This window comes from Enterococcus sp. (genome assembly GCF_032555305.1).
Lineage (GTDB): Bacteria > Bacillota > Bacilli > Lactobacillales > Enterococcaceae > Enterococcus_A.
Map to the genome: position 1 here is coordinate 115,343 of NZ_JAWGOQ010000004.1, position 101,190 is coordinate 216,532.

104 protein-coding genes, 1 tRNA gene and 1 riboswitch are annotated in these 101,190 nt (G+C 41.5%); of the genes, 17 read left to right on the forward strand and 88 right to left on the reverse strand.

The genetic code is table 11. The features are described from left to right. Positions 1-45 precede the first annotated feature (45 nt). The 8 genes from E6139_RS04815 to E6139_RS04850 all read right to left on the reverse strand — a co-directional run bounded on the left by E6139_RS04815 (position 46) and on the right by E6139_RS04850 (position 12,181). Positions 46-2,781 (reverse strand): YhgE/Pip domain-containing protein, encoded by a 2,736-nt coding sequence (locus E6139_RS04815; protein ID WP_316401923.1) that lies wholly within the window; start codon positions 2,779-2,781, stop codon positions 46-48. A 154-nt stretch (positions 2,782-2,935) separates the two neighbouring features. Next, positions 2,936-3,253, reverse strand: a complete 318-nt coding sequence (locus E6139_RS04820) for a hypothetical protein (RefSeq protein WP_316401924.1) — start codon at positions 3,251-3,253, stop codon at positions 2,936-2,938. Between the two features lies 1 nt (position 3,254). After that, on the reverse strand, positions 3,255-4,187 hold the full coding sequence (locus tag E6139_RS04825; RefSeq protein WP_316401925.1) for an NADP-dependent oxidoreductase: 933 nt from the start codon (positions 4,185-4,187) through the stop codon (positions 3,255-3,257). Then, entirely contained in the window at positions 4,184-4,648 is a 465-nt protein-coding gene (locus E6139_RS04830; protein ID WP_316401926.1) for a GNAT family N-acetyltransferase, read from the reverse strand. Before E6139_RS04830 ends, E6139_RS04825 begins: the two co-directional genes overlap by 4 nt. 150 nt (positions 4,649-4,798) lie before the next feature. Further along, the gene (locus E6139_RS04835) at positions 4,799-6,679 is read right to left on the reverse strand and encodes an ABC transporter ATP-binding protein (protein ID WP_316401927.1); all 1,881 of its coding nucleotides are present in this window, start codon (positions 6,677-6,679) and stop codon (positions 4,799-4,801) included. Next, positions 6,669-8,408 carry an ABC transporter ATP-binding protein gene (locus E6139_RS04840; protein WP_316401928.1) on the reverse strand — a complete coding sequence of 580 codons (1,740 nt, stop codon included), beginning with the start codon at positions 8,406-8,408 and terminating at the stop codon, positions 6,669-6,671. Before E6139_RS04840 ends, E6139_RS04835 begins: the two co-directional genes overlap by 11 nt. 277 nt (positions 8,409-8,685) lie before the next feature. Further along, positions 8,686-10,341: a MutS-related protein gene (locus E6139_RS04845; protein ID WP_316401929.1), complete on the reverse strand. Its 1,656-nt coding sequence runs from the start codon at positions 10,339-10,341 to the stop codon at positions 8,686-8,688. A 385-nt stretch (positions 10,342-10,726) separates the two neighbouring features. Next, on the reverse strand, positions 10,727-12,181 hold the full coding sequence (locus E6139_RS04850) for a helix-turn-helix domain-containing protein (RefSeq protein ID WP_316401931.1): 1,455 nt from the start codon (positions 12,179-12,181) through the stop codon (positions 10,727-10,729). Positions 12,182-12,415: 234 nt separating this feature from the next. Here E6139_RS04850 and E6139_RS04855 point away from each other — a divergent pair, with 234 nt between their 5' ends. Beyond that, a complete protein-coding gene (locus E6139_RS04855) occupies positions 12,416-13,468 on the forward strand; it encodes a sortase domain-bontaining protein (RefSeq protein WP_316401932.1) in 1,053 nt (350 codons plus the stop codon). A 19-nt stretch (positions 13,469-13,487) separates the two neighbouring features. On the opposite strand, the gene E6139_RS04860 is transcribed toward E6139_RS04855, so the two are convergent. The 11 genes from E6139_RS04860 to E6139_RS04910 form a co-directional block, all read right to left on the reverse strand. After that, the gene (locus E6139_RS04860) at positions 13,488-13,706 is read right to left on the reverse strand and encodes a hypothetical protein (RefSeq protein ID WP_316401933.1); all 219 of its coding nucleotides are present in this window, start codon (positions 13,704-13,706) and stop codon (positions 13,488-13,490) included. After that, the gene (locus tag E6139_RS04865; RefSeq protein WP_316401934.1) at positions 13,690-13,998 is read right to left on the reverse strand and encodes a helix-turn-helix transcriptional regulator; all 309 of its coding nucleotides are present in this window, start codon (positions 13,996-13,998) and stop codon (positions 13,690-13,692) included. The genes E6139_RS04860 and E6139_RS04865 overlap by 17 nt, the downstream gene beginning before the upstream one ends. 304 nt (positions 13,999-14,302) lie before the next feature. After that, positions 14,303-14,674, reverse strand: a complete 372-nt coding sequence (locus E6139_RS04870) for a type II toxin-antitoxin system PemK/MazF family toxin (RefSeq protein ID WP_316401935.1) — start codon at positions 14,672-14,674, stop codon at positions 14,303-14,305. Positions 14,675-14,708: 34 nt separating this feature from the next. Continuing rightward, positions 14,709-15,836, reverse strand: a complete 1,128-nt coding sequence (gene alr / locus E6139_RS04875; protein WP_316401936.1) for an alanine racemase — start codon at positions 15,834-15,836, stop codon at positions 14,709-14,711. Positions 15,837-15,855: 19 nt separating this feature from the next. Next, the gene (acpS, locus tag E6139_RS04880) at positions 15,856-16,206 is read right to left on the reverse strand and encodes a holo-ACP synthase (protein ID WP_016179518.1); all 351 of its coding nucleotides are present in this window, start codon (positions 16,204-16,206) and stop codon (positions 15,856-15,858) included. A 146-nt stretch (positions 16,207-16,352) separates the two neighbouring features. Then, a complete protein-coding gene (cshA, locus tag E6139_RS04885; protein ID WP_316401937.1) occupies positions 16,353-17,891 on the reverse strand; it encodes a degradosome RNA helicase CshA in 1,539 nt (512 codons plus the stop codon). Positions 17,892-18,218: 327 nt separating this feature from the next. Beyond that, positions 18,219-19,574, reverse strand: coding sequence for a UDP-N-acetylmuramoyl-tripeptide--D-alanyl-D-alanine ligase (locus E6139_RS04890; RefSeq protein WP_316401938.1), 1,356 nt, complete (start codon positions 19,572-19,574; stop codon positions 18,219-18,221). A 161-nt stretch (positions 19,575-19,735) separates the two neighbouring features. Then, positions 19,736-20,800: a D-alanine--D-alanine ligase gene (locus E6139_RS04895; RefSeq protein ID WP_316401939.1), complete on the reverse strand. Its 1,065-nt coding sequence runs from the start codon at positions 20,798-20,800 to the stop codon at positions 19,736-19,738. A gap of 100 nt (positions 20,801-20,900) precedes the next feature. After that, positions 20,901-21,350, reverse strand: a complete 450-nt coding sequence (locus E6139_RS04900; RefSeq protein ID WP_316401940.1) for a YaiI/YqxD family protein — start codon at positions 21,348-21,350, stop codon at positions 20,901-20,903. Continuing rightward, positions 21,334-22,680 carry a hypothetical protein gene (locus tag E6139_RS04905; RefSeq protein ID WP_316401941.1) on the reverse strand — a complete coding sequence of 449 codons (1,347 nt, stop codon included), beginning with the start codon at positions 22,678-22,680 and terminating at the stop codon, positions 21,334-21,336. The genes E6139_RS04900 and E6139_RS04905 overlap by 17 nt, the downstream gene beginning before the upstream one ends. Positions 22,681-22,696: 16 nt before the next feature. Then, the gene (locus E6139_RS04910) at positions 22,697-23,596 is read right to left on the reverse strand and encodes a metallophosphoesterase (RefSeq protein ID WP_316401942.1); all 900 of its coding nucleotides are present in this window, start codon (positions 23,594-23,596) and stop codon (positions 22,697-22,699) included. Positions 23,597-23,860: 264 nt separating this feature from the next. Between E6139_RS04910 and E6139_RS04915 the strand changes: the two genes are divergently transcribed. Together E6139_RS04915 and E6139_RS04920 are read left to right on the forward strand one after the other, a co-directional pair. Then, positions 23,861-24,262 (forward strand): hypothetical protein, encoded by a 402-nt coding sequence (locus E6139_RS04915; protein WP_316401943.1) that lies wholly within the window; start codon positions 23,861-23,863, stop codon positions 24,260-24,262. Between the two features lie 54 nt (positions 24,263-24,316). Continuing rightward, positions 24,317-24,856: a TIGR00730 family Rossman fold protein gene (locus E6139_RS04920; protein WP_316401944.1), complete on the forward strand. Its 540-nt coding sequence runs from the start codon at positions 24,317-24,319 to the stop codon at positions 24,854-24,856. Between the two features lie 33 nt (positions 24,857-24,889). On the opposite strand, the gene gshAB is transcribed toward E6139_RS04920, so the two are convergent. Further along, a complete protein-coding gene (gene gshAB / locus E6139_RS04925) occupies positions 24,890-27,151 on the reverse strand; it encodes a bifunctional glutamate--cysteine ligase GshA/glutathione synthetase GshB (RefSeq protein ID WP_316401945.1) in 2,262 nt (753 codons plus the stop codon). Between the two features lie 181 nt (positions 27,152-27,332). On the opposite strand from gshAB, the gene E6139_RS04930 reads away from it, so the two are divergent. Then, the gene (locus E6139_RS04930) at positions 27,333-27,530 is read left to right on the forward strand and encodes a hypothetical protein (RefSeq protein WP_316401946.1); all 198 of its coding nucleotides are present in this window, start codon (positions 27,333-27,335) and stop codon (positions 27,528-27,530) included. 159 nt (positions 27,531-27,689) lie between these two features. Here E6139_RS04930 and ftsY read toward each other — a convergent pair whose 3' ends face one another. The 4 genes from ftsY to rnc are packed head-to-tail and all read right to left on the reverse strand — an operon-like array spanning position 27,690 to position 34,226. Further along, positions 27,690-29,063, reverse strand: a complete 1,374-nt coding sequence (gene ftsY, locus E6139_RS04935) for a signal recognition particle-docking protein FtsY (protein WP_316401947.1) — start codon at positions 29,061-29,063, stop codon at positions 27,690-27,692. 25 nt (positions 29,064-29,088) lie between these two features. Then, positions 29,089-29,904 (reverse strand): Cof-type HAD-IIB family hydrolase, encoded by an 816-nt coding sequence (locus E6139_RS04940; RefSeq protein WP_316401948.1) that lies wholly within the window; start codon positions 29,902-29,904, stop codon positions 29,089-29,091. Further along, positions 29,901-33,494, reverse strand: a complete 3,594-nt coding sequence (smc, locus tag E6139_RS04945; RefSeq protein WP_316401949.1) for a chromosome segregation protein SMC — start codon at positions 33,492-33,494, stop codon at positions 29,901-29,903. Before smc ends, E6139_RS04940 begins: the two co-directional genes overlap by 4 nt. Positions 33,495-33,530: 36 nt before the next feature. After that, positions 33,531-34,226 (reverse strand): ribonuclease III, encoded by a 696-nt coding sequence (gene rnc, locus E6139_RS04950; protein WP_316401950.1) that lies wholly within the window; start codon positions 34,224-34,226, stop codon positions 33,531-33,533. Positions 34,227-34,392: 166 nt separating this feature from the next. On the opposite strand from rnc, the gene E6139_RS04955 reads away from it, so the two are divergent. Together E6139_RS04955 and E6139_RS04960 are read left to right on the forward strand one after the other, a co-directional pair. After that, positions 34,393-34,896, forward strand: coding sequence for a cysteine hydrolase family protein (locus tag E6139_RS04955; protein ID WP_316401951.1), 504 nt, complete (start codon positions 34,393-34,395; stop codon positions 34,894-34,896). A gap of 52 nt (positions 34,897-34,948) precedes the next feature. Continuing rightward, entirely contained in the window at positions 34,949-35,554 is a 606-nt protein-coding gene (locus E6139_RS04960) for an HAD family phosphatase (RefSeq protein ID WP_316401952.1), read from the forward strand. A 43-nt stretch (positions 35,555-35,597) separates the two neighbouring features. Here E6139_RS04960 and acpP read toward each other — a convergent pair whose 3' ends face one another. From acpP to E6139_RS04985, 5 genes are all read right to left on the reverse strand, one after another. After that, positions 35,598-35,843: an acyl carrier protein gene (acpP, locus tag E6139_RS04965; RefSeq protein ID WP_316401953.1), complete on the reverse strand. Its 246-nt coding sequence runs from the start codon at positions 35,841-35,843 to the stop codon at positions 35,598-35,600. A 117-nt stretch (positions 35,844-35,960) separates the two neighbouring features. Beyond that, complete coding sequence (gene plsX, locus E6139_RS04970) at positions 35,961-36,962, reverse strand: phosphate acyltransferase PlsX (RefSeq protein ID WP_316401954.1); 1,002 nt, start codon at positions 36,960-36,962, stop codon at positions 35,961-35,963. A 102-nt stretch (positions 36,963-37,064) separates the two neighbouring features. Next, positions 37,065-39,098, reverse strand: a complete 2,034-nt coding sequence (gene recG / locus E6139_RS04975) for an ATP-dependent DNA helicase RecG (protein WP_316401955.1) — start codon at positions 39,096-39,098, stop codon at positions 37,065-37,067. Positions 39,099-39,248: 150 nt separating this feature from the next. Continuing rightward, the gene (locus E6139_RS04980) at positions 39,249-40,931 is read right to left on the reverse strand and encodes a DAK2 domain-containing protein (protein ID WP_316401956.1); all 1,683 of its coding nucleotides are present in this window, start codon (positions 40,929-40,931) and stop codon (positions 39,249-39,251) included. A gap of 30 nt (positions 40,932-40,961) precedes the next feature. Further along, complete coding sequence (locus tag E6139_RS04985) at positions 40,962-41,324, reverse strand: Asp23/Gls24 family envelope stress response protein (RefSeq protein ID WP_316401957.1); 363 nt, start codon at positions 41,322-41,324, stop codon at positions 40,962-40,964. A gap of 322 nt (positions 41,325-41,646) precedes the next feature. Here E6139_RS04985 and rpmB point away from each other — a divergent pair, with 322 nt between their 5' ends. Next, complete coding sequence (gene rpmB, locus E6139_RS04990) at positions 41,647-41,835, forward strand: 50S ribosomal protein L28 (RefSeq protein ID WP_010747188.1); 189 nt, start codon at positions 41,647-41,649, stop codon at positions 41,833-41,835. A gap of 270 nt (positions 41,836-42,105) precedes the next feature. Further along, positions 42,106-44,700, forward strand: a complete 2,595-nt coding sequence (locus E6139_RS04995; RefSeq protein WP_316401958.1) for a YfhO family protein — start codon at positions 42,106-42,108, stop codon at positions 44,698-44,700. Between the two features lie 40 nt (positions 44,701-44,740). Here E6139_RS04995 and truA read toward each other — a convergent pair whose 3' ends face one another. The 39 genes from truA to rpsL form a co-directional block, all read right to left on the reverse strand. Then, complete coding sequence (gene truA, locus E6139_RS05000; RefSeq protein WP_316401959.1) at positions 44,741-45,484, reverse strand: tRNA pseudouridine(38-40) synthase TruA; 744 nt, start codon at positions 45,482-45,484, stop codon at positions 44,741-44,743. A gap of 45 nt (positions 45,485-45,529) precedes the next feature. Beyond that, positions 45,530-46,102 (reverse strand): DUF6434 domain-containing protein, encoded by a 573-nt coding sequence (locus E6139_RS05005; RefSeq protein WP_316401960.1) that lies wholly within the window; start codon positions 46,100-46,102, stop codon positions 45,530-45,532. Between the two features lie 130 nt (positions 46,103-46,232). Beyond that, entirely contained in the window at positions 46,233-47,030 is a 798-nt protein-coding gene (locus tag E6139_RS05010) for an energy-coupling factor transporter transmembrane component T (RefSeq protein ID WP_316401961.1), read from the reverse strand. Further along, positions 47,020-47,889 carry an energy-coupling factor ABC transporter ATP-binding protein gene (locus E6139_RS05015; RefSeq protein WP_316401962.1) on the reverse strand — a complete coding sequence of 290 codons (870 nt, stop codon included), beginning with the start codon at positions 47,887-47,889 and terminating at the stop codon, positions 47,020-47,022. The genes E6139_RS05010 and E6139_RS05015 overlap by 11 nt, the downstream gene beginning before the upstream one ends. Next, on the reverse strand, positions 47,865-48,701 hold the full coding sequence (locus tag E6139_RS05020) for an energy-coupling factor ABC transporter ATP-binding protein (RefSeq protein ID WP_316401963.1): 837 nt from the start codon (positions 48,699-48,701) through the stop codon (positions 47,865-47,867). Before E6139_RS05020 ends, E6139_RS05015 begins: the two co-directional genes overlap by 25 nt. A 253-nt stretch (positions 48,702-48,954) precedes the next feature. Next, positions 48,955-49,335, reverse strand: a complete 381-nt coding sequence (gene rplQ, locus E6139_RS05025) for a 50S ribosomal protein L17 (RefSeq protein WP_316401964.1) — start codon at positions 49,333-49,335, stop codon at positions 48,955-48,957. A gap of 27 nt (positions 49,336-49,362) precedes the next feature. Continuing rightward, positions 49,363-50,301: a DNA-directed RNA polymerase subunit alpha gene (locus E6139_RS05030; RefSeq protein ID WP_010747196.1), complete on the reverse strand. Its 939-nt coding sequence runs from the start codon at positions 50,299-50,301 to the stop codon at positions 49,363-49,365. Positions 50,302-50,380: 79 nt separating this feature from the next. Continuing rightward, entirely contained in the window at positions 50,381-50,770 is a 390-nt protein-coding gene (gene rpsK, locus E6139_RS05035; protein WP_016179483.1) for a 30S ribosomal protein S11, read from the reverse strand. 24 nt (positions 50,771-50,794) lie between these two features. Beyond that, on the reverse strand, positions 50,795-51,160 hold the full coding sequence (rpsM, locus tag E6139_RS05040; protein WP_010747198.1) for a 30S ribosomal protein S13: 366 nt from the start codon (positions 51,158-51,160) through the stop codon (positions 50,795-50,797). Between the two features lie 18 nt (positions 51,161-51,178). Continuing rightward, complete coding sequence (rpmJ, locus tag E6139_RS05045) at positions 51,179-51,295, reverse strand: 50S ribosomal protein L36 (RefSeq protein WP_010742772.1); 117 nt, start codon at positions 51,293-51,295, stop codon at positions 51,179-51,181. Between the two features lie 33 nt (positions 51,296-51,328). Continuing rightward, on the reverse strand, positions 51,329-51,547 hold the full coding sequence (infA, locus tag E6139_RS05050; protein WP_010742771.1) for a translation initiation factor IF-1: 219 nt from the start codon (positions 51,545-51,547) through the stop codon (positions 51,329-51,331). 174 nt (positions 51,548-51,721) lie between these two features. Continuing rightward, entirely contained in the window at positions 51,722-52,369 is a 648-nt protein-coding gene (locus E6139_RS05055) for an adenylate kinase (RefSeq protein ID WP_316401965.1), read from the reverse strand. 62 nt (positions 52,370-52,431) lie between these two features. Further along, the gene (gene secY, locus E6139_RS05060) at positions 52,432-53,733 is read right to left on the reverse strand and encodes a preprotein translocase subunit SecY (RefSeq protein WP_316401966.1); all 1,302 of its coding nucleotides are present in this window, start codon (positions 53,731-53,733) and stop codon (positions 52,432-52,434) included. Next, entirely contained in the window at positions 53,733-54,173 is a 441-nt protein-coding gene (gene rplO / locus E6139_RS05065) for a 50S ribosomal protein L15 (protein ID WP_316401967.1), read from the reverse strand. Before rplO ends, secY begins: the two co-directional genes overlap by 1 nt. Before the next feature lie 40 nt (positions 54,174-54,213). Then, entirely contained in the window at positions 54,214-54,393 is a 180-nt protein-coding gene (gene rpmD, locus E6139_RS05070) for a 50S ribosomal protein L30 (RefSeq protein WP_010747202.1), read from the reverse strand. Positions 54,394-54,407: 14 nt separating this feature from the next. Then, a complete protein-coding gene (gene rpsE, locus E6139_RS05075) occupies positions 54,408-54,908 on the reverse strand; it encodes a 30S ribosomal protein S5 (RefSeq protein ID WP_316401968.1) in 501 nt (166 codons plus the stop codon). A 20-nt stretch (positions 54,909-54,928) separates the two neighbouring features. Then, positions 54,929-55,285 carry a 50S ribosomal protein L18 gene (gene rplR / locus E6139_RS05080; protein WP_010782050.1) on the reverse strand — a complete coding sequence of 119 codons (357 nt, stop codon included), beginning with the start codon at positions 55,283-55,285 and terminating at the stop codon, positions 54,929-54,931. Between the two features lie 52 nt (positions 55,286-55,337). After that, positions 55,338-55,874, reverse strand: a complete 537-nt coding sequence (gene rplF, locus E6139_RS05085) for a 50S ribosomal protein L6 (protein ID WP_316401969.1) — start codon at positions 55,872-55,874, stop codon at positions 55,338-55,340. Between the two features lie 31 nt (positions 55,875-55,905). Beyond that, entirely contained in the window at positions 55,906-56,304 is a 399-nt protein-coding gene (rpsH, locus tag E6139_RS05090; protein WP_010747206.1) for a 30S ribosomal protein S8, read from the reverse strand. A 32-nt stretch (positions 56,305-56,336) separates the two neighbouring features. Then, positions 56,337-56,522, reverse strand: a complete 186-nt coding sequence (locus E6139_RS05095; RefSeq protein ID WP_028020384.1) for a type Z 30S ribosomal protein S14 — start codon at positions 56,520-56,522, stop codon at positions 56,337-56,339. 17 nt (positions 56,523-56,539) lie between these two features. After that, complete coding sequence (gene rplE / locus E6139_RS05100; protein ID WP_010742762.1) at positions 56,540-57,079, reverse strand: 50S ribosomal protein L5; 540 nt, start codon at positions 57,077-57,079, stop codon at positions 56,540-56,542. Between the two features lie 26 nt (positions 57,080-57,105). After that, positions 57,106-57,417 (reverse strand): 50S ribosomal protein L24, encoded by a 312-nt coding sequence (gene rplX, locus E6139_RS05105; protein WP_010747208.1) that lies wholly within the window; start codon positions 57,415-57,417, stop codon positions 57,106-57,108. 35 nt (positions 57,418-57,452) lie between these two features. Further along, positions 57,453-57,821, reverse strand: coding sequence for a 50S ribosomal protein L14 (rplN, locus tag E6139_RS05110; RefSeq protein ID WP_010782054.1), 369 nt, complete (start codon positions 57,819-57,821; stop codon positions 57,453-57,455). A 55-nt stretch (positions 57,822-57,876) separates the two neighbouring features. After that, positions 57,877-58,143 (reverse strand): 30S ribosomal protein S17, encoded by a 267-nt coding sequence (rpsQ, locus tag E6139_RS05115; protein WP_010742759.1) that lies wholly within the window; start codon positions 58,141-58,143, stop codon positions 57,877-57,879. Positions 58,144-58,164: 21 nt separating this feature from the next. Then, positions 58,165-58,356, reverse strand: coding sequence for a 50S ribosomal protein L29 (rpmC, locus tag E6139_RS05120; RefSeq protein ID WP_316401970.1), 192 nt, complete (start codon positions 58,354-58,356; stop codon positions 58,165-58,167). After that, positions 58,346-58,780, reverse strand: coding sequence for a 50S ribosomal protein L16 (rplP, locus tag E6139_RS05125; protein WP_010742757.1), 435 nt, complete (start codon positions 58,778-58,780; stop codon positions 58,346-58,348). Before rplP ends, rpmC begins: the two co-directional genes overlap by 11 nt. Positions 58,781-58,782: 2 nt before the next feature. Further along, positions 58,783-59,439: a 30S ribosomal protein S3 gene (gene rpsC, locus E6139_RS05130; RefSeq protein WP_316401971.1), complete on the reverse strand. Its 657-nt coding sequence runs from the start codon at positions 59,437-59,439 to the stop codon at positions 58,783-58,785. Positions 59,440-59,452: 13 nt separating this feature from the next. After that, on the reverse strand, positions 59,453-59,800 hold the full coding sequence (rplV, locus tag E6139_RS05135; protein WP_010742755.1) for a 50S ribosomal protein L22: 348 nt from the start codon (positions 59,798-59,800) through the stop codon (positions 59,453-59,455). Between the two features lie 21 nt (positions 59,801-59,821). After that, entirely contained in the window at positions 59,822-60,100 is a 279-nt protein-coding gene (gene rpsS, locus E6139_RS05140; RefSeq protein WP_010782058.1) for a 30S ribosomal protein S19, read from the reverse strand. Between the two features lie 42 nt (positions 60,101-60,142). Next, entirely contained in the window at positions 60,143-60,973 is an 831-nt protein-coding gene (gene rplB, locus E6139_RS05145; protein WP_316401972.1) for a 50S ribosomal protein L2, read from the reverse strand. A gap of 39 nt (positions 60,974-61,012) precedes the next feature. Beyond that, the gene (locus E6139_RS05150) at positions 61,013-61,300 is read right to left on the reverse strand and encodes a 50S ribosomal protein L23 (RefSeq protein ID WP_010747215.1); all 288 of its coding nucleotides are present in this window, start codon (positions 61,298-61,300) and stop codon (positions 61,013-61,015) included. After that, on the reverse strand, positions 61,300-61,923 hold the full coding sequence (gene rplD, locus E6139_RS05155; RefSeq protein ID WP_316401973.1) for a 50S ribosomal protein L4: 624 nt from the start codon (positions 61,921-61,923) through the stop codon (positions 61,300-61,302). Before rplD ends, E6139_RS05150 begins: the two co-directional genes overlap by 1 nt. Before the next feature lie 28 nt (positions 61,924-61,951). Beyond that, positions 61,952-62,581, reverse strand: coding sequence for a 50S ribosomal protein L3 (gene rplC, locus E6139_RS05160; RefSeq protein WP_316401974.1), 630 nt, complete (start codon positions 62,579-62,581; stop codon positions 61,952-61,954). 21 nt (positions 62,582-62,602) lie between these two features. Next, positions 62,603-62,911: a 30S ribosomal protein S10 gene (gene rpsJ, locus E6139_RS05165; protein WP_010756438.1), complete on the reverse strand. Its 309-nt coding sequence runs from the start codon at positions 62,909-62,911 to the stop codon at positions 62,603-62,605. Positions 62,912-63,216: 305 nt separating this feature from the next. Beyond that, a complete protein-coding gene (locus E6139_RS05170) occupies positions 63,217-63,969 on the reverse strand; it encodes a type 1 glutamine amidotransferase domain-containing protein (RefSeq protein ID WP_316401975.1) in 753 nt (250 codons plus the stop codon). 219 nt (positions 63,970-64,188) lie between these two features. Further along, positions 64,189-65,376 carry an elongation factor Tu gene (tuf, locus tag E6139_RS05175; RefSeq protein ID WP_216406140.1) on the reverse strand — a complete coding sequence of 396 codons (1,188 nt, stop codon included), beginning with the start codon at positions 65,374-65,376 and terminating at the stop codon, positions 64,189-64,191. A 164-nt stretch (positions 65,377-65,540) separates the two neighbouring features. Further along, a complete protein-coding gene (gene fusA / locus E6139_RS05180; protein ID WP_316401976.1) occupies positions 65,541-67,625 on the reverse strand; it encodes an elongation factor G in 2,085 nt (694 codons plus the stop codon). 80 nt (positions 67,626-67,705) lie between these two features. Further along, positions 67,706-68,176, reverse strand: a complete 471-nt coding sequence (gene rpsG, locus E6139_RS05185; protein ID WP_316401977.1) for a 30S ribosomal protein S7 — start codon at positions 68,174-68,176, stop codon at positions 67,706-67,708. Between the two features lie 44 nt (positions 68,177-68,220). Next, positions 68,221-68,634, reverse strand: coding sequence for a 30S ribosomal protein S12 (gene rpsL, locus E6139_RS05190; protein WP_010742744.1), 414 nt, complete (start codon positions 68,632-68,634; stop codon positions 68,221-68,223). A 410-nt stretch (positions 68,635-69,044) separates the two neighbouring features. Between rpsL and rpiA the strand changes: the two genes are divergently transcribed. Both rpiA and gpmA read left to right on the forward strand, forming a co-directional pair. Next, the gene (rpiA, locus tag E6139_RS05195) at positions 69,045-69,725 is read left to right on the forward strand and encodes a ribose-5-phosphate isomerase RpiA (protein ID WP_316401978.1); all 681 of its coding nucleotides are present in this window, start codon (positions 69,045-69,047) and stop codon (positions 69,723-69,725) included. Between the two features lie 130 nt (positions 69,726-69,855). Then, positions 69,856-70,542 carry a 2,3-diphosphoglycerate-dependent phosphoglycerate mutase gene (gene gpmA, locus E6139_RS05200; RefSeq protein WP_316401979.1) on the forward strand — a complete coding sequence of 229 codons (687 nt, stop codon included), beginning with the start codon at positions 69,856-69,858 and terminating at the stop codon, positions 70,540-70,542. 167 nt (positions 70,543-70,709) lie between these two features. On the opposite strand, the gene arr is transcribed toward gpmA, so the two are convergent. From arr to E6139_RS05225, 5 genes are all read right to left on the reverse strand, one after another. Beyond that, entirely contained in the window at positions 70,710-71,117 is a 408-nt protein-coding gene (arr, locus tag E6139_RS05205; RefSeq protein WP_316401980.1) for an NAD(+)--rifampin ADP-ribosyltransferase, read from the reverse strand. Positions 71,118-71,283: 166 nt separating this feature from the next. Then, positions 71,284-71,367: transfer RNA gene (locus tag E6139_RS05210), tRNA-Leu, on the reverse strand. 102 nt (positions 71,368-71,469) lie between these two features. After that, complete coding sequence (udk, locus tag E6139_RS05215) at positions 71,470-72,096, reverse strand: uridine kinase (RefSeq protein ID WP_316401981.1); 627 nt, start codon at positions 72,094-72,096, stop codon at positions 71,470-71,472. 70 nt (positions 72,097-72,166) lie between these two features. Continuing rightward, positions 72,167-72,853: a YjjG family noncanonical pyrimidine nucleotidase gene (locus tag E6139_RS05220; RefSeq protein ID WP_316401983.1), complete on the reverse strand. Its 687-nt coding sequence runs from the start codon at positions 72,851-72,853 to the stop codon at positions 72,167-72,169. An 11-nt stretch (positions 72,854-72,864) separates the two neighbouring features. Next, positions 72,865-73,581: a pseudouridine synthase gene (locus E6139_RS05225; RefSeq protein ID WP_316401984.1), complete on the reverse strand. Its 717-nt coding sequence runs from the start codon at positions 73,579-73,581 to the stop codon at positions 72,865-72,867. Positions 73,582-74,156: 575 nt separating this feature from the next. On the opposite strand from E6139_RS05225, the gene E6139_RS05230 reads away from it, so the two are divergent. The 3 genes from E6139_RS05230 to E6139_RS05240 all read left to right on the forward strand — a co-directional run bounded on the left by E6139_RS05230 (position 74,157) and on the right by E6139_RS05240 (position 76,801). After that, positions 74,157-74,774 carry a 50S ribosomal protein L25/general stress protein Ctc gene (locus E6139_RS05230; RefSeq protein WP_316401985.1) on the forward strand — a complete coding sequence of 206 codons (618 nt, stop codon included), beginning with the start codon at positions 74,157-74,159 and terminating at the stop codon, positions 74,772-74,774. Between the two features lie 204 nt (positions 74,775-74,978). Beyond that, the gene (locus E6139_RS05235; RefSeq protein ID WP_316401986.1) at positions 74,979-75,302 is read left to right on the forward strand and encodes a DUF960 domain-containing protein; all 324 of its coding nucleotides are present in this window, start codon (positions 74,979-74,981) and stop codon (positions 75,300-75,302) included. A gap of 128 nt (positions 75,303-75,430) precedes the next feature. After that, the gene (locus E6139_RS05240; protein WP_316401987.1) at positions 75,431-76,801 is read left to right on the forward strand and encodes an MATE family efflux transporter; all 1,371 of its coding nucleotides are present in this window, start codon (positions 75,431-75,433) and stop codon (positions 76,799-76,801) included. Between the two features lie 3 nt (positions 76,802-76,804). Here the strand turns inward: E6139_RS05240 and E6139_RS05245 are convergent, their stop codons facing one another. The 4 genes from E6139_RS05245 to rpsO form a co-directional block, all read right to left on the reverse strand. Further along, the gene (locus tag E6139_RS05245) at positions 76,805-77,338 is read right to left on the reverse strand and encodes a hypothetical protein (protein ID WP_316401988.1); all 534 of its coding nucleotides are present in this window, start codon (positions 77,336-77,338) and stop codon (positions 76,805-76,807) included. 133 nt (positions 77,339-77,471) lie between these two features. Further along, the gene (locus tag E6139_RS05250; protein WP_316401989.1) at positions 77,472-79,469 is read right to left on the reverse strand and encodes a KUP/HAK/KT family potassium transporter; all 1,998 of its coding nucleotides are present in this window, start codon (positions 79,467-79,469) and stop codon (positions 77,472-77,474) included. A 584-nt stretch (positions 79,470-80,053) separates the two neighbouring features. Beyond that, complete coding sequence (pnp, locus tag E6139_RS05255) at positions 80,054-82,177, reverse strand: polyribonucleotide nucleotidyltransferase (protein WP_316401990.1); 2,124 nt, start codon at positions 82,175-82,177, stop codon at positions 80,054-80,056. Positions 82,178-82,507: 330 nt separating this feature from the next. Further along, a complete protein-coding gene (gene rpsO / locus E6139_RS05260; RefSeq protein WP_088934178.1) occupies positions 82,508-82,777 on the reverse strand; it encodes a 30S ribosomal protein S15 in 270 nt (89 codons plus the stop codon). A 266-nt stretch (positions 82,778-83,043) separates the two neighbouring features. On the opposite strand from rpsO, the gene def reads away from it, so the two are divergent. Then, positions 83,044-83,607: a peptide deformylase gene (gene def, locus E6139_RS05265; RefSeq protein ID WP_316401991.1), complete on the forward strand. Its 564-nt coding sequence runs from the start codon at positions 83,044-83,046 to the stop codon at positions 83,605-83,607. Positions 83,608-83,642: 35 nt separating this feature from the next. Here def and E6139_RS05270 read toward each other — a convergent pair whose 3' ends face one another. The 8 genes from E6139_RS05270 to E6139_RS05305 form a co-directional block, all read right to left on the reverse strand. Then, positions 83,643-84,170, reverse strand: a complete 528-nt coding sequence (locus E6139_RS05270) for a transcription repressor NadR (protein ID WP_316401992.1) — start codon at positions 84,168-84,170, stop codon at positions 83,643-83,645. 1 nt (position 84,171) lies between these two features. Further along, positions 84,172-85,005: a chorismate mutase gene (locus E6139_RS05275; protein ID WP_316401993.1), complete on the reverse strand. Its 834-nt coding sequence runs from the start codon at positions 85,003-85,005 to the stop codon at positions 84,172-84,174. A gap of 11 nt (positions 85,006-85,016) precedes the next feature. Beyond that, positions 85,017-85,715, reverse strand: a complete 699-nt coding sequence (locus tag E6139_RS05280) for an NAD-dependent protein deacylase (protein ID WP_316401994.1) — start codon at positions 85,713-85,715, stop codon at positions 85,017-85,019. 86 nt (positions 85,716-85,801) lie between these two features. Then, entirely contained in the window at positions 85,802-86,752 is a 951-nt protein-coding gene (locus E6139_RS05285) for a transketolase family protein (protein ID WP_316401995.1), read from the reverse strand. A gap of 1 nt (position 86,753) precedes the next feature. Next, on the reverse strand, positions 86,754-87,596 hold the full coding sequence (locus E6139_RS05290) for a transketolase (RefSeq protein WP_316401996.1): 843 nt from the start codon (positions 87,594-87,596) through the stop codon (positions 86,754-86,756). Between the two features lie 13 nt (positions 87,597-87,609). Then, positions 87,610-88,974 carry a PTS ascorbate transporter subunit IIC gene (locus E6139_RS05295; RefSeq protein ID WP_316401997.1) on the reverse strand — a complete coding sequence of 455 codons (1,365 nt, stop codon included), beginning with the start codon at positions 88,972-88,974 and terminating at the stop codon, positions 87,610-87,612. A 22-nt stretch (positions 88,975-88,996) separates the two neighbouring features. Beyond that, entirely contained in the window at positions 88,997-89,278 is a 282-nt protein-coding gene (locus E6139_RS05300) for a PTS sugar transporter subunit IIB (protein WP_316401998.1), read from the reverse strand. Beyond that, positions 89,278-91,308, reverse strand: coding sequence for a BglG family transcription antiterminator (locus E6139_RS05305; RefSeq protein WP_316401999.1), 2,031 nt, complete (start codon positions 91,306-91,308; stop codon positions 89,278-89,280). Before E6139_RS05305 ends, E6139_RS05300 begins: the two co-directional genes overlap by 1 nt. A 371-nt stretch (positions 91,309-91,679) precedes the next feature. Continuing rightward, positions 91,680-91,853, forward strand: a riboswitch (Lysine riboswitch). Between the two features lie 124 nt (positions 91,854-91,977). Here E6139_RS05305 and E6139_RS05310 point away from each other — a divergent pair. Together E6139_RS05310 and E6139_RS05315 are read left to right on the forward strand one after the other, a co-directional pair. Then, complete coding sequence (locus E6139_RS05310; RefSeq protein WP_316402000.1) at positions 91,978-93,576, forward strand: ABC transporter permease subunit; 1,599 nt, start codon at positions 91,978-91,980, stop codon at positions 93,574-93,576. 17 nt (positions 93,577-93,593) lie between these two features. Further along, entirely contained in the window at positions 93,594-94,337 is a 744-nt protein-coding gene (locus E6139_RS05315; RefSeq protein WP_316402001.1) for an amino acid ABC transporter ATP-binding protein, read from the forward strand. Between the two features lie 19 nt (positions 94,338-94,356). Here the strand turns inward: E6139_RS05315 and E6139_RS05320 are convergent, their stop codons facing one another. Then, positions 94,357-94,962, reverse strand: a complete 606-nt coding sequence (locus tag E6139_RS05320) for a TMEM175 family protein (protein ID WP_316402002.1) — start codon at positions 94,960-94,962, stop codon at positions 94,357-94,359. 171 nt (positions 94,963-95,133) lie between these two features. On the opposite strand from E6139_RS05320, the gene E6139_RS05325 reads away from it, so the two are divergent. After that, a complete protein-coding gene (locus E6139_RS05325; RefSeq protein WP_316402003.1) occupies positions 95,134-96,636 on the forward strand; it encodes a helix-turn-helix domain-containing protein in 1,503 nt (500 codons plus the stop codon). 1,196 nt (positions 96,637-97,832) lie between these two features. Here E6139_RS05325 and E6139_RS05330 read toward each other — a convergent pair. Both E6139_RS05330 and E6139_RS05335 read right to left on the reverse strand, forming a co-directional pair. Next, a complete protein-coding gene (locus tag E6139_RS05330) occupies positions 97,833-98,552 on the reverse strand; it encodes an ABC transporter ATP-binding protein (RefSeq protein ID WP_316402004.1) in 720 nt (239 codons plus the stop codon). Between the two features lie 4 nt (positions 98,553-98,556). Then, entirely contained in the window at positions 98,557-100,983 is a 2,427-nt protein-coding gene (locus E6139_RS05335; RefSeq protein WP_316402005.1) for a hypothetical protein, read from the reverse strand. Positions 100,984-101,190 lie beyond the last annotated feature (207 nt).

A 101,190-nucleotide genomic window follows, 5' to 3' on the forward strand; every position in this document is an offset into this window, starting at 1 on the left:
CGATAGAAGAATTTTCTATCAGTCCTTTTTGACAAAGAGCCGTTTTTAATGGAAAATTTTACTTTCATGCGCGACTTTCGTCAGCTTCGTTAAGTGTGGTTGCAATACTGGATAAGCCCAGGTTCCCAGGATACCAAACACGATGAACAGTACGATCATGATAACGATATCGCCTGACGCATTTGGCCAGTAAATTCCACCGGCACTCTCACGTAACAGGTTCACGGCGTGAGTGAATGGCAGCCACGGATTGACCGCTTGGAAGAACTTACCTGAGACTTGGATCGGATAGTTCCCGCCCCCGCCGGAAATAGAGAGTACCAGAATGATGATCGCGATCCCTTTCCCGACCGTTCCAAAGAGAGCGACCAGCACATAAACAATCATCATAAAGGCCAGCGCGACTAGAACAGCGAAGAGTACGCTGTACACCGGATTTTTCACGTAAACACCTAATAAGAACATATTTCCTAGTGTTACGATCAGCGCTTGTCCGATACTAACAACTAAGTAAGTCAGCATCCGCGCACCAAATTGTTCACGTTTGGTGTATTTGCTACGATCTTTTTTATCTAGGAAGAACTCTGTCGTCGTGACGCTTGAGAACAATACTGCCCCTACCCACAGACACAAGGCGGTGTAGAATGGGGTGCTGGCTGAACCGTTATTGGCGATCGGATACATCGTATTGGTCTGCAAATCTACCGGAGTCGTGAAGAAATCACTTTCCTTTTGCGCATCTAGTTTCAATAATTTCAAGACTTGACCAAAGTCGATCGTTTTATCTCCTTGTTGAATCGCGTTTGCGGCTTTTTGGATACCAGCTCGCAAGGATGGATAATCATTTTTGATCAAATCCGTCGCAAGATTCAAGGCACTTTCTACTTCCGGCATCTTGTCGTTGGCGATCTTTAAGCCGCCAGTTAAATCCTTCTTAACACCTGCCCAATCATTTTGCATGAAGTTTGCGGCTAAGCCTAATTTTTGTTCAACTACGGGCAATTCATTATTGTAAAGATCCGCACCCGTGTTGATGCCATTGACGATGTCGTTCATATGGCCGTTCAATAAAACATTCGCATCATGAACTTCCTGACCGATCGCAGGCATTTGTTTTTGGTATTTCTCCAAGAAGGTGATCGCATTGCTGACGGTCCCTTCCGTTGAGTTCAATAATGAAGCAAAATCAATTTGCTGCGCTTGATTCAACACACCCTGCGCAGTCGTGATCGTATTGATGAGTTTATCAAGGATCGAGCTGACGGTTTGACCGACTTGTTCGGCGTTGATGCTGTTGGTGATATTGGCTACATTGCCAGCAGCGCTATTGATTTCACTTAAGAATGCTTTTGCATCCTTCGTGCTGCCGTTTTGAACCAAGTCATTCAAATGACCAAAACGATTGCTTAGATCGCCTAATGAATTCTTTACGTTAGTTAACTGACTCATAATAGCAGCCAAATTTTGACTCGCTTCAGTATTGCCATTATCATCAGCTGTCTTCTTCAAATCAGCTAAAAATTGATTTAGATTGTCGATCGCTGTTTGCTGATCGGCTAAATTGCTCTGGAAGTCACTGATGATCGCTCCAATATGTGCTTTCTCATCTGGCGTCAGTTCTTCCTTATCCAGTAGCGCAGACAGATCACTGGTAATTGACTGCGTGGTAGTCGCAACCTGACCGATTGATCGCAACGTTACTTGTACACTACTAGAAATATTCGGTACCGCTGTTTTTAACTTTTCAGCACCATCTTTCGTAGTCGAGGCGAAATCATTGGCTTGGTTGCCCAGTTTTTGAACATCTGGCAGGATCGTTTGAACTTGATGGATGATGTTCAAGCCTTGTTTTGCTTCATTAATTCCGTCATTCAAGGTCTTTTCAATCTCGGCAAAGTCATTATCGACTTGAGCCAGTTGATTTCCCGCTTGCTGAATCTCTGGAATCTTTTGCTGCAGGGTCAAGATGACACTGGCTTGCCGTTTGATTTCAGGCATTTTTTGATTCAAGGCAATTAATTTTTGCCCCATCTCATCAACTTGCGGTAGATACCCTTGAATTTCATTAGCCTTAGCTAATTTTTCTTTCAGCTCTGGCAACTTTCCTTGTACTTCGACGACTTCCTGCGTGTACTTATCGATTTCACCTAGATTATCATTCGTCGTTAGAATTAGATTTTTGACCTTATTGATACTAACTAAGTTGGCATCGATGTCGTAACCAATTTCATTAAACACCTTCAACAGTGTGGAGCTTGCTGTCTTAATGAACTCCTGACTGATCTCAGTTTGGATTGATCCAGCACCCTTATCGGTAATCTTTGGAGCAATGGCATTAATTTTTTGGTTTAGATAATACTCGATCTTCGGTTTTTGAATATCCCCTGAGGTAAAACTCAATAAATCTTTGGAAAACTCTTTTGGCAAATAGATCCCTGCGTAGTATTTTCCTGATCGAACACCATCAACAACTTGCTTCTTCGAATCGACAAAGCGCCAGCCGAGCTGTTTATTTTCGTGTAAATTTTTAATTACCTGGTCCCCGATTTCGACATCCTTGTCTTGAAATTTCGCACCAGTATCGGCACTATAGACCGCGATTGGCAATTCCCCAGTGTTTGCATACGGATCCCACAAAGCTTTGATATTGAACCAAGCATAAAGGGATGGGATGATGACTAATGCAGCCATCAGTAAAATGGCGATCGGATTTTTGAAAATGCGACGCCAATCTAATATGAACAGACTCCATGTGTGTTTAAGAGATTGTATAACTTTCATTGATTTCACCTACTATTTTTTCTCGCTGAACTAATGTAGCATGGAATTTCGGCTAATTTCAATTCTAGTGAGTCTCTGAAATCACCTTTTTTGACATTCCTTACGATTTGTCATAATTGTATCCCTTTTCACCTGCGAAATGCTAAAGAAATGCTTAAAGACTAAGTTTTTTGACTGCAATAAAGCGATTTAAAAGCTGCTCTGTCAGTGCCTCGATCTGATCCAAATCATCTTTTTCTGAGAGGTTCAAAATCGGGGTGGCTTCCATATCTCGCAGACGAATCGGCCGAACCTGATTTCCTTCCTGCCGCAGCGTGATCTCTGGATGCGGATTTTTATCGCCGCAGGGTCCAGCTACCAGATACGCAAGCTGATACCCACCCTCAATTTCCCGCAGACGATAATACCCGTCTGCCAAATCTTCGGTTCCTTCAAAATTTGCTTTTACTAATAACCATTTTTGTTGATCCATGTTAGTCCGCCTTTTTTATGATGATTTTCCCAGCTGAGGGGTGTCCTTCTAACAACTCATGCCCTTCAACGACACTGCGCAATTCAAATGGCAATACCTCTGCAATCGTCAACTGGATCTTGTCCGCTAATTCTGTCAAGGCCGTCAACGCTTCAAAATCAGAATAATCTTTAGAAGGTCCAAAAGAGAAGTAATTTCCGGCTTTCTTTTGTTCACTCGGCAAATTGTTCAAGGCAACAAAATTGCCGCCTGCCTTCATGATTTGCATGCCAGCTTCGCCAGCACGCCCGCCTTTTGTGGCGTCAATTACGGTATCCGCTTGATCGGCAAACGCTTCGCCGGCATCCACCTCGTCATAAGCAACAAACTGATCTGCTCCTAACTGACGAACCAGTGTCTCGTTACGTTTCGATGCAGAAGCCAAAACGGTTTTGCCCTGTTCCTTTAAATATTGCACTAGCAGCGAACCAACGGCGCCGGATGCCCCTTGTACCATCACCGTATCACCAATCGTGTCACCTAATAAATGAGTGACTAAATTATAGGTCGTCAGCCATGGCGTTACCGCACCAGCTGCAGCTTCCCAGGACATTGACGCTGGTTTCTTCACGATCTTTTTCCCGGGTACAACTACTTCTTCTCCGTAGGTTCCACCAACTGCATGAACGATCACTTCATCTCCCACCTTTACATGGGATACTTCCTTGCCGACTTCGGTCACGACACCAGCACCGTCATTGCCTAAGACATATGGAAATTTCAGTGTCCGAAAATCACGCATCGCTCCTTGACGTAAAGCCACATCATACGGATTGATAGCAAAAGCTGTTAGCTCCACCCGAACATGCGTGTCATCCACCGGACGAGGTTCTGCCTCGATCTCAATCAATACATCCTTCGCTTCTCCATAGTCTTTCATTGCAAAACGTTTCATCTTTCTACATCCTCTCTGATAAAAATCATTGGTTGAAAACGAATCCCTGAGACCGTTTCTTCTTCTCCATTCAGTTGAAAGCCCAATTTTTCATAAGCAGGCACCGCATAAGGCGAGGAATTAACGGTCAATTGCTTCGGGGTAAGCTCGGTAAGCATCGCCTGATACATCTGCTTAGCGATCCCTTGACGATGGTAGTTTTCATCAACAAAAAGCAACGCCACATGATTCGCCGAACGAACTGCCAACACACCGACAATTTGCTGATCGTACTTTCCGCACCAAAGCTGCAGCTGATTTGCCGAAAGCTCTTTTTCCAGCTCATCATCTAAATAAGCCATAAAATGAGCCACACCTTCAGCAGAATAATCCGGCGCCTCAAACTTCATGAATACTTTTTTGATCAGCTCGACAGCTGCTGGTAAATCTGATCCATCCATTCTTGAAACGTCAATCCCCATCACACCGCTTCCTCTCTAGAAAATCTTTAGTTTTATTGTAACGATTATCATCCATTTGTTCCAATTAAATCATTTCGCAGGAATTCTTCCTAGTCCAACCAAGCATACAGTAAAAGGCATGCCCCGCTTATGCAGAACACGCCTTTACAACTAATCTAATTCAACTTTTCCAGTATACAACTGATAATACATACCGCCTTCAGCTAACAGACTGTCATGGTCGCCCCGTTCAATGATCCGTCCATGGTCCATTACCATGATGACATCAGAGTTTTGAATGGTGGATAATCGATGGGCGATCACAAACACGGTACGCCCCTCCATCAAGCGATCCATACCCGACTGAACGATACTCTCTGTTCGCGTATCGATGCTGGAGGTCGCCTCGTCCATGATCATCACCGGCGGATCAGCGATCGCCGCGCGGGCGATTGCCAGTAATTGGCGCTGACCTTGCGAGAGTCCTTCTCCATCACCAGTAATCACCGTCTCGTATTTCTCCGGCAAATGCTGGATAAAGGTATCGGCATTCGATAGTTTTGCCGCCTGATAAACTTCCTCATCCGTCGCGCTCAAATTCCCGTAACGGATATTTTCCTTGACCGTCCCCGTGAATAAGTGGGTATCCTGCAAAACAATCCCTAGGGAAGAACGCAGGGAATTTTTTTTGATCTTCTTCACGTTTACTCCGTCATAGCGGATCTTGCCATCTTGGATATCATAGAAACGATTGATCAGATTCGTGATGGTCGTCTTGCCGGCACCCGTTGCGCCAACAAAGGCCACCTTTTGCCCCGGCTCCGCGTAAAGATTAATATCATGCAGCACCAGCTGATCATCGTTGTACCCGAAATTGACATCCTCAAAGCGCACATCGCCGGTTAAACGAACGTACGAGGTCGTACCATCTTCATGGGGATGTTTCCAAGCCCAGATACCGGTCCGTTCATTGGTCTCAATCAATTCGCCGTTGACTTCTTTGACGTTCACCAGCGTGACATAGCCGTCGTCAACTTCTGACTCTTCATCCAATAATTGGAAGATCCGATCGGCACCAGCTAAGGCCATAATGACGAAATTGATTTGCTGAGAAATTTGGCTGATTGGACCATTCAATGAACGACTCAATTGCAAGAAGGAAGCGATCATCCCAACTGTTAGCGCCGAAACACCATATACAGCGAATAATCCGCCAATAATCGCCACTAAAACGTATTGGATGTTCAAGAGATTCATCATGATCGGCATCAAGGTATTGGCAGTCGCGTTAGCTTTTGCCGCGCTTTCCTGCAGCTGATCATTGATCACATCAAACTCCTGCATCGCTGTTTCTTCATGGTTGAAGACCTTCACGACTTTTTGCCCATGCATCATCTCTTCGATGTAGCCGTTGACCTTTCCCAGCGAACGTTGCTGTTCACCAAAGTAGCGGCCACTGCGATTCGTAATAAAGCGCAGCATCACGAGCATCAGCGATACCGAAACAATCACAAAACAGGTCAGAGGAACACTCAATGAGAACATCGCAATAAACACGGAGACAAAAGTCACGAGTGCCATCATCAAGTTGGGAATACTTTGTGAGATCATTTGCCGCAGGGTATCCGTGTCATTGGTAAAATGACTCATGATATCGCCATCAGCATTTGAATCAAAGTAACGTAATGGCAGTGTTTCTAAATGACTAAACATCTGATCGCGAATTTTTTTCTGAGTGCCTTCAGAAACCTTCACCATGATCAAATTATAGGAAAGCGTGCCGATGATCCCCACAACATAAATCAATGCCATGGTCATGATCGCCTTTAACAAACCCGTAAAATTCGGATTGCTTTGTCCGATTAAAGGTGTGATATAGTCATCGATCACGACTTGCAAAAATAGCGAGCCGCGGACATTGGCAAACGCACTCAACAGGATCATTAAGAAAACGATCACCAGCTGAACTTTGTGTTCCTTCGCCATGATCTTCAACAGGCGCTTGATCGTTTTTACTGGACTGGATTTGGGCGCAGGTCGTTTATTCATCATGATCACCAAATCCTTTCTGTTGGGACTCAAAGACTTCCTGATAGATGACATTGCTTGCCAGCAATTCATCATGGGTTCCGATCCCATTTATTTTGCCGTCATCGAGTACAATGATCCGATCCGCATCTTCGATCGAACTGATTCGTTGAGAAATAATGAAGGTGGTTGTGCCGGGGATTTCCTTGGCTAAGCCTTCGCGAATCGCTCGATCCGTCTTGGTATCCACCGCACTGGTGGAATCATCCAGGATCAATATCTTCGGCTTCTTCAATAATGCCCGAGCAATAGTTAACCGTTGCTTTTGTCCGCCGGAAACATTATTCCCGCCTTCAGAGATCATCGTGTCGTACTTATTAGGAAACTCTTGGATAAAGGAGTCTGCCTGCGCGATGGTCGCTGCATGAATGACTTCCTCCTCTGTCGCGTTGGCATCACCCCAGCGTAAATTATCGGTGATTGTACCACTGAACAAGACATTGTTTTGCAGAACCATTCCGACTTGATCACGCAGCGTTTCCAAGTCATAGCTGCGAACATCATGTCCGCCAACTTTGACTTCACCATGGGTGACATCATACAATCGCGGAATCAGCTGGACTAAACTAGATTTCGAGCTCCCGGTTCCGCCGACGATCCCAATCACTTCACCAGAATCAATCTTCAAATCGATGTTTTCCAGAACTAATTTATCCATATCATCTTTATAGCTGAAGCAAACATTGTTAAATTCTACCGAGCCGTCAGGGACTTCGGTCAATGGGTTCTCGCCATTCTTCAGATCACTTTCTTCATTCAAGACTTCTGTGATCCGTTCCGCAGATGTACGAGCGATCATCAGCTGAACAAAGGTCATGGACAGCATCATCAAGCTCATCAGAATCTGCATGGTATAGTTGAACATGCTGACTAACTCACCCGTCGACAAGCTTCCCGTATTTACGATCAGCTCCGCTCCCAACCAAGAAAGCAGCAACATACAGGTGTAGACCGCCACTTGTAAGAGCGGCATATTGAAGGCCACAATCCGTTGCGCCTTCGTAAAATTATCAAACACCTTTTTAGAGACTCGACTGAATTTTTCTTCCTCATGTTCCTCTCGGACATAAGATTTCACCACTCGGATTCCCTGCAGATTTTCATGCACGACATTGTTCAAGCGGTCATAAGTTCGAAATACTTTTTCAAACAATGGATGAGCAAACCGAATGATCAGCCCTAATCCGACGATCATAATCGGTACGATCACCAAGTAGATCATCGATAAATCCCGATTGATATGGAACGTCATCACTAAAGAAAAAATCAAAATCAGCAGTGAACGAACCAAGATACGGATCACCATTTGATAGGCGTTTTGCACGTTGGTTGTATCCGTCGTCAAACGGGTAATCAAACTCGAGCTTGAGAAGCGGTCGATATTTGAGAACGAAAAGCTTTGGATGCGTTCGAATAAATTATGACGCAAATTCTTCGCAAATCCCGCCGACGCGATCGCAGCTGTTCGGCCGCCTAAAGTTCCCATCGCCAGTGCAAACAAGGCACACAAAAAGAGCAAACCGCCATAACGCAGAATCGTACTCGTATCGCTTTTTTCGATTCCATTATCGATCAGCCCAGCCATGATCAAGGGCATGATCACGTCCATCAAGACTTCGCCCATCGTAAATATGGGAGTCTGCAAGCTTTGCTTCTTATACTCACCGACATTCGCCAGTAATTTTTTTAACATGTATTCACGTCCTTCCATTTAATAAGTGCTCTTTCTAGTATAGAGAGTTTTACTCAAAAGTTCTAATAAATTCACCCATTTTTCATAAAAAAACGTATTATTATTCTCTTTGCGCATATCATCGAACGAAACAGCTTGGTCATTGAGGTGACTTGATTGTTCAGCTTGATCTCACGCTAAGAACAACTATGAAAATTCGACTGACAGCTTTTCAAAAAAGACAAAAAGAACCTTCCTGTAATCAGGACGATTCTTTCTCTGTGCTAAAATACGGTCTTTAATTATTCTCAATGATCGGCCAAGTCCGCTGTTCATCGAAATAACGAGCCTCTTTTTGCGCCTGCTCCACGATTTTTTCTGGGTAATCCATAACCTTTAATAAGGCTATCGCATTGCGCGTGACTGCGGGGCCTTGCTTCAGCTCATAATCAAAGCTGATCCCCTGCTCCTCTGTCACCGTTTCCTCAAAATGCACATTGTCGCAGTACTCCTTCAGCATCTCAGTCAGTTCGATATCATGGGTCGCAACAAAGCTCAGGCTTGGATAGTCTGCTAGCCAAGTGACGACACTAGAAGAAGCCGCGATCCGCTCGATCGTATTGGTCCCCTTCAATATTTCATCAATAAAACAATAGCAGCGTTCACCCTTTTCCACTTGGTTTAACAGTCGTTTGATCGACTTGATCTCTGCCACAAAATAGCTGTCACCAGCCATAATATCATCTTCAACAGCCATAGAGGTCAAAACGTGCCCTGGCTGCATCGTCAGTTTCTCAGCGATCGCCGTGTTGATCGTTTGGGCTAAGATCCCGCTGATGGCGATACTTTTAACATAGGTTGATTTTCCAGAGGCATTTGAGCCAGTGACTAGCGTATTCCGCTGCCAATCGACTGGGTTGACGACCGAATATTCAACCAACGGATGATAGATATCCTCAGCTTGAATCCCTCCTGCCGCAAACTCTGGCTGACAGCTGACTGGAAAATACGTCCTGAAGTTCAGAATCGCGGCTGCAACCTCCATTTCTCCCAAGACCTTCCATAAGTTGATCGCCTCTTGGCTGTATTTACTTAGTCGCGTGATTACAAAATTATACGCAATAAAAGGAATCATAAAGACTAAATTCAGGTATTCAAACATGATATCCGCTTCACTGGTACTCTTTACCCGAAAAGAGAAGCCCCATTTAGCAATCGATTTTAATGGGACAACATTTTTTCTGATCTCAGTTTGTCGCGGCGTAACGATTGTACTCAATTTGTTGGCTAGAGAAATTGACTGAACCAGATAACGCATACTTTCCAGTTCGGTCTCCAACTTCGCTTTTTTTGTCATATAAAAAATGACATTAAACAGAATCGAACCCAACAATAGAAAAATCCCGATCGGACCAGCCACCACAAGAACACCCAAGCTAACCAGCGGCAGTACCCCCAGCAGAACATACAGCCATAAATTCCCTAGTTTTTCCCTTTTGCCATTCGCGATATATTGCTTCGTAAAATTATTGTCGCGCTTGCCCAGACCGGCAAAATGAAATTGAACCTTCTCTCTGATCTCAGGATTTTCTTGATAAAACTGTATCAACTCCTCCAAATCATCCGCCTGATTAAAGTTATAATTGCGCAGCCGTTGATACAATGCCTCCGAACCAATACTGGAGTATGTTCCATTGATCAGCTCAAAAATCTCCTGCATATCCAGATCGTACCAGGTTAGATCATCGATCTCACTATCCCATTCATGAAACTCTTTTTCGATCTGCCACGCCGCCTTCAGACTGTCTTCTTTGTCCAAACGGCTCTGACGAGGAATCTTTCCCCATTGGGCACGGACAAGCTGGCGCAATTTGATTTGCGAAAATAGGTCGATGATCACAAAGAACACGGCTACGATTAAAATGATTCCGATCGCTAAGAATTGTGGCTTCATTAATTACTCCTTTATAAACATATTGTGATACCTAGTTTAGCGAAGTTTCTGCTGATTGGAAACCCTCCAGCTATCTCGAAGACCGCGAAAAATGAGGCTGATTGTCGTTCCCCATATCATTCTGCTAAACTTCATAATCGTATTTTTGCCATTAAAATGAAAACTGATTTCGACCCTAATATACTGCTAAATGCAGAACTGACTGCTATCTCCTACTATGGAATTCATTTTTCGAAGAACACGAAAAATGAATTTGATTGTCGCTTCGCCTATCATTCTGCTAAACTTCACAATCAAGTTCTTGCCAATAAAATGAAAAATGATTTCAACCCTAATACACTGCTAAAAGCAGAACTGACAAAAAAGAAGACCCGAGTGGAGTCTTCTAGCGGATTTCTTTGACGTAGGAACCAATTGAGGATAGGTCGCTTTCCGTCAAAAAATCATCTACGATTTTTAAATTACTATAGGAATAATTCTTAATCGGATAGTTTGCGATTACCAGGTCATAATCCATAAAGCTCTCATCGTGTTCAAAATCCAACGCTGAACCTTTGTGAGTCTCGATCACCACACGATAATAAAAGCGGCTTTGGATCAACTCCGCGATCATTTTCGCATGGCTTTCTCCTGAATCGCTTACGACAAAAATTTTCACCTTAGCGGAGTGTTCATCTAGCGAATGTGCAAGCCCTTCCCACTCTTTAAACAAAATTTGAACCACTGAGAAATAGAATTGACTGAACCAAGGATCTCCAGTCCTTCGTTCCAGTCGCAGCAATAATTGATGGACATATTTTGTAAAGTGCGGATACTGCAGCTTCGCATTTCTTGAAAAATATGCCGCTGAATCAAACAGAATTGATCGCGTATACGGCCATACTTGATAAGCCGTTTGCACCTGCAGCAACTTCTGCAAGATGATCTTCCTTCGTTTATCCGTTAATGGTAAATCGTAGGCCAGTTCCAACTCTCCTAAAAAGCTTTCTAAATAGCTCAGCGTGATCTGGCAACTCGGTTCGAAGCGCGTGATGAAACACGGACAAAATAAGCTGTTAGCAATATCATAATACCAATGCTCCGTCACCACATATTGAGTATCTTGAACAGCTCGATCCGCTGCCGGGCGCAAAGTCAAAATTTGATCAATCAAATCCTGATTCAAATCAAACTTCTCGTTTTCTGTAAGCAGGAAGCCCTGCGAGGTCCTGATGATGATGATCGCCAGCAGATAGCTGCTCTCCAGAATATCACGATCATTGTATGCAATATCAAAAGACTGATCGGCACTCTTGATAAAATCGATCATTCTTTCTCGCTCCAACTCAAAAGGCCATTCATTTAACCCATATTTTTCCAAGAACAATTGCACATAAAAAACCCGAACCCAACGTTCATTTTTAGCAGTAATTCGAAAAGGCCGGCGCTCAAGAACTAATCCTTTTTCCTTCAAAACCTTATCTAGCTGCTTGATCATCCGGTAAAAGGTTGCTTCGCTGATATAGAGATCGTTAATCCAGTAATCCATATCTTCATTAGGCTGAAAAAAGAGCCGCTCCAAGAACATAAATGCTTCAGACTCGTCCATTAAATTCCGTGCCAATTGCCGCGTCTTATTATGAAGTGCATCATTCAATCTCAAACCGTTCGTACGGGAATACTCTACGCCAACGTGTTCCCCCCATAGATCATTGATCGCCTCGACATCAGATAAAATGGTTTTCATCGAACAATCTAATAGATCTGCAATCATTTCTGGATTCTGCCACCCAATTAAATCCCGTAAAACACCGATGATGGCTAAACGTCGCTGTGTTGTATTTTTAAGTAATCTCCGCACAAAAGTACCCTCCTAACCCATTTGTCACTATTCTTCAAATCCGATATTCCTTTTTAAGTTTTTGGATTATAACATTCATTGGTCATTATATCATAAAATAACTCTGGGAAAGCGGGAAAATACTGATATTTATTTAACTAAAATCCGCAAATAACAATCAAACTTAACAATTATGTTATTTTTATTTCTTATTATTGTTTCCTGTTCTATCATTTAGGCAAATAAGAAAAAGGAGTGGTTTTCTTGAAATCATCAGGAGGAAAACGATTTATTTTTCCAGTTGTTATTGTATGTCTCCTGTTACTATTTGTTCCGATGATCTTTTCTTCCATTTCTGACGCTCAGATCCAACCCGAGAAAAATGTCCCACAAGAAGATCAAGTAAAGATCTATGGTGAAGACAAAATCACCATTACCGCGAACGACTCCTTCAATCCCAATCAATACTACAAAGCCGTTGGTGATGACTATCAGCCCGTCCAGTTGAACTACACCAATATCAATACAACTAAACCCGGCCGTTATGCCTTGATCCTAACAGCAAAAAATAAAGAGGACTACGATAAACGAACCGTCCTAATCATTGTTGAAAAAGAAAAACCAGCCTCAGCTGCTAAAGTCGAAAGTAAAGCTCAGACTAACCAAACTCCCACTCCTTCATCTTCTGAAGAAACGATTCCAGAACCCGTCGAAAGTTCCGTTACTCAAACACCAGTTGAACCAAGCTCATCCGCGGAAGCTCCGCAACCCCCATCAGAGAGTACTCAAGAAGTTGCTCCGCAACAAGAACCTGTCGCAGTTGCTCAAGAAGTCCAGCCCGCTCCCCAGCAAACGCCTGAAGCTCCAGAACCAGAACCGGTGAGTCAGCCTGCCACCTTCACGCCGAATCAAATTTCCTTCAATGGAGTTTCTATTCCCTACCAAAATGCCGGACAAGGCAGCGGGCAAGGGGTCATTAATGGCGGAGCTGTTGCGGCAACCTGGGGCGGTAGTTCCATACAATCTGGCACAGATGGACTAAATACTCATTTTATCGGACATAATCCGGGGGTATTTTCGCCAATTTGTTCTCTTGGCGCTGGAAGCAGTATTACAGTTACTGATAGTGCTGGTAACGCAACAACTTACATAGTAAATGGAATAATCCAAGTTGATGACAGCGGCCGCGATATCCATTCCGGCCAAGATCACTGGGCCCAGATCACGTCGACTGGCGGCGGCGAACGCATCACTCTACAAACCTGCTTAAGCGATACCGTCAATCTGATCGTTTACGCCCAAGCATAAAAAGAAACAGGCTGAAAAGTCAGCCTGTTTTTTCGAGTCTTTTTTCTAAAATGTAGCGGACGATATGGGCGATGATCATGGTGCCGAAAACTAGACCAGTAACAACTTTTATTCCGGTTGGAACATATCCGTTAGGAACACCACCAAGACCAACCATACCACCAATCATCATCAAGCAGAGACCGCCTAAGTTATAAGTGATCATAAGCAGCTTATTGATTTTATGAATCCTCTCCATGATTTTTCCTCTCCTCTGTAATACGCATCCCAAAGAATGCATTTTTATCTCTAATGTTCTGCGGGTCGGCTAAATAATCTAAAATACTAGGTTTGGCTTGGCCTAGTAAGGCATCAATGCTTTTATGATAAATCTGGCTAAGAGCGATCAGCTGATCATAATCAGGGGCGCTCTTATTCAATTCCCATTTGGAAACGGTTTGTGGCGTGACATGCAGAAGTTCCGCAAGCTGCTTTTGACTCATCTGCTTCCTTTGACGAAAATATCTAAGCTGTTCACCGATCTCCACCATCTGCTCTTACCTCCCTCTCTTAGTCTTCATACATATTATACAATGGAAAACTTCGAGTTTACTATGAATCATTGATAGACAATACGTTGAACTAGCAAAAAAAGGGCGCAACGAATTGTTGCGTCCCTTTAAACTGTAGATAAATTACCAATAAATTGCAGACTCATAAACGTAAACCCATTTTTTAAGATCACCACTAAAACTTTTGAAAAAAAAGTTTCCTATGATCCTCCTGCTTTTCGAATCATTTTTATGATCACAAACGTTAATAAAGCCGTGCCTTAACGACTCATCAAAAATGATGTTATGTAAGATTCGGTGCCACCGCAGACATCGTTTCGATGCCGACGCTGATGCGCAAAGCAGCATCTACTTCTGCCATCAAGCAGCGATCCAAATGACAAACCTTTTCCTTCAAACGAGATTTGTCGATCGTACGGATCTGCTCCAGCAGAATCACTGAATCCCGTTCGATGCCGGTCCCATTTGATTTGATTCCGATATGTGTCGGTAGTTTTGGCTTCGCCATTTTTGCGGTGATCGCCGCGATGATGATCGTCGGGCTAAAATGATTGCCCAAGTTATTTTGGATTACCAGCACCGGGCGAATCCCGCCTTGTTCAGAACCAATAACTGGCGATAAATCTGCGAAATAGATATCACCACGCTTAACCATATTTTTCCTCCCAAAAATTCAGAATTTTGTTCATTTATTCTTGATAAATTCGCGGTACACGTTCTGAAAGCATACAACAAACTTCATAGTGGATCGTTCCTAAATGATCCGCTACGTCTTGCATCGTGATTTCTTGTCCTTTGCTTTTACCGATCAACGTGACTTTTGTTCCAGCCTTAAATTCTCGCGGCAGCCGGATCATCAATTGATCCATACAGACGCGTCCAACAATTTCGCAGAACTCACCCTCCACTAATAATGAAAAACCTTGCATTTTCCGCAGCCATCCGTCCGCGTATCCAATCGGCACCGTGCCGATCCATTCTTTTTCTGGCGTGTCATAGGTTTTCCCATAACCGACACCTTCCCCAGCCGCTAGTTCCTTGACCTGAATCAACTCGGAGACTAGTTCCATCGCTGGTTTTAATGGGTAGGCTTCTGGCAATTCATGACCAGACGGATTCAAGCCATACATCCCGACACCGTAACGAATCATATTCCCCGGCATCTCTCGATCATGCCACAAAGCGGTGGCACTGTTGCTTGAATGTACGTAACGCGGCAGATGATCCAATACGTTGATCACCTGATTAAAGCGATCCGCTTGTTCATGCCAGTACGTCGTGTCCTTTTCATCCGCAGTAGCAAAATGAGTAAAGAGACCCTCCCAAACCATATTCGGTGAAGCTTCGATGATCTCTGCGGCTTCTTTGACTTCTTCTGGTGTAAGAAAACCAAGGCGTCCCATACCAGTATCTGCTTTAATATGGATCTTTATCGGGGTGGTAGCTTCCTCTAAATCGCTTAATACTTCTTGTGCTTCCAGCAGCCAATCTTTTGTTGCTACAGTGATTGATAAATCATAATCCAGCACTAACGACAAATAACTTGGAAAAACAACACTCAATACTAAAATCGGTTCAGTAATCCCTGCTTCTCGTAACTCGATGGCTTCATCCAATGTTGCAACACAAAAACCGGTGGCTCCGACAGATAACGCGGTTTGCGCGGTAGCAATCGCTCCGTGTCCGTACCCGTCTGCTTTGACGACAGCAAATAATTCTACATCCTTTGGTAATCGATCAATTTCATTTTTAATATTCTCTCTCAATGCGTTCCTATGTATGATGGCTCTTGTTGGTCGATGATACGTTACAACCATAAACTTAGTGTCCTTCTTTCTATTCCTCCAGCAATACTTGTGCGATCGCTAGTTCCTCTGTATGGGTCAAGCTGACAAACACTTTTCCCTGATGAGGTGATTTTGTAAAGGCGGGTGCACCATTATCATCACGTAAAATCTCTAAATCTTGAAAACTGACTTTTCCGATGCCGGTTCCCCAGGCTTTAGAAAAAGCTTCTTTACATGCATACCGTCCTGCTAGAAATTCTACCTGACGATGGGGAGAATGGCTAGCAAAAAGGGTCTGTTCTGCCGGAGTTAAAATCCTTTCCACAAAATGCGGCCGACGTTCGATGATTTTAGCGACCCGTTCAAGCTCTGTCGCATCAATCCCGATTCCTTTGATCATGCTCTCAACCCTTTCACGTAATATCTTTATTTTACCAAAGACTTCTTTAAATGCTACGATTTTTTTTTAATAATCCATGAAAACTCCTTCATATCAAGCAAAAAGCCATCAATCAAAAAGATTGATGGCTTTGATAGTACAAAAAATTAATCGTTTGTGTTTGTACGGATCACAAAACCGCGTTTTTTATCATTGCTGCGGTTTGTATTTTTGTTGTTGCTGCGTTGTTTGTTCCCGCCGTAATTTTTGTTTTTGTTACGGTCACGATCACCACCACGATCTTTACGGTAGTTATCTTTGCCGCGGCCGCCGCCACGATTGTTTCCGCCACCACGATTGAAGCCGCCTTTTTTGTTAGAAGGCAATGGACGTTCTGGCGTGATTTTTACAGGAACGGCATCAGAAGGATCTTTTGCTGTCGTCTTCAATAATAAGGCAGCAAGTTCCTCTGGTGAGTAAGCCGCTAGTAATTCTTTTGCTGACTCATTGTATTTTTCGAGGCTATCAGAATTTTCTTCCATTTGGCTTTGAATTTGTTCCATCGCCGCACCTAGTTGACCCTTGAAGGCTTCTTTTTCGGTTGGCGGACGCATTGGGTTCATACGTTTTTTCGTCAAGTTTTCAATGACATGCAGGTAGCCCATTTCGTTCGGTGTTACGAAAGTCACGGACATACCGCCCTTACCAGCACGACCTGTACGGCCGATACGGTGAACATAGCTTTCTGGATCTTGAGGAATATCGTAGTTGTACACGTGAGTGACACCTGAAATATCCAAACCACGAGCAGCAACATCTGTCGCTACTAGAATGTCAAGATCACCGCGTTTGAATGAACGCAAAACGCTCATCCGTTTTTGCTGCGACAAGTCTCCATGGATGCCTTCAGCTTTGTAGCCGCGTGCTTCTAGTCCGCGAGCCAATTCGTCAACACGACGTTTGGTCCGACCAAAGACGATCGCCAAATCTGGCGTTTGAACATCAAACAAGCGCGTCATGATATCGAATTTTTCATAATCTTTCGCCCGAACGTAATACTGATCAATCAAATCAGCCGTCATTTCTTTGGCTTTGATTTTCACGTGTTCAGGGGCTTTCATAAATTTCACGCCGATTTTTTTAATTGCATCCGGCATCGTTGCTGAAAACAATAATGTTTGGCGTTGTTCAGGGACTTTACTGATAATTTTTTCGATATCTTCTAAGAAGCCCATGTTTAACATTTCGTCTGCTTCATCTAAGACAAGTGTTTCAACGGTTTCTAATTTCAAGGTGTGGCGGTTGATATGATCCAGCATCCGTCCAGGTGTACCTACAACGATATGTGGACGATCCTTCAAACCACGAATTTGACGACCGATGTCTGCGCCGCCATAGACTGCTTGCACGCGAATCTTTTTGTCGCGGCCTAAGCGATACAATTCTTCTTGTGTTTGGATCGCAAGCTCACGCGTTGGTGCGATGACTAAACCTTGTAAAGCATTATTAGTCGCGTCGATCTTATTTAACATTGGCAGACCGAATGCTGCTGTTTTACCTGTACCTGTTTGTGCTTGTCCAATTACGTCTTTTCCGTCTAATGCTAAAGGAATTGTTTGTTCTTGGATCGGTGTTGCTTCTTCAAAACCTGCGCGTTCAACCGCTAGCAATAGTTCTGGTGATAATTTTAATTCTTTGAATTTCAAATGATATCCTCCTAATGTCTGTTGACCTTATCATTTAGAGCGTATGGTTTGGTATCTGCGTTTGGTCTGCAACTGTCCCTTTAGTTGCCGTCCTTGGCGATACTACCGAAAAACCGCTCCGCGAAGTCAGGCGGAAGGATCATCTCTCACAAAAAGGGGCTGAACATCTTCATCTGAAAAATGCTCAACCGCTTCTCAAAATAATTGGTAAGCCGACGAAGCTCTCGTCAGCGAATCTTTAATTTATTGGATGACTCATTCAATCATTACTTCATTTCTCGGCAATGGCTCATTTTAGCACATCATTTCATTTTCTGCAAGTTTTCACTATTCCTGTAAATTTTCAACGACTTCGATCAAGCCCATCCCATTGCTGCCCTTCAAGACAATACTGTCAGCAGACTGCAGACTGTTTTTGATCGCTTCGATCATTTGCGGCTTCGCCTCTTTGCTGAAAAGGTGAACCGGCAGTGCCGGATAGCGATCCGCTAAAGCAATTTTCAATCCCTTCATCTCATCACCGTACAAGAAGATCTCGTGAAAATCCTGATCATTGATGTGATTCACCATACTGGTATGCAGTGAAAGCGAATCTTCGCCAAGCTCCAGCATATCCGCTAAAACGGCTAATCGGCGACCATCTGTCGGTAATTTTGCAAAGGTATCTAAGACTAAGCCCATCGCTGTTGGGTTGGCATTGTAGACGTCACTTAGAATGTCAGCGCCATTACTAGCCTTTAGCCATTGTGTTCGGTTCTGGGTAACTTGGACGTAAGCCAATCCTTGAAAGATCTCGTCGTTGGTTAAGCCGAACCAGCGGCCGATAGCCAGCGCGATCAAAGCATTTTGAACATTGTAGCTGCCAGGCAACGGAATCTGATAGCCCTTGTCATCGACAGAAAAGACCGTTGCACCTTTGTTTTCATTCAGAATCGTAGCCGAAAGCTCGCCCTTTTGGATACCAACTGTTTGAATGGTCTGGGAAGCTGAATGAGTTCGTTCTTCTAACAAAGGTTCGTCTGCCGGGATAATCAGTAACCCATCTGATGCTAAGCCTGTCGTAATCTCCATTTTCGCGTCAGCGATTTTTTCCCGTGAGCCTAAGTTTTCGATATGTGCCTCACCAATGATGGTGATCGCCGCCACATCCGGTTCGGCTAGTTCAGATAAGACGCTGATCTCGCCAGCGTGGTCCATTCCCATTTCCAGAATCAACTTTTCAGTTCCTTCTGGCATATGTAAAATCGTATACGGCAAACCAATGTCGTTATTATAGTTGCCTTGTGTTTTATAGGTCCGAAACTTTTGGCTAAGGACCGATTCAGTCATATCTTTTGTCGTTGTTTTCCCATTCGAGCCTGTAATTGCGATCACATCTGGATTTTCCTCCAGTAAATAATAGCTGGCTAATGCTTGAAAGGCCAACAGTGTATCTTTCACCAAAATAACTGCGATGCCTTCTGGTGCCGTTGCTGGATCTTGGCTCCATAGTGTCGCAGTTGCACCATTTTCAATCGCCTTCGCTACAAACTCATGGCCGTCATTCGTTCCCTTTAATGGGATGAACAAATCGCCGGCTTCAATTTTTCGTGAATCGAATTCGACACCAGTAACGGTCACCTCATTTTCCGCCAATACTTCACCTTGAACGGCCCTGCTGATGATTGTCGTTGTAAAATTCATGGTGTTCCTCCCAAATTTTCGTTTCTGACTACTGTAAAGGCTTCGCGAATCCGTTTTTCACATCAAACGATTTCGGTAAGCCAGACGTTAAAAGGAACTTGAGGCATCATTCCCTAAAGAATCATGTCTCAAGTCCTGCTTGTGACTAAACAGTTGCTTAATTATTCAAGGGCTGCTTGCTGCTCATAGCGCTTTGTCCCTAATTGAATCAGTTCTTCTATCAAGTCTCCATATTTCAAGCCCATATTTTCCCACAACAATGGGTACATACTGAATTCAGTAAAACCGGGCATCGTGTTCAACTCATTTAAGAATAATTCATTTTTATTGGTCAAGAAGAAGTCACAACGACTAAGTCCTGATCCGCCTAACATCGTGTAGGCTAATTTCGCAAAATCGCGGGCTTTTTGCATCACATCTTCTGGGATGTCTGCTGGAATCGCCATCTGGATCGTGTTATCGATGTATTTAGCATTGTAATCGTAGAAAGCTTCTTCTTTTACGACTTCACCAGGTAAGGTTGTTCGAACATCGTCATTGCCTAAGACGGCTACTTCGATCTCACGTGCATCAATCCCTTGCTCGACTAAAGCGCGTGAATCATAGCGGTATGCTTCCTGCAGTGCATTTTGTAGCTCTTCACGATTTTCTGCTCGGGTAATGCCGACACTGGAGCCCATGTTTGCTGGTTTGACAAACATCGGATACAGTAATGTTCCTTCACATTTATCAAAGATTTGTTTTGGATTTTCTTTCCATTGGTTCTTTAAAACAGGCACGTATGGAACTTGCGGAATACCTGCTGCCTGCAAGATATATTTCGTCATAATCTTGTCCATCGCGCAAGCACTAGTCATTACACCGGCGCCAACGTAAGGCATGTCCAGTATCTCCAAGAAACCTTGAATCGTTCCGTCTTCACCATTTGGCCCATGTAAGACTGGGAAAACGATCGCATTGTCTTCTTTGATATCGCCAGGAGCGATTACCTTGCCGCTGAAACCTTCAACTTCACTGCCGGTTGGGTCCCACGTCAAACGCAGGGTCTCATCTGTTTCTGGTGCTTCGGTTAATAACGGTCCTTTGACCCATTGACCTGATTTATCAATATAAACAAGCTGTACTTGATAATAGTCAAAATAGACCGCAGAAATAACTGAAAAAGCCGACAAAATCGCTACATCATGTTCTGGACTTTTCCCACCATAAAGTAAAATTATTTTCACCTGAGTATCCTCCATTACTTTCTGATCCCTAACATTTTAGCACAAAAATCAAAATCCCCAAAAAGAAATTTTACAAGTATTACAAAACCTGCCATTTATATTACATTAAAGACGGATGTACCAAGTCTTCCAGAACCTCTTTAAAATGCTCACGATCCTCGTTCGTAAAAGGTTTTGGTCCCTTCGTGCGCTGCTTCGCTTGACGCATCTTGCTACCAATAAATCGCTGCGTCAATAAAGCATCAATATTCATCTGCGTATATTCCAGCCCGGTCTGATGTAAAACATGAGCGGCTTTTGCCAATGTCAAAGAAGCTAATCCATAATCCTGGGTAATCAAAATATCCTCTGGACGAATGACCGATACGATCTTGAAATCAGCCGAGTCCGCGCCGCGATCGACGTAAATAAACTCTACAAAATCTGGATACTCCTTCTTTGAGTAGTGGTCAATACTAGTCACGATAATTACCGGCAGCTTATATTTTTCAGCAACCGCAATCGTAGTGTCCTTCACAGGCGAACCGTCGCCATCAATGATCAAACGCATACTTTCCAATCCTTCCAATCCAGCAAAGACCGATTAATAAAATAATGATCGAAGCAAATTTTACTATGTCCATTGTTGCAAGAATCTCCGGTGTATGCAAGCTGCGCAATAGAAAAACATCCTCGACTGGTAAATTTTTCAACTGCAACGTGATGACCAGCAACAGCATCAGAATAAATTGATGGGTAATGCTTCCTTTATTTGATGTCGAGTATTTCGCAGTAATACGCTGTTGCGCATCAATACTCTCTGTTTGATAATACAAACGATTCAACCAAGCACTCGTCCCCTTTTGGAAAAAGGTCAAGACAAAAATCGCAAATGGAAATAGAAAACGGACACTCAGCAGCACTAACCCCACTGCCAATCCTACAAGCTGAACGCTCAGATCATTTTTGAAATAGCTGCGCACTTTGCCAGCCAGGACTAGGGAACTGATAACGCCTAATAAATAAGGTAAGAACAAATAGAGTCCTTGCGCAGCTGCCCCTTCAGCTACAGCGACATAAAAAGCGCCAAAAAGAAAGATAAAATTGCCCAGCATCCCATTAATGAACGTCAACGCATTTTGCCAAAGTGGCAGCTTCCAGCGATCTTTCACCTGATGTACGACGACGATCGCTAGCATAAAAATACCAGCGAATAGGACGATCGCATGATCCAGCAGAGACTCGTTAAACAACAGACGCCCGCTGCGCAGCAAAAACAGCGCTGCAAAGAATAAAACGAACCAAATCAGTTCCGAAATCGAAAAAACATGCTTCGTTAATTCTTTAAAATCCATTTCATAATGGGGATAGTGCTTAACGGTGTGATAAGCGCAGACATAATACAAGGTCACAACACTTGGTACAATCACCCCTTGAATCGGAAATGCCAGTGTCAGTCCTAAAAATAAAGGAGCTAATACGATCAGTGCCGCTAAGTAATGACGACTGCTCATCGTTTGAACGCCTTTAGACTTTTCGAAAAAATTTACACTAGTATTTGCTGGTGGCAGCCAGGCTGCACTTAGTCCTAAAAAGATACTGCCAAACAAATAGAAAGTAAAATGTAATGCTCCAATCAAGGTCAGAAATGAACCGATACCACCAATCAGCAGCGAAACCATCAATAAGGTATACTGATCAATCGAGCGATACAAGCCCCGAATCAAAAAAATTCCCGTTACTCGAAAGGTATAAAATAAAACAAACGGCAGGACCGTTACAAATGTCCGCGCCTCAATAATATGCATGAATAACAAGTAAGGAATGACGATCATCGTATTCGATAGAACAAACGGTGTCGTCTGAGTAAACTGGCGAAAAAAGTTTTTCACTGCTTCCATAAAAAATATCCTTCCACTAATAAGAAATCAAGGTTATCGCTTTTCGAAATTCTTCGACTAAGTGTTCCTCTTTATAGGTCGCAAATTCTGCCTGATGTTTATTCAATAAGCTGCGCATTTTCATAGGAATAAAAAACTCTGCCAGCTGATTATCCAAAACAAAGTCCCGCGTAATCCCCCACTCATAATAGTAGCCTAAGGGACGACAGCTATATGTCGTTCCATGAATTTCCTGATCGCTAAAGCGTCGATGCGTATGCCCAAACACGACCTGTTGAACATTGGGGTACTGATCCAACAGCTTCCCTAAAGCCTGCGAACCAAGAAAGGCATTCAGCTTATTCCAAATTTGGTATTTCCCGTTTAGATGCACAATAAATTCTTCTTTTGGGACGAAATGAGTCGCCATAATAACTTGATAATTCTTTCGCTCCAAGTCATCTAAGACCACGCGCAGTTCTTCCAGAATCGCTTGATCCACTGTCTGATCATCTGAGAATCGTTCAATAATTCGATCAAACCAATAAATATTCTTGATCGAGCGGATTTGCTGCGGATCTTCAAGCTCAGAAAAACCATAATCATACCAGCCATTAAAGCCTAATAACACAGTTTGTTGATTAAGCGGCAGATAACGCAAATTTAAAAAATGGCTGTCAGGGTAATGCTCGATCATCTGCTCGCCCTTGATATTGCCCATCTCATGATTTCCAAAATTAAATGTTGTCGGCAGCCCACGCGAACGGAAAAATTGATTGACCGCCAGGGTCTGATCGATCTTGTTGGCTGTATCACCAGCAAAATGCAGACGCGTCACTTCCTGTTCCCGCAGCAGTTCAAAAAGTTTAGCCAATTCAGAGTCGCCCAAGTGATTAATATCGGCATGCAAATCTGTGATTACAGCTAAATTCCCCATCACGCTACCCCCTTCTTGGTCTACTTTACACAACTAGTCGCAATAATGCGAGTCAAAAGCTGAATTACTGATTTAGAGATTTTATGTCTGTGCTATACTTAAATAAGAGAGATTATTAAGGCTGTCAGTTCAATCATTCCCAATTCACATATGAAGGGAAGCGATTTTCTAAGATTGGACAAATTTTCATCTAGTACACTTTAGTTGTCGGACTAATTTTCTTTGAAAAATTAAGTCATTATAACGAATAAGGAGGGTATTTATATGGTTACTTATCACAATCTGCAAACCGATTTATTGCAAGCGCTTGATCTGCACATCGATATTTTAAAGGAAGTCGATGATATCGAAAGAGAAGAATTACCGGGTTTTTTATTTATGATGCGGAGTTTAGGATTCATGCTTGATCGCGCAGCCTTAGTGCTGGCCAGCGGCGATGACGAGGAAATGTATTACATGATGTTCCAGTATTACAGCTTACTGAAGGAGCTGAAATTCAATTTAGCCATGAACTTTCCTCATGCTAAGATTCAAGGCGAGCCATTGATTGACACCGTCAATCGCTTCCCCAACAATTACGAAAAAGAAATGAAAGCCTGGTGGGAAGAAAAGACCGGACTAATCGTTGAAGAAACCAAACAAACAATCGAACTGGATGAGAGTTAATTTTCAACAATCAAACGTATATTGAAAGCAAAAACGAAATAGGAGGCGAGCGAAATGCGCATCGCTGTATACTGCGGTGCTCACATCGGCACTGATCCTGCTTATCTGGAGGCCGCAAAAGAATTGGGACAGTGGATCGTCAAGAACAATCACGAACTCATCTACGGAGGCAGCAAACTCGGATTAATGGGCGCGGTCGCTGACAGCGTTTTGGCTGGTGACGGAACAGCGATTGGTATCATGCCGAAATTTTTACAGGATCGCGAACGCGTTCACACCGGGCTGACACAGATGATTACCGTGGAAGATTTAGATGAACGAAAAAAGACAATGATGAAATACAGCGATGTCTGTTTGGCTTTGCCAGGCGGAGTTGGTACGTTAGAAGAAATAAGTGAGGCTTATTCATGGGCGCGCGTTGGACAAAACAATAATCCCTGTGTTTTCTTTGATGTGAACCATTTTTATCAGCCTCTGCAAGATTTTTTTGATTCGATGGTTAAGCAAGGATTTCTATCCAAAGAAGACCGTCAGTTGGTTCTATTTTCCGATTCGTTATCAGAAATTGATGCATTCATTCAACACACAAAATAACTCCACGCTGCCAATCCAGCGTGGAGTTTCTATTTAGATATTCATTTCAGGATATAAGAATCGCAATACATCCATCGTTAAGCGACGGCTCTTACCCGCATAAGGATAAATATGCATGTGCATCATCGGATTGAAGTTGGCTTCGATGATCCCATAATCTTCATGTGTTTCATAGGGCTTGTCCTTATCAGGAATGATCAAATCGATTCCACTGATACTAGCGCCTAAAACCTCCACTGCGTCGATTGCCAGCTGTTTATAGCTCTCATGAATTTCATCCGTCACATCGATGGAGTCGCCGCCTGTCGATACATTTGAATTTTCCCGCAGGAAGACCTGTTGGTTCTTTTCAGGAATGCTGTCGATCCGTAAGCCTTGCTCCTTCAGCATCAACTGTTCGATATCACCTAATTGGATCTTTTCCAATGGTGAGCGATGGTTGGTGCCTCGTAAAGGATTCGCATTCTTTTCAGCAACTAGTTCTTCGATCGAGCGTTCGCCGTCACCGATCACGTTGGCAGGCGTCCGTAGCAAGACCGCCTTCACTTGATGGTCAATCACGAAGAAACGGTATTCCGTTCCCGGTAGGAACTCTTCAATAATAATCTCATCGTCTTCAGCAAAAGCCAGTGCCAATCCTGCATTGAAATCGGTCATTGACGTCTCACCTTTAAAAATCGTGATGCCTAAGCCGTAATTTGTTGATTTCGGCTTGATAACAAATGCTTTTTGGGCAAAGCGCGGATAAGCCTTTTTCGCAACTTCCATCGAACCAAATGTTTCGCCATCCGGTACCCGGAAACCTGCTCGCGCCAATACAATTTTTGTCACTGTTTTATTTGCCATCAGCAATGGCGCAATGTAGGTATCTTTACTGGTCATATTGCCGTTTTTTACTAATTCTTGATGGTCTTTGTGCTGCAGCTTAACGAATTGGTCCTGCCGATCCAGCACTTCCGTCTCGATACCTTTTTGAATCGCATCGAACAATAGGTTCTGAGTCGATAATTCCATCTCTTGGAAGCCTGCCAATTGATAAGGATGCGCCCAAGCCTGCTCATAAAACTTGCGACCTAATTCTGTTGCTACTTTCGCTTGGCCTTCTGCCTCATCTAGTGCAAGAATTCTTGCGGCTAACGTTTCATCCGGATGATCTAGCCAAACTTGATATTTTTCAAGCAGCTCAGCACCATCTAAATCTAACTCATTCACCATTTGCAGCATTTCAGTAAAGATCGCTTGACCTTCTGCCAGAAAAGCAGTCGGCTTTGCCGGATGCTCTAATGAGACTGCATCACTGATCCGATTGCCTTCTGCCACCCATTCGTCCGCCGACAACTTTTCATCTGTCCATAATAAATACAGCATGAACAAATGAATAAACTCAATCTCGTCTGCATCTATTCCGACACGGTCAAAAGGATTTAAGTCGATGTTACGCAGTTCTACATAGCGAATTCCTGTATGAAAAAGATCCGCAACCTTTTTCCCGCCTCGCATCCGAATCGGTGCGTAAAACTCTTTTTCTTCAGATAACCGTCCCAAGGCAACATTTTCAGCTAAATCATCACTGTAGCGTGCTAAGGTTTCATAAGAGACCTGTACATCCGGTTTGTTCACATAGCCGTAATGGCTCGTGCGAATACTGCGAACAGGCTCCTTTGGACGATCCTCATCATCAAAATAGCGATCTTCGCTTAGCGGGCTGGCCCCAAATAAATAGGTCAGCAACCAGCGGTAACGTAAGAAATTGCGGGCAATCTTCATATACAATCGAGTCTTGAAGTCCTCCATTGATACATCTTCATCGCTCACTAAATACAGTTGCTTAATCAAATCAAGACCGTATTCAAAATTAAAATGAATCCCACTCACCATTTGCTTGCGTTTACCGTATTCCCGTGCCAAATAACGACGGTATAAGACGTCCGCATGACGTTCTAATTTAGCAATCTGAATATCTTCCTCTTTTTCCGGAAGCATGGGTGGCATTGAAAATGGCCACATCATCTCATCCTTGGACATGCTTCGCTGTGCCACGTCATGGATCGCCTCTAAATAAGCCAACACTTCTTCAACTGATTCAGTGACTGGCGTGATCAATTCTAATTGTGTTTCAGAAAAATCAGTTTGGATATAAGGATGGAAGCTTCGATTTCCTACGGGGGCTGGATGATCTGTCTGCACTAAATCTCCCTCCAGTGTCACCCGCTGGCTTTCCTTCTCGATCCCATATCGTGCTTGCTGTAAAAAAGGCTTAACCTTTTCTTGTGCCATCATTTTTTTTGTATTCATTTGTCCATAGTCCTCCCATGCTTCACATTATATAGAAGTATTTCCAGAAACAGAACGGAAATGCTTGAAAAAGTTATAGCATTAAAAGTTAAAATATGATTAAATAATAATAACAATAAGATTAGCTGATAAATAATCAAGTTATGCATTTATTAATAAAAAAAGAATGGAGGCATCAATCATGGAGAAAGAAAAGCCATCAAGAATGAATGATACAGCCCATTTATGTCAAGAAACAGAAGCTAAAGAATTCGTGATGTTACATCCCCATCGCCAGCATCAGTTCCATTGCGACGATGTCCAACGGATAATGGATGCTAACGCAAGACAAACCAATATCAGCCTGCATGTGCCACCCTATTTTCAAGATACGCATTAGCTCATTTCGATACCCTCATTTTTCAAAAACTAGAATTAGACTAAACAGCTCGACTGTTTAGTCTTCAGCTAGAATTCAATAGAGTTTGATCGTTAATAACTGCAAAAAGCCTAACTGACAAAGAAGAACTGTTGAGGAAAAATCTCAACAGTTCTTCTTTTACTCTTCTTTCAATAGACCTTTGAATAATCCAACTGCGAAATCATTAGGGTTAAAGGCTTCAAGATCATCTAATCCTTCACCTAACCCAACCAATTTCACCGGCAAATGCAATTCATTACGGATCGCCAGAACGATCCCGCCCTTTGCAGTCCCATCAAGCTTGGTTAAGACCAGCCCAGTCACATCAGTGGTTTCTTTGAACTGACGTGCTTGGACTAAAGCGTTTTGTCCAGTTGTTGCATCAACAACTAACAGAACTTCATGTGGTGCCGTTGGAAATTCGCGTTGGATGACACGTTTGATTTTTTCCAACTCATTCATCAAGTTGACCTTGTTCTGCAGGCGTCCCGCCGTATCGATTAGCAGGATATCATAGTTCTCTTTCTTCGCTTTATCAACAGCATCAAAGACTACTGCGGCCGGATCACCGCCAGCATTGCCGCGAACAACCTCTACACCAGAACGTTGACCCCAAACAACTAGCTGGTCAATCGCACCGGCACGGAACGTATCAGCAGCAGCCAGTAGAACCTTCTTGCCTTCACTGCGATATTGGTTCGCCAATTTCCCGATACTGGTAGTTTTTCCAGTACCATTGACTCCAACAAATAAGATCACGCTCAATCCGTCAGGTTGCAGATTGATTTTATTATTTTCATTGATACCTTCTGCTTCGTAAATATCGACCAATTTTTCAATGATGACATTTTGGATTTGAGCAGGCTTCTTCGCATTTTTCAGCTTGACTTCCTGTCGCAGGGAATCTGTCAATTTGATCGCCGTATCAAAACCAACATCAGCGCCGATCAAGGTTTCTTCCAGTTCCTCAAAGAAGTCTTCATCTACGCGGCGGAAACGAGCAAACAATTCATTCATTCGATCGCCGAAAGATTTACGGGTCTTTTCTAGACCTTTATCGTATTTCTCCTGAACCGTTTCTTCTTTTGTCGCGGGCTCCGCTGGAACAACAATTTCTGGTTCTGGTTCCGGCTCCACTTCCGGGGTCTCGATCGTTTCTTCGACGGAAGTTTCTTCGACTGCTTCTGGTTCAGCAGGCTTTTCTTCACTCGTATCTGCTAACTCAATCGGCTCTTCTTTTTCTTCCGGTTCAGCTATCTCTGGTTCCTGTATTGGCATTTCTTGTGCGGGAGCATCCACTATCTCCTCAGCTTGTTCAAGTGACTCTTCAATCACTTCATCGCTCTGCTCTGCCGTTTCAGTCGCTTTCTCTTCGCTCTCCGGTGTTTCGCTTGATTCGGCTTGAGGTTCAACCTCTGAGGCTTCTTTTTCCTCGACGACTTCCTCTTGTTTTTCAGATTCCTCTTTTGTTTCACCACTAAAGGCTTTTTTTATGCGGTCAAATAATCCCATGTAAAATCCCCCCTTATATCTTCACTTAAGTCAAATCATCAAATACAAATTTTTGGATGGCATGGGCAACACCATCGGCCTGATTCGTTCTAGTTACGAAATTGGCTGCTGATTTTACACCATCAGTCGCATTTTCCATCGCTACACCCATCCCTGCATAATTAATCATGGACAAGTCGTTGGCTTCATCGCCTAACGCCATCATTTCATTCGCTGTGATTCCTAGATGGTCACCTAAAACTGAAAGTCCAAATGCTTTTGTCACACCTTTAGGCATAAACTCTAATAAATTTGGTCGTGTTTTGAATATTTCAAAACGCTCATATTCTTCATTTGGGATCAGCGCCATCTGTTGGTCTAAATAGTCAACGTCAATCGCTGCGACTACCTTATTGTACAATGCGTCAGCTTCTAGCGCATCAATAGTCTTCGAAACATAAGTCAATGCTTTGTTCATTGTGGGATAGATCGAAGGATGGTCTTTCGATGTCATCAGTTGAAAACACAAAGCATCTGACAATACATCCATTGGCAGATTTAACTTCGTCATCAATTGATAAATGTGCCGCACATCTGCTAATTCCATCGCTGTCTTGCCCAAAATCTCACCTGTGTTTGTTTGGATCAAACCACCGTTGAACGTGATCGAGTAATCATCTGCATCAAGCAAGTTCAGCTCTGCCAAATAATCTTTGATCGCAATTAATGGGCGACCAGTACAGATCACGATCTTTACTCCTCGATCCTTTGCTTTTGCCAATATTGCTTTGTTTGTATCAGAAATCGTCTTCGCATCCGTTAACAATGTACCGTCTAAATCAATCGCAATTAACTTTATCATTCTGGCGTCTTTCCTTCCTTCACTCGAAATTTTCCATCTTCTTTTACTTCTTCAAGTCGTACTGAAATAATTTTTGAAATACCAGATTCCTGCATCGTTACTCCATAGAGTACATCCGCTGCCTCCATCGTTCCCTTACGGTGAGTTACTACGATGAACTGTGTATCATTTTGGAAAGCACTTAAATAGCGTCCGAAACGAGCAACATTTGCTTCATCCAAAGCCGCTTCGACTTCATCCAAAACACAGAAAGGTACAGGACGTACTTGAATGATCGAGAATAATAACGCAATCGCCGTCAACGCACGTTCCCCACCGGAAAGCAGTGACAAGCTTTGTAATTTTTTACCTGGCGGCTGTGCCTCGATCTCAATTCCCGTGTTCAATAGATCATCGGGATCTGTCAGAACTAGTTCTGCCCGACCGCCGCCAAACATATTCGGAAAGACGACATTGAATTTTTCGCGAATCGCTTGGAAGGTCGTATAGAAGCGGGTTTTGACTTCATCATCCATCTCATCCATCGTTTCAAACAGCTGCTCTTTCGCCGAAAGCAAGTCATCTCGCTGTGTCGTTAGAAAATCATAGCGTTCTTCGACCTGCTGATACTGTTCGATCGCATTCAGGTTGACTGGTCCGAGGCGCTCGATCGCTTGCTTCAGCCGACTGACTTCAGACTGTGCGACCTGCTGATCAATTTCAGGATCGGCTTGGGCTTCTGCTGCCTCAAAGGTCAGACTATATTCTTCCTGCAAGTAAGCCAATGCGTTATCCAGCTTCAGTTCATAACGATTTTTTTGGACATCCGCCTGCGATTGCCGCGCCAATAATTGCTTTTGCTCCCGATTCGCTTCAGTCAATCCGCTATCTGCCTGATCCACCTGCTGCTGCAAGCTTTGACGGTTTTCTTTCCAAATCGTCAGCTGCTCCTGCAGATGTTCTCGCGCTGTAGCCAATTCCGTCAATCGCTGGTTCAGACTTTCTTCGGATTCTTCATGATCGGAGGAATCACTGGAAAGTGCCAATAATTGGTTTTCCAAGTTTGCAATCTGCTCATTAAGCTCACTGATCTGCTCTTTAAAGCCCTTGGCTTGTCGGTCTAAATAAAGCAGTCGTTCATCTAATACCGCATAATCCGCTTGTAAGCGACTTAATTCAGCATTGATGTTAGCACGTTTTTCTTCCAGCTGATCGCTCTCTTCATTCAACTGTTGAATCTCTTGATTGATCTGATCTTGCTGCGTCTTTAATTCAACCTGTTGAAACTCTAATGTTTCTTTTTGTGCCTGATAATCATTCAAGAAGCTTTCCAGCTCTTTAGCTTCATAAGAAAACAGCGTTTGTTCTTTTTGCAAACGGGTAAATTCCGTATCGACCCGTTCTTCATTGCTTTGAGCTTCCTGATAAGACAAACGCGTTTGCTCACCTTGTGTTCGCAAGGTTTCCAACATTTCCGTTTGTTCGGCAACTTTTTCCTGCAGGTCGCGAACAAGTTTTTCTTTTACTTGCAACGCTTGATTGATTTCCTCATAGCGTTTGGTCCATTCAGCCAGTTCATGTCCTTGATTGAATAAATTCCCGCGATTTCCCTGTTTCGTGGCCCCACCAGTCATTGACCCGCCGGCGTTCATTACATCACCGTCTAAAGAAACCACTCGAACCTGATAACGAACTAGACGGGCAAGCCGATTGGCACTATCCAGATCACGAGCGATCAAAATCGCTCCCAACAGATTCTCCATAACAGGAGCAACATTTTCTGAAAAGGAAACTAAGTCACTAGCAATACCTAAAAATCCGTCTTCATCTTTGATAGCTTGATAATGATGAGCACCTAAGCTACGCGGCTTGATCGTTGTCAACGGCAAAAAAGTCCCACGACCGCTGCGTTGCTTTTTCAAGAAAGTGATCCCTTGGCGCGCATCTTTTTCATTTTCCACGATAATGTGCTGAGCTGAAGCGCCAAGCGCGGTCTCAATCGCCAAGGTATATTCCTGCGGCACCTGAATCAATTCTGCCACCGCACCGACGATCCCGCTCAATTGGTCCTTATGCTGCAAGACACTGCGGACACCTTGGTAAAAGCCGCTGTAATTCTCTTGAATCTCCTGTAAACTTTTCTGACGAGCGCGAGCCTGTTGGACTTGACTCATCATGTCATACATCAACTGCTGCTCTTTTTGCAATTGTTGTTGCGCAGCATTTTTTTCTTCAGCTAAACGGCGATAATTTTCTTGTTCTTCTGTTAATTGTGCCTCAAGTGTTTCTGTCTTGGCTTTGGCAGCTGATTGTTGCGCCGTCAAATTTTCCAGCTGTTCCCTTAAACTTTCAAAGCGTGTCATGCTTTGCTGGTTCTTAGCTGTTTCCTGTGTATATTGACGTTCTAAGTATTTCAATTCATTGCTGACATTCGCCGATTCCTGCATCAGTTCTACATAAGTTCCCCGCAGATCTTCCAGCAATTCCTTCGGCGATTTTTTGTATTTCTCTGCTTCAATTGTCAGCCGTTGAATTTTACCCTCCAACGCAGCTTTTTCTGCTTGTTTGTCTGCTTGCTGTGTTTGAACCTCTCGTAGATTAGCTTGAGCATCAGTATTTTTCCTACGCTGGTCGTTTACCGTTTCTCGATATTCGGCACTGGTCTTTTGCGTATTTTTTGACCTTTCGCTTAATAATGCTTTTTGACCTTCCGCCTGCTTCAGCGCTTCAGATAGTTGTAATAGCTGCTGTTGCCCAGTCTCCAATTGCTCATCCAGCGACCCGCGTTTTTCCCGCAATATTCCTAATTGCTGCTCTGTCTGCTGAATGAATCGGCTCTTTTCTTCCACTGTTTTGGACAGCTCATCAAAATCAGCCTTCGCAGATTCCCAAGAATCGCGCGTTTGCTTGATCTTCGCTACCGTCAAGCTGACATCCGTCGCCGTCAATTCCTTTTTAAGCGCCAAAAACTCCTTGGCTGCTTCGCTTTGAGCAGCTAAAGGAGTCAGCTGATCTTCTAGTTCATAAATAATATCTTGGACACGGCTCAAATTATCTTCCGTCTCAAAAAGCTTCTGCTCAGCTTTACGTTTTCTTTGCTTATATTTTAAGACTCCGGCTGCTTCTTCAAAAATCCCGCGTCGATCCTCTGGTTTGCTGGCGAAGATTGCTTCAACCTTCCCTTGAGAAATGATCGAGAATGATTCTTTTCCTAGGCCGGAATCCATAAATAAATCTTGGATATCCTTCAGACGACAGGCTTTTTTATTAATGAAAAAATCACTCTCACCCGTACGGCGATAGCGTCGTGTCACACTGACTTCACTAAAGCCCAGCGGCAAATAATTATCGGTGTTGTCCAATACTACCGTTACTTCCGCGATATTCAGCTGTTTCCGAGATTCCGAGCCTGCAAAGATAATATCCGGCATCTTGCCGCCTCGTAAACTTTTCGCCGACTGCTCGCCTAGAACCCAGCGAATCGCTTCAGTTATATTACTTTTACCGCTACCGTTTGGTCCAATGACCGCTGTCACGCCTTGCTCAAATTCGATCTTCGTGCGGTCAGCAAAAGACTTGAAACCAGCGATCTCAATTCGTTTTAAATACAAAATGTTCCTCCTAAAAATTTCACCAGGAAATGTAAACTACTTTGCCGCGATTTTAGCCAATGCCTTTTCCGCAGCATCTTGTTCTGCTAATTTCTTTGATTTTCCCTGACCTGAACCTATTAATCGATCATCGGCATACACATCGATTGTAAAGATTCGTTCGTGGGCAGGCCCTTCTTCATTAACTAAACGATAATCGATTGATACATCACCGCTTTTTTGTAAGACCTCCTGCAGACGAGTCTTATGATCCATTTCTCGTGTAAAGACACCCGCTTCGATTTTTGGAAAAACGACGGTCTGGATAAAGCGCAATGCTACATCATAACCTTGATCCAAATATAAGGCGCCCAGGAAAGCCTCGAAAAGATCACACAATAAAGCTGCACGATCACGGCCGCCAGAATTTTCTTCTCCCTTGCCCAGCATAATGTAATGATCAAAACGACATTCTTTCGCAAATTTTGATAAACTTTCTTCTCGTACGATTGCCGAACGCAGACGAGTCAAACGTCCTTCCGGCAAGTTTGGGTAGTGATGATACAAATAGTCCGATACTTGAATTTCTAAGACAGCGTCCCCTAAAAATTCTAACCGTTCATTATCTGAAATATTCATATTACGGTGTTCATTCACATAAGATGAGTGGGTAAACGCCTGTTCTAATAAGTTCACATCGTGGAAGACGATGTCGTAGTTTTCTTTCAATTCATTGACCAACTGTGTATCCATGGGCTCATTCCTTTTTTTGAGATTTCCATCACGCTTTATTATACTGTTTTTTCTATTAATTTTAAATCAGAAGTCGTGATAGTAAGAAATTTTCAAAGAATCATCGAACTTTTTCTCCTCGCTCCAAAAAAATGCTACAGTAGAAAAAACGACCGGAGGAATTTTGATGGAGAAACTATCTGACGCATTAGTGATTATCGATCTACAAAAGGGTGTCTGCTTTGATGGAGAAACGATCGACCATTTCTCCGAGTTGGTTACCCTTGTCAATCATCGGATCGCGCTTTATAGAAGTCAGGAGAAGCCGATACTGTTCATTCAACATCGTGATGAAGACTTAATCCCAAATTCAACAGCGTGGGAACTCATAGATGAACTGGCTCGTGAAGAGCACGATCTCACTGTTCAAAAGACGCATGCAAACTCGTTTTATCAGACCAATCTGCAAGAAATCTTGCAGAAAAAGCAAATCAATAGTCTAGAGATCTGCGGTGCTCAGACACAATATTGCATCGACACGACCGTAAAATTTGCTCACGGATTGGGCTACCAATTGACTATGCTGAAAAATGGTTCCACTACCTATGACAATGATTTTCTTTCAGCCGCTGACACGATTGCTTTTTACGAAAATATTTGGGATAAACGATTCTTACGGCTCATTAAATAAAATCAGAACCATCCAATAACAAAAAAAATTATTTCCGATAGGAGGAGTTTTAATGATCAAAAATATTGTGTTTGATTTAGGAAATGTTTTAGTAGATTTTGATCCAGCGCGTTTCGTTATGGAGAAAACAGAGGATCCCCAACAGCAGATACTACTCATGTCCGAAATTTTCGGCTCTGTGGACTGGCTACGTTTCGACAAAGGGTTAATGAACAGAGCGGAACTTTTAGTTTCAGTAAACTCAAGACTCCCAGAAGAATTACATGCTGTCGCCGAAGATTTACTGGCTACTTGGTATAATGGCCTGAATTCCATTCCACAAATGGCTGAGCTTCCTCAACGACTAAAAGAAAAGGGATTGTCTCTTTATATCCTGTCAAACGCACCAAAAGATTACTATTTATATGAAGATAAAGTACCTAGTCATAATGCTTTTGACGGTATCTTCATCTCCGCAGATTGGAAATTGTCTAAGCCAGAACACGAGATTTTTCGAACCTTTTACAGTCACTTCCGGTTGAATCCGGCTGAATGCTATTTTATTGATGATTCAGCTGCAAATATCTTAGCCGCAGAAGAGACCGGCATGTACGGTTTTCACTTTAAAAGAAACTTTTCAATATTGGAAAAAGAACTGGCTCGACTGGGCCTTTTATAGCCAAAAAAGGTGCATCAGCAGATTGCTGATGCACCTTTTTCTGTTAAGCTTCGTTGTTTTCCATAATGTAATCAACTGCAGCTCCAACTGTTTCAATTTTTTCAGCATCTTCATCAGAAATTTCTGTTCCGAATTCATCTTCCAATTCTAAAACAAATTCCATAATACTGATTGAATCTGCATTTAAGTCGTCTTTGATACTCAATTCAACAGTCACCTTGTCTTTATCAATTTCAAAGTGATTTGAAATTATTTCAGCAACTTTGCTAAATACTTCTTCACGAGTCAACAACATTCACCTCCGCCTGATCTACTAATATTCGTCTATGTTCTACCAGAAGGTCACAGTTCATTTTACTGATGTTTGATTGCTTTGTCTACCTTTTTCGGCAAATTGGCGTGGTTCTTATTCTGCTTTAGGCGCTTCAAAAAACTGGACCAATTGCCCAACCACATTTGTATCCAACATCGTATAGATTTGATCAATCGTGTTTGCTACTGCCTCAGGTCCTGTAGAACCATGTGTTTTAATCACAGGGGCCTTAAGACCGAATAGCACGGCACCACCATGGGAAGAATAGTCCAATTTATCTTTTAGTCCGTACAACGTGTCCTTCAACATTGCCGCACCAAGTTTTCCTTTGACACCTGCGTCATTGATACTACCCTTCAATAAACCCATCAAGCCCATCGCTGTTCCTTCGATCGTTTTTAGAACCGCATTGCCAGTGAAGCCATCTGTTACGACAACATCAGCAGCACCGTTTAGCAGTTCGCGTGCTTCCACATTGCCGATAAAGTTGATGCTTTCTTCCGCCTGCAAAAGTTTGAAGGCTTCTTTCGTCAACTCACTACCTTTAGTTTCTTCTGTCCCATTGTTCAACAGTCCCACGCGGGGATTATCAATCCCACGAACGTGCTTGGCATAGAATGAACCCAAAATCGCATATTGATGAATATGCTCTGGTTTATTTTCTGCATTCGCACCTAGATCCAGCATATCAAATCCTTGATCGCTATTTAAAACAGGCAAGGTCGACATTAGGCCTGGCCGTTCAATCCCTTTGATCCGTCCGACAACAAACAGACCCGCGGCTAATAACGCGCCAGTATTTCCTGCTGAAAAAATCGCATCAGCTTTGCCTTCCTTAACTGCTTGGGCAGCTAGAACCATTGAGGCGTTTTTCTTGCGACGGATCGCCTTTACAGGTTCATCATCACTATTGATTTTTTCATCCGTATGAATGATCGTAATATTTTTTTCGTTCGTCACATATTGGCGAATAGCATCTTCTTTTCCGTATAATTGAAACTCGATCTCTGGGTGATTTTTTTGCGCTAGCATTACACCTTCCACGATCGCTTTTGGTGCAAAATCCCCACCCATTGCGTCTACAGCAATTTTCATGAGAAAAATCTCTCCTTTATAATGAATTCATTTTTCAAGCCGGATCCCCTTTCGCTAATAAAAGGGGCTGGCTGCTCTAATTTTTCTACAGTATAGCACACACTAATCGAAATATGTTTCGCCAGTTTCAGTTGGTTTTAACGATTGAGCTAAGGGGGCAAAGGCCGGTTGATCTCGCCAGTTTTCCACCTGCCAAATTTGATTCGCTTCGTCTCTGGCAACTTCTAAAACATTTGCGTCATTCACTAAATCCGCAATCAAAAATTGCGGCAATCCCGATTGACGGAAACCAAAGACTTCACCAGGACCACGCGATTCCAAATCCTTCTCACTCAACACAAAACCATTGTTGGTTTCAGTCATGATCTTCATGCGCTCTTTACCCATTTCATTTTTCGGACTGGCTACTAAGATACAGTATGACGCATCCGAACCACGACCGACCCGTCCACGCAATTGGTGCAGTTGCGCTAGACCAAAACGATCCGCATCCATGATAAACATCACGGTGGCATTCGGAACATTGACGCCAACTTCGATAACGGTAGTGGAAACCAAAATTTGACTTTGATTGTCTTTGAATTCTTCCATGATCGTTTCTTTTTCAGCGTTCTTCATTTTTCCATGCAAAAGACTAACTTGGTAACTCGGAGCATAGTATTCTTTCAAATGCTCGTAAATCTCGGTCGCATTTTTTACGTCTAGCGCTTCAGACTCCTCGATCAATGGACAGATCACATAGAGCTGATGACCCAACTGTAATTCCTGCTTAGTCCAATCCAATGTATGTTCCAACTGCTTTGGCTTGATCCAACTGGTTTTGACTGGAATCCGACCGGCCGGCATTTGGTCAATAATGGAAACATCCATCTCTCCGTATGCCGTGATTGCCAGTGTCCGCGGAATCGGAGTTGCTGTCATGAAGAGAACATCTGGATGCAATCCTTTTTCCCGCAAAACGCGCCGTTGATTCACTCCGAAACGATGCTGTTCATCGGTGATAACTAGACCAAGATTGGCAAATTGCACATCATCTTGGATCAACGCGTGTGTTCCGATCACAACATCAATCTCACCGTTTTGCAATCCAGCCAAAATCGCGCGTCGCTCTTTGGTCTTGGTAGAACCAGTCAACAATGCTGTTGTGAGTTCCAACGGATCAAACAATTGATTCAAACTCTCTAAATGCTGCTGTGCCAAAATTTCTGTCGGCACCATCAAGGCCCCTTGAAATCCAGCGGTCATCGTGGCGTACAAAGCAATCGCCGCAACGACTGTTTTTCCGCTCCCAACATCGCCCTGCAGTAACCGCTGCATGTGCTTCTTGCTCCGTAAGTCGTAGCAAATTTCATTGGTGACTCGTTTTTGAGCATCGGTTAATTCGAAGGGCAGCTTTTGTGTGAATTGCTTCAAGCGCTCCACATCGTAACGGATTGCGATTCCGTTTTTCTCGCTGCGTTCACTTTTCTTCAAGCCTTGCATCCGCATCTGAAATAGGAAAAACTCTTCAAAAACCACGCGACGTTTAGCTTGCTGGTTTTCTTTCGGATCTTTAGGAAAATGCATCGCCCGCATTGCTTGCTTCCGCGGCATCAAGCGATATTTTTCTAATAAATAATCCGGCAAATTTTCCGTTACCTGATCACCGAATTTTTCAAAGCCGACTTTGATTAAATCGACTAATGTACTTTGGCGGATTGACTTGGTCACATGATAAATCGGCGCATATTCTTCCGTCTGCTTACCGCCAAGAATCTTCATTCCAGTCAGCGATTTGCGCTTGTCATCCCATTTTCCGTAGACCGCCAACTCTTCGCCGACTTCAACTTTGTCTTTTAAATAAGGCTGATTAAAAAAGGAGACCATGAACACCGCGTGATCCTGCATCATTCGAAACTGCAGCCGACTCTTTTTGTAGCCAAAACGACTAACCACTGGCGCCGAAACGATGACCCCTTTTAAGGTAACTTTTTCTTGATCATTAATCTCTAAAAGATTCTTTTCTTGAATGTCTTCGTAACGGAAAGGATAATAGCTTAACAGCTCCTCGATTGTTGCAATTCCTAGTTCAGCTAAGGTTTGTGCTCTTTTAGGACCTACACCAGGCAGCACAGATACAGATTCTTGAATTGTCATAAGCAACCTCCTTCCATTTAAAATACGTTTCTTGTCATTCATATCATTGCACAAAGTATCTTTAACAAGAACTTGTTTAAATCATTGCTTTACCAAACAAATGAGGAGCGAGCCAGATATTCTTGGCTCGCTCCCTCCGACTTGTATAGATTATTCTGCTGAAAGCAAGTATGGGTAGACTGGTTGTTTTCCTTCGTGGATCTCAACTTCCAAGTCTGGATAGCTTGCTTCGATTGCTTCGCTTAATTTTTCAGCTTCGGCTTGCGTACCTTCTTCACCAACGATGATTGTAATGATCTCGATATCGTCACTGATCATTTTGTTCAAGGTATCGAAAGTCGCTTGATATCTATCGGCTTCAGAAAGAACGATCTTCCCATCGACCATACCTAAATAGTCACCTTCGTGAATTTCTACGCCATCGATTGCCGTATCACGGATCGCATTAGTGATTTGTCCACTGACAACAGAGTCTAACATTTCAGTCATTGCTGATTTGTTATCATCCAAACTTTGATCGCCATTGAAGGCTAACATCGCTGTCATACCTTGAGAGACGGTTTTACTTGGTACGACCGCGACAGGGATATCAGCAACTTCCGCCGCCTGATCAGCTGCCATGAAGATATTTTTATTATTCGGTAAAACGATCACTTGATCCGCATTGACCTCTTTGATCGCTTTCAAGATATCTTCTGTACTTGGGTTCATTGTTTGTCCACCGCTGATCACGTAAGACGCTCCAAGACTCTTGAATAATTCTTGCACACCTTCACCCGCTGCAATCGCAATTACTGCGTATGGTTGGTGCTCTACTGGAGCCGCCTCGAAAGCTGCGACTTCTTCATCATGTTCCAAGATTGTTTCATGCTGTTGACGCATATTGTCGACTTTGACCTTGATCAAAGCACCAAATTTTTGGCCATAATTCATGACTTCCCCTGGATGCTCAGTATGCACGTGAACTTTAACGATCTCATCATCGTTGACGACTAGTAATGAATCACCGATACCATCTAAATAGTTGCGGAATGTATCATAGTCAAAGTTGCTGTCAACAGTTGGTCCTTCGCCAAGACGAACCATAATCTCAGTACAATAACCAAACTTGATGTCCGCTGTTGCTAATTGACCTTGAACACTGCGATGATGTTCCGCATTAACCATTTCATCCATTTCAGCTGGACTTGGTTCATACGTGTCATCCGCTTGGAATTCACCATTCAACGCGCTTAAAAAGCCTTCATAAATGAACAATAATCCTTGACCGCCACTATCGACAACGCCGACTTCTTTCAAAACTGGCAGCATGTCTGGTGTTTTATCCAATGCTTTTTTTCCATATTTAACGACTGCTGTCATCACTTCGACCACATCATCCGTTTGTCTAGCTTTGCGTTCGCCGGCTTTCGCTGATTCACGTGCCACTGTCAAAATGGTTCCTTCAACAGGTTTCATAACCGCTTTATAAGCCGTTTCTACTCCGTGAACTAAGGCTTTCGCCAAATCCTCTGCATTTAATGTATCAACATCTAGAATTGCTTTAGAAAAACCGCGGAATAATTGTGACAAGATGACACCAGAGTTTCCGCGCGCACCCATCAACAGGCCTTTCGCCAAAACATTAGCTAATTCGCCGACTTTATCAGAAGCCGAATTGACGACAGCAGTCGCACCGCTGGTCATTGATAAATTCATATTCGTTCCAGTATCGCCATCAGGCACTGGAAAAACGTTTAATGAATTGACATATTCTGCATTGACTTGCAGACGTTTAGCGCCAGCCTCTACCATTTCTTGGAATTGACTCGCGCTGATTTCTGTTACCTTCACTTACTTAGTCCTCCTTAAGAACGCTGCCTGTTAGTCAGGCAGAACACGTACACCTTGAACATAGACATTCACTGAGTTTGCTGTAACCCCAAGCATCGTTTCCAAATTGTATTTCACTTTTTCTTGGACATTGCGCGATACTTCTGAGATTTTCGTGCCGTAGCTGACGATCGTATAGACGTCGACTGCGATCCCGTTCTCTTCTTGACGTACAACGACGCCGCGTGAATAATTTTCTTTTCTTAAAATCTCTGTGATATTGTCTTTGATTTGATTTTTGCTAGCCATACCGACGATACCAAACACGTCAGTAACTGCACCGCCGACAACCGTCGCGATGACTTCGTTTGAAATTTCGATCATACCAGTCTGTGTATTAATTTTCACAGCCATAGTTGTTAGCCTCCTTAAACAGGCCCACTCGCCCATTTTTTCTACTATAATAGTTTATCATAGCCCTATGACAAATAAAAGAAAGTTCCATTGCGATTCGCTGATAGGGCGCTCCCTGAATGCCGCAAACTTCAGTCAACTTTCCTGCATCAAAACTTTTGTTAAAAAATTTTACGCTAACCGAGTATAATTTACCTGCAAATCCTTAGAATGTCAATCTTTCTAAAAAAATTAACTTGCCAATCTTGTCAATTTGTGCTATTTTATTTTAGTATGAGCCAAAGAAGCGCTCCAATATCAAGGCTAAAGGAGGAAACTACACATGGCAAAAGTTTGCTATTTTACTGGTCGTAAAACAAGAAGTGCAAATAACCGTTCTCACGCTATGAACGCTACAAAACGTACTGTAAAACCTAATTTACAAAAAGTTCGCGTTTTAGTGGACGGAAAACCTAAAAAAGTTTGGGTCTCAACTCGTGCTTTGAAATCTGGAAAAGTTGAGCGCGTTTAGTATTATCCAATCAAACAACATCAAACCGTTCGATTACGAGCGGTTTTTTCTTTTGTCTTTTTCCCCCGCATATCAAATTTCATTTACACCAAACGGACAAACAGTTTTTCCTTATACTTATCACAGAACAACCGTAACGATTCTTCATTTATAATCAACTATTCTCACTTTTAAATTCTTAGCTCGGGTTTCACACCTCTTTCACATTATTTTCGTTACTTATATGGTAAAATTTGAATAGTCTGTTGAAAGAAGTTTGGTGATTTTTATATGAAGAACTATCTTAAAGAAAACCGTTGGTATTTATTGGCCAGCTTTTTCCTGCCGTTTTTACTAATGGTAATCGTTTATTTAACGATCGGTATTTATCCAGGATCAAGTCGTAGTGTTTTAGCCAGTGATGCCTTCTCGCAGTTTTCAAATTTCCACGCAAGTTTTCGCAATATGCTTTTAGGTAAGCAAGGCTTTTTATATAACTGGAATGCCTCCATGGGTCTGAATTATCTATCATTAGTATCTTATTATTTAGGCGGCTTTTTTACACCACTGGTGATTTTCTTCCCAAATCAGCTGATGCCTGATGCCTTATACTTCTTGACCCTGTTAAAGATCGGTTCAGCAGGATTGGCGTTTTGGTTCTATGCAAAGGGCAGCTTCAAACTGCCTAATTGGTCGCGCGTAGCATTAAGCGTTACTTATGCTTTAATGTCCTTCGCTATTGCTCATTCTGAGATCATCATGTGGCTGGACGCGTTTGTCTATCTGCCTTTGATTATCTGGGGCATCAACCGCGTGATGGATCAGAAAAAACCGACTGTCCTGTTTGTTTCCTATTTAATGCTGTTTCTGACCAGTTTTTATATGGGCTTCATGATCGGTGTTTTCTCGGTCTTATACTTTATCGCACGCCTGATCACAAATTGGAAAGTCTATAAAAAGAGTATCATTCCTTATGGTTTCACCTCATTATTAGCCGGTTTTGCTTCGATGATTATGATTTTGCCATCAATCCTTGATTTACGGGCAAATGGTGAAGAGCTATCGACCATTTCTACGTTTAGAACTGAAGCGACTAATTGGTGGGATTTTATCGCGAAAAACTTGATTGGTTCGTATGATACGACAAAATACGGTTCGATCCCATTTATTTATATTGGACTTTTACCATTAGCTTTCTGTCTCTTTTTCTTCATCTGTAAAAAGATTCCTTGGAAAAATAAAATTGCTTATGGCGCGGTTGCCGCGATTTTGGTCGCAAGCTTTTATATCCAGCCTATGAATTTGTTCTGGCATGGAATGCACGCACCTAACATGTTCTTGTTCCGCTATGCTTATTTACTTTCATTTTTAGTGATTACATTGGCTGCTTGGGGTTGGGAAAAATTAGATCGTGAGAATACTTTACAATTGGTCGCTGCCTGTCTGATGCTGATCGCACTCTTCGCGATTTTCTGGGGGATGAAGGGCAAAGACTATGATTATCTTAAAAATATCTCGTTGTATATTACACTTGGTTTTTTAGCTGTTTATGCACTAATCTTTACGGCACATCACTTCAACAAAATTCCGTTGAAAGTACTCAGCATTTTGCTTCTGCTTTTGATGTCTTCAGAAGCCTTTATCAATAGTAGTTTTATGACACGTGGCATTTTGAAGGATTGGAACTATGCTTCTCGTAGTCTTTATACCGAACCATATCCGTCAATCAAGTCTTTAGTGGATGAAACGAAAAATGAAAATAGTAGCTTTTATCGAATGGAAAATCTTGATCCCGTTTCTTCTAATGATGCCTTTAATTATGGCTATAGCGGCGTCAGCATGTTTTCTTCGATCCGTAATCGGCATTCTTCCGGTTATATGGATCAATTAGGGTTTCGTTCACGAGGAACTAGTCTGAATATCCGTTATCAGAACAACACCCTGCTGGCGGATGCCTTCACAGGGATCAAATACAATATTGCTAAGGCCAAGAACTTAAATAAATACGGCTTTACAAAAACAAAGAGCGTTGGCGAGTACAATCTTTTCGAGAATAATTATGCTCTGCCATTAGCTTTTACCGCACCACAAAGCATCGATAAGCTGCAGCCTTCACCAAACGACAATTTGGGTACGCAGACGCAACTATTCAATGCCTTGTCGCAGGAACAGTTTCAATACTTCCAATTTCTACCGATCACACAAATAGATACAAAAAATGCCAACGTCACTAATGCTGGCAATATCACGACCATTACCGAAAAACAAGGAAACGTTGCAAAAGACGTTACTTGGAAGGTTCAGGTTCCAGCGAATACACAGGCTTACTTAAGTCTCTATCCTTACGACTTTGCTGAATTAGAAAGCTCGACAGCAACGGTCACAACTAACGGACAAACACGGCAGGCTCAAATCGGGATTAGTGGTCAGTATTACGACTTAGGCTACTATCAAGAGCCAACGATGGTTACCTTTACTGCCAGCTTCTATGGTACAAAATCTATTAGCTTCCAAAATCCGCAAGTATTAGCTTTGGATACGGTAGCCTATCGCCTAGCCGTAGATAAGATCAAGGACAACGGTGTGGATATGAAAGTTGGCAAGCACAGCGCAGAAGGAACGGTCAATGCTAAAGAAGCACAAACATTGATCACGACAATCCCTTACGATGAAGGCTGGACGGCCAAAATCGATGGAAAGAAAGTCGACACGAAAGCCTTCCAAAACGCCTTTGTCAGCATCCATGTACCAAAAGGCAAGCACAAAGTAACCTTCAGTTATATGCCGAAAGGATTTATCGCCGGTGCCATCTCTTTCGTAGTCGCCATCGGAATGTTTATCCTTTATCTGCGAATGCTGAAACCGAAAAAAATACATCAGCACTAAAAAAGGTTCTTCGTCAACATGTGTCGACGGAGAACCTTTTTTAATACTTTACTTCGGCCAAATAAAGCCCTTCTGGATGAGCGGTTGGTCCCGCAGCATTACGATCCTCCGCTTCAATGATAGTGGGAATACTATCTGCTGGAATACGTCCATTGCCAATTTTCAACAATGTTCCAACTAAGATCCGAATCATCTTATATAAGAAACCATTGCCACGAAAAATGAAGGTCAACTCTGTCCCAGCGTCATTTACTTCCAGGTCCGCCTGATAGATCGTCCGAACCTTATCTTCGATCGAACCGCCAGTTGCACAAAAGGACGTGAAATCATGAGTTCCTAGCAGATCCGGCAAAGCCTGACGGATCAAATCCAAGTCTAATGGATAAGGATAATAAGCGGCATAGTATCGACGAAAAGGACTGCGTGGTTTAGCAATCTGAACCTTAAAATGATAGGTCTTCTCGGTTACATGATAGCGCGCATGAAACTCATCATCCACAATTTCAACGGAAGAGACCGCGATATCCTCTGGTGTCTGTGTATCTAAGGCAAAACGCATCCGTTCCAATGGTCGTTCTTGGGGATAATCGAAGTGGATCACCTGACCAATCGCATGAACCCCTGCATCTGTCCGTCCAGAACCAAAAATCGTTACCGGAGATCCATTGTTCATTTTTTGCAGCGTCTTCTCGACTTCCTCCTGTACCGTACGACCATTCGGCTGCCGTTGAAAACCATTAAAATTTGTACCGTCATAAGCAATCACTGCCTTGTATCTAACCATCGTTTCGCTCCTCAAAAAATAAATTCTAGTCATTATACCAGCTTTTTATTCGGAATCCAACGCGCTTAGATCCGCTGCCTGATATTTATTACTCCCTGGCTGTGCCTTTTTATACTTCCAACAGGCGATAGCCTCTTGTAAAGAGCGTCCTTGATTGTCAGCAAAAAAATCACGAACATAAGTATTGTACTCAAATTGCGAATCAATTTTTTTCGACTTCTGGGCGGCAATTTCAGGATAGATTGCAATTGCTTCGCGATACGTTTTTCCAGCATTCACTTTCAGCCAGTTCTGAAAAGCAACTTTAAAAGTAAATGAATCTCCCAATTCCTGTTTGAAAAAAGCACGATGGACTTCTGAAAAAACAATATTCTCCTCGATTATGCTTTCTGAAGTCAATTCCTCAGTCCGAAGGGTTCTTTTCTTTTTCGTCGGTTTTACTAATTTTTCACCTGTTCGCAAAAAATGTTCAATTCGTTCATTTAGTTCAGCTTTACTTCCTGATTTAGCTAACCCCTGCTCCTGGCAAAAAGCTTGCAGTTCTTCCTTCAAGTAATAGTACTCTCTAAATGTTTCTGGTCTCAATCCAACATCTAAATCCGGTCGCTTCTCCGTCATTTTTCATCCTCCACTTAGTTACTCCATTTATCCTATCATAAGCACCAGCGACAGACGCACTCTTTTTTGAACTATTCAAAAATACAAAAAAGTAGACATCATCCAAACAAATGAATGGTGTCTACAATCTCTAACTTCTTAAAAAGACTAAAATAATGGTTGCAACAGCAAAAACACCAATGACGATCGTATCTCGTGATGCCCATTGTAATTTACGGTACTTACTACGTCCTTCACCACCACGATATCCGCGAGCTTCCATAGCTGTTGCTAAGTCTTCTGCACGGTTAAAACTGCTGACAAATAGCGGAATCAACAATGGGACAATCGCTTTGACCTTTTGAATCAAGTTACCATCATTAAAATCGACCCCACGAGCACGTTGAGCATTCATGATTTTTTCCGTTTCATCCATCAAAGTCGGTACAAACCGTAAAGCAATTGATAACATCAAAGCAATTTCATGTACAGGCAAATGAAATTTTTTCAACGGATTCAATAATGATTCAATCGCATCAGACATCGATAAAGGTGGTGTCGTCAATGTCAACAACGTCGACATGAAAATGATCAAGACAAAACGACAAAAGATAAATAAGCCGTTCTGGATCCCATAAGATGAAAGGCTGAATACGCCCCATGACCAATATAAAGTCCCGCCACGGGTAAACAGCATCTGCAATGCCACCGTAAAAATGATCAGCCAGATCAGCGGTCTGACACCTTTCAAGAAAAAATTCAAATTAATCTTAGATAAAAATACGGCGAATAGAGTAAAGACGCCTAAAAACAAATAGCTCTGCCAGTTATTCGCCAAAAAGATGATTCCAATAAAATAGAAACTAGCGACTAATTTTGCCCGCGGATCTAAGCGATGGATCAAAGAATCGCCTGGAATATAACGACCAAAAATCAATTTATTCATCATGGGCAGGACCTCCCGCAAACTTTACGATCCAGTCCGCCAACTCAATTTCTGTTAATGGCAGTTCGTCAAAGGTTGCCCCGCGAGCCTGCATTCTCTCAGCAAAAGCAGTTGCTTGCGGTACACCTAATTGCTTCTCTTTCAACCAGGCAACATCTTCAAATACAAACTGCGGCTCACCACGCTTCACCACGCGCCCTTTTTCCAAGACATAAACATAATCAGCAAAATTCGCTACATCATCCATTAAGTGAGTGACTAGAACAATCGTCATGTTTTTTTCTTGATGCAGACGCCAAAACATTTCCATCATTTCTTTACGACCCAGCGGATCTAAGCCCGCTGTTGGCTCGTCTAAGACCAAAATTTCTGGTTCCATAGCCAAGACCCCAGCAATCGCTACACGACGCATTTGCCCTCCTGAGAGCTCAAATGGTGAACGCTCCAGGTATTCCTCATCCATTCCCACTAATTTCAAGTTCTCTTTTGCTAAAAGCTGTGCATCTTCATCACTGACACCAAAATTCTTTGGACCAAATGCAATATCTTTCGCAACCGTTTCTTCAAATAATTGAGCTTCAGGAAATTGAAAGACAATCCCGACCTTTTTACGAACCGGTTTTAAATTTTTGTTATCTGTCATTGGTGTGATGGTTCGATCACCGATCACGACTTGCCCATCAGTTGGCTTCAACAAAGCATTCAAATGCTGCAATAAAGTCGATTTACCACTACCGGTATGTCCCACCAAAGCGGTATAAGAACCTTCCTTAATATTTAAATCAATATCGTAAAGTGCTCGTTGCTCAAAGGGAGTATTCGGTTGATAAACGTAGCTTACTTTTTCAAAACGGATGTCCATAACCAGTCCATCATCCCTTCCTCATCCAAATAGTTCGCCGGCACATTCACACCGCGAGCTTTTAATGCCGATTTTAATTTCTCAGGAAATGGCAAATCCAACCCCAGAGAAACTAACTCTGGACCAGCAGAAAAAATTTCATCTGGCGTTCCTTCTTGATACAGTTTGCCGTCTCTCATCACCAAGATTCGATTTGCACTGGCTGCTTCATCGATATCATGGGTGATTGAAATAACAGTCAAATCGCTTTCTTCTTTGATTTTATTGATTGTCGCGATCACATCATCACGACCTTCAGGGTCCAGCATACTGGTCGCCTCATCTAAAATGATAATATCTGGGCGCAAAGCAACCACACCCGCAATCGCTACCCGCTGTTTTTGTCCACCAGACAAACGAGCAGGCTCGCGAGTTGCGAAGTCCTGCATTTTGACTTTTTCCAAAGCATCTTTGACACGATGCTGCATTTCACTGCGTTCGATTCCTTGATTCTCCAAACCAAAGGCCACATCATCTTCCACTGTCGCTCCGACGAACTGGTTATCAGGATTTTGAAAAACCATTCCAACCATTCGACGAATGTCCCAGACAGTTTCCTCAGATAATTCCATCCCGCCTACTGTAACAGTTCCATTTTGCGGCAAATGAAGACCATTGATCGCTTTTGCTAACGTTGATTTTCCGGAGCCATTATGACCGACGATGGCGATCCATTCTCCTTTTTGAATCGAAAAGCTCACATCTTTTAAAGCTGGTGCTGCTTCTTCTTGATAACTAAATTCAATTTGATTGATTTCAATAATTGGCTTCATGGTTACACCTTTCCGCTTCCTTGCAAATATGTACTAAGACTAGCAAAAAAGCTTCACTTTATCAATCCTTGATACTCAATAAAATGCTTTTGTATACCTATCTGTCTTGACAGTATTTTTGGGTATAAAAAAACACTTTATGATGAGTGCCGGCTTCCCAGACAATCTGGGAAGCGGCGCTGAGCTAGACTCGGAGAAAATCTCCAACATCATAACACTCTAAAAGAATCATCTATAAAGTGAAGAGTGATTATTATACAAGTTCTAAAACGACCATAGGGGCGTTGTCGCCGCGACGAGGTTCAGTTTTCAAGATACGAGTGTATCCACCTTGACGTTCAGCATAACGAGGAGCGATGTCATTGAATAATTTTTGTAATGCAGATTCAACAACAACTTTCTCATTTTCTTCGCGAACATCAGCGACTTCATTACGTACAAAGCTAGCAGCTTGGCGACGTGCATGAAGATCCCCGCGTTTTCCTAAGGTAATCATCTTTTCAGCAGTTGAACGAACTTCTTTCGCACGAGCTTCAGTCGTTACGATACGTTCGTTGATAATTAAGTCAGTTGTTAAGTCACGCAACATTGCCTTACGTTGGCTAGATGTGCGTCCTAATTTACGGTAACTCACGTAGGTTTCCCTCCTTTGTCAACAATATTAATCGTCTTTACGTAGTCCTAAGCCAAGATCATGTAATTTAGCTTTCACTTCTTCAAGTGATTTACGACCTAAATTACGTACTTTGATCATTTCAGGTTCAGACTTATTCGTTAATTCTTGAACCGTATTAATTCCGGCACGTTTCAAGCAATTGTACGAACGTACAGACAAGTCTAGTTCTTCGATGGTCATTTCCAACATTTTTTCTTTTTGAGTTTCTTCTTTTTCTACCATGATTTCAGCATTTTTCGCTTCATCAGTAAGATTTACAAAAATATCTAAATGTTCAGTCAAAATTTTCGCCGCAAGACTCAATGCTTCTTGAGCAATGATCGATCCGTCAGTCCAAATTTCCATCGTTAATTTATCGAAGTCATCACGACGACCAACACGAGTGTTTTCAACTTGGTAGTTTACTTTGCGTACTGGTGTATAGATAGAATCGACTGGAAGGACACCGATTGGCATATCTTCCTTTTTGTTTTCGTCTGCTTGAACATAGCCTCGACCAGGTTTTACTGTTAGGCGAGCATGGAATGTCGCACCTTCAGCAACAGTACAAATGTACATATCTTTATTCAAGATTTCAACGTCGCTGTCAACGATAATATCGCCGGCAGTTACCGTAGCTGGTCCAGTAATATCGATCTCAAGGGTTTTTTCTTCTTCCGCGAATAATTTCAACGCTAAACCTTTGATATTCAAGATGATTTGTACAACGTCTTCTCTTACACCTTTGATGGTTGAAAATTCGTGTAACACCCCATCGATTTGAATATTAGTAATGGCAGCGCCCGGTAAAGAAGAAAGTAGAATACGACGTAGAGAATTACCTAAAGTAGTTCCATAACCTCTTTCCAAAGGTTCGACAACGAACTTGCCATAATCTCTGTCTTCATCAATTTTTGTGATTCTTGGTTTTTCGAATTCAATCATTCTTGTCTTTTACCCCTTTCAAAACGAAAAGTGTCTTGTTCAATGACGTTCCTGTAAAACTCATAGAGTTGGGCACTCATTAAACACGACGGCGTTTTGGAGGGCGGCATCCATTATGAGGTACTGGAGTCACGTCACGAATTGCAGTTACTTCTAAACCAGTTGCTTGCAATGAACGAATCGCTGCTTCACGACCAGAACCAGGTCCTTTAACAGTTACTTCAACACTTTTCAATCCATGTTCCATTGCAGCTTTTGTTGCAGTTTCAGCAGCCATTTGAGCAGCGAAAGGAGTTGATTTTTTACTACCTTTAAACCCTAATGAACCTGCAGATGACCATGCTACAGCGTTACCGCTGGCATCAGTAATCATGACGATTGTATTATTGAAAGTCGAATGAATATGAGCAATACCAGTTTCAATATTCTTCTTCACACGACGTTTACGATTGACTTTCTTTGCTACCATGAAGATTTATACCTCCTTCACTAATTATTTTTTCTTACCAGCAATAGCGCGAGCTGGGCCTTTACGAGTACGAGCATTGTTCTTAGTGTTTTGTCCACGTGTAGGCAAGCCGCGACGATGACGGATTCCACGGTATGAACCGATTTCCATCAAACGTTTGATGTTTAAGTTAGTTTCACGACGAAGATCGCCTTCAACTTTTAATTTATCAACTTCAGCACGGATAGCGTCTGTTTGTTCGTTAGTTAAGTCACGTACACGAACATCTTCAGAAACGCCTGCATCGGCCAAAATTTGTTTCGCTGTAGTATTTCCAATACCATAAATATAAGTAAGAGAAATTACCACGCGTTTATCACGAGGAATATCTACTCCTGCAATACGAGCCATACTTAATTACACCTCCAATTATCCTTGACGTTGTTTATGTTTTGGGTTTGCTGGGCAAATCACCATAACGCGTCCATTACGACGGATTACTTTACAATGTTCACACATTGGTTTTACTGATGGTCTTACTTTCATGATTATACCTCCTGAAGTTTTACGGAGTACAACTTACTTAAAGCGATAGGTAATGCGACCACGGCTCAAATCATATGGAGAAAGTTCTACTGTAACCTTATCTCCAGGCAAGATTCGAATATAATACATCCGGATTTTACCAGATACGTGTGCAAGAACTTCGTGTCCATTTTCCAATTCGACTTTAAACATTGCATTCGGCAAAGTTTCGACGACTGTTCCTTCGATTTCAATCATATCTTCTTTTGCCACGCAGAGTACCTCCTTGTAGTTGTTTCGCATTTTCACACGATAAAATGGCGGAAACTGCAGTTCCCACCGTAATTCTAAAGTTAAACTTCTAAAAGCTAGAAGTCGGACTGACAAATTCTATCATAAAACATCGAACTTGGCAAGATAAACTGCATCTCAAGTCGGCAGGCAAAATTATTTTTCGATAATCTTTTCTACATCCGCAAATACGGCATCAATTTCACGATCTCCATCAACTGGATATAACAGACCTTCTTCATCATAGTAAGCTAAAATTGGTTCGCTGTTTTTGATGTTCACAGACAAACGGTTTTTAACTGTTTCTGGCTTATCATCTTCACGTTGGTAAAACTCATGACCGCCACAACGATCGCAAGTACCTTCTACTTTTGTAGGATTGAAGATTTTATGATAAGTCGCACCACAGTTGCGGCACATGAAGCGTCCTGCCAAACGTTCAACTAACACTTCTTCTGCTACTTGAATTTCAATCACAGCATCAATCTTTTTATTCAAGTCCGCTAACATTTCAGCTAATGCTTTGGCTTGATCTAAAGTACGAGGGAAGCCGTCCAATAAGAACCCTTTATCTGTGTCCTTTTGAGCTAAGCGTTCCTTCACGATACCGTTAGTAACTTCGTCTGGGACCAAATCCCCTGCATCCATATAAGATTTTGCTTTCAATCCGAGTGTTGTCTCGTTTTTGATTGCTTCTCGGAACATATCCCCCGTGCTGATATGTGGAATATTGTACGTTGCAACGATTCTTTCTGCTTGTGTTCCTTTTCCTGCCCCCGGCAGTCCCATTAAGATCAGGTTCATTGTTTTCCCTCCTAAGTAATTGAAGCGAGAACGGCGTTGAGGAAGACCCTCAACACACGAATCTACTCTTCATCCATGAATCCGACATAACGTCGTTTCAACATGAGTCCTTCTAATTGTTTTGCAGTTTCTAATGCAACACCAACAACGATCAAAAGACTAGTACCGCCCAAACCGATTGATTGAGGCAGATTCCAAACCATTTGCGCGATGATTGGGATCAAGGCGATCAAACCTAAGAAAATAGCTCCGACCACACTTAAGCGCATCAAAATTGCAGAAACATATTCTTCAGTTCCTTTACCTGGTCTTACACGAGGAATATAACTTCCTTGTTTTTGTAAATTCTCTGCCAATTTTTCAGGATTAACCTGAACAAATGCATAGAAGAATGTAAAGGCAACGATCAGAACAGTATAAATCGCAGCACCTGGAACGGTATTGTAACTAAATAACTTAGTTAACATTTCGTACCAGCCTTCCGCTTGATATCTGCTAGCTAATGCTTGCAACACCGCATTTGGAGTAGCAATGAATGAGCTGGCAAAGATAACAGGGATAACTCCGGCAGCATTTACTTTTAATGGTAGATAACTGCTTGTTGGAGCGCCAACGACTTGTTTTGTATATTGAATCGGAATTTTTCTTTCCGCTTGCTGGAAGTACGTTACGAAAACGACGATCAACACGATAGCGACAAGTAAAATTACAACAAAAATGACTGATTTCCAAAGATCACTAGAATCGATGTTCACAAAATAATCGTCATAAATATCTTTGATACTCTCTGGTAATCGAGAAATGATCCCCGCAAAGATGATCATCGATACGCCATTGCCGATTCCTTTTTCAGTAATCTGTTCTCCCAGCCAAGTAACGAACATCGTACCAGCTGTAAGAATGATACCGATCGTAACGAACGTTTGAACGTTACGGTTTGGAACAAAACCAAATTGTGCAAAATAATCAAAACCTGCTGTAATACTGACAGACTGGATGAAAGCCAATACTAAAGTCAAATAGCGAGTAGCTTGATTCAACTTTTTACGACCGACTTCCCCTTGTTTTGACCACTCAACAAATTTAGGAATGATATCCATCTGCAACAACTGAATAACGATTGAAGCAGTGATATATGGGGAAACCCCCATTGAGAAGATCGAGAAGTTTTGCATGGCTGAGCCACTGACCATGTTCAGCATTCTGAAAAATGGCATTTCACTCAGACCTTGCAATCCATGCGCGTCAACTCCCGGTACAGTGATCTGTGCACCTAACCGGAAAACTAATAGCATTAAGACGGTAAACAATATCCGTGATCGGATGTTCTTAACTTTGAATGAATCCTTTAAAAGTTTGAACATTAAATCACCTCGATTGAACCACCAGCAGCTTCAATTGTTTCTTGAGCATGTTTAGAGAATTTTGCTGCTTTAACGGTTAGTTTTTTATCTAATGATCCGTTTCCTAAAACTTTGATTCCAGCTTTTTCGTTTTTCACGATTCCAGCTTCCACTAAAGCAACTGGTGTTACTTCAGCTCCATCTTCAAAACGATTTAAGACATCTAGATTGACTACAGCGTATTCTTTACGATTCACGTTAGTAAATCCGCGTTTTGGCAAACGACGGAATAAAGGAGTTTGACCACCTTCAAAACCTAAACGTACACCACCGCCTGAACGAGCCTTTTGACCTTTTTGACCACGTCCAGATGTTTTTCCGTTACCTGATGAAGTACCACGTCCAACGCGGTTGCGAACTTTACGTGAACCTTCGGCAGGTTGTAATTCATGAAGTTTCATTATATTGGGCACCTCCTTAGATTTTAATCATCATTGTCTATTAAACTTCTTCTACGTCCACTAAATGAGACACTGTGTTAACCATACCTTTGATTGCATCATTGGCAGGTTTAACAACTGTGCTGTTCATTTTTTTAAGACCCAACGCTTTAACAGTGTCACGTTGGTTTTGAGGACGTCCGATAATACTGCGTTTTAAAGTGATTTTTAATTCAGCCATGTCATTCGTCCTCCTTAATTAGCTAAGTTTTCAACAGAGATGCCACGTAATTGTGCCACTTCTTCTGCTTTTTTCAATTGAGTCAAGCCTTCAACAGTTGCACGAACAACGTTGATTGGTGTGTTTGAACCTAAAGATTTAGAAGTTACATCGGCAACCCCAGCTAATTCCAAGACGGCACGAACTGGTCCACCAGCGGCAACTCCAGAACCTTCAACGGCTGGTTTCATTAAGATACGTCCGCCGCCGAATACACCAATGACTTCGTGAGGAAGCGTAGTTCCTACCATTGGTACTTCGATTAGGTTTTTCTTAGCGTCTTCGATTGCTTTACGAATTGCTTCAGGTACTTCTTGAGCTTTACCAGTACCAAAGCCTACGTGACCGTTTTTGTCTCCGACAACAACTAATGCTGCGAAACGTAGACGACGTCCACCTTTAACAACTTTAGTAACACGGTTGATCGCTACAACGCGGTCTTCTAATTCCAAATGTTTTGGATCGATATAAACCATGAATGGTGTTCCTCCTTCTCCTAAAATTCTAGTCCATTTTCGCGAGCTGCTTCAGCTAAAGCTGCTACACGGCCATGGTAAAGGTATCCACCACGGTCAAAGACTACTTTCTTAATTCCTTTTTCTGATGCACGTTCTGCTACTAGTTTCCCAACAGCTTGTGCTTGTTCAGTTTTGTTTCCACCTGAAATTTCTTTATCCAAGGCAGAGGCACTTGCTAGCGTCACACCCGCTACGTCATCAATAATTTGCGCGTAGATGTTTTTGTTAGAACGAAAAACGTTCAAGCGTGGGCACTCAGCAGTACCAGAAATTTTTCCGCGAACGCGCATGTGGCGTTTTTGGCGTGTTTTATTCTTGTCTGGTTTTGTAATCACAATTGTCACCTCTTTAATTAAGCTGGCCTAAGCCGCGTGTAGGTTCGACCTACTATTTACCAGTTTTACCTTCTTTACGACGTACGTATTCGCCAACATAACGGATACCTTTGCCTTTATAAGGTTCTGGAGGACGAGTTCCGCGGATTTTCGCAGCTAATTCGCCTACTACTTCTTTGTTTGATCCCTTAACAATTACTTGAGTGTTAGAAGGAACTTCGATTGTAACGCCTTCTGGAGCTACCATCTCAACTGGATGTGAGTAACCAACGTTCAATACAAGTTTTGACCCTTGTAATTGTGCACGGTACCCAACCCCGATTAATTCTAATGCTTTTTGGAACCCTTCAGAAACACCAACAACCATGTTATTGAAGTTTGCACGAGTTGTTCCGTGGATTGTTTTCATTTCTTTGCTGTCATTTGGACGAGTAAATGTTACTTCATTTCCTTCGATGCTCATTTTGATATCAGAAGAAAAAGTACGCGTTAATTCACCTTTAGGTCCTTTAACAGTTACGTCGTTCCCGTTTTGAGTTACTTCAACTCCTGCAGGCAAAACGACTAATTTATTACCAATACGGCTCACTTAAAGACACCTCCTCATGGATTGTTTGTTCTTACCAAACGTAAGCTAGCACTTCGCCGCCGACGTTTTTGCCTCTTGCTTCTTTGTCGGTTACTAAACCTTCAGAAGTAGAGATGATTGCGATACCTAAACCGTTTAATACTTTTGGTACTTCGTCAGCTTTGACATAAGCACGCAAGCCTGGTTTAGAGATACGTTTCAAGTTCGTGATAACACGTTCGTCATTTTTACCGTATTTAAGGAAAACACGGATCATGCCTTGTTTGTCATCTTCGATATATTCAACATCACGTACGAAACCTTCACGTTTAAGGATTTCTGCGATGTCACGTTTGATTTTTGAAGCAGGTACTTCTACTGAGTCGTGTTTTACCATGTTGGCATTACGAATACGAGTTAGAAAATCTGCAATTGGATCTGTCATGACCATTGAACTGTTTACCTCCTTTATGCGAGTTTATTTTACCAGCTAGCTTTCTTCACGCCGGGAATTTGACCTTTGTAGGCAAGTTCGCGGAAGCAAATACGGCAAAGATGAAATTTACGATAAACTGAATGTGGACGTCCGCAACGTTCGCAGCGAGTATATTCTTGCGTTGAATGTTTTGCAGGGCGTTTGTTTTTAGCAATCATTGATTTTTTAGCCAATTTTTTCGCCTCCTTGATTATTTTTGGAATGGCATTCCAAGTTGTGTTAATAATTCGCGAGATTCTTCGTCTGTCTTAGCAGTTGTTACAACAACGATATCCATACCGCGGACTTTATCAACTAAATCATAATCTACTTCAGGGAAGATCAATTGTTCTTTGACACCTAAAGTAAAGTTACCACGGCCATCAAAGGATTTTTTGCTTACTCCGTGGAAGTCACGTACACGTGGAAGTGATACAGACACTAATTTGTCTAAGAACTCATACATTCTTTCTCCACGTAGTGTTACTTTCGCACCGATAGGCATTCCTTCACGTAAACGGAAACCAGCGATTGATTTTTTAGCTTTAGTGATAATTGGTTTTTGACCAGAAATCAATGCTAATTCTTCAACAGCTTTGTCTAAGTTTTTTGCGTTTGATACCGCATCACCAACACCCATGTTGATGACGATTTTCTCAACTTTAGGAACTTCCATAACTGAATCATAGTTAAATTTTTCCATCAAAGATGGTGTAATTTCACTTACAAATTTTTCTTTTAGGCGGTTCATCTATAAGATCCTCCTTCCTTGTTTAATTATTTATCTAGAGCTTCGCCGGTTTTTTTAGAAACACGGACTTTCTTACCGTCAACCACTTTGTAGCCAACGCGTGTCGCTTCTCCATTTGAAGGGTCGATCACCATAACATTAGATGCATGAATTGGTGCTTCTACCTCAACGATTCCGCCTTGAGGGGCTTCTTGAGAGGCTTTTTTGTGTTTTTTCACGACATTGACGCCTTCAACAACGACTTTGTCTTTTTTAGGAAGGGCTTCTAATACTACGCCTTCTTTATTTCTGTCTTTACCAGAGATAACTTTTACTTTATCGCCTTTTTTAACGAACATTACTGTTGCGCACCTCCTTTGGTTGAATCTTCCGATTATAATACTTCCGGTGCCAATGAAACGATCTTCATAAAGTTGCCTTCGCGTAGTTCACGAGCGACAGGTCCGAAGATACGTGTTCCTCTTGGGCTCTTGTCATCACGAATGATAACAGCTGCATTTTCATCAAATTTGATATAAGAACCGTCAGTACGACGAGCGCCTGATTTAGTTCGAACGATAACGGCTTTAACGACTTCACCTTTTTTGACAACACCACCTGGCGTTGCTTGTTTAACCGTAGCAACAATCACATCACCGATATTTGCAGTTTTGCGACCAGATCCGCCAAGAACTTTAATAGTTAAAATTTCACGAGCGCCTGAGTTGTCCGCAATTTTTAAACGACTTTCTGCTTGGATCACTTGTGTATCCTCCTTTCAGATTTAAGAAACATCTATATAGGAAAATCTCGTGTGATTAGATAATCACTGCTTTTTCAACAATTTCAACCAGACGGAAACGTTTGGTAGCTGATAATGGACGAGTTTCCATGATTTTCACGATATCGCCAATTTTTGCTTCATTGTTTTCATCGTGAGCTTTGTATTTTTTAGAATACTTCATACGTTTACCGTAGATTGGATGGTTCTTTTTGGTTTCAACGACAACAGTGATCGTCTTGTCCATTTTGTCAGATACCACGCGTCCTTGATAAACTTTACGTTGATTTCTTTCTTCAGTCATACTGGAAATGGCCTCCTTCCACTATTTGTCAGCTTGTTCGCGCAACACAGTTTTAATGCGTGCAATCGATTTACGTACTTCTTTAATACGTGCAGTGTTCTCTAATTGACCTGTTGCTAATTGGAATCTAAGATTAAACAATTCTTCTTTTAATTGTTTTTCTTGATCAATCATTTCGGCAGTGGTTAATTCTCTGATTTCTTTAACCTTCATTCGATTCACCACCCATTTCCTCACGTTTTACGATCTTCGTTTTCATAGGTAATTTGTGAGAAGCAAGACGTAATGCTTCACGAGCGACTTCTTCAGGTACGCCGGCGATTTCAAACATGATCTTGCCGCGTTTAACTGGTGAAACCCAACCTTCAGGAGCACCTTTACCTTTACCCATACGTACGCCGATAGCTTTAGATGTATATGATTTGTGAGGGAAAATTTTGATCCACACTTTCCCACCACGTTTCATGTAACGAGTCATGGCGATACGTGATGCTTCGATTTGGCGGTTAGTAATCCAATGTGATTCAACAGCTTGTAAGCCGAATTCACCAAATGCGATTTCTTTTCCACCTTTAGCTTCTCCACGCATTTTTCCGCGGAATTCACGACGGTGTTTTACACGTTTAGGTACTAACATGTCTATTTCCCTCCTTTCTCAGTGTTTTTCTTTGTAGGAAGAATTTCTCCACGATAAATCCACACTTTAACTCCTAGTTTTCCGTATGTTGTATTCGCTTCTTCCCAAGCGTAGTCGATGTCGGCACGCAATGTATGAAGAGGAACTGTCCCTTCAGAGTATCCTTCTGAACGAGCGATATCCGCACCATTCAAACGACCAGATACTTGAGTTTTGATTCCTTTAGCGCCAGAACGCATAGTGCGTTGGATCGCTTGTTTTTGTGCACGACGGAAAGCAACACGATTTTCTAATTGACGCGCGATTCCTTCTCCGACTAGTTTAGCATCTAAATCTGGTTTTTTGATTTCAACGATGTTGATGTGAACTCGTTTACCAGTTAATTTGTTCAATTCTTTTCTTAGGCTTTCGACTTCAGATCCGCCTTTACCGATAACCATACCAGGCTTAGCTGTGTGGATTGAAATGTTCACACGGTTTGCAGCGCGTTCGATTTCAACTTTTGACACAGCGGCATCAGCAAGTTTCGTTGCGATGAACTTACGGATTCTCAAATCTTCGTGTAGAAATTCAGCATACTCTTTTTCGGCATACCATTTAGCATCCCACTCACGGATGATGCCTACACGCATTCCAATAGGATTTACTTTTTGACCCACTGATTATCCCTCCTTATTTTTCTGATACCACAACGGTGATGTGACTTGTACGTTTGTTGATTGGTGAAGCTGAACCTTTTGCACGTGGACGGAAACGTTTCATTGTTGGTCCTTCGTTAACAAATGCTTCAGAAACTACCAAGTTCTCAACATCTAAGTCAAAGTTGTTCTCTGCGTTAGCAACTGCGGACATCATCACTTTTTCGATGATTCCAGCAGATTTGTTTGGTGTGAATTTCAAAATTGAAATTGCTTCTGCTACGCTTTTTCCTCTAATAAGATCGATTACTAAACGTGCTTTACGAGGAGAAGTGCGAACTGTTTTTGCAGTTGCCTTAGCTGATGTAATTTGTTCTGCCATGTTAATATCCTCCCCTCAAAATTAACGTCTTGTTTTCTTATCGTCGGCGGCATGTCCACGATAAGTTCTTGATGGTGCAAATTCACCTAATTTATGTCCTACCATGTCTTCTTGGATGTAAACTGGCACATGTTTGCGTCCGTCATAAACAGCAATAGTAAATCCTACAAAGTTAGGAAAAATTGTTGAGCGACGAGACCAAGTTTTGATAACTTTTTTCTTTTCAACACCTTGTTGCGCTTCGACCTTTTTCATCAAATGATCATCAGCGAAAGGTCCTTTTTTCAAACTACGACCCATGGTGTACCTCCTCTCAAAATATGCGACACATAGTCAATGATATTATTTAGTCTTACGACGTACGATAAGCTTGTCAGATGCAGCTTTCTTGTTACGCGTTTTGTAACCCAATGCAGGTTGTCCCCATGGAGATACTGGAGCTTTACGTCCAACTGGAGCTTTACCTTCACCACCACCGTGTGGGTGATCATTAGGGTTCATTACGCTACCACGTACAGTTGGGCGTTTGCGCATCCAACGAGAACGTCCAGCTTTACCGATGTTGATCAATTCGTGTTGTTCGTTACCAACAGAACCGATTGTTGCACGGCAAGTAGCTAAGATCATGCGAACTTCGCCAGAATTCAAACGTACTAATACGTATTTTCCTTCTTTACCAAGTACTTGTGCACTTGTACCAGCTGAACGGATCAATTGTCCGCCTTTACCAGGTTTCATTTCAATGTTGTGAACAACAGTACCAACTGGAATATTTTCTAGTGGTAGTGCATTCCCGATTTTAATATCTGCATCTGGTCCAGATACTACAGTCATGCCAACTTCTAAGCCTTTAGGGGCTAAGATGTATGCTTTCACTCCATCTGTATAATGAACTAATGCAATGTTTGCTGAACGGTTCGGATCGTATTCGATCGTTTGAACCTTAGCAACCACGTTATCTTTGTTACGTTTGAAGTCGATAACACGGTATTGACGTTTATGTCCGCCACCTTGATGGCGTACTGTAATGCGACCGTTGTTGTTACGACCGGCGTTGTTTTTCAATGGTTGTAATAACGTCTTTTCAGGCGTTGAAGTAGTGATTTCAGCGAAATCAGAACTTGTCATATTACGACGACCATTTGAGGTAGGTTTGTACTTTTTAATCGCCACGTCTAGTTTCCCTCCTATTTACTAGTGATTTTCTAACGCCTATTCAGCGTCGAAAAGTTGAATTTCTTTTGAGTCTTCAGTCAAAGTCACAACAGCTTTGCGACGTTTTTTCGTGAAGCCTTGGTATTTACCCATACGTTTTGCTTTTGGTTTAGCATTCATAATGTTTACATTTTTAACTTTAACGTCGAAAGCAGCTTCAACCGCTTGTTTGACTAAAGTTTTATTCGCACGAGTGTCTACTTCGAAAGTATATTTCTTTTCATCCATGTCTAACATAGATTTTTCAGTGATCACTGGGCGTTTGATTACGTCTAGTAAGTTCATTATGCAAGCACCTCCTCAATTTGAGTAAGAGCAGTTTGCGTTGCTAAGATTTTGTCATTAGCGACTACATCTAATACAGTAACGTTGTCTGAAGTAGTTACAGTTACGTTTGATAAGTTACGAGCAGCTAAGCCTGCAACTTCGTTTTCTGTTTCTAAAACAACCAATACTTTTGATTCGATAGACAAGCTAGTTAAAACTTGTTTGAATTCTTTTGTTTTAGGTGCGTCAAAGCTTAAAGCGTCAACAGCAACTAAGTTATTTCCAGCAACTTTTTCTGATAAAACAGATTTGATTGCTAAGCGACGAACTTTTTTAGGAAGTTTGTAGCTGTATGAACGTGGTGTAGGTCCGAAGACGATACCACCTCCACGCCATTGTGGTGAACGGATAGAACCTTGACGAGCACGTCCAGTTCCTTTTTGACGCCATGGTTTGCGACCACCGCCACGAACTGCGCTACGATTTTTCACAGCGTGTGTTCCTTGTCTCAATGAAGCGCGTTGCATAACGATTGCATCGTAAACAACACTTTCATTTGGTTCAATTCCGAAGATTTCTTCATTTAAAGTGATGTCACCGTTTTGAGTTCCATCTTGTTTGAATAATGCTACAGTTGGCATTCCTTAGTTCCTCCTTTCCTATAACTAATTATTTAGCTTTCACAGCTGTTTTGATAGTGATTAAAGATTTTTTAGCTCCAGGAACATTCCCTTTTACTAAGATGACGTTGCGGTCAGCGTCAACACGAACAATTTCAAGGTTTTGAATTGTTACGCGGTTGCCACCCATGCGACCAGCAAGTTTTTTATTTTTAAATACGCGGTTCGGTGCAACAGGACCCATAGATCCAGGACGACGGTGGTAACGAGAACCGTGAGCCATTGGGCCGCGGCTTTGTCCGTGACGTTTGATAACGCCTTGGAATCCTTTACCTTTAGTCGTTCCGGTAACATCAATGATGTCTCCAGCTTGGAAAGTATCAACTTTCACTTCTTTACCTACTTCATAGTCTCCTAGCTCAACATCTTTGAATTCTCGAATGAAGCGCTTAGGAGCCGTGTTTGCTTTTGCAACATGACCTTTCGCAGGTTTGTTAGACAAAACTTCACGCATATCTTGGTAGCCTAATTGAACAGCTTCGTAGCCATCGTTTTCCATTGTTTTCACTTGTAAAACAACGTTTGGAGTAGCTTCGATTACAGTTACTGGAATTAGTTCGCCAGATTCTGTGAAGATTTGAGTCATTCCCACTTTTTTCCCTAAGATTCCTTTGGTCATGATTACACCTCCATCTTCTTATTATAGTTTGATTTCAATATTCACACCTGATGGTAAGTCAAGCTTCATTAAAGCATCGACTGTCTTCGGTGTTGGGTTCACAATGTCAATCAGACGTTTGTGAGTACGCATTTCGAATTGTTCGCGTGAATCTTTGTATTTATGAGTCGCACGGATTACAGTGTAAAGACTGCGTTCAGTTGGTAATGGAATTGGACCAGACACGCTAGCTCCAGTTCTTTTTGCAGTTTCCACGATTTTATCCGCTGATTGATCTAAAATACCATGTTCATACGCTTTTAAACGGATACGAATTTTTTGTTTTGCCATCTTGTTCCCTCCTTCGCCTATTTTAAAAAGTAGACATAGCTCCACGAAAATCTCCGTCACGCTCGTTCGTGGCAAAGCGTCCGGGCGTGTCGCAACCTCTCGTTTCAAAGCCGGCGGATTCTTTTCTGAACCCCCCAGTGATATTCGCACTTCTGCAAACAGCACCTTTATGATTATATTACATGAGACCACTGATTGCAAGGATTTTCTAAGAAACTTTCGATTTTCTGTATTGTTTTCTGAAAACACATTTGCAGAGAAAACTTTTGGCTTTACTTCTATATAATATAAATAGATTTATGACGTTATTTGTTTTTCATCAATCGCTGATAAAACTTTTTCGCAAACGTATACGCATCCCCTGGCCAACGGGCCGAAATGTAATTACGGTCTTGTAACACAAAGGCTGGTTTCTCATTATTCAATGAATCTCTACGCAACGAAAATCCTCCTGAATGAAATTGGCCCGAGTCTCTCAAAGCAAATTTCACTTCATCTTCAACTGTTATTTGGTAAGTACGATAATAATCTCTCAACCACATAGCTGTTAGATAATAAGCGCCCAACTCCTGCCCTTTCAATAAGGACGTTGTTTGATAGTCGTAAAGTACAGATTTTCTCGTTCGCGGATCGATTGACCTTGCCGCCAAAACTGTCCCATGGCAAATCGCACCAATTATTTTTTGATTAACAAAAAAATCTACAACCTTTTCTTGTAAAACATCGGATTCTAAATATGATTTCATCCCCTTATCATGCCCACCGGGTAATATAATTCCATCGTATTCAGATGTTTGAATTTCAGAATAGCTGATTGGATTTAGAAAAGCTTCACTTTCAACCATCTGTTGATAAGCTTCAATCGCTTCAGAATCAGCCATCAAGAATTTCGTGAAGACACCAAAACCTTTGCCTGTAATTAAACGGGCATCAGCTGCGGCGACTTGACCATCAGGTGTGGCAAAAATGATTTTCATACCTTTACTAGTTAAATACCACCACGGGACAGCGGCTTCCGTTGGGTCGAACCCATATCGCGGCAACGGGATAAGTATCATTTCAATCTTCCTCTCATAGCATCATGGGGCTATGATACTAAATTTCTCACCTAATAGGAACTAATCGTATTCGATCCCTTACAAGTTAACATTGTTAAATAAAACTTTGGCTACTAGTTTGTTTTCAAACTTTCATTATCATCTTAAAACGTAAAAAAGGCTCACCGAAAAATCGGTGAGCCTTTTACGTCCGAGCATAAATTTTAAGTGTAAAGTTGATTAAGCTTTGATTGTAGTTACAACGCCTGAACCAACAGTACGTCCGCCTTCACGAATAGAGAAACGAGTTCCGTCTTCGATCGCGATTGGGTGGATTAATTCAACTTCCATAGTTACGTTATCACCAGGCATTACCATTTCAGTACCTTCTGGTAGATCAACAACACCAGTTACGTCAGTTGTACGGAAGTAGAACTGAGGACGGTAGTTAGTGAAGAATGGAGTATGACGTCCACCTTCTTCTTTAGTTAAAACGTAAACTTCTGCAGAGAATTTTGTATGTGGAGTAATTGAAGCTGGTTTAGCCAATACTTGTCCACGTTGGATGTCTTCACGTGCAACACCACGTAATAATGCACCGATGTTATCGCCTGCTTCAGCGTAGTCTAACAATTTACGGAACATTTCAACACCTGTAACAGTTGTTTTAGCAGTTTCGTCAGCAATACCTACGATTTCAACTTCGTCACCAACGCGAACTTGTCCACGTTCAACACGACCAGTTGCAACAGTACCACGACCAGTGATTGAGAATACATCTTCGACTGGCATCATGAATGGTTTGTCAGTATCACGAACTGGTGTTGGGATGTATTCGTCAACAGCAGCCATTAATTCTAAGATTTTTTCTTCGTATGAAGCGTCGCCTTCTAAAGCTTTCAAAGCTGAACCTGCGATAACTGGAGTGTCGTCGCCTGGGAAGTCGTATTCTGTTAATAAGTCACGTACTTCCATTTCAACTAATTCAAGTAATTCTTCATCGTCAACCATATCCATTTTGTTTAAGAATACAACGATGTAAGGAACACCAACGTTACGAGATAACAAGATATGTTCACGAGTTTGAGGCATAGGGCCATCAGCAGCAGATACTACTAAGATAGCTCCGTCCATTTGAGCAGCACCAGTGATCATGTTTTTAACGTAGTCCGCGTGTCCTGGGCAGTCAACGTGAGCGTAGTGACGGTTTTCAGTTTCGTACTCAACGTGAGCAGTATTGATAGTGATTCCGCGTTCGCGTTCTTCAGGTGCTCCGTCGATTTGAGCGTAGTCCATTGCTTGCGCTCCGCCTTGTTTAGCAAGTACAGTTGTAATTGCAGCTGTTAAAGTAGTTTTACCATGGTCAACGTGTCCGATAGTACCAATGTTAACATGGGGTTTTGAACGGTCAAATTTTTCTTTAGCCATTTAAAATGTTCCTCCTAAGTAAATGAGATTAGTTTTTTATCTGATAGGTCCGCACCACACAAGCGATGCGAGCCCATATCATCAGTTAATTATTTTACATGAAACGTTGTTAAAAATACAGTTCTTTTGGAAAAAGCCGCCAAAAATCAATTGACTTTTAAGAATTATTCAGCTTTACCGCCGTTTTTCTTAATGATTTCTTCTTGAACTGATTTCGGTACATCTTCATAGTGGTCAAAGACCATCATGAATGTCCCGCGTCCTTGAGTAGAAGAACGAAGCGTAGTTGCGTAACCAAACATTTCAGCTAACGGTACAATTGCGTTAACGATTTGTGAGTTACCATGTGCTTCCATACCTTCAACACGACCACGACGAGCAGTCACGTGACCCATAACATCACCTAAGTAATCTTCTGGAACAGTAATCGTAACTTTCATCATTGGTTCAAGGATTGATGGGCTAGCTTTCTTCGCAGCAGCACGTAACGCCATAGAAGCAGCTACACGGAAGGCCGTTTCATTTGAATCGACATCATGGTATGAACCATCATAAAGCTTCGCTTTGATATCGACTAATGGATAACCAGCTAATACACCGTTCGCCATTGCGTCTTCTAATCCTTTTTCAACTGCTGGGATGTATTCACGAGGAACCACACCACCGACGATTGCGTTTTCGAATTCGAAGCCAGCACCTTCTTCGTTTGGTGTAAATTCGATCCATACGTGACCGTATTGACCTTTACCACCAGACTGACGTACAAACTTACCTTCTGCATTAGTAGCAGCACGGAATGTTTCACGATAAGATACTTGAGGCGCACCAACATTAGCGTCCACTTTAAACTCACGACGCATACGGTCAACCAATACGTCCAAGTGAAGTTCACCCATACCAGCGATTACAGTTTCGCCAGTTTCAACGTTTGTTTCAACGCGGAATGAAGGATCTTCTTCAGCAAGTTTTTGTAAAGCAATACCCATTTTATCTTGGTCAGCTTTTGATTTAGGTTCAACAGCAACTTCGATAACTGGATCAGGGAATTCGATTGATTCAAGGATAACTGGTGATTTTTCATCACACAAGGTATCCCCTGTTGTTGTATCTTTCAATCCAACAGCAGCAGCGATATCACCTGAATAAACCGTATCGATTTCTTTACGAGTATTCGCGTGCATTTGCAGGATACGTCCAATACGTTCACGTTTGCCTTTAGAGGCATTTAGCACGTACGAACCAGAGTTTAGAATACCTGAGTAAACACGGAAGAATGTCAGACGACCTACGAATGGGTCAGTCATAACTTTAAACGCAAGTGATGAGAATGGAGCTGAATCATCAGCTGGACGTTCAGTTTCTTCGTCTGTTTTAGGATCAAAACCTTTGATTGCAGGTACATCAGTTGGCGCTGGAAGATAGTCAATGACTGCATCCAACATCAATTGAACCCCTTTATTCTTGAAGGCTGAACCACATAGTACTGGGTAGAAGTCTACTGCTAGAGTTGCGTTACGGATACCTGCTTTCAATTCTTCTTCAGTGATTTCTTCACCTTCCAAGAATTTCATCATTAGGTCTTCATCAGTGTCAGCAACTGCTTCAACTAATTTTTCACGCCATTCTTCAGCTTGTTCTTGATATTCAGCAGGAATTTCAGTTTCTTGAATTTCCGTACCTAAATCGTTTGTATAGATTTCAGCTTTCATTTTGACTAAGTCAATGATTCCAGTGAAATCGTCTTCCGCACCAATTGGTAATTGGATTGGATGAGCATTCGCTTGCAAACGATCATGTAAAGTGCTTACTGAATAAAGGAAGTCTGCACCAATTTTGTCCATTTTGTTACAGAATACGATACGTGGAACACGGTATTCTGTTGCTTGACGCCAAACAGTTTCTGTTTGTGGTTCTACACCTGATTGTGAGTCCAAAACAGTTACTGCACCGTCAAGTACACGTAATGAACGTTGAACTTCGATTGTGAAATCCACGTGTCCTGGGGTATCAATGATGTTTACGCGGTGACCCTTCCATTGCGCTGTAGTAGCGGCAGAAGTGATCGTGATACCACGTTCTTGTTCTTGTTCCATCCAGTCCATTTGAGAAGCGCCTTCGTGGGTTTCTCCAATTTTATGGATTTTACCAGTGTAGTATAATACACGCTCTGTTGTTGTTGTTTTACCAGCGTCAACGTGAGCCATGATACCGATATTACGGGTGTTTTCTAGAGAAAATTCTCTTGCCATTTCTTAGTTTGCTCCTCTCTTAAATTAAATTTAGCGTTGTTTGGTCAGAATTCCGTTGAACTTCGTCAATAGAAAAAATCTTACCAACGATAATGAGCAAATGCACGGTTGGCTTCCGCCATTTTGTGTGTATCTTCGCGTTTTTTCACAGAAGCACCAGTGTTGTTAGCAGCATCCATGATTTCTTTCGCTAAGCGTTCTTCCATTGTATGTTCGCCGCGTAAACGAGCGAAGTTTACAACCCAACGCAATCCTAAAGTAGTACGACGTTCTGGACGTACTTCAACGGGTACTTGATAGTTAGAACCCCCAACACGGCGAGCTTTAACTTCTAATACAGGCATGATGTTTTCCATTGCTTGTTCAAAAACTTCCAATGGATCATTCCCTGTTGATTCTTTGATTGTGCTAAAAGCGTTGTATACGATATTTGAAGCAGTACCACGTTTGCCGTCAACCATTACACGGTTGATTAAACGAGTTACTAACTTAGAGTTATACATAGGATCTGGCAAAACATCACGTTTCGCAGTAGTTCCTTTACGAGTCATACGTAACTCCTCCTTCCGAAAATATGTCTTATCTATTCGTTTGATTAAGCTTTAGGTTTTTTAGTACCGTATTTAGAACGGCTTTGTTTACGATCGTTTACACCGGCAGTATCTAGTGCGCCACGAACGATATGGTAACGTACCCCTGGTAAGTCTTTTACACGACCACCACGTAATAGAACAACACTGTGTTCTTGTAGGTTATGGCCGATACCTGGAATATAAGCTGTTACTTCGATCAAGTTTGACAAACGAACACGAGCATATTTACGCAATGCTGAGTTGGGTTTCTTAGGTGTCATAGTCCCCACACGTGTACAAACTCCACGTTTTTGTGGTGAGTTCACGTTTGTTTGAGCTTTTTTAAAGCTATTATATCCTTTGTTCAATGCTGGTGAATTTGATTTTTCCACCTTTGATTTACGAGGTTTACGTACTAATTGATTAATTGTAGGCATTCCTTGTTTCCTCCTTCCTCGATTCACTGTCTAGTACCACACATCCTGGTGGTTCTTTTTCAGCGATAAAAAATAATGCATCCCTGCATTCTCTATCAAGCGTACTTCGACACAGTCAGCACGTCTCTGTCGAGAGACCTGTTCACAAAGCACCTTTGATAGCATACCATGATTGATTTTAGCTGTCAACAAACTATCTAGAGTTTTTTTCTGCTTTTATTTATAGGTCAGATTTTTTCAAAATCACTTAAAATAAAAAAATTCTTATTTCAAATAAAATCGTGATACTTTATTTAATCGGCAACCAATAAAACGCCTTCATCTTTTTGGTCTTTTTTACTTAAAAGGCTATCTTTTTTCTTTTATTGCGATTACAATGGACGTAACTTAGCAGAAGGTGGGAATTTTCAATGAATTTGAAAGAGTTAGTTGGGATCGAAGCAGCAAAATTTGTCAAGGACGGCATGGTCGTCGGATTAGGAACTGGATCAACAGCCTACTATTTAGTAAAGGAATTAGGTCGGCGCGTGAATGAAGAAGGTTTAAAGATTACAGGCGTCGTGACTTCTTCAAAAACCGAAGAACAAGCTAAAGAACTAGGGATTCCTTTGAAAGCAATCGACGATGTAGAATCGGTTGACCTTACTATTGATGGTGCTGATGAAATCAGCGATGATTTCCAAGGAATCAAGGGCGGAGGTGCTGCACTGCTTTTCGAGAAAGTGGTAGCTACCTATTCAAAAGATTGTATTTGGATCGTAGACGAAAGTAAAATGGTGAGTAAATTAGGTAAGTTCCCTTTGCCAGTTGAAGTCGTACCATTCGGCAGCCATAATGTTTTCCGTCTATTTGAAGCAAAAGGCTACAATCCAACATGGCGAATGACCGATTCAAATGAACTTTTAACGACAGACGGCGGGCATCACATCATCGATCTGCACTTGGAGGTCATCGAAGACCCCCGTGCATTAGCAGCAGAACTGGATACGTGTGTTGGTGTCGTCGAACACGGATTGTTCATCGATATGATTTCACGTGCAATCGTCGGTACTCCTGAAGGACCAAAAATCTTAGAGGTTCCAGCAAAATAATTTCATAAAAATCCCTTTAAAGCTTGTGTTTTGATAAAAAACACACTCAATTTAATGGAAATCACGGCAGAAACATTGTACAATGATTCAGGAATTGAAAATTTCAGAAATTTCAAAAGGAGAGAATGTTATGCCAAAATTAGTTTTTTCTCGTCACGGCTTAAGTGAATGGAACAAATTGAACCAATTTACAGGCTGGGCGGACGTTGATTTGGCTCCAGAAGGTGTCGAAGAAGCAAAAGAAGGCGGCCGTAAAATCAAAGAAGCAGGAATTGAATTTGATGTAGCTTACACATCTGTTTTAACTCGTGCGATCAAAACCTGTGACTATATCTTAGAGTATTCTGATCAACTTTGGGTGCCAACTGTAAAATCTTGGCGCTTAAACGAACGTCACTATGGTAAATTACAAGGATTGAACAAGAAAGAAACCGCTGAAAAATACGGTGACGAACAAGTTCACATCTGGCGCCGTTCATACGACGTTTTACCTCCATTAATGGAAGCAACTGACGAAGGCTCAGCAGCTCAAGATCGTCGTTACTCAATGTTAGACCCTCGCGACATTCCTGGGGGCGAAAACTTGAAGGTTACTTTAGAACGTGCATTACCTTTCTGGCAAGACGAAATCGCTCCTGCTTTGAAAGATGGCAAAACTGTTTTAGTAGCTGCTCATGGTAACTCACTACGTGCATTGGCTAAACACATCGAAGGTATTTCTGATGCAGATATCATGGACTTAGAAATCCCAACAGGTCAACCACTTGTTTATGACTTGAACGATGACTTAACAGTTGCTAAAAAATACTACTTATAAAATTGTAAAATTTTTCCCGGCTCAGTAATGAACCGGGATTTTTTTTGCTAGTACTACTTTGCCCTAAAGTACAAAGTAGTAGAATCGTTTGTGTAGCGAAATCGGGCTCATTTTTAACTCTTTGGAAAAATGATTCATAAAAAAAATCTGTCGACACATCCGGCGGTTTAATTGATGATCTTGTCATCACTGGTGTTGATATCCGCCAGACGTTTCTTCCAATCTGCTCGTTCTGCATCAGTCAAAGCTTTATAATCAGTTACGCGAGCAACGATCTTCAAAGGGTGAGTACTCCGGTAAGATTTTGTCGGATTTCCGGGAAATTTTTTATCCGTCACATTCGGATCATCTTCAAATTCCCCCGTAGGTTCAACTAGATAGACATACTCTTCGCCCTCTCCCTGCGCGAGAGCGGCTGCTAATCCAGCACCATCCTTCAAAGCGGTGAAATAGATATGATTCATTACCACATTCGGCCGATAATTTGAATGATGTCCAGCAGTAAGATAGTCTCCTACCTCCAGTTTGACTTTTGTTCCATGATAAAAAGGCCCGCTTGTATCTTCTTTATTCATATTTTCCACTCCTCAACAAAATCCTTAATTAGTGTTTACTCATAGTACAACTAATCTTTATGTATGAACAGAAAAAGACCAATCAGTCTTGTTTCAGCGAAAAACACAAAAAAAGCAGCCAGATTAAAAGTGCCTAAGCACTAATTCCAACTGCGTTTATTAATGATGCGGCCGAGAAGACTCGAACTTCCACGGTATTGCTACCACTAGCGCCTGAAGCTAGCGCGTCTGCCAATTCCGCCACGACCGCAAAAATAACTACTTTTCTATTCTAGCACAAAAAGAAAAAAATGGTGAAATAATCGTATAGCTTATACTAAAAAGAACCGGGGATGCTCTCACCCCCGTCCCTTTAATCATGATTTAAAAAGCTAGCTACCTTAGTGGCAATCAAATCGATTGCTACATGGTTCTCGCCGCCTTCCGGCACGATGATATCTGCATAACGCTTAGTCGGTTCGATAAACTGGTGGTACATCGGTTTTACTACCGTCAAATATTGGTCAATGATTGATTCCAAAGTACGACCGCGTTCATTCATATCACGTTTAATCCGGCGAATGATACGTGTATCATCATCAGTGTCTACATATATTTTGATATCCATCAAATCACGCAAGCGTTGATCTTCTAAAATCAAGATACCTTCCAAGATGATAACTTCTTTCGGCTCTTGTACATAAATTTCTTCACTGCGCGTATGAGCTACATAGTCATAGATAGGCACTTCTACTGATTGATAATGAACCAAATCCTTTAGATGTTCAATCAATAAATCCGTATCAAACGCAAAAGGATGGTCGTAATTCGTTTCTAATCGTTCTTCAAAGCTGATATTGCTTTGGTCCTTATAGTAAGAATCGTGTTCCAGCATCATGATCGAATGATCGGGAAACCGATTGTAGATCGCGCGGCTGACACTCGTTTTTCCACTTCCTGAACCGCCCGTTACACCAATAATGATCGGCTTGTTTTTCATGCAAATAAAACCTCTTTCGTTTTTCATTAGTCCTATTATAGCGAAACACTGTCAAATTGCTATAAAAAACTTATAATTCTTCTAAAATATGATAGAGGTCGGTTAATTCTTTAATCTGATATGTCGGTTTGATCTCTTTGGCTTCTTTTTCTTGCGGGTTCATCCAGATCGTATCAATACCAGCTATCTGCCCACCTTTGATGTCAGAAGTCAGCGAATCTCCAATAATCACTGTTTTCTCTTTATCCAAACGCGGGATTTCTGCAAAAACGATATCAAAAAATTCCTTCATCGGTTTATGGACACCCATTTCTTCGGAAATAAAGAATTTTTTGAAATAGGGCGCTAAGCCTGATTTTGTCAATCGTTGATGCTGGGTTGCGGACACCCCATTAGTCACTACATACAGATCGTTCTTTTGGCTTAGATTTTCGACGACTTCTAAGCTGTTCGAAATCAGCTGATGCCCTTGATTCAAATAGTGACGATAGCGTGCTTCTGTTTTTGGCCCGTCTACCTCTTGTTCATATTGTTCAAAAAACAAGCGGAAGCGATTGTCTAATAATTCTTGACGCGAAAGCAGGCCAGCTTCGTGATCACGCCAGAAACTCTGGTTCATTTTTTTATAATTATTTTTTACTGATAAAGAAGGCTCTACCCCCATGTCTTGAAATAACCAGCTCAAGGCTTGTTCTTCTGCTGCTTTAAAATCTAGCAGAGTATCGTCAATATCAAATAAAATCGTCTCGTATCCCATCTTCAAACCTTCTATCTAAAATATGATTTTAATCGTTGGAGTTCAGCAGGCGTCACCGACCGATACTCACCTTCTGCTAAATCCTCCGGCAATTCTAACGGTCCCATCGTGAGACGCGTCAACTTCGTTACTTTTTTACCGCAAGCCAAAAACATTTTTTTGACTTGATGGAATTTTCCTTCTTTGATCGTTAACAAAACTTCTGAGTATTTCGGCTCAGAGCTTACAATTTCCAGCTGAGCAGGCTGACAGCGAATCCCTCCGTGGAAAACGATTCCTTTTGCAAAAGCAGTGACATCATCATCCGTGACCCGTTCGTTGACTGTCACACGATAAGTCTTTGAAACCTTAGAACCCGGCTGCAAAAGATCGTAACCTAATTGTCCATTATCAGTCAATAACAACAAACCCGTTGTATCACGATCTAAACGACCAACCGGATACAAATGTGCCGGACGTTCATCAGCTGCTATCAAATCGGTTGCAGTCTGAAATTTTATATCTTTTTTCGCTGTTACGACCCCATTTGGTTTATTCAATAAGTAATACACATGATTCGTCTGCAATTTCTGCTCTTCCACTCGAATATCATGTAACTGGCTATCGACATTACGCTGTGGATTCAACTCGACTACACCATCAACGAAAACCTTCTTCATCAGAAATAAACGTTTCATCTCTTTTCGTGTTGTCTTCAAATTTTGTTCAATCACTTTGTCTAACCGCATCATGAAACTCCTTTAAAATCTGTCGGACTCATTATACCCAATTTCAAAAAAAGACAAAACCCTCAAGCTCCGTCTTTATCCTTTTATTCACCTTTGGAAGTAAAGGCAACATCATCAAGGCTGGTCATTGATGCAAATTTACTATCATAAAGTCTGATCGCCAATTTGAATTCTTGTTCATGATATAGTTTTCTGTACGACTATTTTCCATTTTAATAAATTATTGACTCCTGGTAGGATGGTACTACCCAGAACGTTTTTAACGGATAGTTTGTTCCCATCCAAATAGAAGTCGGCGTTTATACTTGCATTTTGATTAGATAAGTCCTAGAATTTAATTATACGAGTCAGAGATTCGTATGATTAAGTGAATCGACACTCCGGTGTCAAAGGTTTCTCATACACAGCGTTATGACCTGGTAGAGAAAGTTGAACGTAGACTTTTTTTGGACAGTTGTGTAGACGACTGTCTTTTTGCGTTTTTTCGCAAAGCCATTGTGCTGAGAATAACCCGTCACTTAAATAAAATCTGTCTGAAAACCACAGGCAGTCACATTTTAAGGAGGAATTTGGTTATGGCAGTATCATTGAAAGTAGAAGAAAGAGCAACACGTCCCCGTTCCATTCGCAACAAATTACGTCACGAAGGAAAAGTTCCAGCAGTCGTTAATGGGTATCAGGTTGAAAGCACACCTATCTCAATCGACGAACGTGAATTTTCAGCGTTACTGCGTGAAAATGGAGCGAATACCGTTTTTGCTATCGAAATCGGCGGTAAGAAAGTAAACACGTTATTGCGTGAAACACAGATGGATACCTTTACTCATCGTTTGACGCACATTGAATTATTATCTGTAAACATGTCTGAAGAAACAGAAGCTGAAACAGAAATCAACTTAGTTGGTGAATCTACTGGTGTGAAAGCTGGTGGTGTATTAACTCAAACACTTTATACAGCAACCGTTTCTGCAACACCTGAAAAATTACCAGAAGGTATTGATGTTGATATCTCTGGATTAGAAATTGGTCAGTCAATCTCAATCGGTGATCTTCCTAAGAACGATGATTATTCAATCGTTACTGATGCTGAAGAACAAATCGTCGCTGTCCAAGAAGCACAAGAACTTCCTGAAGAAGACGAAGTTACTGAAGGCGCAGAACCAGAAGTGATCGGCGAATCAACAGAAGAATAAAAATTTAACGAGGAGTGCCGCTTTTTGCGACACTTCTTTTTTCTTTTATATAGACCATCCCGACTTTAAATTCATAGATTTTTTACTTTTTCTTAGATAACAAGCGCTAAGAGTGGTTTTTTCTGTAAAAAAGAATTACAATTAGTCACTACAAAGCTTACTTGTACTTTAAGTAAGTGATTCCAACTAAAGGAGGAAAAATCTATGTTTGAAACATTTGATTCAAAAAAAAGTCGTTATGCCTCTGTCGGTGTGGTGTCCAGCTTGCCAGGCGAGCTGATTGATAGTATCTGGTATATCATTGACCTAGACTTAAAGGGATTAGTCCCATTAGACAATATCTTAAGTTTTGATTTGATCAATAATGATGGTCGTGTCACGATGCACTTCTCTCAAGAAGGCAGCGAAGTTGAAATGGGGATCGATTTGCCATTCGGATTTTCTTACGATTTTCCGCAAGAAGTCTACGCTTATGATGATGGAAATCGTCAAACCATTTTATTACCAAATGAGATTCGTCAACGCTAATCCCAAACTCACGAGACAACCTTTCTTAAGGGTTGTCTTTTTTTCTTAACTTTTTGTCCAAGACACTTGCTTTCAGAAAATATTGTGGTAATATCAATCAGAAAATTTTATTAGAAAGCAGGAAAAAGATGAAAGAACTGACTCGAGGAAATCCGGCAAAGCTGATTATTTTATTCGCCTTGCCTTTGTTTGTAGGAAATGTTTTTCAGCAATTTTACAGTATGGTTGATATGTTAGTCGTTGGTCAGACATTAGGAAAAGATGCTCTGGCAGCTGTTGGGGCTACTAGCAGTGTCAGCTTTTTAATTATTGGTTTTGCACAGGGGTTAACTTCTGGGCTCTCGATTATTACTGCTCAGCGCTTTGGTGCCAAAGATGCTCAAGGTGTGCGAAAAAGTTTCGCCACTTCGATTATCATCAGCCTTGGTGTCACGATTGTCTTAACGGCTTTGAGCTTGTTATTCTTACGTCCGTTACTATTGCTTATGCAGACGCCTCCCGAATTATTAGATCAAGCACAAGAATTCATCTCGATTCTTTTAGGCGGGATTTTCGCTTCGATGGCTTTTAATCTTTTATCCAACATGGTCCGTGCGCTAGGCGATAGCCGTACCCCACTATTCTTTCTAGCTTTTGCTGTGGTTATCAATGTTGTCTTAGATCTAGTCTTTATCATTTATTTTCATATGGGGGTTGCTGGTGCGGGATTTGCGACAGTCATCGCTCAAGTTGCTGCAAGTTTGATGTGTGTTTGGTTTATCCGGAAAAAAATTCCTTTATTGCAGATCAGCCGCAAGCATTTTTCTTTGGATAAAGAGGATTTACGCGTTCATTTGAATTCGGCATTGCCTATTGGTTTTCAATCATCAATCATCGCCATCGGTGCTGTAATTTTACAGTCGGCATTGAATACCTTAGGAACAGATGTTGTTGCCGCCCAGACCACTGCAAGCCGAATTGATCAGTTGGCGATTTTACCAATGATGTCGTTTGGGATCACAATGGCGACCTTTACTGCCCAGAATTTCGGCGCAAAAGAATATGGTCGAATCTTGCTTGGCGTGAAGCAATGTTTGATGATGAGTGGTGCCTTCAGTATTTTTGTAGGACTTTTAGTAATTACATGCGGTCATTATTTCGTAGCTCTTTTTGTAAATCCTAGTGAAGTACAAGTGTTTCAATTAACTCAAACGTATTTTGTGATTAACGGTTCCTTGTATTGGGTTCTAGCGATATTATTTATCCTTCGCTATACCCTGCAGGGATTAGGGCAAGCAAAAATCCCGACGATCGCCGGGATTATGGAACTCGTTATGCGCTCATTCGCTGCTATCATTTTGACTCATGCCTTTGGCTTTGCTGGAGCGGCTTTTGCCTCACCTCTGGCATGGATGGGATCAACAGCAGTCTTACTGACTTCATATTTCAAAGCCATGCGTCACTTAAAAAAATTAGATCAGGAACAACAAGTACAATTGGAATTAAAGAGTGAGGCCTAGGCCTCACTCTTTTGCTAACTGATAGTACACATCAAACATATCCTGTGAAAATCCTGAAGTAAATTCTCTTGTTGTATCAACGATCTGATTGCATCTGGAAAAATAGAGGTGAAAATAAATCTGCGAATCATCCTCTAGTATCCGTGCAACCGCCGAAGCATAATTCGTAATCATCATTTCTTTAATCGTTTCATCTGACTCGCCAAAAATACCTACAAAATCCAATCCGCATTCAACAAAATAGAGCTCTACATCAATCAGCGCTCGCTGATTTTGACAAGTTCTGCGAAATTTCCGCAATAACTCTTTCGCCTTTACTAAAGTACGATCAACCTCTCCATGCGGAAAAAAGGCTTTTTCCAATTTTTGGTTTGTAGCTTGTGCTAGCTGCATCCCGTAATCATCACCTAAAAATCGTGTATCTACGATTTGTTGAGCAACTTCTGAGTGTTTATACAGCTCACAAATTAAATTCCTCAATTGTTCTTCATCCGCTTCACCCAGCTTTTCTCGTAATCCCGAAATTGTCATCTCCATTTCGCAACCCTCACCTTCGCTGTTTTTTAATCTTAATTTAACTTATTTCCAATAAAAAAGAAAGAGCTTTTGGCATTTCTTTCCGCCAAAAACTCCTTCAATGAATAAATTATTTGGTAAAGGCTGGATAAAATTATCCTCTTCGCTCTTTAAGCCATGTTTTCCTTGTTTCGCCAACGATCAATGGAACCGTCTCATAAGTTACTTCACTATATTCGATTCCGAACCAGCGTTCCGGAGTTACAGTATGATGCTTGATCGCAAGGCGTGCCTGCATAACTTGCCGATCCCATTTGTCCAATTTCGTCATATTCGATAACACTTCTTGGATCATCACAAAACGGAAATCACCAACCTGTCGCCCAGGCGTTAACGAATAGTGCTGCGGTTGTTTTGGCAATCGTCCCTGTTTCATTAAATCATGGATGATTTGTCGCAAATAAACATTTACGTCTTGAGAGATTCGGAAGCCCAGATAAAGTTTTACTTTTACAATAAAGTCTGTACCCATCATATCAATACTATATTCCTCAGTGTAGGGTTCATCGGTTACTTCCACATTCACGAACCAATAAACTTTTGCCCGTTTCAAACGCTTATCCAAAATCGAATAAATAAATTGTTGCGGGATTGCGTCTCCATCTAAACGCGGAACCAAGAAAACGACATTGGTTTGATAATAAGGAATCTTGTCATCGTCGTGCAACTCTTGCAATTGCGGCAGATAGTCTTTGAAATTCACATCTTGACTTGTATTTTCCTGCACTCGATTACTGCGATACCAAATATACATGACACTTAAGATTAAGAGTGCCATCGCCACCGCAACAAAGCCGCCGTGGAAAAATTTCGTAACACTCGAAATAAAGAAGAAGCCTTCCAACGTTCCAAAGAAAACGAGCATAAGAGCAGCTAAAAATCGCGATGTCCCATTTTGCAATAAATAATGATACAAAAGGAACGTTGTCATCAACATCGTTACGGTAATCGACAGCCCGTAAGCTGCTTCCATATGGCTAGACGTGCGGAAGGTCAAAACGATCAATGAACATGCTGCCCATAAAATCATATTGATTGCCGGAATATACATTTGCCCGATGCTTTTCCCAGGGTAGATAATCCGCATTCTTGGCAGCAATTTCAGTTTGATCGCCTCTGAAACTAACGTAAACGAACCGGAAATCAATGCCTGTGATGCAATCACCGCAGCGATCGTCGCAAACACCACACCGAAAATCATCCAGCCATCAGGTAAAATCTGGAAGAAAGGATTCAAGTTTTCGATCCCTTCGATCGAAGCATTTCCTTTAACATGTAAGATCCATGCCGCTTGACCAGCATAATTCAACATTAAGCAAAGCAGTACATATGGCCAACTGATATGGATATTTTTCTTTCCTACATGCCCCATGTCAGAATACAAGGCTTCTGCACCAGTCGTCGCTAGGAAAATACTGCCTAAGATAAAGATCCCCATCTTGTTATCTGGATTAAATAATAAATGAATCGCGTAATAAGGATTCAAGGCTCTGATCACACTGAAATCATAAGGAATGTTCAGTAGACCCATCAATCCTAAAAATGTGAACCATAAAAACATGATCGGACCAAAAGCCTTACCGACAAAATCCGTTCCAAAGCGTTGAATTAAAAATAAAAATAGCAGAATCACTAGAGTTATCATCACAATGACGTTTTGATTGTTGCCAAATTTTTGATAAAAATCTGGAATTCCTCTTAGCCCTTCAATTGCGGTCGTGACTGTTACCGCTGGCGTAAGCACTCCATCGGCCAGCAGGGCGGCTCCGCCGATCATCGCTGGTACGATCAAATATTTTCCACCTTTACGGACCAACGTATATAAAGAGAAAATCCCTCCCTCACCGTGATTATCAGCCCTTAACGCAATCAATACATATTTGACTGTCGTTAAAAGCATAACGGTCCAAAAAACCAACGAGACTGCGCCAAGCACAAAATCTTGAGTAACGGTACTCAGTCCGCCGTTTTCTTCTAAAATAGCCTTCATTACATACAACGGGCTTGTTCCGATATCGCCATAAACAACGCCCATTGCAATCAACAGCCCTGCTGCTGAAAGCTTTTTAGTATGATCTTTTTTCTTTTCCATCTCGCACACTCCTGTTACAGCATCTGCTGAATCGGTATTGATTATTTATTTAAAAAGTTTTAGGCAGCTTCATTTAATAAGCCATTTTCGTACACATACGATTTCTCTAATCACGCTGAAGCGCGAAGAGAAACTCGCAATCGACTTAAGGTATTAATGATTATAAATTTTTTACAAAATTTATACCTATCTTCGTCGATATATCATTCTGCTATACAGCTGGTTCGATAAAATCTCCTAAGAAATAATATGTTAAACACAAACTAAACAAACTGCAAAAAGCAGAACTGACAGTTAGCTCAATCTAGATGACCTTATTTTTCCAAAAACAGGAAAAATAATACTATTTTCGTACACATACGATTTCTCTAATCGCGCTGAGACGCGAAGAGAAACTCGCAAAAAAGACCTAAACAACAGTTTTCACTATTGTTTAGGTCTGGCAAATTATCTCTTAGACCAGCGCTGCGCACTAGTTGTTGATCTAAAAGCATAGAGACTGCTCTATGTCGCTACTCCCCTAAAACTTACTCGTATTATCTAGTTTACGGAGAGAATTGTCAAAGAATACCCTCACGGATCAACTATTTTTCTTCTTTTTTGCTTTCTTCATCTTTCAACATTGCTTTACGAGAAGCATTCACACGACCTTGACGATCGATTTCTGTTACTTTAACTAGAACTTCATCGCCTAATTTTAAGATGTCTTCAACTTTGTTGACACGTTCTTTAGCAAGCTGTGAAATGTGGACCAAAGCATCTTTGCCCTTGATCAAATTCACGAAAGCACCAAATTTTTCAATACGAACGACTTTACCTAAGTAAACTTCGCCGACTTTGACTTCTTTAGTCAATTCTTCGATGATCTTGATCGCTTTCTTAATCATATCTGCATCAGATGAAGCGATGCTAACGTTACCTTCTTGATCAATGTCGATCTTCACGCCAGTCTCTTCAATGATTCCGTTGATTGTGTCGCCTCCTTTACCGATGACTGTTTTGATCTTATCTGGATCGATTTGAATCATTTCAATCTTCGGTGCATATGGGCTTAATTCTTCACGTGGTGCAGCGATTGTGTCCGTTAAGACTTCCAAGATTTCCATTCGTGCTTGTTTCGCTTGCGTCAACGCTTCAGAAAGGATTTGTTCAGTGATTCCTTGGATCTTGATATCCATTTGCAAAGCAGTGATTCCGTCTTTTGTTCCGGCAACCTTAAAGTCCATGTCACCAAGGTGATCTTCCAAGCCTTGGATATCCGTTAAGATGGTGTAGTTTTCGCCATCAGATACAAGACCCATAGCAATCCCAGCTACTGGTGCTTTGATTGGTACACCAGCATCCATCAATGCCAAAGTACCAGCACAGATACTTGCTTGCGAAGAAGATCCATTTGATTCCAATACTTCCGCAACTAAACGAATTGTATAAGGGAAGTCTTCTTCACTTGGGATGATTTGTGCTAGTGCACGTTCACCCAATGCTCCATGTCCAATTTCACGACGACCTGGAGAACCAGCGCGTCCTGTAGAACCAACAGAGAATTGCGGGAAGTTGTAATGATGGATGAATCGTTTGCTTTCAACTGATCCTAACCCATCAATAATTTGATGTTCCCCTAAAGGTGCTAATGTACAAGCTGATAATGCTTGTGTTTGTCCTCGTGTAAACAGACCTGAACCGTGAACACGCGGTAAGACACCAGTTTCAGCATCTAACGGACGAATCTCGTCTAATTTACGACCATCAGGACGAATTTTATCAATTGTAATCAATTCGCGAACGACGTCTTTTTCAAGATCTTCGGCGATTTGTTTTACTTCCTTCGTTAGTTGCGCTTCCTCTTCATGATCCGCAAACTTTTCAGCGTAGACTTCTTTAACTGTTTCTTTGACTTTTTCGATCTCGTCTTCACGAGCCAATTTATCCATCGTCATTACGGCTGTTTTCATTGTTTCGTAGTAGCCGTCGAAGATTTCTTTTTTCAAGTCTGCATCCACTTGTAATAAAGAAACTTCCATTTTTTCTTTGCCGACTGCAGCAACAATCTCAGATTGGAAAGCAACCATTTCCTTAATTGCGTCGAAACCGAATAATAACGCGCCTAGCATATCTTCTTCTGAAACTTCTTTTGCCCCAGATTCAACCATGTTGATGGCTTGTTTTGTACCGGCAACTGTTAAGTCAATGTCTGAAGCTTCATGTTGTTCCACTGTTGGGTTCAACACGTATTCTCCGTTTACACGACCTACATCAACACCTGCGATTGGTCCATCAAATGGAATATCGGAAATTGCTAACGCTAATGAAGAACCAAACATTGCTGCCATTGCTGGTGAGCAATCTTGTTCCACACTCATGACGAAGTTCGTTACTTGAACTTCATTACGGAAACCTTCAGCAAACATTGGACGAATTGGGCGGTCAATCAAGCGAGCTGTAAGAGTCGCTTCTGTACTTGGACGGCCTTCACGTTTAATGAAGCCACCAGGGATTTTCCCTACCGCATACATTTTTTCTTCATAGTTGATGGTTAATGGGAAAAAGTCGGTATCTTTTGCTTCTTTTGAGGCAACTGCTGCACTCAATACAACAGTATCGCCATAACGAACTAAAACTGCGCCATTGGCTTGTTTCGCAAGCTGACCGATTTCAACTTGCAGAGGGCGCCCGCCCCAAGTGGTTTTAAAAACTTGTTTTTCTGACATAACTTCTCCTTTTCCCTTTGACCAGTGCGACGCTACTAAACAAATGGAAACAGCGAAATACTTCGCTTCTTGCATTTGGTTAGTAGAGTGACAACACGCTAATCAAAGGTCTTTTATTTTTCCGAGAAAACCTCGGTGTAAGATTAACTTAGAAAACTATGCAAATTCACTAGTTAAAAAGCTAACCCTTTTTTAGATTTATACTACAATGCAGTAGCTAGCTCATTTTTAGTGAAATCATTTTTCTAATTACGCTAAAGCGTAAAGAAAAACTGGCAACTAGCAAAAAAGTGAGATTCCTAGGAACCTCACTTTCAATAGTAGTACGAATTAACGACGTAGTCCTAGACGTTGGATTAATTCACGGTAACGTTGTACTTCGTTCTTACGTAGGTAAGCTAACAAGTTACGACGATGACCAACTTTTTTCATTAGACCGCGGTATGAATGGTGGTCTTTTTTGTGGACACGTGCATGCTCATTTAGTTGATTGATTTCTTCCGTCAATACAGCGATTTGTACTTCTGGAGAACCAGTATCTCCTTCATGGCGAGCAAATTCATTGATGATTTCGTTCTTACGTTCTTTTGATAATGCCATGGTTTTCACCTCTTCCTTTTTTCTTCCTATGACTGAGTAAAGCGTTGGTGAATCGCCCAACCAAGTGATAGGTGGTGCGCTCTGCACACTCTAACACTTTACTCGATTTATACTAAAAAATCAAGCTGTACAGCAATTTAAAGCTGACTTTTAGAATCATTACAATTTTTTTAAAGAACAGAATGAATGAAAACAGTTTTTTTACCTTACTTACTTTTTGTGTTAAACTAACGTGATGAAATCATGTCTTGAGAGGAGATTTTTTAATGATCACAATGGATGATATTATTCGGGAAGGTCATCCCACTCTACGGGAAGTTGCCAAAGAAGTCCCGATCCCTCCAACTGCTGAAGATGTGGAGCTTGGAAAAGAGATGCTGCAATTTCTTAAAAACAGCCAAGATCCCGTAAAAGCAGAAGAATTAAACCTACGTGGCGGTGTCGGTTTAGCCGCGCCCCAATTAGATATTTCCAAACGGATCATCGCCGTTCATGTTCCAAGTGTTGATCCAGAAAAGCCAGAGAACGGTATCAGTACGGTGATGTACAATCCCAAAATTTTGAGCCACTCTGTTCAAGAAGCCTGCTTAGGCGAGGGTGAAGGCTGTCTATCTGTTGACCGCGAAGTCCCTGGTTATGTTGTTCGTGCCGCACGCATTACTGTTTCTTATTTTGACGCAGAAGGCGAAAAACACAAGATTCGCTTGAAAAACTATAATGCGATCGTCGTCCAGCATGAGATTGATCATATCAACGGCATCATGTTCTACGACCACATCGATGAAAAAAATCCACTACACTTGAAAGATGGCGTTTTAGTTATCGAGTAGCGGCTAGTTCGTTTTTCAGACAAAAACCGTCACGTTTAAGCGTGACGGTTTTCTTCATATAATATGCCTTTTTCCGAAAGTGCTTGTTTGATCTCCGTTAAATCCTCCAGTGTTTCATACGCAATCGTATGTAAATGAATACCCGCAGTCAGTTCAGACAAAAGTGTGACTTTTAAACTTCCAGCCTTTTCTAAGAAAGCATCAACATCTTGCTGTGTTGATAAGTGCAATCCGCCGACTAACTCCCCATATAAAGGATGCTCTACCACGACATCAATTACTTCACCGCCGTGTTCAATAATCGTACGCAGCTCTTTTTCAGTCTCCTCAGGGGCATGCTGTACTGCAATCTTACTGATCATTTTTTCTGACTCACGATCCAATAAGTATCCTCGAGCAGTTGCGATAATGTTCTCACCTGCTGCCCGTAATAAAGCCACATCACCTACTACAATTTGACGACTCACTCCGAATTCTTTTGCAAAGCTAGTCGCACTAATCGGTTTTTCTGCTTGCTGCAGCGCTGCTAAAATCTCAGCTTTACGTTTATCGCCATCAATCATACTATTTCAACCGCCTTTCTTGATAGTTCCGCGATTGTTTCATAATATCCTTAAACGTCTCAACGATCGTCTCGCGATAATTTTCATCCTTCACTAAATCTGCAATCTTTTCCAACACTGCTTCTTCTCGATTAGTGTCTAGAATAGCTTTCTTCGTTTGCGCTTTATAAGCAGTAACTTCGCTAACAGCTGACATTCTTTTTTCTAGCAAACCTACGATTTCTTGATCGATCTGATCGATTTTTTTCCGTGCCTGTGTCAGCGCGTCCTCGTTGTTTTCTTCTTCGATCGTCTTAATGATCCGAGCTGGATTTCCGCCAACAACAACATTGTCTGGAAATGATTTTGTCACAACCGCTCCGGCGGCTACCACGACGTTATCACCTAGAGTTACTCCAGGAACCACTACGGCTGACCCGCCAATCCAGACATTGTCTCCGATCGTGATTGGTTTTCCCAGCTCTTGTCCGCTATTACGTTTTTTTGGCTCCAACGGATGACTCGCTGTATATAATTGAACATTTGGGCCAAACAAACAATTGTCTCCGATGGTAATTGGACAAATATCTAAGAAGACATTATGGAAATTACAGTAGAAATTCTCTCCGACAAAAATGTTATACCCATAATCAAAGGAAATAGTTGGTTCCACATAGACGTGATTCTTAGTTCCACCAAAAGCTTCTTTTACAAACTCTTCCCGTTTTTCTTTATCTGTTTCCTGATTGATCGCACGTAACTTTTCTCGAGCATCTTTTCGATCTGCCACTAATTCGGCATCACCTGCAAAATATAGTTTTCCGGCGATCATTTTTTCCTTTTCAGTTAACTCCACGCATTTCCCTCCTACAACTTTTCAAATACTTCGACCCCGTTCGCTTGAACAAAACTATAGATCCCAGCTATGTGGATCGGTGTCTGATTGACTACCAGCACTTTCGCGTCCGTGCTTTTTTCATAAATTAAATCACAAAATGGATGAACTTGGAAGCTCGTTCCAACGATCACTATAAGATCAGCATTTCTAACAGCCGCGATGGCTTGCTGAATCACTGTTTCTTCAAACCCTTCCCCGTACAAAATAATGTTGGGGCGAATTTGACCACCGCAATCTTCATGACGGTCATTTTGCAAATAATCGGACCACTCCACCGATTGATGACATTTGCGACAGTAACAATCATAAAGGGAGCCGTGAAAATTTACTAGATGCTGGCTTCCTGCTGATGCATGCAAACCGTCAATATTTTGTGAGACAACCCACGTATCTTTCGTTTTTTCCAACTGCGCCATCACCTGATGAATCACATTGGGTTTCGCTTCCTCATGGTATAAATGTTTGACAAACTTGTAAAATTTCTCGGGTTCACGATTTAGACAGTCGCTGCTCAACAAATATTCCGGGGCTTCAAGTCCATGATACACCCCCTGCAACGAACGATAATCTGGTACCCCAGAAGGAGTAGACACTCCAGCACCTGTCAAAAACGTAATTTTTTTGCTTTGGTTAATCATATTTACCGCTTGATCGATCGTGATTTCCATCTCTGTCACCTCATAAATCAGTATAGTATAAATCCACGGTAAAATAAAAAGAGTTCCTCCAACTAAATAGCCGAAGGAATTCTTTTTTATAAACTTTTTAATTGTGCCAGAATCTTCTCAGTCGTCAAACCAAACTCTTCCTGTAAGAAGCTTGGCGTTCCAACTTGACCGAAGCGCTCATCCACACCGATTCGTGTTAATGGAACTGCCAGTCCTTTGTCTGCTAAAACTTCAGCAACAGCACTGCCTAATCCACCTGTGATCGAGTGATTTTCGATTGTCACTACAGCTTTTTTCCCAACTATTCGTTCCACTAATAATGCTTTGTCCAATGGTTTGATGGTGAACATATCAATCACATCGACTGACATGTCTTCCTCTTCTAATGACGCCGCCACTTCTAATGCCTCTGAAACAAGCTGTCCGGCAGCAACGATTAAATAATCTTGACCTTCGCGCAATAAATTACCTTTACCGATTTCAAAGGTTGACTCAGGTGCATAAATATTTTTTACACCTTTACGATTGCCACGAACGTAATGAACCCCGTTTAATTGTGCAAATGTTTTGATAATCCAATCCATCTGGACCTCATCTGCTGCATCACAGATCACGACCTCTGGGATCGAACGTAATAATGCGATATCTTCCCAAGTAGTGTGCGTTCCACCGTTATGTCCCGCAGTGAATCCTGGATCAGAATCATAAATATTGAGTGTGTTTCCGCCATAAGCCCCGGAAAGATAGATTTGATCCAGTACCCGTCGTGTCGCAAATGGGCCAAAAGTATGAATGAATGGGGTATAGCCAGTTAAACTCAGACCGGCGGCTACACCCACCATATTCGCCTCCGCGATCCCTACGTTAATGAAGCGCTCCGGAAAACTTTCCGCGATATCTGTCCATTTGCTAGCGCCGCCTAGGTCAGCATCTAAAGCAACGATTGTTTCATCATTTGTCATTGTTTCTTTTAATGCGTCAACGACTGTCCCTCGTAATTCTTTTCCAACTTCATGATTATCTGCCAAGGTAAACATCTTAGGCACGCCCCTTTCTTAATTCTGCTAGGGCTTCATCTGTTGCTTCTTGGACTGCTTCGTTAGCAAATTTCACTGAATGATTGGCATCCATTTCTTCAAAGAATTTCACACCTTGACCTTTGATAGTGTCTAAGACAATACAAACCGCTTGATCTGTCACTTTCTTACAATTTTCAATCGCTTGATCGATTGCTACTAGGTCATTGCCTTTGACTTTCTGTGTCGAAAATCCAAAGGCCCGCATTTTTTCTGCGATATCAAATGGATTCAAGATATCTTGTGTTAATCCATCTAATTGTTTCTTATTTTCATCAATGAACACGATACAGCGATTTAATTTGTTATGAGCAAGGTATTGAAATGCTTCCCAACACTGCCCTTCATTTAATTCGCCATCGCCGACAATCAGGTATACATAGCTCTTACTGCCTTGCATCCGCAAACCTGTCGCGATCCCAGCTGCTAGTGAGGTTCCCTGCCCTAAGGAACCCGTCGTTGCATCTACTCCCGGAGTTTTTATGCGATCTGGATGTGACGGTAACTTTGTGCCGCCGTCATTCAGCGTCCACAGCCACTCTTCAGGGAAAAATCCCACTGCTGATAGCGCACTGTACCAAGCTGGGCCTGCGTGTCCTTTCGATAATACTAAACGATCACGTTTTTCCCATTGTGGATTTTTTGGATCGTAAACCATTTGTTTACCATATAAAACCGCAAGCAAATCGGCGATAGAAAGTGAACCACCAATATGTCCAGCTCCGACTTTACGGATCGCTTCGATACTATTGATACGAATTTTTGTTGCAAGAGCTTCTAACTCTGTTACTAACTCTTTCTCCATTCACTGCCTCCTCTTATTCTGAAACGGCGCTAGCTTTTTTATTTTTGAAAAAGACTGTTAGTCCGATTAATACTGCTAACACAGCGACAATCCCTGAGATTACCGCTATCTGTCCACCAGCATTGGCTAGGTTACCTAAGAAGATTCCTACGACCCCATAATCAGTGTCAGAGAATGTTGAGCCTTGGAAGCCTAGATCACCCATAACAGGCATCAAAAGAATCGGCATAAAGCTGATGATGACTCCATGAACGAAAGATCCGATAACTGCACCACGCAAACCGCCTGTGGCATTCCCATATACACCAGCCGTTGCGCCGCAGAAAAAGTGAGGAACCACACCTGGAATAATAACTGTCGTTCCAGTAAGTACCATGATTACCAGACTAACAATTCCCCCTACAAAACTTGTCAAGAAACCAATCAATACCGCATTTGGAGCATAAGGAAAAACAATCGGACAATCCAATGCTGGAACTGAGTTTGGAACTAATTTTTCTGATATCCCTTTAAACGCTGGTACAATTTCCGCTAAAATCAAACGCACCCCAGCTAGGATGACAAATACTCCAGCAGCAAATGAACCTGCTTGTTGCAAGGAATAAATAATGTAATTTGTGCCGCCACTTAGATTTTCTGTAATAAAATCATTGCCTGCAAACAAGGCCACAATCACATAAACAACTGCCATGGTGATTGTGATACTGACCGTTGAATCACGTAGGAAAGAAAGTCCCTTTGGAAAGTTGATATCTTCTGTTGATTTTTCTTTATTGCCGACATATTTACCAATCAAGCCACTCAAGGCATAGCCAAAATTCCCCGTATGTCCTAACGCAACTGTATTATTTTTAGTGATTTGCTTCGTAAATGGCTGCGCAATCGCCGGAAAAATCGTATTGGCAATCCCTAATGCTAATCCTCCGAATAATACTAACGGCACTGTTCCCATCTTCGTTACGCTCAAGATTACACCGATCATACACGACATATACAAGGTCGCATGACCTGTTAAATAAATGTATTTAAACCGAGTAAAACGAGCGATCAAAATATTAAAGGCCATTCCAACTAACATAATAAGTGCTGTATACGTTCCATATTTTGTTAAGGCTAAGGCAACAATCGCTTCATTATTAGGCACGACACCTTGCATATTAAAGGCAGCTTGGAACATTTCACCAAATGGTGCTAATGAGCCTTCAACGACACCAGCTCCTGCTGTTACTACTAGGAAGCCAACAAATGTCTTGATCCCCCCTTTTACAATCGCAGCAGTATCTTTCTTCTGAAGAACATTCCCTAAAATCGCAATCAACGCAACTAATAGTGCCGGTGTACTGGCGATATCGATTAATATATCTAAAATCCCGTTCATTTGTATTCCCCCGTTTAGTTAATTATAGTAAGTTTTTTTCTTCGCAAATTGCCTGAACCTTTGTTTTAAGTTCATCCATATCAATAATACTGTCTAAGACGACAACCTCTCCAAGGTGTTGAGCACTATCTGCTAAGTCGGTTCCAACAAAGAAGACATCCGCCAAATCTGGTGTCGCACTTCCCATATCGTAATGAGCCACTTCTACATCACTTACGCCTAATTCTTGTAAAACACTATTGATATTCATTTCCACCATAAAGCTTGATCCCAAGCCTGATCCACATACTGCTGCAAATTTCATTAGTTATTCTCTCCTCTAGCTAAAATAGTTGTGATTTCTTCTTTAGTTGTTGCCGCTAATAAATCGTCCAAGTTTTTCCGATTGGATAATAGTTTTGTTAGGCTGGACAGCGCACGTAAATGGGCTTCATTGTCGACTGCCGCTAGACAGACAAATAGTTGAATATCGTGCTTTTCATCATCCAGTAATAATACCGGTTTTTCTATCTTTAATAACGACATGCCTAACGCCTTTACACCATCTTCTGGCCGGGCATGCGGCAGAGCGATTCCTTTACCGATATGGATAAAGGGGCCATATTGTTTTACTTTATCGATCATTGCTTCCGAATAACGGTTCTCAATTTTTTGGCTATCTACCAAAGGCTGTGCCGCTAAACGAATGGCAGTTTCCCAATCAGCCACTTGTTCACTGATTTGGATCATTTCTGGAGTAATAAGTTCTGTTAGCATTGGACGATTGTCCTCCTTTTGCTCAATTAAACGGTTCATTTTTTTATTTAATACTTTGTACAATTTTTCATCCGTTACACCTTTTTTCAATTCGATATAAGGGGATAAAGCCTTAATAATCTCTTCGGCGCTCGGCATTGAAAAACCGGGAACGAGCAGCTCTTCCTGAACCTGATTGATTAATTGATTTTTTTCTAGTTGCGACATTAGTGGTTTAACGAGATAAACACGTTTCTTACTATCCAAGGGTATCGTTGAGAAAACCACATCATAGTTTTCTTCCGAGACACTTTGCAATTGATCTACCGAACTGGCTTCTTGAAAATGGATCGTCGAGAACATTTTTTTCAACTCAGTCTGTAAGATCAACGAAGAACTGATTCCACTTGGACAAACGATCATCGCTCGTACTTCCTTTTCTACCGCTTCAGCTTTTTGATTTGTGATAGCGCCACCAAATAAAATTGAAAAGAACCCGACTTCTTCAATGGGAATTTTCTGTTCCACAACTTTCTCTAGCGGATCCAAAGCCTTTTTCGTAAATTCAAAAATTTCTGGATAGTCCATTTGGATATTTTCAATCAAGACATTTGGCAGGTAAAACCTAAAACGAATACGAAAATAGGCGGGAACAAGGTGATAGAATACATTCATCAATAATTCGCGGAAACTTGAAAATTGGATCGCCGAATAATTCTCCATTTGATGGATAATCTCGGCTGAACAACTCAATAAAAAATCCAATTGCAGATCACGAATCTCCCCTTGTACAATCGTCATCAACACGATTGTCATATAGCCTATTTCATGTGAACTGCTTCCATTAAAAAAGATTTGAAAGAATTTTTCGCTCGCTTGATAGACCGTCAATGATTGTAAAATATTCAGATCGGTTAATTTTGTTAATCGTTCTTCGTGAATTCGTTTGTAAGATAGTCCAATCAGTAAACTGACTTCATCGATCCTGCTGGGGACAATCGTCAGTCCCAACGCATTTGTCTGCTCTTGAATAACATCCCTGATCTGCGCATATAACGTCAGATCATATTGATTTAACCAATAGAACAAACCAAACTTGCCAATAGAATCTTGCACTAAGAGCGCGACAAAATTCTGTGCGACTCGCCGAATTTCCAGCTCATCACCAGAAAGATAAAAACCATCCTTTCTGGAGTAGACCAATTCGACTTTTTGTGAGCTTAAATAGGTGCGCAGTTTTTTTACATCGGCGATCGCCGTTCCTTTTGAGATTTCCAAAAAATCTTGGAAATGAAAGAGTGACAATTCTTCAAAAGCAGAATAACTGAGTAAATAAATCAATGCCTGTCGTTGCTCTTCAGAGTAAATAAAATAGTCTTTTGTTTCATTCACAAGTTTTCGCGTCCACAGCTCAATCGATATCGGAGCAATGAACACCCGTTGTTCTTCAGTGTCAACAGTTGTCTCTACAATCAAGTCCAATTCTGCTAATTGAGTCGCGAGCTCTTTCGCAGATAACCCAGTTTGTTGTGTCGCTTCTTTTAATGTTACGTAACAATTATGATTGTTGGATAGGAGATAGCTCATCTTGTAATTCACTTTCTCCTCACCTCCTGACTAAAGTATAGGATGTAACCGATTTATTTTCGATCATTCTTCAGTACAATTTACGTTGTAAAAATGCAAACGATTGTACCGAAGTCATTTTTTTGTTGTATTCGTGGTAATACTTTATCGTATCATTTCTATTTCATTATTTCAGTTGAATTCTGTTTGTCGGTATGAAAAAAAGCTGCTGTTTTATTGAATAACGAACGAATTTATGCTTTTTTTGTCTTTTTGACAAATCATTCCCTATATTTTAATAAGTTCAAACATTTTTTTGTTCGTTCCAAATGATTTCCATTGACTTTTTCATTTCTAGCCTTTAGACTGTGAAACATAATAACTGAATACGAGATGCCTCAGAACAATGAGGTAGAGGTCGCGAACCTTATTAACCCTATGGAGTGTAGAGACACGTTGAAATAGGTCTAGGAAGTTTCGCCGAAATGTACAAAATTCTCTTTATTTTGTATGTTGGGACGCAAGCGAATAACTTGCGGACTGTCTTAGCAGTGATGCTAAGTTGCGCTATGTTTTTGTGAGAGGGAACATCATCTTCTTATTATCTGCAAGCGGCCTTATCGACAAATCGGCGGCTTTTTTTGTTGCAGATTTTCAAAGACAGCCCTACCCAATCTCGTGATTTCAAGAAAGGGAGAAATTATGAATAGAAGAAAATTTTCAGTTATCGCACTTATTGCATTGTTCATTTCATTTTTAGGAGCGCCGTTACTTACACATGCAGATAGCAAAACACCTGAAGGAGAGTTACGCGTCGGCATGGAAGCCGGCTATGCGCCTTTCAACTGGACACAAAAGGATGATCGGAATGGCGCCGTACAGATTCAAGGCGACCAAGCCTACGCTGGCGGCTATGACGTACAAATGGCAAAAAAAATCGCAGATAAAATGAATCGTAAATTAGTTATTGTCAAAACTGAATGGGATGGTCTCTTGCCCGCCCTTCAATCAGGGAAAATCGACGCAATCATCGCCGGCATGTCGCCAACGGCTGAGCGCCGTAAAGAAGTCGACTTTTCAGATCCTTATTACGAATCCCAGTTAGTTATCGTCACACGCAAAGACACAAAATATGCTAAAGCCACGTCAATTAAAGATTTTGCTGGTGCGAAAATCACTGCCCAGCTAAGCACATTCCATTATGATGTCATTCCTCAGATTCCTGACGTGAATAAACAGGAAGCCATGGATAATTTCCCCGCTATGCGTGTCGCGTTGGAATCAGGAACAATCGATGGGTATGTCAGTGAACGCCCTGAAGGTGTCACTGCTGAAAGTGTCAACCCAGATCTAAAAATGGTGGAATTTGACAAAGCAAGTGGATTCCAAACAAATCCTGAAGATGTTCAAGTATCAGTGGGTATGCGCAAAGGTGACTCCGATATGACTCAGGTCAATCAGATTCTATCAAGCATTTCGCAGGATGAACGAGTACAAATTATGGATCAGGCTATCAAAGATCAACCTGCTACCGATGAAACACAAAGCGACTCAGGGAAAAAAGAAAATGTATTTGTTCGTATCTTAAAGCAAAACGGATCGATGTTTTTACGTGGAACAGGAATGACCTTGCTACTTGCGATTGTGGGTACAACCGTCGGTACTTTGATTGGTTTGCTAATCGGAGTCTTCCGGACAATTCCTGAATCAGACAACTCCGCAAAGCGCGGATTGCAGAAAGTTTTCGGCTGGCTACTAAACGCCTATATCGAAATTTTCCGTGGCACACCAATGATCGTTCAATCGGCCGTAATCTACTACGGAATCGCCATGGCCTTCGGAATTGACTTAAATCGGACCGCGGCAGCTTTATTCATTGTTTCGATTAACACCGGTGCTTACATGTCAGAAATCGTTCGTGGCGGAATCTATGCTGTTGATCAAGGACAGTTTGAAGCGGCACATGCTATCGGGATGACTCATGGACAAACGATGCGCAAAGTAGTCTTACCTCAGGTACTACGAAATATTTTGCCAGCGACAGGGAATGAGTTGGTTATCAACATCAAAGATACCTCTGTTTTAAGTATTATTTCTGTTTCCGAATTGTTCTTCCAAGGGAAATCAGCTGCTGGAACGAACTACATGTTCTTCCAGACCTACTTCATCATTTGTGTGATTTACTTCGTATTGACCTTTACAGCGACTCGAATTTTACGAGTAGTTGAGAAGAAAATGGACGGCCCTTCTGCTTATGTCCGTTTAGATGATGTTGATGTAGCCGTTGGCGAAGATAAATAGTTTAAAGGAGGATCATTATGAGTAGTATCATTGAAATCGAACATTTGAAAAAAAGCTTCGGCGATAATCTCGTCTTAAAAGATATCAGTATGAATGTCAACAAAGGAGAAGTCGTAACAATTATCGGCGCATCTGGTTCAGGGAAATCGACCTTCCTGCGCTGCATTAATTTATTAGAAACACCTACAGATGGAAAAATTGTCTACCAAGGAGAGAATGTCTTAGCTCCTGGTTACAACCTTCCAAAATACCGAACGCATCTAGGGATGGTTTTCCAATCCTTTAATCTTTTTAATAATATGAACGTGTTGCAAAATTGTATGAGCGGTCAAGTGACTGTTCTAGGCCGTAAAGAAGAGGAAGCCAAAAAAATTGCCCTGGAAAACTTAGAAAAAGTGGGTATGGATCGGTTTATCGATGCAAAACCTGCGCAATTATCCGGCGGACAAAAACAACGGGTGGCGATTGCTCGCGCCTTGTCAATGAATCCCGAGGTAATGTTGTTCGACGAGCCAACCTCGGCTCTTGATCCAGAAATGGTCGGTGACGTTTTACAGATCATGAAAAAATTAGCAGAGAGTGGTTTGACGATGGTTATCGTTACCCATGAGATGGCCTTTGCCAAAGAAGTTTCTGATCGAGTCATCTTTATGGATCAGGGAGTGATCGCTGAACAAGGAGCTCCCGAAGACATTTTCGGCAATCCGAAAGAAGCGCGTACCAAAGAATTCTTGCATCGCGTCTTACATCCACAAGTATAAAAAATCGCGACAGAAGGTTTCAGCTTCTGTCGCGATTTCTTTGTCTAAACAACTTCTGATAGTATTCATCTGCCTTGCGATAGGAAACAATCCAAATTCCAGAAACTAGAAAACGGCCAAAGATCCCAATTGGCGGAAAAATAAAAACACCTGCTAAAACAGCCAAATTGATCACCATTGATAATTTGCTCCGCTGATCCCGCTTTAAAACGATCGCCACATGACTGTTAGGATCATTCGCTTGAATCAATTGCCTCGAAAGAACGCCATAGGAAAAGCTCCACATCGTGAAGACCGCAACATATGAAAACTCCGGCCAAAAATGGTCAGGATTGCGCCCCACCCAGCTCGTGACGGCCGGGCATAAAGTTAGCCAAAATAACCAAAAAATATTTGCCCAAATCACCCGATAATTAATTTTTTCAGCCATCTGCATCATACGATGATGATTCACCCAAATCACTGCAACAAAAATAAAGCTAACAATATAAGCAAATAATATATTCGTAATACTTAGTAATGAGGTCAGTGATGGCGCGTCAGGTATTTGAATATTTAATACAAGAACCGTCAGAACAATCGCGACTACCCCATCAGTAAATGCTTCTAAACGTGATTTAGTCATTTTTTTCACCTTCTTTCTTAGAATAGCATGATAATTGTTTTTCCCTATATAATTTTACTCACTTTTTACTGGTTAATAACTGACAGGTTTATGTAAATAAAGTACAATATAGTAGAAATATGCTTAAAAAAATTCAGATTAATGGCCTAATTTAATGAAGGAGGAAAACAGATGTTATACGAGGAACTTATGTTTGATGCGTCGCTCCTCTTACGTTTTAATATCTTTAAATACTTAAACCAATCTACCAAAAAAGTTCTAGCAATCAGTCAATTGTCAGAAGATTTAGATTTAAACTACCAACAAAGTGTCATTGAGTTAAATGAAATAGACCAAGAATTGGCAGAAATTCGTCCGAACCATGAAACCATCATGATGCGTGCGGGTAAGGTTAACTTAGAAAATCTCAACGCGACCGTTGATGAATATCGTTACCACCTATTGCAGCAGGCTGTACCGTTCCAGTTCATGCTATACTTTTTAAATGAAGAAAAACCAACAATTGAACAATTTTGTGAAAAATATTTTGTGAGTCGTTCCACAGTTTCCCGTAAGATTGATCGGCTTAAAAAGCATTTGAAACGCTTCAATATTCGCTTTACATATACAGAAGCCGGTATGTCCGGCGACGAACGTTTAATCCGTTTGGCTCTATTTGATTTGTTATGGCTGGGAACCCGCGGAATCGAATGTCCACTTAATGTCGACCAGCATCAGTTGAATCAAATCGTCGACACGTACAAAGATTATTTCCCGTTATCACGAACATACTTTGGGACCCAAGAGATCAAGTTGTTCACCAGTATTAACATGATCCGCGTCAATAATAAAAAATTCGTTAAATACGATCCACGTTACAATTTCCTAATGAAGGACAATCCTTATTACGATTTTACTTCATTACGTGACTTAGTGGATGTTCCGATGACTACTCGTCAATTGAAGGGTGAATCTAGTTTTATTTATTTCTTAGCTCACTATTCACCATTCTACACGATCCGTGATGATCAAAGCATGAAGCAAACAATCCATGATTTTGATGCGCGACCAAATCCAGTCAATGATTTTGTTACAGAGTTCCGCAACTTTTCTAAAAAGGCGTTATTTCCTGATCGTCCGGAGATAATGGATGATCCTTTAGTCGTTGCAAATATGCTGAACATTACCTTTGGCTACTTCATTTTCCGTCAACCCTTCCCAAGCATGATTGAATTGGTGATGGATCCAAATGAAAAACAAACACGAGGCGAATATATTTTATTCCAAAACATCCAAAACTTTATGCAAATGGCAAAAGACAATCCGTCATACGGCTTTATCAGCTCTGTTCATCCAATGATTACCCGAGCATTCAAGCGATTGTTACTACCATACTTTAATCAATTTCCATATGCCCATAACTTAAAGGTTGGAATTGCTTTAGAGCACAATGCCATCTTTGTTCGTGACTTGTATCGTTTCTTGGAAGATTTGCGTTTCATCGATGCAGAGCCATATGACGTATCCTTGAAGGACGATTATGATTTGATCATCAGCTCGTCTTCACTGCTGAAAAAAGAAAAACCAAATATCCAATTGTATCAATTGGACTTCCCATATACAAAGAACGAACTCGTTCCGCTATATTTGGAACTTCGTAATATTTACGATAAGAAAAATCGTGTGTATGAATAAAAAAATGACCGAAGCCTTTTGCTTCGGTCATTTTTTTATTCAAGGTGATGTTTTCAGCAATCAAAATCATGCAGTATTATTAAGTTATTAGGAATTTGTATTTAAACTATTTTGAATTGATTTATATAAAAGAACGGTCTTTTCCAAGAGAAAAGTAAATGTTTTTGTGTTTATAATTATCAATGAGCTTTATTTTTTATAAAATTAATGGTTTCGCTAGTCTTTCATCACAATTTTTTCATAACTCGTTGCTATTATATAAGCATACCAACAAACAACCCTAACACTTTTTCATTTTTTAACTCCTTTGCTCATCGGCCACCCACCGATGAGCTCCTTTTTTTGTCAAAGAGTAAGCCATATTTATTTGTCAAGTTATTTATGTTCCAGTTTCTTTATGGAATTTTTAATTTTCGAACAAGCATCGTTCACACTTTTTTCACAACTCCTTGCTATTATAAATGTATACCAACAAACAACCCTAACACTTTTTCATTTTTTAACTCCTTTGCTCATCGGCCACCCACCGGTGAGCTCCTTTTTTTGTAAGCTTTAAAATATTTATTTACAACTTAATAAATTAAATGATGTAGTAAAAATAGTAACAGCTCGCTAGCTTTTTTTAATGTTACGCCAAGCTTCGTTCACAAATAATTCACAACTCGTTGCTATTATATAAGCATACCAACAAACAACCCTAACACTTTTTCATTTTTTAACTCCTTTGCTCATCGGCCACCCACCGATGAGCTCTTTTTTTGTCAGCTCTATTACTTGTTTCAGCAGTTTAGGAGAATGATAGACCTGTCGAAGAAAGAATGCTTTTAGACTTTTCTTTTATCTAAATCCATCTAACTTCGTTTTGTAGCAAATCAGTAGAAGCTTGGAAATGAATTTATTAAGCAAACTATTTAATCGACTTTTTTTCGACCTACTTTTTTTACTTTTATGCCAAGCTTCATTCATAAATAATTCACAACTCGTTGCTATTATATAAGCATACCAACAAACAACCCTAACACTTTTTCATTTTTTAACTCCTTTTGCTCGTCGGCTACCCACCGATGAGCTCTTTTTTTGTGTTTTTGAAAAAATGAGTTCCGCTGTGCTAACTGTCACTGGGGTTTTCCACACATAATAGAATCAAACAAAAAAAGCGCCCGATTTTCGGTACGCTCCTTATTTTGGTATTCTCTTTAGACTTCCAGCATTTTTTCAGCGATCTTGGCCTCTGAGCCGACAATATTGATCAGGCGATCATAGATTTGTCCATCTTTCAAAAATATGACATCCTTCGCTGTTTGAGCAACCTTGCTATCATGAGTAATCATGACAATCGTGATCCCTAATTCTCGATTAATACGCTGAAAAATATTGATTACTTCTGCGCCAGCGTTGCTGTCTAAATTTCCTGTAGGCTCATCCGCTAAAATGATCTCCGGTTCATTCATCAGCGCTCGGCAAATCGCCGCTCGCTGCTTCTCCCCAACAGACAATTCATGCGGCAATTTATCCAATAAATGCTCAATTCGCAATACTTGGAAAAATTGCACCATCCGTTCCTCTGCTTCTGTCGTATCTTGTTTATCCAGAATTGCCGGCAATAGAATATTTTCCCGTACAGTAATACTCTCCATCAAGTTGAAATCTTGAAAGACAAAACCGATTTTCCGCCTGCGAATATCAGAGATCTCATCTGGAAAAAGTTCAGAAGTTAATCGTTCTTTAAAGAAAACATCTCCTTCAGTTGGCGGATGCATGAGGCCAAGAATTTTCAGCAGGGTCGTCTTTCCGCAACCTGAGCGACCCATAATACAAGTAAAATCGCCTGCTTCTATCTGTAAATCAATGCCCTTCAATACTTCCTGCTGCCCGTAATTTTTTGTAATGCTCGTGACTTTGATGATCGGCTCCATTTGCTTACCTCCACTTTTCAATTCTGCGATAGATCAAACTCGCGATGATTCCCCAAGCTGCTAAATAAATGCCATAATCGAATAAAAAGATACGGCTGAATTGCAGCCATTCTGGTATCGAAAAGAAACGCAGTGTCCCCATGATTCCGATAAAGCCAAGACTTAACAGCAAACCTGCAACTAAAGGCAAAGTGACAAAGAAGCCGGCTTGTCGTTTTAGCATACTGCGTTGTTCCTTTTCTCGCATCCCCAGCTGATCCAACAATCTTCTTCGTTCAATCAAACTGGTTTGTTCGCTTTCAAATTTTGCTACTAATATTCCTACACACATAAAGATACAGACAGCTAGGGTAAAGATCAGCAGCAGGACCTGTAGATAATTTTCAGTGACAACATTATTTTTACGCTGTTTCTTCTCATAAATAGGCTCAATCGTATCATCCCAACGCTTGTCATCCGCGTAGGTTTCTTTTAAGAAGCTTAAAGATCGCGCGGCTTTTTTTCCATCTTCAACCAAAAATAATTGATTAGGCTGATCTTTTTTCGCCAGGGTCGCAAATTCCTCATCCTCTAACACGAGAATATTTTCCTGCAGCCCTCGTTGAAACATTCCAGTCAAAATCAAACGTTCTTGACTCTTGATGTGACGCATCGGGAAAATTAAATCAACATTCGTCGTATTGTAGCTCTCTAAAGGAGTTCCGATCCGCAAGCGCGGCCGTACACTTTGGGGATCCCAATCAATCGGCTGTCCACGGATACTGATCGCCTGTTGATAAACCACGTGCCACTGTCCTTTTTTTAATTGCAGAGGCTGTTTATCCAGATTATTGGCTTGACGTAATTGTTGATACGTTGATTCAGAGATCCCGATATGCTGTCCCTGAATAAACATGATTGGGCGGACTGTGCCGTAGACTTCCCATTCTGGATCACCGTCCACGGAGGTTACCGGAAGGAACGGATATTTTTTCCAAGTCGCCTTCTCTTTGTCTAAAGTATGTTCAACTTGGCTAACTTCTGGCTGCTTGACTTTCACCACGACTTCATATGGAAACAGGTCACAGACTGCGGTTTGTTGAAAAGTGACCAAGCGTGGTAAAAAGATTCCTACCGCTAGTACCTGCAAAAATGTTGCTAGCATCAAGACATTGATGCTTTTATGGAAGCGATAGAATAGATCATTGCGAGATAAAAGCAGTTTAGGTTTCCCTTTTGCATACTTGACATAAAGACCGCCGACACCGCGGAATAGTCCCCACAAAGCAACGATGAATGCTCCGACCACTAATAAAGTCTCAGCTGATTTTCGACGATGGAACCACCAAAACATGATTGCTAACGCAAGCAAGCCAAGCAATAAAAACAACGTTGTCCAGCGCTGATTGGGACGATCCGGCTTGCCCTGCTCCCGCGGTCTAAATTGAATTAAACGCAATATTTTTTCTTGATGAAAAGCCATTGCCACAATTACTAGTCCCACGTAAAGCAATAATGCCCACCCAATATTAGTAAACTCTCTAGCGATCAGCAGACTTGCTACCCCACCAATTAGAATGCCTGCCAAAGCACAAAAGCTGAATTCCTCCAGCAGCATGATTAGAAACGTCCGTTTGCGAATTCCTAACTGGATGAACAGTTCCATGTGCTTCGCCTTAAAATCAATGTACAAACCATCCACAAATGTTAAAAACAGAAGCAGCAGCAGTAACAGCACACCGCCCGATTCGATAAATATCCGCAAGAGACCCGTCTTATCAAAAATAGAATTCTGGGTATGCGTCCCGCTAAATTCGCGATACGTAAACAGCAATACAGCTAATACAAAGAAAACCAATGCATTCGCAAAAATTAACAATAGATAATTTTTTTGATGATAGCGAAAATTTTTACGTATAACCTGATGAAACGCAGGTGGATATTTCCCCGGAAAAGCTAAACGTCGTTTGCGGTCTTCGTTATACGCTTTTTCAATTTTTTGCGACTCGGCATATTTTCGATCTCGTTCGATCTTGTCATCAAAATAGCGATTCAGAATAAATTCCAAACCTCCTATAATTAGAATCAGTCCTAACCAAATACTATTAGAGAAGAATTGGATAAACACGAAATAGAAAAAAGTCGTGAAATAGAGCCAGCTAATTTTTACGGATTCTAGAACTGGCATTTTCCGCTGGAGCGTCAGCAGTATAGCATCAGAAAGATAGAGCAAAACCAGCAGAATAAAAGGAGCGGCCCCTACCATAACCCCGATTCCTTCCGAAAATTCGCTTTGCCAAAAATGGAGAAAATTCCCGCTAAACAGACTGCGGAGCCAGACTTCAATCAAACTGAACCGCTGATTGATCCCAGCGATGATTCTAAAAAATAAAGCAATCAAAAAAATCCCATAGCCGGCAACCATGGAGATACGATTCATTCTTTTTTGCATGACGACCTCCTCTGAACGTTTCTTCTACCTATTATCATATCAGAAGGAGTATCTCTTGGAAGCGTTTGTTCAAATTTCTTTCAGAAATAAGAAAGGCTTCGCGAACTTGCTCAGCTTTTGAGCACCAAGTAGGTACTGTTCCACATCAGCTCCAAAGACCGATCGCTGTGTCTCACAGCAATAAGACCAAAATATTTCTAAATTGCC

What these genes read in the sequence shown, in the direction of transcription:
- E6139_RS04815 (WP_316401923.1), bottom strand. Translation starts at nt 2,781, where the DNA reads ATGAAAGTTATACAATCTCTTAAACACACATGGAGTCTGTTCATATTA.
- E6139_RS04820 (WP_316401924.1), bottom strand. Translation starts at nt 3,253, where the DNA reads ATGGATCAACAAAAATGGTTATTAGTAAAAGCAAATTTTGAAGGAACC.
- E6139_RS04825 (WP_316401925.1), bottom strand. Translation starts at nt 4,187, where the DNA reads ATGAAACGTTTTGCAATGAAAGACTATGGAGAAGCGAAGGATGTATTG.
- E6139_RS04830 (WP_316401926.1), bottom strand. Translation starts at nt 4,648, where the DNA reads ATGGGGATTGACGTTTCAAGAATGGATGGATCAGATTTACCAGCAGCT.
- E6139_RS04835 (WP_316401927.1), bottom strand. Translation starts at nt 6,679, where the DNA reads ATGATGAATAAACGACCTGCGCCCAAATCCAGTCCAGTAAAAACGATC.
- E6139_RS04840 (WP_316401928.1), bottom strand. Translation starts at nt 8,408, where the DNA reads ATGTTAAAAAAATTACTGGCGAATGTCGGTGAGTATAAGAAGCAAAGC.
- E6139_RS04845 (WP_316401929.1), bottom strand. Translation starts at nt 10,341, where the DNA reads ATGAAGCCACAATTCTTAGCGATCGGAATCATTTTAATCGTAGCCGTG.
- E6139_RS04860 (WP_316401933.1), bottom strand. Translation starts at nt 13,706, where the DNA reads ATGGAGAGGATTCATAAAATCAATAAGCTGCTTATGATCACTTATAAC.
- E6139_RS04865 (WP_316401934.1), bottom strand. Translation starts at nt 13,998, where the DNA reads ATGGTGGAGATCGGTGAACAGCTTAGATATTTTCGTCAAAGGAAGCAG.
- E6139_RS04870 (WP_316401935.1), bottom strand. Translation starts at nt 14,674, where the DNA reads ATGGTTAAGCGTGGTGATATCTATTTCGCAGATTTATCGCCAGTTATT.
- alr (WP_316401936.1), bottom strand. Translation starts at nt 15,836, where the DNA reads ATGGTTGTAACGTATCATCGACCAACAAGAGCCATCATACATAGGAAC.
- acpS (WP_016179518.1), bottom strand. Translation starts at nt 16,206, where the DNA reads ATGATCAAAGGAATCGGGATTGATGCGACAGAGCTTGAACGGGTCGCT.
- E6139_RS04890 (WP_316401938.1), bottom strand. Translation starts at nt 19,574, where the DNA reads ATGAATTTTACAACGACAATCATCAGCAGGGCCGTTCAAGGTGAAGTA.
- E6139_RS04900 (WP_316401940.1), bottom strand. Translation starts at nt 21,350, where the DNA reads ATGCGTTTGATCATTGATGGCGACGGTTCGCCTGTGAAGGACACTACG.
- E6139_RS04905 (WP_316401941.1), bottom strand. Translation starts at nt 22,680, where the DNA reads ATGGAAGCAGTGAAAAACTTTTTTCGCCAGTTTACTCAGACGACACCG.
- E6139_RS04910 (WP_316401942.1), bottom strand. Translation starts at nt 23,596, where the DNA reads ATGGGGAATTTAGCTGTAATCACAGATTTGCATGCCGATATTAATCAC.
- E6139_RS04915 (WP_316401943.1), top strand. Translation starts at nt 23,861, where the DNA reads ATGGTTACTTATCACAATCTGCAAACCGATTTATTGCAAGCGCTTGAT.
- E6139_RS04920 (WP_316401944.1), top strand. Translation starts at nt 24,317, where the DNA reads ATGCGCATCGCTGTATACTGCGGTGCTCACATCGGCACTGATCCTGCT.
- gshAB (WP_316401945.1), bottom strand. Translation starts at nt 27,151, where the DNA reads ATGAATACAAAAAAAATGATGGCACAAGAAAAGGTTAAGCCTTTTTTA.
- E6139_RS04930 (WP_316401946.1), top strand. Translation starts at nt 27,333, where the DNA reads ATGGAGAAAGAAAAGCCATCAAGAATGAATGATACAGCCCATTTATGT.
- ftsY (WP_316401947.1), bottom strand. Translation starts at nt 29,063, where the DNA reads ATGGGATTATTTGACCGCATAAAAAAAGCCTTTAGTGGTGAAACAAAA.
- E6139_RS04940 (WP_316401948.1), bottom strand. Translation starts at nt 29,904, where the DNA reads ATGATAAAGTTAATTGCGATTGATTTAGACGGTACATTGTTAACGGAT.
- rnc (WP_316401950.1), bottom strand. Translation starts at nt 34,226, where the DNA reads ATGGATACACAGTTGGTCAATGAATTGAAAGAAAACTACGACATCGTC.
- E6139_RS04955 (WP_316401951.1), top strand. Translation starts at nt 34,393, where the DNA reads ATGGAGAAACTATCTGACGCATTAGTGATTATCGATCTACAAAAGGGT.
- E6139_RS04960 (WP_316401952.1), top strand. Translation starts at nt 34,949, where the DNA reads ATGATCAAAAATATTGTGTTTGATTTAGGAAATGTTTTAGTAGATTTT.
- plsX (WP_316401954.1), bottom strand. Translation starts at nt 36,962, where the DNA reads ATGAAAATTGCTGTAGACGCAATGGGTGGGGATTTTGCACCAAAAGCG.
- recG (WP_316401955.1), bottom strand. Translation starts at nt 39,098, where the DNA reads ATGACAATTCAAGAATCTGTATCTGTGCTGCCTGGTGTAGGTCCTAAA.
- E6139_RS04985 (WP_316401957.1), bottom strand. Translation starts at nt 41,324, where the DNA reads ATGGCTGTGAAAATTAATACACAGACTGGTATGATCGAAATTTCAAAC.
- rpmB (WP_010747188.1), top strand. Translation starts at nt 41,647, where the DNA reads ATGGCAAAAGTTTGCTATTTTACTGGTCGTAAAACAAGAAGTGCAAAT.
- E6139_RS04995 (WP_316401958.1), top strand. Translation starts at nt 42,106, where the DNA reads ATGAAGAACTATCTTAAAGAAAACCGTTGGTATTTATTGGCCAGCTTT.
- truA (WP_316401959.1), bottom strand. Translation starts at nt 45,484, where the DNA reads ATGGTTAGATACAAGGCAGTGATTGCTTATGACGGTACAAATTTTAAT.
- E6139_RS05005 (WP_316401960.1), bottom strand. Translation starts at nt 46,102, where the DNA reads ATGACGGAGAAGCGACCGGATTTAGATGTTGGATTGAGACCAGAAACA.
- E6139_RS05010 (WP_316401961.1), bottom strand. Translation starts at nt 47,030, where the DNA reads ATGATGAATAAATTGATTTTTGGTCGTTATATTCCAGGCGATTCTTTG.
- E6139_RS05015 (WP_316401962.1), bottom strand. Translation starts at nt 47,889, where the DNA reads ATGGACATCCGTTTTGAAAAAGTAAGCTACGTTTATCAACCGAATACT.
- E6139_RS05020 (WP_316401963.1), bottom strand. Translation starts at nt 48,701, where the DNA reads ATGAAGCCAATTATTGAAATCAATCAAATTGAATTTAGTTATCAAGAA.
- E6139_RS05030 (WP_010747196.1), bottom strand. Translation starts at nt 50,301, where the DNA reads ATGATTGAATTCGAAAAACCAAGAATCACAAAAATTGATGAAGACAGA.
- rpsK (WP_016179483.1), bottom strand. Translation starts at nt 50,770, where the DNA reads ATGGTAGCAAAGAAAGTCAATCGTAAACGTCGTGTGAAGAAGAATATT.
- rpsM (WP_010747198.1), bottom strand. Translation starts at nt 51,160, where the DNA reads ATGGCTCGTATTGCAGGAGTAGATATTCCTCGTGATAAACGCGTGGTA.
- rpmJ (WP_010742772.1), bottom strand. Translation starts at nt 51,295, where the DNA reads ATGAAAGTAAGACCATCAGTAAAACCAATGTGTGAACATTGTAAAGTA.
- E6139_RS05055 (WP_316401965.1), bottom strand. Translation starts at nt 52,369, where the DNA reads ATGAACCTGATCTTAATGGGACTGCCGGGGGCAGGAAAAGGAACACAA.
- secY (WP_316401966.1), bottom strand. Translation starts at nt 53,733, where the DNA reads ATGTTCAAACTTTTAAAGGATTCATTCAAAGTTAAGAACATCCGATCA.
- rplO (WP_316401967.1), bottom strand. Translation starts at nt 54,173, where the DNA reads ATGAAACTTCATGAATTACAACCTGCCGAAGGTTCACGTAAAGTTCGC.
- rpmD (WP_010747202.1), bottom strand. Translation starts at nt 54,393, where the DNA reads ATGGCTGAATTAAAAATCACTTTAAAACGCAGTATTATCGGACGTCCT.
- rpsE (WP_316401968.1), bottom strand. Translation starts at nt 54,908, where the DNA reads ATGGTTTATATCGATCCAAAACATTTGGAATTAGAAGACCGCGTTGTA.
- rpsH (WP_010747206.1), bottom strand. Translation starts at nt 56,304, where the DNA reads ATGGTCATGACAGATCCAATTGCAGATTTTCTAACTCGTATTCGTAAT.
- rplE (WP_010742762.1), bottom strand. Translation starts at nt 57,079, where the DNA reads ATGAACCGCCTAAAAGAAAAATTTGTAAGTGAAATTACACCATCTTTG.
- rplX (WP_010747208.1), bottom strand. Translation starts at nt 57,417, where the DNA reads ATGTTCGTTAAAAAAGGCGATAAAGTAAAAGTTATCTCTGGTAAAGAC.
- rpsQ (WP_010742759.1), bottom strand. Translation starts at nt 58,143, where the DNA reads ATGACTGAAGAAAGAAATCAACGTAAAGTTTATCAAGGACGCGTGGTA.
- rpmC (WP_316401970.1), bottom strand. Translation starts at nt 58,356, where the DNA reads ATGAAGGTTAAAGAAATCAGAGAATTAACCACTGCCGAAATGATTGAT.
- rplP (WP_010742757.1), bottom strand. Translation starts at nt 58,780, where the DNA reads ATGTTAGTACCTAAACGTGTAAAACACCGTCGTGAATTCCGCGGAAAA.
- rplV (WP_010742755.1), bottom strand. Translation starts at nt 59,800, where the DNA reads ATGGCAGAACAAATTACATCAGCTAAGGCAACTGCAAAAACAGTTCGC.
- rpsS (WP_010782058.1), bottom strand. Translation starts at nt 60,100, where the DNA reads ATGGGTCGTAGTTTGAAAAAAGGACCTTTCGCTGATGATCATTTGATG.
- E6139_RS05150 (WP_010747215.1), bottom strand. Translation starts at nt 61,300, where the DNA reads ATGAACTTACTAGACGTAATCAAACGCCCAGTGATCACTGAAAAATCT.
- rplD (WP_316401973.1), bottom strand. Translation starts at nt 61,923, where the DNA reads ATGCCAACTGTAGCATTATTCAAACAAGATGGAACTCAAAACGGTGAC.
- rplC (WP_316401974.1), bottom strand. Translation starts at nt 62,581, where the DNA reads ATGACCAAAGGAATCTTAGGGAAAAAAGTGGGAATGACTCAAATCTTC.
- rpsJ (WP_010756438.1), bottom strand. Translation starts at nt 62,911, where the DNA reads ATGGCAAAACAAAAAATTCGTATCCGTTTAAAAGCGTATGAACATGGT.
- E6139_RS05170 (WP_316401975.1), bottom strand. Translation starts at nt 63,969, where the DNA reads ATGATACTTATCCCGTTGCCGCGATATGGGTTCGACCCAACGGAAGCC.
- tuf (WP_216406140.1), bottom strand. Translation starts at nt 65,376, where the DNA reads ATGGCTAAAGAAAAATTTGACCGTTCAAAACCCCATGTTAACATTGGT.
- fusA (WP_316401976.1), bottom strand. Translation starts at nt 67,625, where the DNA reads ATGGCAAGAGAATTTTCTCTAGAAAACACCCGTAATATCGGTATCATG.
- rpsG (WP_316401977.1), bottom strand. Translation starts at nt 68,176, where the DNA reads ATGACTCGTAAAGGAACTACTGCGAAACGTGATGTTTTGCCAGATCCT.
- rpsL (WP_010742744.1), bottom strand. Translation starts at nt 68,634, where the DNA reads ATGCCTACAATTAATCAATTAGTACGTAAACCTCGTAAATCAAAGGTG.
- rpiA (WP_316401978.1), top strand. Translation starts at nt 69,045, where the DNA reads ATGAATTTGAAAGAGTTAGTTGGGATCGAAGCAGCAAAATTTGTCAAG.
- gpmA (WP_316401979.1), top strand. Translation starts at nt 69,856, where the DNA reads ATGCCAAAATTAGTTTTTTCTCGTCACGGCTTAAGTGAATGGAACAAA.
- arr (WP_316401980.1), bottom strand. Translation starts at nt 71,117, where the DNA reads ATGAATAAAGAAGATACAAGCGGGCCTTTTTATCATGGAACAAAAGTC.
- udk (WP_316401981.1), bottom strand. Translation starts at nt 72,096, where the DNA reads ATGAAAAACAAGCCGATCATTATTGGTGTAACGGGCGGTTCAGGAAGT.
- E6139_RS05220 (WP_316401983.1), bottom strand. Translation starts at nt 72,853, where the DNA reads ATGGGATACGAGACGATTTTATTTGATATTGACGATACTCTGCTAGAT.
- E6139_RS05225 (WP_316401984.1), bottom strand. Translation starts at nt 73,581, where the DNA reads ATGCGGTTAGACAAAGTGATTGAACAAAATTTGAAGACAACACGAAAA.
- E6139_RS05230 (WP_316401985.1), top strand. Translation starts at nt 74,157, where the DNA reads ATGGCAGTATCATTGAAAGTAGAAGAAAGAGCAACACGTCCCCGTTCC.
- E6139_RS05235 (WP_316401986.1), top strand. Translation starts at nt 74,979, where the DNA reads ATGTTTGAAACATTTGATTCAAAAAAAAGTCGTTATGCCTCTGTCGGT.
- E6139_RS05240 (WP_316401987.1), top strand. Translation starts at nt 75,431, where the DNA reads ATGAAAGAACTGACTCGAGGAAATCCGGCAAAGCTGATTATTTTATTC.
- E6139_RS05245 (WP_316401988.1), bottom strand. Translation starts at nt 77,338, where the DNA reads ATGGAGATGACAATTTCGGGATTACGAGAAAAGCTGGGTGAAGCGGAT.
- E6139_RS05250 (WP_316401989.1), bottom strand. Translation starts at nt 79,469, where the DNA reads ATGGAAAAGAAAAAAGATCATACTAAAAAGCTTTCAGCAGCAGGGCTG.
- pnp (WP_316401990.1), bottom strand. Translation starts at nt 82,177, where the DNA reads ATGTCAGAAAAACAAGTTTTTAAAACCACTTGGGGCGGGCGCCCTCTG.
- rpsO (WP_088934178.1), bottom strand. Translation starts at nt 82,777, where the DNA reads ATGGCATTATCAAAAGAACGTAAGAACGAAATCATCAATGAATTTGCT.
- def (WP_316401991.1), top strand. Translation starts at nt 83,044, where the DNA reads ATGATCACAATGGATGATATTATTCGGGAAGGTCATCCCACTCTACGG.
- E6139_RS05270 (WP_316401992.1), bottom strand. Translation starts at nt 84,170, where the DNA reads ATGATTGATGGCGATAAACGTAAAGCTGAGATTTTAGCAGCGCTGCAG.
- E6139_RS05280 (WP_316401994.1), bottom strand. Translation starts at nt 85,715, where the DNA reads ATGGAAATCACGATCGATCAAGCGGTAAATATGATTAACCAAAGCAAA.
- E6139_RS05285 (WP_316401995.1), bottom strand. Translation starts at nt 86,752, where the DNA reads ATGTTTACCTTGGCAGATAATCATGAAGTTGGAAAAGAATTACGAGGG.
- E6139_RS05290 (WP_316401996.1), bottom strand. Translation starts at nt 87,596, where the DNA reads ATGGAGAAAGAGTTAGTAACAGAGTTAGAAGCTCTTGCAACAAAAATT.
- E6139_RS05295 (WP_316401997.1), bottom strand. Translation starts at nt 88,974, where the DNA reads ATGAACGGGATTTTAGATATATTAATCGATATCGCCAGTACACCGGCA.
- E6139_RS05300 (WP_316401998.1), bottom strand. Translation starts at nt 89,278, where the DNA reads ATGAAATTTGCAGCAGTATGTGGATCAGGCTTGGGATCAAGCTTTATG.
- E6139_RS05310 (WP_316402000.1), top strand. Translation starts at nt 91,978, where the DNA reads ATGAATAGAAGAAAATTTTCAGTTATCGCACTTATTGCATTGTTCATT.
- E6139_RS05315 (WP_316402001.1), top strand. Translation starts at nt 93,594, where the DNA reads ATGAGTAGTATCATTGAAATCGAACATTTGAAAAAAAGCTTCGGCGAT.
- E6139_RS05320 (WP_316402002.1), bottom strand. Translation starts at nt 94,962, where the DNA reads ATGACTAAATCACGTTTAGAAGCATTTACTGATGGGGTAGTCGCGATT.
- E6139_RS05325 (WP_316402003.1), top strand. Translation starts at nt 95,134, where the DNA reads ATGTTATACGAGGAACTTATGTTTGATGCGTCGCTCCTCTTACGTTTT.
- E6139_RS05330 (WP_316402004.1), bottom strand. Translation starts at nt 98,552, where the DNA reads ATGGAGCCGATCATCAAAGTCACGAGCATTACAAAAAATTACGGGCAG.
- E6139_RS05335 (WP_316402005.1), bottom strand. Translation starts at nt 100,983, where the DNA reads ATGCAAAAAAGAATGAATCGTATCTCCATGGTTGCCGGCTATGGGATT.